This is a genomic window from Streptomyces sp. NPDC006602, from assembly GCF_042870385.1.
In the GTDB taxonomy this organism is placed as follows: Bacteria; Actinomycetota; Actinomycetes; order Streptomycetales; family Streptomycetaceae; genus Streptomyces.
Map to the genome: position 1 here is coordinate 1 of NZ_JBIAHG010000013.1, position 114,331 is coordinate 114,331.

The window sequence follows — 114,331 nt, forward strand, 5'->3', positions numbered from 1 at the left end:
GAGGCTGCTACCGCCTACTGTCAGGCGCTGGAGTTGACCGGGAACGACGCCGAGCGCGCGTTCCTGGCCGAACGCCTCGCCGGTCCGCACCGGGCATAGGTACCAGGCTCTCGGCCATCAGTCTTAGTCCGAGGCTGCCTCGGGATCTGGCTTCGTGAGGTCGGCCACCTCGACGTCGTCCTTCTTCGTACTCAGGGCGACCCCAGCAACCAGGACTCCGGCGACCAGCCGTCATCCGGCGCTCAGATCGGAGCATCTGACCTGTGTAGACCCTGGTGCGGGCAAAGCTGCGCTGCACCAGGGAAGGCCCCGTAGACAATCTGGATCACTGCATTGCGAGGGACACATGGCACGACCAGGCGGCGGGGGCCGATGGCCGGGCACCGCAACGCACCGCTGACTCCGGAGGGGCGATTGCGGCTCTGCCTGCGCATCGACGCAGGTCGGCCGATCGCGCACGTTGCGGCCGAGGCGGGGATCTCCCGCCGCTGCCTGGCGAAGTGGTACGCACGCTGGCGGGCGCACGGCGAGGACGGGCTGCTCGACCACTCCTCGCGGCCGGTCACCAGCCCAGCCCGCACCGCGCAAGACGTCGCGGACCTGGTGGAGGTGCTGCGGCGGCAGACCAAGCACGGGCCCGCCCGGCTCGCCGCCGACCTGAAGCGGCTGCACGGCATCACCGTGGCGCCGGCCACCGTGCACCGCATCCTCGTGCGCCGAGGACTCAACCGGCTACGCGACCTCGACCCACCCACCGGTGAGCAGCTGCGCAAGGTCATCCGCTACGAGCACGAGCACCCCGGCGACCTGATCCACGTCGACATCAAGAAACTCGGACGCATCCCCGCCGGCGGCGGCTGGCGGATGCACGGGGTCGGCACCGATGCCGCTCGCGCCTCCAAACGCACAGCTCCCGGCACCGGCAAGGTCGGCTACACCTACCTCCATACGGCGATCGACGACCACTCCCGCCTCGCCTACACCGAGGCCCTGGAGGACGAACGCGGCGTCACCGCTGCGGCGTTCTGGCACCGCGCCGTCGCGCTCTTCGCCGCCCACGACATAGCCCCTATACACCGTGTCCTCACGGACAACGGTGCTTGCTACCGGTCCCAGACCTGGGCCGCCGCTCTCGCCGCGACCAGCACGAAACACAGCGCACGCGCCCCTGCACCCCCAGAACGAAGAGGAAGGATGAACGCTTCAACGGCACTCTCTCCCGCGAGTGGGCGTATGTCCGCGACTACGCCTCCGAGCACGAACGCCGCGTCGCCCTCGCCGACTTCCTGAATTACTACAACCACGAGCGGCCGCACTTCGCCCTCGGTGGTCGACCGCCGATCAGCCGGACCACCGGCAGCGAATACCGCGTCAGCTTCGACCAGCCGCCAGAACGATCAACACCTTCCCGGAGCAGCTGACATTCGAGGACTTCGTGTAACCAAGGTCCCGAGACAGCACACCTAGCTCTCAGCGGCGACAGGAACGGCGGCACGGCGCTCAGGGCTGTTGCTGTGAGGTTTGATGTTTTGGCTTGCCTCGGGAGGCGTCGATCAGGCGTGTTCGTCGCCAGCGAAGACGGTCGTAGGTCATGGCCACTGCTGCCAGAGTGCGGTCATGACTACGACACCGGATGGACGGCCCATCCCGCCCGCGCATGCTGATGAGCGCGCCATGCTGGAAGCATGGCTTGACTTTCACCGTGCGACTCTCGCCCTCAAGTGCTCGGGCCTCAAAGATGATCAATTACGACTGGCCTCGGTGGCGCCATCGTCGATGACGCTGCTGGGTCTCGTCCAGCACATGGCTGAGGTGGAACGCAACTGGTTCCAGCGCGTGTTCACGGGCCAGGACGTGTGCCCGGTCTTCGGGGAGAGCAATGCTGATGGCTTTGCTCTTCATCCGGACCGTGGACTCGACGAGGCGACGGCTGTCTGGCAAACGGAAGTCGCTCGCGGCCGTGAGCTCATCGCCGCCGCATCACTGGACGACTCCGGTCGCCTGTCCGAACAGGAAGCTGGCCATGTAGGCGATCACGGCGTGTCGCTGCGCTGGATCATGGTCCACATGATCGAGGAGTACGCGCGTCACAATGGCCATGCCGATCTGATCCGAGAGCGCATCGACGGAGTCGCCGGGGCATGAGGCGCGTTTCCGCGACACGAATGACCGCACGGACGAGCCGACACCCCCTCAGCTGACGGTGGCTCGTTCGGCCTGGCCAGCGGGATCACGGAATGGGCCCGTCCACCGGGGCAGTGGACGGGCCATGAGGTATCAGCGGGATGCGTTCAGGCCGGTGGTTCCGGCCCGGTGAGGCGGGCTTCGAGGTCGGCGACGCGTCGGTCCTGGAAGCAGCGGGCGCGACCACGAACACTTCCCTGGCCCCCTCGACGCGCACCATGCGGCCGTCGTCTGGCGCGATCATGATGGCCGGTGGTGGGCTCGCCACCTCAACAACCAGGGCGTCTACCGGGGAGGCCGCATCCCAGGCATCGGACGCAGGCGAGCCGTGACACAGGCGAAGCGTGCCGCGCTGCCGCCGTCCTCCTGATCAACGCCGGCGCTTGACAAGCGCGGTCACCTTCGCAGCGGTTACTGAGACAGGACGTGTAGGGTCTCGCCGCCGATGACATGTCGATCTTCTGTGACCTGCTGGTTCTCTGTTGTCTCACCGCGATGTCACCCAAGATCAGTCTCAGATCGATGCCATTTCCACGGCGGAACGATGAGTCTGCGGCTGAGCCACCGGGCACGAGGACTACATGCGGACTACATGCGAGCTCAGATCGCGCACCGATGAGTTTCCCGCGCCGCGCCGGTCTGTACGCGTGAGACCGACTCACGGAAGGCTGACGGCATGCGGAAATTGATCTACGGCATGAACCTGACCCTGGACGGCTACATCGCCGCGCCCGGCGACGGCATCGGCTGGAGCGTGCCGAGCGACGAGCTGTTCCAGTTTTGGTCCGACCAGTTGCAGGCGACCGACCTGTCGCTGTACGGGCGCAAGCTGTGGCAGACGATGAGCTCATACTGGCCGACCGGCGACCAGCAGCCCAACGCCACCCCGGCACAGATCGAGTTCGCGCGCCGCTGGCGGGACATGTCGAAGGTGGTGTTCTCCTCGACGATCGACAAGGTCGACTGGAACACCCGCCTGGTCACCGGGGACGCGGTCGCCGAGATCACCCGGCTCAAGGCCGAGGACGGCGGCCCGATGGACATCGGCGGCGCGACGCTCGCCGGGGCGGCCATGCGGGCCGGGCTGATTGACGAGTACGTGCTGGCCACCGCGCCGGTCCTGGTAGGCGGCGGCACGCCGTTCTTCACCGCGCTGGACAGCTGGGTGAACCTGAACCTGGTGGAGACGCGGACGCTTCCCTGCGGCGTGATCCTGACCAGGTACGAGACGAGGCGCTGAGCGCCCGTCCGGGAGTCACGGGCCATATGCTCCGCGGGTGACACCGGAGGAGCTGGCTCGGTGCCGACCTGGTCGTTCGGGGCGTCCCCCCTGGTCAGGTAGGGGAGCCACGGTCTAACGTCCGTGCATGGCAGCCTTCGACCCGTGGGACCCAGCGTTCCTCGCCGACCCGTACCCCGCCTATGCCGACCTGCGAGTCAAGGGCCGTGTGATCCGTTACGAGCCCACGGACCAGTGGCTCGTCCCGCACCACGCGGACGTCTCGGCGCTGCTGCGGGACCGTCGCCTGGGCCGGACCTACCAGCACCGGTTCACGCACGAGGACTTCGGGCGGACGGCGCCGCCGGCCGAGCATGAGCCGTTCCATGTGCTCAACGACCACGGGATGCTGGATCTGGAGCCGCCGGACCACACCCGGATCCGTCGCCTTGTGTCGAAGGCGTTCACGCCGCGCACGGTGGAGCAGCTCAAGCCCTACGTGACCCAGCTCGCCGGGGAGTTGGTCGACGGGCTCGTGCAGCAGGGCGGCGGCGACCTGCTCACCGATGTCGCGGAGCCGCTCCCGGTGGCCGTGATCGCCGAGATGCTGGGGATCCCGGAGTCGGACCGGGCGCCGCTGCGGCCCTGGTCGGCGGACATCTGCGGGATGTACGAGCTGAACCCGCCGGAGGATGTGGCGGCGAAGGCGGTGCGGGCGTCGGTGGAGTTCTCCGACTACCTCCTTCAGCTGATCGCCGAGCGCCGCAAGGAGCCCGGCGAGGACCTGATCTCGGGGCTGATCGCGGCGCACGACGAGGGCGAGCGGCTGACCGAGCAGGAGATGATCTCGACCTGCGTGCTGCTGCTGAACGCGGGCCACGAGGCCACGGTGAACGCCACGATCAACGGCTGGTGGGCCCTGTTCCGCAACCCGGACCAACTGGCGGCCCTGCGTGCGGACCACACCCTGGTACCGTCCGCGATCGAAGAGCTCATGCGCTACGACACCCCGCTCCAGCTCTTCGAGCGCTGGGTCCTGGACGACATCGAGGTCGACGGTACGACGATCCCGAGGGGGGCGGAGATCGCGATGCTCTTCGGCTCCGCCAACCACGATCCCGAGGTGTTCCAGAACCCGGAGAAGCTCGACCTCACGCGCAGGGACAACCCCCACATCTCCTTCAGCGCGGGCATCCACTACTGCATCGGCGCGCCCCTGGCCCGTATCGAGCTGGCGGCGTCGATGAAGGCACTTCTGGAGAAGGCGCCGACGCTGAGCCCGGCGGCGGAGCCCAAGAGGAAGCCGAACTTCGTGATCCGGGGGCTGGAGGGGCTACCCGTGGCGGTCTGAGGCGCGGCCCAGCAGGACGGCGACCAGGGTGGTCACAAAGGCGGGGAGGGCCGCTCCGGCGAGGGCGACCAGGGGCAGTTCGGTGAGGACGGCGCCGTAGTCGGTGCCCTCGCCCTCGAAGCCGCCACCCAGGTGGCGGTGGGTGCGGTCCGAGGAGGCCCACAGGAACAGGGCCGTCACCGCGCCCGCCGTCGACAGCACGCAGCCGCCGCACGTCACCGCGTTCCGCTGGTCCCGTAGATCCATACCGACAGGGACGCCTCTCGCCCCGCCCCCGGTTCTCTGGCCGGGGAGGGGCGAGACGGCCGCCGGCGCCGCCGTGGCTCCGCGGGTTCCGGTCGGGGCGCAGAGGCCTTCCCGAGTCCGGTTCGCCCGAGTCCGGTTCTCCCGGGCTCGGCTTCCCGGGCCTGGTTCTCCCGGGCCGGGTTTCCCAGGGCCCCGCCCTCCCAGGTCCCGCCTCTCGAGTGCCGCCGCTCTCCCGGCCGAGTCGGCACAGTCAGGTCGTCATGTCCCGCCTGCGCAACCCCGCGAGCCCGCCGGCCGTGAGCACCGCCGCCAGGCCCAGCAGCGCCAGCACCGGCCCCCACTCCATGCCGCCCCCCGGCAGCTTCGGCAGATGGCCGAACGGGGACAGGTCCTGTACGGCCTGCGGGACGTCGAGGGCCGGGCCGACCCAGCCGATCAGGAGCACCGCCCCGGCCACGGCCCAGGCCGCCGTCGCCGCCCGCGGCAGGACGCCGTAGAGCAGGACCGCGAGGCCGCCGATCACCCACACCGCAGGGAGCTGCACCAGGGATGCGCCCAGGAGCGGGCCGATCTGCTCGCCGTAGCCGACCGCGAAGCCCAGCCCGGCGAGCAGCATGATCAGCGCGGATCCGGCGAAGGCGATCATCAGGTGGCCGGCGGTCCACCGCAGTCGGCCCACCGCGTTCGCCAACACCGGTTCCGCGCGCCCCGAGGTCTCCTCGCCGTGCAGTCGTAGCACCGAGGCGACGATGTACAGCGCGGCGATCAAGCCGAGCATGCCGATCATCGCCGACAGGAACGCGTCGGTGATCCCCGACTGGCCTCCCATCCGCTGGATGATCTCGCGGGCGTTGTCGTTGTCGCCGACGAGGTCGGCCGCGCCGTCGGTCATCCCGCCGTAGACGACCCCGGCGAGGAAGAAGCCGATGCTCCAGCCGAGCACGCTGCCGCGTTGCAGCCGCCAGGCCAGTGCCGCTGCCGAGCCCAGGCGGCCGGTCGCCGGTCCCGGGCGCGTCGGCAGGAAGCTCATGCCTACGTCCCGGCGGCCGGCGAGGGTGTAGGCGACGGCCGCCTGCGACGCCACCGCCGCGGCGAACAGGAGCAGGACCCACCAGCGTTCGGCCGCGTAGGGCCGTACGTTCTCCAGCCAGCCGAGCGGCGACAGCCAGGTCAGGACCGACGAGCCGTCGTCCGTCGCCGAGTCGCCCGCCGCGCGCAGCACGAAAGCCGCCCCCAGCACCCCCGCCGTGAGGCCGCGGACCAGCCGCGCGCTCTCCGTGAGCTGGGCGACGATCGCGGCCATCGTGGCGAAGACCATACCGACGCCGGCGATCCCGAGCCCGAGGGCGAGCGCGCCCGCCCCGCCGTGTCCGGCCAGCCCGGCGGCCAGGAGCAGGGCCAGTACGGCGTTTGCGACCGCCGCCGTCAGCAGTGCCGCTGTCAACGACGCCCTGCGGCCCACCATCCCCGACGCCAACAGTTCCTGGCGCCCGCTTTCCTCCTCGTCCCGGGTGTGCCGTACGACCACGAGGAGGCTCATCACGGCGGCCAGCGCGCCCGCGTACACGCCGACGCGCCACGCGGTCAGGGCGCCGAGCGAGTCGTCGAAGACCGGGCCGACCATCGCGCGCAGGGAGGGGTTGGTCTCCATCTGCCGTACCAGGTCGGCGCGTTCGGCGGGGGTCCCGTACAGGCCCTTCAGCGTGTTCGGCATGGAGAGGACCATCAGTGCGTTCACCCCGATCCAGATCGGGATCATCGCGCGGTCGCGGCGCAGGGCGAAGCGCAACAGGGTGCCGGTGCCCGCGAGGTGGCGGTGGCCTGAGGGCCGTAGGGCCGTGACGGCGGTCATCGGGCCGTCACCTCTGCCTGTACGTCCTCCTGGTAGTGCCGCAGGAACAGCTCCTCCAGCGTGGGCGGCGTCGACGTCAGCGACCGTACGCCCGACTCGCCGAGCGAGCGCAGGACGGCGTCCAGCTTGTCGGTGTCGACCTGGAGCCGCACCCGGTTTCCCTGTACGTCGAGGTCGTGGACGCCGGGGAGGTGCGTCAACCCGTTGGGCGCTCCCGCGAGTTCGGCGGTCACGCTGGTGCGTGTCAGGTGGCGCAGGTCGGCGAGCGAACCGGTCTCGACGGTCCGTCCCCTGCGGATGATGCTCACCCGGTCGCAGAGTTCCTCGACCTCGCTCAGGATGTGCGAGGACAGCAGGACCGTCCGGCCCCGGTCCCGCTCCTCCTCCACGCACCGCCGGAAGACCGCCTCCATCAGGGGGTCGAGGCCCGAGGTCGGCTCGTCCAGGATCAGCAGGTCGACGTCCGAGGCGAACGCGGCGACCAGGGCGACCTTCTGGCGGTTGCCCTTCGAGTACGTCCGTCCCTTCTTCGTCGGGTCGAGTTCGAACCGCTCGATCAGCTCGGCGCGGCGGTGGGCGTCGAGTCCTCCGCGCAGGCGGCCGTAGAGGTCGATGACCTCGCCACCCGACAGATTCCTCCAGAGCGTCACGTCACCGGGGACGTACGCGATCCGGCGGTGCACCTCGACCGCGTCCGCCCAGGGGTCACGGCCGAGGACCTGCGCGGCGCCCGAGTCGGCGCGCAGCAGGCCGAGCAGGACGCGGATGGTGGTGGACTTCCCTGACCCGTTCGGGCCGAGGAAGCCGTGCACCTCGCCGGTCTCCACGTCCAGGTCGAGACCGTCGAGCGCGTGCGTGCGGCCGAAGGACTTGTGCAGTCCGGACACCGTGATGGCCTTCGTCATGCTTCAGAAGATACGCTTCTTTCAGAAATTTGTGAAGTTAAGGAAACGTATGAAGCCCAGTTAGGATGGGCCGCATGACCGAATCAGCCGGGGCCGGGCGGGACGCGGAGGCCGTGTCGAAGTTCGTGGAAGCCTTCGCGGCCCAACTCGTCGAGGCCGGAATGCAACGGATGGCCGCCCGGGTGTTCGCCGCGCTCCTCGCGTCCGACTCCGGCGCCATGACCTCCGCCGAACTCGGCGAACAGCTCCAGGTCAGCCCGGCCGCCGTCTCCGGGGCGGTGCGGTATCTCGCGCAGGTGCACATGGTCTCGAGGGAGCGCGAACCCGGCTCGCGGCGCGAGCGGTACCGGGTGCACAGCGACCAGTGGTACGAGGCGCTGACGAACCGGGACGCCATCCTCAAGCGCTGGGGGCAGACCCTGCGCGAGGGCGTCGACAGCCTGGGCGCCGCCAGTCCCGGCGGACAGCGGATCGCCGAGACGCTCGCCTTCTTCGAGTACCTCGAGGGCGAGTTGAGCCGGCTGATGGAACGGTGGCGGGAGCACCGGGACAAGACCTTCGGCGGGGGCTGACTCCGAGACATCCCTTGCTGAGGAGCGGGACCGCCGCAAGAGGCGCAAGTGAAGCCGCACAGACCGAGGGCCCTGGTGGAGACCGACCTCTCCACCAGGGCCCAACCGCCGTACGGCTAACGCTCCTTCGTCTCCTCCAGTACTGTCCGCCCGATCAGCGCGTACCGGGACGGGTCGCGCCGCTTGAGGTACTGCGCGTACCCGATGCCCGCCGCCGCGATCAGTGCGACGATCCACGGTGTCGCCTTCAGCACCAGCGAACCGGACTCCGTGCCGGCCGCCACGCCCATGTTGGACACCAGCAGTACGACCACCGCGAGCATGGCCACCCCGCCCACCAGCGGGGCGGCGAACGTCTTGAACCAGTGCCGGCTCTCCGGGTGGTGGGAGCGGAAGTACGCCAGCACCGCGAAGGAGCACACCGCCTGCACGACGAGGATCGCCATGGTGCCGAGGATCGCGAGAAGGACGTACAGACCGGCGTACGGGTCCTTGCCCGCGATCCAGAACGCGGCGATGAGGACGGCGCTGACGATGGTCTGGACGAGGCCCGCGATGTGCGGGGAGCCGTGCTCGGCGTGGGTGCGGCCGATGGTCCGCTTCAGAGACGGCAGGACGCCCTCGCGGCCCAGCGCGTACATGTAGCGGGCGGCGCAGTTGTGGAAGGCCATGCCGCAGGCCAGCGAGCCGGTGATCATCAGCCACTGCATGACGACGACCGCCCAGTGGCCGACGTACTGCTCGGTGGGGTTGAAGAACAGGGCGAGCGGGTTCGCGGAGGAGGCGGCCGCTACGGCTTCCTTCTCGCCGTTGCCCGTGATGGCCATCCAGGAGACGAAGACGTAGAAGACGCCGACGCCGAGGACCGAGATCATCGTCGCCTTGGGGATGATCTTCTTCGGGTCGCGGGACTCCTCGCCGTACATCGCGGTCGACTCGAAACCGACCCATGACCAGAAGGCGAAGAAGAGGCCGAGGCCGGCGGAGGTGCCCTGGAAGGCGTTGACCGGGTTGACCGGGCCGAAGGTGAAGCCGTTCGGGCCGCCGCCGTGCAGGGCGACCGAGATCGCCATCGCGGCGAGGATCGTCACCTCGGTGGCCAGCAGGACGACGAGCAGCTTCTCCGCCACCGAGACGCCGAACCAGGTGCCCATCGCGTTGATGGCGAGCATCAGGATCGCGAAGATCCACCACGGGATGTGGAGTCCCGTCTGGTCCTTGAGGGTGGTGGTCGCGAAGGTCGAGAAGATGCCGATGAGGGCCGGCTCGAAGACGACGTACGCGAAGGTCGCGAGGAGTCCGGAGGCGAGGCCGACCGTGCGGCCGAGGCCGTACGAGATGAAGCCGTAGAAGGCTCCGGTGGAGGTGATGTGCTTCGCCATCGACGTGAAGCCGACGGAAAAGATTGCCAGGACGACCATTGCGACGAGGTAGCTGGCCGGGGCGCCGATGCCGTTGCCGGACGACACCATGAAGGGCACGTTGCCCGTCATCGCGGTGATCGGCGCGGCGGTCGCCACGGCCATGAAGACCACGCCGAGCAGGCCAATGGCGTTGGGCTTGAGCCGGTGGACGGTCTCCTCGCCGCCGGTCTTCGCCTCGGGGGCGACGCCCTCTTGTACTGCCATCGGGTGGCCCCTCTCCAGTCGGTCCGTATGGGTACTGGTCCGGAATCCTGAAGTGCGAATGAGTCACGGAGAGGGCTGCGAGCGTTAAATGCATGTCAACTAGACCTTTAGAAACCGGGCGTGGCGAACGCCTTGGTTAACTCTGTGGCAGCTCGTGGACCGGGCCGGACGAAGCCTCGTAGCGTCCTCGGCATGAGCACCTACACGTCCACCCTCGGTGGCGAACGCCACCGCTTCGACTCGCTCGCGCGCCTGCTCGCCGCCGCGAGCCCCGAGCGCTCCGGCGACCGGCTGGCCGGACTCGCCGCGTCGTCCGCCCGGGAGCGGGTCGCGGCACGCTGGGCGCTGTCCGAGGTGCCGCTCGCCACCTTCCTCACCGAGCCGGTGGTCCCGTACGAGACCGACGACGTGACCCGGCTGATCCTCGACACCCACGACCCGGTGGCCTTCGCACCGGTGGCCGGGATGACCGTCGGAGAGCTGCGGGAGTGGCTGCTGTCCCAGGCGGCGGACGCCGAGGCGCTGGCGGCGGTGTCGCCCGGGCTGACCCCCGAGATGGTCGCGGCCGTGTCCAAGCTGATGGGGAACGCGGACCTGGTGGCCGTGGCGCGGAAGACGCGGGTGGTGACGGCCTTCCGCTCGACGATCGGCCTGCCGGGCCGGCTGGCGACCCGCCTCCAGCCCAACCACCCCACCGACGACCCGGCGGGCGTGGCCGCGGCCCTGCTCGACGGTCTGCTGCTGGGCTCCGGCGACGCGGTGATCGGCATCAACCCGGCGACCGACAGTGCGAAGGCGGTACGGGACCTGCTGGAGCTGCTCGACGGGGTGATCGACCGGTACTCGATCCCGACCCAGTCGTGCGTGCTGTGCCATGTGACGACCAGTGTGGACCTGATGGAACGCGGGGCGCCCGTCGACCTCGTCTTCCAGTCCATCGCGGGTACGCAGGCCGCGAACACGTCCTTCGGGGTCACCCTCGGGCTGCTCGACGAGGCGTACGAGGCGGCGCGCGGGCTGGACCGGGGGACCGTCGGCAAGAACGTCATGTACTTCGAGACCGGCCAGGGCAGCGCCCTCTCGGCCGACGCGCACCACGGGGTGGACCAGCAGACGGTCGAGGCACGGGCGTACGCGGTCGCCCGCCGCTACGACCCCCTGCTCGTGAACACCGTCGTCGGCTTCATCGGCCCCGAGTACCTCTACGACGGCCGGCAGATCCTCCGCGCCGCCCTGGAGGACCACTTCTGCGGCAAGCTCCTCGGCCTGCCCATGGGCCTCGACATCTGCTACACCAACCACGCGGACGCCGATGACGACGACGTGGCCACCATGCTGACGATGCTCGGCGTCGCGGGCGCCTCGTTCGTGATCTGCACGCCGGGCGGCGACGACATCATGCTCAACTACCAGTCCGCCTCGTACCACGACGCCTTGTACCTGCGGGAGGTGCTCGGGCTGCGCCCGGCGCCCGAGTTCGAGGCGTGGCTGGAGTCGATCGGCCTGCTGGACGAACGCGGAGCGATCCGCGAGGTCACGGCACACCCACTGACGGCCATCGGACGGGAGCTGGCCGCATGAGTGAGACGGGAACCGGCGGTATGAGTGAACCGGTCGCGCACGAACTGGTCGCGCACGCCGAGGACTCGGCCCTCTGGTCGACGCTACGGCGTCACACCCAGGCCCGTATCGGCCTCGGCCGGGCCGGTTCCGGCCTGCCGACCCGGCACCGGCTGGAGCTCCAGGCCGCGCACGCGGCGGCGCGGGACGCGGTGCACTCGCCGTTCGACCCGGACACGGTCGCGGCCGCGCTGACCGGGACGCCGACGGTACGGGTCCGCAGCGCCGCCCCCGACCGGCTCACCTACCTCCAGCGCCCCGACCTGGGCCGCCGCCTGGACGCCACCGACCGCGCGCATCTGCCGTCGGGGGAGTGGGACGTGGTGTTCGTGGTCGCCGACGGGCTGTCCAGCCGGGCGGTGCACGAGCACGCGGCGGCGATGGTGCGGGCGACGACGGCCCGGCTGCCGGCCGACTGGCGGGTGGCCCCCGTCGTCCTCGCCGAACAGGCCCGCGTGGCCCTCGGCGACGACATCGCGCACGCGATGGGCGCGGCGATGGTGGTCGTCCTGGTCGGGGAGCGGCCCGGCATGTCGGCGGCGGACTCCCTGGGCGCGTATCTCACGTACGGCCCCCGCCCGGGCGTGACCACGGACGCCGACCGCAACTGCCTGTCCAACATCCGGCCCCCGCTGGGGCTGACCTACGAGAGGGCGGCGGGGAAGCTGGCGGCGCTGATGGGCAGGGCGCGGGAGCTGGGGCTGACGGGGGTGGGACTCAAGGACGAGTCGGACGCCCTCCCGGCGGCGGGGTCGGCTCAGTTCGCGGAGTGATCATCAGACGCCGCCACCGGCAACGTCAGCCCCCAAGCCCCCTCCCACACCGTCCACGTCCGCCTCCGCACCGGCCCCGACACCACCGCGTCCGCCCGGTACCGGAAGTCCGGCCCCGACACGGTGATCCGCCGCCCCGTCGCCAGCAGCGGAGTCGCCTCCGCGCCCACCGACAGCGGCCGGGCCTCGACCTCGGCCAGCCCCGAGGCGCCCGGGGTGACCGACAGGGCCTCCAGGGGCTGGTCCAGGTCCACCAGGGTGACCCCGTCGACCTCCACGCGGAGGCGGGAGTGCCCGAGGGCGGACGCCGGGGAGGGGGAGCGTGTGGGGCGGGCCGTCACCAGGGTCCGTACGAGGGACTGGCACGTCCTTATCCACGGGCGGCCGGAGTCGAAGTCGGCGCCGTGCCGGTCCGACTCCGCCGCATCCTCCGGCACCCCCAGCAGATGCGGAATCCGCAACGCCCCCAGCACCACCCCGTCGCTCTCGTCGACCAGCAGGTCCATGCGCCGCTCGGTGCCGTCCAGGACGGTCCGTGCCGCGGCCACCGCGCCCGCGGGGATGCCCAGGGAGCGGGCCAGGGCCTGGGCGCCCCCCACCGGCACCACCGACAGCCCGCATCCGGCCAGCTCCCGCCACCGGTGCAGCAGGGACACCGTCCGCACCAGGGTCTGGTCGTCGCCGATCACGACCGGCCTGCGGGAACCTTTTCTCCGGAGTGCCCGGGCGAATTCCTCGGGCCCCTCGGGGAGGCACACTTTCGTGGTCGCACCCGCGCTGAGCACGTCTTTTGCGATCCGTACGGCCTCACCGTCCATCCGGCGGGCGACCGGGTCTATGACCACCAGGAGCTGGTCGGAAGTCGCCACCTCGGTCATGCCTCGCTTCCTCGGGTAGCATCTTTGTGCAAGAGCCCCTTGCGCTATTGCGCCAGGGGCTTCGTCTATTCCGGGGCATCCGGTCCGACGGGTTGCGGCCAACGAAGGTCGCCGGTGTACGAAACAGGCTGTGCGAGGCACAGTCAATGGCGCGTACGCCTCTGACCTTGGACATGCCCCGCCCGGAAGGGGTGTACGCGCGTGCCCGCACTTGTGCTGCTCGGTGCTCAGTGGGGTGACGAAGGCAAGGGAAAGGCAACCGACCTGCTCGGTGGCTCGGTGGACTATGTGGTGCGCTACCAGGGCGGCAACAACGCCGGCCACACGGTAGTCGTGGGCGATCAGAAGTACGCCCTCCACCTCCTCCCTTCCGGAATCCTCTCGCCGGGGTGCACCCCGGTCATCGGCAACGGAGTCGTCGTCGACCCGTCGGTCCTGTTCTCCGAGCTGAACGGACTGAACGAGCGCGGCGTCGACACGTCCAAGCTCCTGATCAGTGGTAACGCCCACATCATCACGCCGTACAACGTCACCGTCGACAAGGTGACGGAACGCTTCCTCGGGAAGCGGAAGATCGGGACCACCGGGCGCGGCATCGGCCCGACGTACGCGGACAAGATCAACCGTGTCGGCATCCGCGTCCAGGACCTGTACGACGAGTCGATCCTCACGCAGAAGGTCGAGGCGGCCCTCGACGTCAAGAACCAGATCCTCACCAAGCTGTACAACCGGCGCGCGATCGCCGTCGACCAGGTGGTCGAGGAGCTGCTGACCTACGCCGACAGGCTCGCGCCGTACGTCGCGGACACGGTCCTGGTTCTCAACCAGGCCCTGGAGAACGACAAGGTGGTCCTCTTCGAGGGCGGCCAGGGCACCCTCCTGGACATCGACCACGGCACGTATCCCTTCGTCACCTCCTCGAACCCGACCGCGGGCGGCGCCTGCACGGGCTCCGGGGTCGGCCCGACGAAGATCAGCCGGGTCATCGGCATCCTGAAGGCGTACACCACCCGAGTGGGCGCGGGCCCCTTCCCCACGGAGCTCTTCGACGAGGACGGCGAGGCGCTGCGCCGCATCGGCCACGAGCGCGGTGTCACCACCGGCCGCGACCGCCGCTGCGGCTGGTTCGACGCGGTGATCGCCCGCTACGCGACGCGGGTCAACGGCCTGACGGACTTCTTCCTCACCAAGCTGGACGTCCTGACCGGCTGGGAGGAGATCCCGGTCTGCGTGGCGTACGAGATCGACGGCAAGCGCGTTGAGGAACTCCCCTACTCGCAGTCCGACTTCCACCACGCGAAGCCGGTCTACGAGACCCTCCCCGGCTGGTCCGAGGACATCACCAAGGCGAAGTCCTTCTCCGACCTCCCGAAGAACGCCCAGGACTACGTCAGGGCGCTGGAGGAGATGTCCGGCGCCCCGATCTCCGCGATCGGCGTGGGCCCGGGCCGGGACGAGACGATCGAGATCAACTCGTTCATCTAGTACGGCCCTTCAGCAGAGTTCTCATGGGTGTGCCCCCGTCCGGGATCGGACGGGGGCACACCCATGAGGCTCACGCTTCGGTTGCCTCGGGGGCCTGGAAACCAGTGGTGTCGAGTGTGCAGTCGAACGGCGCCGGGATCTCGATCTTCTCGCCGAACGGCTTGGTGAGGCGGGCCGTGTAGCCCTCGGCGGTCGGCGCCCACAGCACGGTCGCCTTCTCCTCCTGCATGTCCAGGATCAGGTAGACCGGCACGCCTGCCTTCCCGTACGTCTCGACCTTGTCGGTCAGGTCGTCGTCGCGGGTGGCGGAGGAGGTCAGCTCGGCGACGAAGGAGAGGGCTTCTCCGTCGAGGCGGTTGCTGGCCGTCTCGTACGTTTCCTCGTGCGCGGCGTGGATGTCGGGTCCGTACGCCCGCTCGACCCCGGGGAAGACGAACAGCTGAGGAGTCCGCTCGATGCTGTGTCCCGCGGGGAGACGCGGCTCGAGCTGCTTGCACACCAGCTTCATGACGCGGGTGTAGTAGCCCTTCGACCACGGCGACACGACGATGTTCCCCCTGATGATCTCGGCCTTGTAGCCGTCCGGCACATGCAGCTCGTCGAGGAGGTCCAGGAGACCCTCGAAGCCGTGGGGCTCGGTGCCGCTTATCGTCGGTCGCTCAATCATCAGTGTCATGATGCGCCCTCCCCTCCAAGATCTGCCATACGCCACTCAGGGTAGTCGACCGAACACGCACCCGTACGGAGATCGTCTCACCCCAACCGCTCCACACGAGTGCGCCCCCGGCCGACATCCGGGGGCGTACTCGTACCTGGGGATCCGGCCTCAGCGTGAGGTCAGTCTCCACAGGTGGTCGGCGGTGCCGTTGTCGGCCCACTGGAGGACCTGGGCGCCGGAGGAGGTGCTCATCTGGTCCACGCCGAGCAGGCGCCCGCTGTTGTAGTTGGCGATCTTGTAGTAGCCGTCGCGGGCCGGTATGACCTGCCAGAGGTGGTCGGCGGTGCCGTTGTCGCCCCAGATCAGGGCCGTGCCGCCGTCGGCGGTGCTCATGGCGTTGATGCCGAGGAGCAGGCCGCTCTTCTGGTTGACGATCTTGTAGAGGCCCGAACCCGCCGCAGCCAGGGTCCAGTTCTGGTCGGTGCCGGTGGTGGACGTGGCCTGGACGACCGAGGTGCCCTGAGCGGTGGCCGCGTTCAGGGTGTCCAGGGCGAGACCGCTGTTCTTGTTGGTGATCTGGTAGCGCCCGGCGAGTGAGGTGTTGGTGCCGCTCGGGGTGATCACCAGGTGGTAGCCGTCGGCGGCGTTCATCGTGACCGGCACGGTGACGGAGCCGCCGGACACCGTGTAGTCGGCGTCGGAGATGGTGATCGGGCCGGGGGACGCGGTAGTGCGGCCGGTGTTGGGGGAGTACTCCAGCTTGACGTGGACCGTACTGCCGAACGCCGACAGGGACGACAGGCCGTTGACGGTCACCGCGCAGGAGCCCGTGCAGCCGCCGGCGACGACGCTGATCTGGTTGCCCGCGCTGTTGCGGGCGGCGATGCCGTCGATTCCGGTCTGTGCGGGAGGCGTGGTCACGAGCATGTTCCCCGACATGTCGCCGTACCACTTGTACGTCCAGTACGAGCCGTTCGGCGAGCCGCCGGTGTCGGTCAGGGTGTCGCCGAGGGTGCCGTAGTGGTTCCAGAAGGCGAGTTCGGCGTCCCGGACTCCCGTCCGCTCGAACTTGGCGGCGTAACCGACGAGGGCGCCGGAGTTGCCCATCTCGGCGGGCGTGCCGTACTCCTCGATGGAGATCGGCCGCGGGCTGATGCCGAGGCTCGACTCCAGGGACCGGTACGCGGAGACGTGCGCGGCGATGTCCTTGCTGCCGTTCAGCTCATGCCAGGCGATGACGTCGGGGACGGTGCCGCTCGCCTTGGCGTCGGTGAGGAACGAGCTCATCCAGGACTGGTTCCACGCCGAGTAACTGGGGCCCTGGATCGGGGTCGTGGTGTCCTTGGCGCGGACCTCCTTGAACGTGCGCGCCCATCCCGCGTTGAACGCGCCCGCGTTGGTGGTGTCCCAGGTCCAGTCGGGCTCGTTCCACAGCTCGTACGCGCTGATGTTGGTGGCGCCGGAGGACTGCACCGAGGCGACCTGCTTGTCGACGGCGGACAGCCAGTCGGCCCAACTCACCCATTTGTAGGGGAAGTTCGGGTACCAGTCCGGCATGCGGACGACCACCTTGGCGCCGGCGCGGTCCGCCTTCGGTGCCACGACGAGGGCGTCACCGGCCGGTTTCGGTTCGCCGTTGGGGAGTTGGCTGCCGCCCGGGGCCATCTGCACGAAGGTGTTCGGCTTGAGGGCGGTGACCAGGCTGTCGGAGGGGGTGGAGGCGTCGGCGAGGCCGTAGAGGCTGCCGGTCGCGACGTGGGTGACCGGGCGCAGGGTCTGGTTGGCGTTGACGACCAGGGTGGTGGCGGAGGTGGGGACCGCCTCGGCGGACGGCACGGTGAGGGCGAGTGCCGTGACGGTCAGCGCGGCGCCGAGGGCGGCGGTCAGGCGGCCGGGGGTGGGGGGTCTCGTGCGGCTCATGACAGGGGTTCTCCTCGACGGAGGGGATGGGGGGATGGGGATGGGGGATGGAGGTCTCGCGCGGTTCAGTCCTTCACCGCGCCCGCGGTGACACCCGCGGCCACGTAGCGCTGGGCGAGTACCAGCAGGACCGCTGCGGGGACGGACGCGACGACGGCGGTGGCCATGATCGCGTTCCACTCCTGGTTGTTGTTGCCGATGTACTTGTAGATGCCGAGGGTGATCGGCCTCCAGTCGCCGCCGCCGTCCAGGGTGTTGGCGAAGACGAAGTCGGACCAGGCCCACAGGAAGCTGAAGAGCGAGACGGTGACGACGGCGTTGCGGCTCACGGGCAGGACGATCGACCAGAAGGTGCGGAAGGTCCCGGCGCCGTCGATGCGGGAGGCCGCGATGAGCTCGCCGGGGATGCCCGACATGAACGCCGTGAAGATCATGACGCCGAAGGGCACGGCGATGGTGGAGTCCGCGACGATCAGGCCCCACCAGGAGTTGAGCAGCCCGAGGTCGAGGAAGATGCCGTAGAAGCCCATCGCCATGACGATCCCGGGGATCATCTGGGCGACGAGGAGGACCAGTCCCAGGGCGCCGCCTCCGAGCGGGCGCAGCTTCGCCAGTGCGTAGCCGGCCGGGGCCGCGAGGACGAGGGTGAGGGCGACCGTGCCGAGGCCGATGAGCAGGCTGGTGCCGAGGTACGGCATCTGGTCGTCGAGGACGGCCCAGTAGCCCTCGAAGGTGGGGTGCAGCGGGAACAGGTCGGGCGGGGTCTTGCGCATGTCCTGCTGCGGGGTGAGGGACACGTTGAGCATCCAGTACACCGGGAACAGCATCAGCGCGGTGAGGACGAGCCCGATGACGGTGTAACGGCGGGAACCGGTACGCGACTTCACGTCTCCTGCCTCCTCTGGCCGGACTGGACGCGGATGTACAGCAGGCCGAAGACGAGGGCGATGAGGATGAGGATGTTGCCGACCGCCGCCCCCGGGCCGAACTTGGGCAGCAAGGTGCCGAATCCGAGCTGGTAGGACCAGGTCGCCAGGGTGGACGAGGCGTCGCCGGGGCCGCCCTTGGTCATGATCCAGATCAGGTCGAACACCTTGAGGGTGTAGACGAGGCCGAGGAGCAGGGTGATCGCCGACACCGGCCGCAGCAGCGGGAAGGTGATCCGGCGGAACTGCTGCCAGGCACTCGCCCCGTCGAGGGACGCCGCCTCGTACAGCTCGCCCGGGATGTTCTGCAGCCCGCTGTAGAGGATGACCAGGTTGAACGGGATGCCGATCCAGATGTTGGCGATGATCACCGAGGTGAGCGCCCAGTCCGGCGAGGTGAGCCAGCCGACGGGATCCACGCCGAAGAAGTGGAGGAAGTAGTTCACCACGCCCGACTCGCTGTTGAGCATCCACGACCACGAAGACGCCGACACGATCAGCGGCAGCAGCCACGGGATGAGGAACAGGGCGCGGAGGGTCGGGGCCAGGCGGAAGTGCCGGTTGAAGAAGACCGCGAGGGCGAGGCCGATGACGTACTGGAAGGCGATCGACACGAAGGTGAAGATCATGGTGTGGCGCATCGCCGGGCCGAACGTCGGGTCGTCGAGCACCTTCTGGAAGTTGTCCCAGCCGGAGAACGGCGCGTCCCCCGCCACGAACGACCGGACGGTGTAGTCGCGCAGGCTCAGGTCGAGGTTGCGGTAGAGGGGATAGACGTAGAACGCGGCGAGGTAGGCGAGCAGCGGGGCGACGAAGGCGAGGGCGGTCAGCCGGCTGCGGCGCCGCTGCCGGCGCCGCAGCGGCAGTGAGTCGGTGCCACCCGTACCGCTCGCCTTCGACACGGCCCCGGCCCGCCGCGGGCGGTCGACTCGGGCGATGGTCATGGCTCAGGCCTAGCCCTTCTCGGCGCTCGACTGGGCCGTGTCCAGGGCGTCCTTGGGGCTCTTGCCGCCGGACAGGGCCGACTGGACGGCGGTCCACATCGGCTGCGAGATGGTCGGGTACTTCGAGCCCAGACCGCCGCTGGTGCGGCCGCGGGCCGCGGCGACCGCGCTCACCCACGGCTCGAGCTTCGGGTTCGCCGCCACCTGCTTGGTCTGCACGGCGCCCGTCGGGGCGATGTACGTCAGGGTCGTGTCCGTGGCCAGCAGGTTGGTGTCGTTGGTCAGACACTCGACGATCTTCTTGCTGACGTCGTAGCGGGCGCTGTCCTTCTGGACGGGCACGGTGACGAACTCGCCGCCGGTCGGCACCGGCGCCGAACCGCCGTTTTGCGCGGGGACGTTGACGACGCCGTAGTCGAAGCCGGCTTTGTCGGCGTTGCCGAGCTGCCAGGTGCCGTTCTCGCCGAAGGCGTAGTCGCCGGTGGCGAACTCCTGCCAGCTGGTGGTCTGCGTGTTCTGGAGGACGTCCTTGGGGGCCAGTCCGTCGTCCACCCACCCCTTCCACAGCGACAGCGCGGCCACGCCCTTGTCGGAGTTCAGCTTCGTGAGATCGCCGCCCGCGCCCCAGAACCAGGGCAGGAACTGGAAGCTGCCCTCCTCCGTGTTGATCGCGGAGAAGGTGATGCCCTTCTTGCCGGCCGCCTTGACCTTCTGCAGGGCCGCGGTGAGGGACTTCCAGTCCTTGATGGTGGCCGGGTCCACGCCGGCCGCCGACAGGACCTTCTTGTTGTAGTAGAGGGCGAGCGTGTTGGCGCCGATGGGGACCCCGTAGGAGGCGTCGTCGATCGTGCCCGCGCCGATGATGTTCTTCTGGATCGACTTGGTGTCGAGGCCCAGGTCGCTCGTCTTGTTGAGGATCCCCGCCTCGACGAGCGTGGAGACGACCGGGTTGTCCACCAGCATCACGTCGGGTGCGTTGCCCTGCTGGGCCGCCAGCAGCGCCTTGTTGCCGAGGTCGGTGGTGTCGTACGCGGTGCGCTTGACGGTCACCCCGGCCTTCGTCCCGCACCCGCTGACGAGCTTGCCCCACGGGGAGGAGGCGTCGAACTGCGGGTACGGGTCCCAGAAGGTGTACGTCCCTCCGGACGCGTCGGAGGAGCCCGACCCGTCGTCGGAGCCGCCTCCGCATGCGGTGAGGGAGGCGAGGGTGCCGACGGCGGCGAGCGCGGCCAGGAGTGTGCGGCGGGTGGGTATCACGGGGTGACCTCGTTGTCGTGGAAGAGGGGAAGGCAGGGGGACTTCAGGAGGTGGGCAGCCAGACGCGCATGCTGCCGTCCTCGCGGTTGGCCCAGGCGTAGTAGGGGACGGCGGTCAACTCGACGGGTTCGCCGTCCTGTCGGTCCGACTCGTCGGCGGGGGCGTACGGCCACCAGCCCGCGTCCGGGAGGTGCCGCCGGCTGCCCGCCGCCACGACCGTGGTGACGCCGCCGAGCAGGTCCGGGCGGTGCTTCACGGCGAGCGGGCGGGTGGTGTCGACGACGATGTCGTCCAGGCCGCCGCCGGGGTGGTCGACCCCTTCGAGGCAGTAGACGAGGGGCCCGCGTTCGATGGCCACGCAGCCGCGTACGGCGTCCACGCGCGGGTCGGCGGCGGTCAGCCGCGGCTCCAGGGGGAGTTCGAGGACGACCTGGTCCCCGGGCGCCCAGGTCCGTTCCAGCCGCAGCCAGCCGTCGGCCACGGGACCCTCGTACGTCTCCTCCCCGCATCGCGCGCGGAAGTCGCGGCACCACTGGGGCACCCGGAGAGACAGGGTCCAGGGGTGGTCCGCCGGGGTCTCCTCGACGGTGAGGGCGATGGTCCCGTGCCAGGGGTAGTCGGTCTCGCAGCGGACGGTGAGGTCGCCGGCGGTGTAGCGGCCGGTGACGTACTGGTGGATCTGGAGTCCCTGCTCGTCACCGCTGGCCAGATAGTGCTCCAGGGAGGCCAGCAGCCGCATCACGTTCGGCGGGCAGCAGGCGCAGCGGAACCAGCGGGTGCGCCGGGCCGACTGGTCGCCGCCGGGGTCGGTGTGGCCGTCGCGGACCTGGAGCGGGTTGACGTAGAGCCAGCGTTCGCCGTCCAGTGACACCCCGGCGAGGAAGCCGTTGTAGAGGGTGCGTTCGATCAGGTCGGAGTAGCGGGCCTCGCCGGTGAGCAGGGCCATGCGCCAGCTCCACTGGACGGAGGCGATGGCGGCGCAGGTCTCGCAGTAGGCGCGCTCGTTGGGCAGCTCGTACGGGTCGCCGAAGTCCTCCTCGTCGTGGTGGGCGCCGAGGCCGCCGGTGAGGTGGGTCTTGGTGGTGGTCATGGCGTGCCACAACCGTTCGGCGGCGGTGCGGAGTTCGGCGTCGCCGGTCTCGGTGGCCAGGTCGGCCGCGGCGGCCAGCAGGTAGAGCTGTCGTACGGCGTGCCCCTCGACGTTCGTCGCCTCGCGCACCGGGAGGCGGTCCTGGCAGTAGGCCTCGCCGCCGAGCAGCCCGTGACCGTGCCGGTCGACGAAGTAGGCGGCGAGGTCGAGGTAGCGGCGCTCGCCGGTCTCCCGGTACAGCTCGACCAGGGCGGTCTCGACCTCGGGGTGGCCGTCGATGCCGTCGATGGGCTTGCCGCTGCCGGGCGGGCCGAAGACGGAGTCGACGTGGTCGGCGAACTTACGGGCCACGTCGAGGAGTTCCGGGCGGCCGGTGGCGCGGTGGTGGGCGACGGCGGCCTGGATGAGATGGCCCGCGCAGTACAGCTCGTGCCCCCAGCGCAGGTCCTGGTAGCGCTCGCCGCCCTTGACCAGCTGGAACCAGGTGTTGAGGTAGCCGTCGGGCTGCTGGGCGGCGGCGACGAGGTCGGTGATCCGGTCGACGTGCGCTTCGAGGTCCCCGGCCGGCCCCTGGGCGAGCTGCCAGGCGGCGGCCTCCAGCCACTTGTAGACGTCCGTGTCCATGAAGGGGTAGCCGCCCTGGAACTCGCCCTCGCCCGTGCCTGCCGCGAGCCGCAGGTTGTGCAGGTTCCCGGCGGACTCCAGCAGTTCGGGGCCCTGCGGGACGGAGGTGCGGGCGTTGACCTCGCGCCGGGTGTGCCACAGGCCCGCCTCGATGACGGCGGCGGCGGGACGCAGCGCGACGCGGGCGTCCGGGCCGAGGCGGACGGGGCCGATGGGGGTGCGGCGGGGCATGGCTCTCCGGGGGTCGGGGAAGCGTGTGTGAGCAATCGTTTTCCTGCTGGGAAAGTAGAGGGGAGGCGGCAAGTCGGGTCAAGAGGCACGACAAGAGATTTTCCTGATTTCTCACGGGCTGGAACTCGACACCCTTCGATGCCACGATGGTGGGCAGCGTTGTCACCCAGGAAAAGGTTTGCTCGTGACCCATGCCGCAGGTGCAGGTGCAGGTGCTTCAGGCTCTTCCCCCGGCGGCCGAGCCCGGCTCGCCGACGTCGCCGCGCTGGCCGGCGTCAGCGTGGGCACGGCCTCCAAGGCGCTCAACGGCGGCGGGAGGATGCGCCCGGAGACCCGCCGGCGGGTACTGGACGCCGTGGACCAGCTCGGCTTCCGCCCCAACCAGCACGCCCAGAGCCTGCACACCGGCCGCAGCTGGACGGTCGGCCTGATGACCACGGACGGCATCGGCCGCTTCAGCACACCGGTGCTCCTCGGCGCCGAGGACGCGCTCGGCGCCGGCAAGATCTCGGTCCTGCTGTGCGACACGCGCGGCGACGCCATCCGGGAACAGCACCACCTGCGCAACCTCATCGACCGCCGGGTGGACGGCATCATCGTCACCGGCCGCCGCACGGACCCGCGCCCCCCGCTGACCGGCATCAGCGGCCTGGAGGCGATCCCCGTGGTCTACGCCCTGTCACCCTCCACGGACCCGGCCGACACCTCGGTCGTCTCCGACGACCGGGGCGGCTCCCAGCTCGCCGTGGAACACCTCCTGTCCGCCGGCCGTACCCGCATCGCCCACGTCACCGGCCCCGAACACCACGCCGCCGCCCGCGACCGGGCCCGCCACGGGGTGGAGCACCTGGAGGATGCCGGGTTCGAGCTGTCCACCGGCCGGGTCCACTTCGGCGAGTGGAGCGAGGCGTGGGGCCGCCGCGCCGCCGACGCGGTGCTGCGTACGGCCCCGGAGACGGACGCCTTCTTCTGCGGCAACGACCAGATAGCGCGGGGCGTGGCGGACGCGTTGCGCGAGCGGGGCGTGAACGTCCCCGGCGAGATCGCCGTCGTCGGCTACGACAACTGGGACACGATGGCCCTGGCCTCCCGGCCGCCGCTCACCACGATCGACATGAACCTCGCGGAGATCGGCCGTATCGCGGCACTGCGGTTGCTGGAGGCGATCGACGCGGAGGGCGCTGCGCCGGGGCTGCACACGGTCCCCTGCCGGTTGGTGGTGCGGGAGTCGACGTGAGGGCCGGCAGGTGGCCGTCCCGTGCCGCGTGCCCGTGCTCTCCTCGCACTTTCCGTTAATTGACCCTCCCATGGCCTTAATTGACCGGTCGATGGCCTGTTCCTGGTTCTCGACGGGGCCGAGCGCGGCGACGATCTACGCGTGTAGTCCCGCACGGCTCGCCGCTCCCTCCCGTCCACCCAGGAGAACGCATGCCCGTCAGTCCCATGAACCGCCGTGAGTTCGTGCAGAAGTCGGCCGTCACCGGTGCGGCCGCAGCCGTCGTCGGGTCCGCCGCCGGACCCGCGCAGGCCGCCGTACGGAAACCCGAACACACCCCCCGCACCTGGTCGTTCTCCATCCTCGGCACCACCGACCTGCACAGCCACGTCTTCGACTGGGACTACTACACCGACGCCGCCTACAAGGACGCCAAGGGCAACTCCGTCGGCGTCGCCCGGGTCGCCACCCTCATCAAGCAGCAGCGGGAGGCCAAGGGCGAGCACCGCGTCCTGCTGGTCGACGCGGGCGACATCATCCAGGGGACGTCACTGGCGTACTACTACGCGCGCGTGGAACCCATCACCGGCACGGACGCGCCCCAACACCCCATGGCCGTCGCCATGAACCACATGCGCTACGACGCCGCCGCCCTCGGCAACCACGAGTTCAACTACGGCATCGACGTGCTGCGCAAGTTCGAGAGCCAGTGCCGTTTCCCGCTGCTCGGCGCGAACGCGCTCGACGCGAAGACGCTCCGTCCCGCCTTCCAGCCGTACACCGTCAAGCGGATCCGCGTGCCGGGGGCGCCGGACATCAAGGTCGGCATCCTCGGCCTCACCAACCCGGGCATCGCCCTGTGGGACAAGGACAACGTCAGCGGCAGGATGGTCTTCCCGGGGCTGGTCGAGCAGGCGAAGAAGTACGTTCCGCGCATGCGCGCCCTCGGCTGTGACGTCGTCTTCCTCACCGACCACTCAGGCCTGGACGGGTCGTCGTCCTACGGCGACGAACTCCCGTACGTCGAGAACGCGTCGAACCTCGTGGCGCAGGAGGTCCCCGGCATCGACGCGATCCTCGTGGGCCACACGCACGTGGAGGTGTCGTCCTACACGGTCGCCAACAAGGAGACCGGCAAGGAGGTAGTCCTGTCCGAGCCGTACTGCTGGGGCCAGCGGCTGACCGTCTTCGACTTCGACCTGACGCTGGTCCGGGGCCAGTGGAAGGTCACGGCCGTCGCCGCGCAGACCCTCAACCCCAACGGGGTGGACGAGGACCCGGAGATCACCGAACTCCTCCAGGCGGACCACGAATTGGTGGTCAAGTACGTCAACACCCCCGTCGGCACCTGCGCCGAGGACCTGTCGGCGGCTCAGGCGTGCTGGAAGGACGTGCCCGTCATGGACTTCATCCACGAGGTACAGACGCAGACCGTCAAGGCGGGCCTGTCCGCGGCGGACGCGGCTCTCCCGCTGATCTCGGTCGCCGCTCCCTTCAGCCGCACCGCCGACATCCCGGCCGGCGCGGTCACCATCAGGGACATCGCCGGGCTCTACATCTACGACAACACCCTGTACGGCAAGAAGCTCACCGGCGCCCAGCTGAAGGACTACCTGGAGTACGCGGCGAAGTACTACCACCGGGTCCCGACGGGCACCGCCGTCGACACCGCCACTCTCACCAACGCCAACAGCTTCTGGGACTACATGTACGACACGGCCGCCGGCGTCTCGTACGAGATCGACATCGCGCAGGCCGAGGGCTCGCGTATCAAGAACCTCACGTACGACGGGAAGGCGGTGAGCGACGACCAGGTCTTCGTCGTCGCCGTCAACAACTACCGCGCCAACGGCGGTTCCGGCTACCCGCACATCGCCGCCGCCGACATCGCGTACAGCTCCACCAACGAGATCCGCCAGCTGATGATCGACTACGTGATGGCGAAGGGGGCCCTGGACCCGGCGGACTTCGCGGCCACGAACTGGAAGCTGACGCAGGACGGGACGCCGGTGTTCTGAGGCCACGGAACGGCGACTGAACATGTAGGAACCAATCAGACTTACCGGGCATAACCTGAGTCCGTATGCGTGTGTCGACGCGAAGAAGGTGAGTGGGATGCGCGTACTGCTCAAGGCGTCCATGGACACGGAGAAGGCGAACGAGGCCATCCGGAACGGCACCCTGGGGAAACTGATCCAGGAGTCGGTGGAACAGATCAAGCCCGAAGCGGCCTACTTCACCGTCGAGAACGGCCAGCGCACCGCCTTCCTGGTATTCGACATGCAGGACAGCTCCCAGATGCCTGTGATCAGCGAGCCCTTCTTCCTCCAGCTGGGCGCCAAGATCTCCTATACGCCGGTCATGAACCTCGACGACGTGCAGAAGGGCCTCTCCCAGCTGGGCCGCTGACCACCGGCACAGCCCTGGGGCCCGATGCCTCAGGGCCGCCAGGACTCAGCTGAAGATGATCATCGACCCCTGCGCCAGGCTCCGTGTCGCCGCCGCGTGCAGCCCCAGCCAGACGTGACGTTCACGGGCGAAGGGGCTGGGATCGTACGGCGGCGGTACGGCCGGCTCCTCCAGCTCCGTGGGACCGAGCGGCGCTTCCGGGGGCGCCGGAGGGTTGGCCGGGTCGATGCCGAGGGACGGGGCGACGTACTCCAGTTCCCGCAGCAGCGTCTGGGACGAGCCCAGCGGGCCGCCGCCCGCGAGGAGTTCGTCGTTGGAGAGGGGGTGCGGGAAGTCCACCGGGACGTACGCGCCCGCGTGGTCGTAGTGCCACACGAGGTGCGACTGCTGGGCCGTCGACTCGAACATCTCCAGCAACTGCTCGTAGTCGCCGCCCAGTTCGTCCACCGGTGTCACCGGCAGCCCGCACACCTGGAGCAGATAGGCGCGGCGCAGGAAGTGCAGCGCGTCGTAGTCGAAGCCGGCCACCGGGGCGACCTCGCCGGACAGTCCCGGCATGTACTGGTACACCGGCACCGGCGGTAGCCCGGCCTCGGCGAGCACCTTGTTGTATTGCGCGAGTTCCTCGGCGAACGGATTGTCCGGGGTGTGGCACAACACGTCCACAAGCGGCACCAGCCACAGGTCACAGGCCAAAAGTCAGCTCCTCGGTCACTCGCAGCGCTGCGGTCGTCACAGTGGATGTCACACGGTGGTCAAGGCAGGGTAGTCGGTGCGGTGCGGACTTCGCTGCCGTCGTGCAGGTCCCTTACCCGTGCCCGCCCCGCTCATCCGGCGGCGAGGCGTTCGATCAGAGCCAGCATGTCCGAGTTGTACGCGGCGAGGATCGAGCGGGCGGCCTTGGTGTCGCGCTCCGCCAGGGCGTCCACGAGTTCGGTGTGGCCGGACCACAGGCTGCCGCGCAGGTCGGTCAGCCGGCGCAGGTGCTGGACCGTACAGACCCAGGACTGCACACGCAGCCGGTGCAGGAAGTCGGTGAGGTAGGCGTTGCCGAAGAGGGTGCTCAGTTCGCGCCAGAAGCGCAGGTCGTAGCCGATCAGGACGGTGACGTCACCGGCGGCGGCGGCGCGCTGCGCCTCCTCGCCGCGGCGGCGTACGCCCGCCACGGCGGCGGCCGTACGGGGGTCGTCGAGATCGCGGTAGCCCCGGTGGCCGTTGTCCAGCGCCTGGAACATCCCCTCGATGACCAGGCCGCGGGCCTCGATGATGCCCCGGAAGTCCTCGTACGAGTACTCGTGCACGCGAAAGCCCCGGTGCTGGTCGGCCTCGAGGAGCCCCTGCGCGGAGAGATCGACCAGCGCCTCGCGCACGGGCGTCGCGGAGACGCCGTACTGGTCGGCGATCTCCTTCACCGTGAATTCCTGCCCCGGCTGGAGCCGCCCGGCCAGCACCTCGTCACGAAGCGCGTCGGCGATCTGCTGCCGCAGGGTGCTGCGGGTCACGGCGCCGTTGCCGCCAGGACCGGGCATCGTCAGGGCGTCTCCTCGTCGCGAGCGGGTGGCGTGTACGTACATGTCTACGAACACGCCACCTTACGCGTTCGATCTCGCGGGGAAGTTTTCGAGCACGCAGCTGCGGGCAGTCGTGCCGCTGGGGCGATGGGGGTCCCCCCGCTCGAGCGAAGCCGAGAGTGGGGGAGGGTGGGCGCGGCGGCACCCGGTAGCGCCGGGCTGGGCGACCACCCCCCGCCCAGCCCTGACGCCGGGCTACGCCGTGAACTCGTCCGCCACCGACAGCGCCGCGTCCAGCACCGCCAGCCCCTCCTTCAGCTCCGCCTCACCCGCGTTGCACGGCGGCACCACATGCGTCCGGTTCATGTTGATGAACGGCCACACACCCCCGGCCTTCACGGCGGCGCCGAACGCGGCCATCGGCGCGTTCGCCTCACCGGCCGCGTTGTACGGCACCAGCGGCTCGCGCGTCTCCTGGTTCTTCACCAGCTCGATCGCCCAGAACATGCCGACGCCCCGCACCTCGCCCACCGACGGGTGCCGCTCGGCCAGCTCCCGCAACGCCGGTCCGACGACGTCCGCCCCGAGCCGGGCCGCGTTCTCGACGACGCCCTCCTCGGCCATCACGTTGATCGTCGCGACGGCCGCCGCACACGCCAGCGGATGCCCCGAGTACGTCAGCCCGCCCGGGTAGGGCCGCTTGGCGAAGGTCTCCGCGATCGCCCCGGAGATCGCGACACCGCCGAGCGGCACATACCCGGAGTTCACGCCCTTCGCGAAGGTCATCAGGTCCGGCACGACGTCGAACAGGTCCGCCGCGAACCACTCGCCGGTCCGCCCGAATCCGGCCATGACCTCGTCCAGGACGAAGACGATGCCGTACGTGTCGCAGATCTCACGGACGCCCGCGAGATAGCCCGGCGGCGGGACCATGATCCCGGCCGTCCCCGGAATCGTCTCCAGGACGATCGCGGCGATGGTCCCCGGTCCCTCGAAGGCGATCGTCGTCTCCAGGTGTTCAAGAGCCCGCGCGCACTCCTGCTCCTCGGTCTCGGCGTAGAAGCGGGAGCGGTACAGGAAGGGCGCCCAGAAGTGCACGACACCGGCCGCGGCACCGTCGGACGCCCAGCGGCGCGGGTCACCGGTGAGGTTGATCGCCTGCTGGGTGCCGCCGTGGTACGAGCGGTACGCCGACAGCACCTTCGGCCGCCCCGTGTGCAGCCGCGCCATGCGGACCGCGTGCTCCACGGCGTCGGCACCGCCGTTGGTGAAGAAGATCTTGTCCAGGTCGCCGGGCGTCCGCTCGGCGATCAGCCGCGCCGCCTCCGACCGCGCCTCGATCGCGAACGCGGGCGCGAACGTGGTCATGCTCGCGGCCTGTTCCTGTATCGCCGCGACGACCTTCGGGTGCTGGTAGCCGATGTTGGTGTAGACGAGCCCGCTGGTGAAGTCGAGGTACCGCGTGCCGTCGTAGTCCCAGAAGTACGACCCCTCCGCGCCGGCGACGGCGAGCGGGTCGATGAGTTCCTGCGCGGACCAGGAGTGGAACACGTGCGCACGGTCCGCGGCCTTCACGGCGGCGCCGACCTCGGGGTTTGGCTGAGGGGTCATGCGCCCGAGCGTAAATGTCCGCGATGCGGAAGCGGTATCGGCGTCCTGTCTGTGGACGGGGGGATTCCGCGACAGGTTGTCGAAGGAGGGACCAGCCAAGAGCTATTGACAGCTTCCTGTCGAAATGACAGTATGTTGTCATCATGGAATAGGGAATCAGGAGTCATCCGGGAGGCAGTCATGAGTCGCAAGCCCGTGCATCACGCCGTGTACGACACTTGTGCGGATTGGGAGACCGGCCACGCGACGGCCCATCTCGCCCGCGCGGGGTGCGAGATCCGGACGGTCGGCCCGACCCGGGAGCCGGTCACCTCCATCGGCGGTCTGCGCGTCCAGCCGGACCTGGCGCTGGACGACGTACGCCCGCAGGACAGCTCCCTGCTGATCCTTCCGGGCGCCGACCTCTGGGACGCATCGGACGACCTCGCCCCCTTCGCCCGCAAGGCGAGGGAATTCCTGGACGCCGGCGTGCCCGTCGCCGCGATCTGCGGGGCCACCGCCGGACTCGCCCGCGAGGGGCTGCTCGACGACCGCGACCACACCAGCGCGGTCTCCTTCTACCTGGCGGCGACCGGGTACGGCGGCGGCGAGCGGTACGTCGACGCGGACGCCGTCACCGACCGCGGCCTGATCACCGCCGGCCCCACCGAACCCGTCGCCTTCGCCCGCGAGATCCTCGGGCTGCTCGGGGTGTACGAGGGCGAGCTGCTCGACGCCTGGTACCGGCTGTTCCACGACTCCGACCTCGAGGCGTACGCCGTACTGGAGAAGGCCGGGGCGCGGCGGTGAGCCGTGAGCGGCAGGACCTGCTCAGCCGCAGCGCGCTCGGCGTCTTCCGGCTGAATGGTCAATTCCTCGCCGTGGCCGAGGAGTTGGCGAAGCCCGCCGGGCTCACCGCCGCCTGGTGGCAGGTGCTCGGGGCGGTGCTGGGCGAGCCGCTGCCCGTCTCCGGCATCGCCCGCGCGATGGGCATCACCCGGCAGAGCGTGCAGCGCATCGCCGATCTGCTGGTGGACAAGGGGCTGGCCGAGTACCGGCCCAACCCCGCCCACCGGCGCGCCAAATTGCTGGCGCCCACGCAGGAGGGGCGGGCGGCGGTGTCCCGCATCGACCCCGGACACGCGGCCTTCGCCGACCGGCTCGCCGAGGCGTACGGCGACGAGGCCGAACTCGCGGACGCCGTACGGGCGCTGGAACGGCTGTCCAAGGTGCTCGAACAGGTGGGTCCGCCTGTTACGGAACCGTAGACAACGCCCAGCTCACCGCGCCGTGACCCCGCACTATCCTCGGTCTGTTGCTCACGTGCGGGGCGGGGGAAGGCGGCGCAACGATGGAGAAACTGGGGCCCGGAGATCCCATGCGGATCGGCGCGTACCGGCTGTTGGCGCGGCTCGGCGCCGGCGGGATGGGGCAGGTGTACCTGGCCCGGTCCGACCGGGGACGTACGGTCGCCGTCAAGCTGGTGCGGGAGGAGCTGGCCGCGCAGGACGAGTTCCGGGCGCGGTTCCGGCAGGAGGTACAGGCCGCGCGGCAGGTCGGCGGGTACTGGACGGCGCCGGTGCTGGACGCGGACACCGAGGCCGCGGTGCCGTGGGTGGCCACCGGGTATGTCGCCGGGCCGAGCCTCCAGCAGGTCGTCGGCCACGACCACGGGGCGCTGCCCGAACGCTCGGTCCGCATCCTCGCGGCCGGACTGGCGAACGCGTTGCAGGACATCCACGCCGCCGGGATCGTCCACCGCGACCTCAAGCCGTCCAACGTGCTGGTGACGATCGACGGCCCGCGGGTCATCGACTTCGGCATCGCGCGGGCCCTGGAGACGGTGACGGACGAGGGACTGACCAGGACCGGCGCGCTCGTCGGCTCGCCGGGCTTCATGGCGCCCGAGCAGGTGCGGGGCGACCGGATCACCCCCGCCTGCGACGTCTTCTGCCTCGGCTCGGTGCTCGCGTACGCCGCGACCGGCAAGCTTCCCTTCGGCACCGCCAACAGCGGTGTCCACGCCCTGATGTTCCGCATCGCCCAGGAGGAGCCCGACCTCGAGGGCGTACCCGAGGGCATCGCCGACCTCGTACGCGCCTGCCTGAAGAAGGAGCCGGGGGCGCGTCCGACGCTGGGCCGGATCCTGGAGCGTACGGGGGCGGAGGACACGGTGGCCGGGGGACGGTCGCGGGATCCGTGGCTGCCGGGGACGCTGGTGGCCCAACTGGGACGGCATGCGGTGAGGTTGCTGGACGCGGAGGACCCGGACGGGGTGGGGGGTGGAGCGGGGCCGGTTCCCGAGGCGCCTCCGGAGGCGCCACCCGAGCACACCGCCGTAGCCGATGGCTCGTCTCAGCCCCCGTCCCTGTCCCCGACCCCGGATCCGAATCCGAACGCTGGTCGGATCCCCGCTCCGATCTCGCACCAGACCCCCGGCGCGACCCCTGCCCCGCCCGTGCCCGGACAGCCGGGCAGTGGCGCGCGGCTGGACCACCTGCCCACCGTCGTCGCGGGCCAGGGCGGCCAGACGCCCCCGCCGGGAACCGTGGGCAGCCACGGCACACCGCCGGCCCCCGGCGCCTACGGGAACCCCGCACCAGGCGTCCCCGCCCAGGCCCACCCCACGCACGGCTACCCCCGACAACACCCGCAGCCCACGGCGTACGGCTATCCGCACCAGCCCGGCACCCCTGGCACCCCCGCCGCCTGGACGGCGCCCCCCGGAGCGCCCGGCACCCCACCGCCCGCACCGCCGTACCACCACAGCCAGTACGGCAGCCTCGGCCAGACCCCGCCCTACGGCCCGCCCCCCGCCACTCCCACTCCGCCCGGTAGGAACAACCGCTCCACCGTCGTACTCGTCCTCATCGCCCTGGTCGTCGCCCTGGCCGCCGGCGGCTCGGTCTTCGCCCTGCTGAGCGGTGACGGCGACAAGGAGGCAGCCGGGGGGACCACCACCCCCTCAGCGACCGCTCCCACCACCCCCGGCGAGAGCACGCCCGAAGACCCGTCCTCCCCGTCCCCCTCGCAGCCGACGACCTCCGCCCCGCCGTCGGACGGCACGATCCCGGCCGACTACCTCGGCACCTGGACCACCACGATCGACAACGCCGACGGCCTGCACACCCGCGAACTGACCGTCCAGCAGGGCGAGGTGGGCGACACGGTCCTGTCCCTCGTCGCCGACGGCCCCACCGCGAACGGCACCTACCACTGCGTGTTCCAGGCGGCCCTGGCCGAAGTGCCGGCCGGGGACGGCCCGTTGAGCATCGGCCCGTCAACGGTCACGAGCGGCGAACCGCGCTCCTCCTGCACGCCGGGAGCGCCGACCGAGATCACCCTGCTCCCGGACGGCACCCTCCAGCGCACGAACACCGGCACGGACGAAAAGCTGACGTACACCAGGCAGTGACACCCAGCAGCCTGCATCTCTGCGCGGACGACTGACGAGCACCGGCCCGCACCACTCAGCCCGTCCGGCGTTTGAGGACGAGGCCCGTTCAGGGCCGAAGGGGGGTGCGGGGGGCGCGGCCCCCCACCGGGGTCGAAGGGGCAGCGCCCCTGGGGACGGGACGGGAAGGGGCGGCGGGGGCGAGAAACCTCCCACGCCCACCACGACCACGCACACTCACCGCGGCTCCGGCGGCCGCTGCCGAGGCATGTTCGGCCGAGCCCCCGCCCCCGGCGGCAACGGAAACCGCCCGTGCCCCGTACCCCCCGTGTCCTGCCGCTGCCCCACAACCCCCACCGACTGGATCCCCAACGGCGCCGCCCCCGTCCGGAACTCCACCATCCAGTCCGCCGTCTCCACCCGCACCAACTCGGTCACGTCCTCCGAGAACCGACGCAGCACCCCGAGACACCGATCCGCCGCCTCGCTCGCCGTCCCGTCCGCCGGCCCCAGAACCTCCCGGACGCTCTCCGACGCCCAGTCGAACTGCAGCGCCTGGAGCCGCCGCTGCACGGCCTGTGCCGTGGCCACGTCCCTTATCCACCCGGACGTCACCCCGAAGTAGCGGTCCGCGGCCACACACGCCACCGCCAGCAGCAGCGAGAGATAGCCCCAGGGCGCGACACCGCCCACGACCCCCGTCATGTCCAGCAGCGGCAGCGCGGCCCCCGCCACCGCACCCACGGCCGCCCCCACCCGCAGCACCCGCGCCCCGCGCCGCTTCCACACCCGGTCCGCGAGATACCAGGACGCGGTCTCCAGCGCCCCGCGCTCCACCCACCGGTACAGCTCGTCCAGCCGTACGGCGGGCTCGCCCCAGTCCCCGAGCGGAAACGCCCGCCCGGTCAGATCGCCCGGCCGCAGCTCGGCCGCCCCCTCACCCCGCCCGTCCTGAGGCGGACCCTCGGGCTGCATCTCCGGCTGCTGACCCACCCGGCACTCCCTACCTGATCCCGACCGATCACGCTGTGCGACCACATGTGTGCCCACGTGCAACTCTTACTACCTCCCAATGGGTGGCGAAGGCCTGGGTTTCATTACTTTTCCGCCCGGAAGTGGGTCTTGATCAGGTATAGGACTCATGGTCGACTCACTCGAAAGAGTGCTGGAGCGACGGCCGCACAGACCACGTAGGCTCGTGCTGAACGGGAAAGGCGTCCCCGAGAAGGAGCTGATCGTGATCCCCGGTGGTGGCCAGCCGAACATGCAGCAGTTGCTGCAGCAGGCCCAGAAGATGCAGCAGGACCTGGCGAACGCGCAGGAGGAACTGGCGCGGACCGAAGTCGAGGGCCAGGCCGGCGGCGGCCTGGTGAAGGCGACGGTCACCGGCGCCGGCGAGCTGCGCGCGCTGAAGATCGATCCGAAGGCGGTGGACCCGGAGGACACCGAGACCCTCGCCGACCTGATCGTGGCGGCGGTCCAGGCGGCCAACGAGAACGCGCAGACCCTCCAGCAGCAGAAGCTCGGCCCGCTGGCCCAGGGCCTGGGCGGCGGCGGCAGCGGTATCCCGGGCCTGCCGTTCTGATCCGTCACAAACCGTGGCCCGGCCTGCCTTTCTAAGACGGGCACCGGCCAACTACCGTACGTACAGAAGGACCCCAGCAAGCACGGAAGGACGGGCAGTCCGTTGTACGAAGGCGTGGTCCAGGACCTCATCGACGAACTGGGGCGGCTCCCCGGCGTCGGTCCCAAGAGCGCGCAGCGGATCGCCTTCCACATCCTCCAGGCGGAACCGACGGACGTACGGCGGCTCGCGCAGTGCCTGATGGAGGTCAAGGCGAAGGTCCGCTTCTGCGCGACCTGCGGCAACGTGGCACAGGAGGAGCTGTGCAACATCTGCCGCGACACCCGCCGCGACCTCACGGTCATCTGCGTGGTGGAGGAGCCGAAGGACGTGGTGGCGATCGAGCGCACCCGCGAGTTCCGGGGCAAATACCACGTCCTGGGCGGCGCGATCAGCCCGATCGAGGGGGTCGGCCCCGACGACCTGCGGATAAGGGAACTCCTGGCGCGCCTCGCCGACGGCACGGTCACCGAGCTGATCCTCGCCACGGACCCGAATCTCGAAGGCGAGGCGACGGCCACGTACCTCGCCCGCATGATCAAGCCCATGGGCCTCAGGGTCACCCGCCTGGCCAGCGGCCTCCCGGTGGGTGGCGACCTGGAATACGCGGACGAGGTGACCCTCGGCCGCGCCTTCGAGGGGAGACGACTCCTAGATGTCTGACGCCACACTGCACGCAGCCCAGCAACCCGACGACTTCGCGGTCCAGATCGCGGACCAGGTCGAGAGCTTCCTGGTGGCCGTCACGGAGGTGGCGAAGGGCGACGAGCCGGACTCGGCGGTCCCCTTCCTCCTCCTGGAGGTCTCCCAGCTCCTCCTGGCCGGCGGTCGCCTCGGCGCGCACGAGGACATCGTCCCCGACGAGCGCTACGAGCCGGACCTCGGCCCGGAAGGCGACGTGGACGATCTGCGCGAGAACCTCGCCCGCCTCCTCGAACCCATCGACGTCTACTCCGAGGTCTTCGACCCCTACGAACCCCGCAAGGCTCCCGTCCCCGCCCGTATCTCCGACGACCTCACCGACGTCATCACCGACCTCCGCCACGGCATGGCCCACTACAAGGCCGGCCGCACCACGGAAGCCCTGTGGTGGTGGCAGTTCTCCTACTTCTCCAACTGGGGCTCCACGGCGTCGGCGGCCCTGCGCGCCCTCCAGTCGGTAGTGGCCCACGTCCGCCTGAACCAGCCCCTGGAAGAGCTCGACGGCCTGGACACGGACCAGTCGGTGGGCGACGACACCCTCGAGTTCGAGGCGGGCCGCGTGATGGCGGAGGAGATCGGCGGCCCGCTGGGCCTCCACCAGGCCAAGTAGCCGACCGGCAGCCCTCGCCGGCAGCCTTCGCCGTCAATCCCCGCAGTCGTCGCCGGGATCCGAGGGCGTCGGCTGTGGAGCGGGTGAGACCGGAGCGGGTTCGGCCGGCTTGGTCGGCTTGGCCGGTTCGTCCGTCGCCGGAGGGGCGGGGTGATCCCTGACCGGCTGGGGATCAGCGGGAGTTGGGGTGACCGGATCCGGCTCCGGCACGGGTGACGGAGCCGCCGGGGGTTCGGCCTTCGGCGCGTCGGTGGCCGGGGTTTCGGTGACGGGAGTCTCGGCGGCCGGGGTCTTGGCCTGAGGTGTCTCCGTCACCGGCGCCTCGGCGAACTCGACTTGAGCGGCCGAGGCGCCCTCTTCGCCCGCTTCCGAGGCCGGGCTCTGCGGCGGCTGCGCCACCGGCGCCTCGGCCACCGGCACCGGAGCCTTGGCCACCGGCCCCCGCGTCGCCGGAGCCTTGGCCACCGGCACCCTCTCCGACGGAGCCGGTCCCGGCCCCGGAGAGGAGTCGATCGCGCCGAGCGAGATGAGGAGCGCGACGGCGATACCGGCCACGGCCGCTCCGGCCCCGACCGCGGCCTTCGAACCACCGGTGACGACATCACGTATCCCGTGCAGCAGCCCACCGCCCTGTCCGCCCGCCGTGACCACGGCACCGGCGGACCCGGCGGCGAACGGCAGCAGGAACTTGCCCGCACCGCCCAGCACGAACACGAGCAGTGCCGGACCGACGAGCGCGGGCAGCCGGTTGTTGGCGTGGATCAGCACCGCGAGGCGCCCGCGGCAGTCGTCGCACGTGTCCACGTGGCCGAGCAGGCGCTCGGACTGCCGCGAGGTCGCGGTACCGCGCACGTAGGCGGGCATGCGCGCCCAATGGACCTGGCACGCGGGGTCGTCGGGAGCGCCGGTCTGCACCTGGAGGAAGGCCTGCCGCATGCCCTCGCGGGCCCGGTGCAGCAGCACGGCCGTCGCCCCCTGGTTGGACCCGATCTGCGCCCCGACCGCCGCCAGCGGCTGCCCCTCCGCCTCCGCCAGCCACAGTGCCTTCACCCAGCGCTCGGGCAACTGCCCCAGCACCCGCACCAGCAGGTCGACGGAGGACACCTGCTCGGCCGGGTCGACGGGGTCGTCCCGGGGTACGCCGCGCTGGGCTTGCTCGGGGACCTGCGGATCCCGAGGGGTCTCGCGTACTGCGCTCCCGGCGGCGGACGCAAGGTGCCGCACCGTCGTCATGAGATACGCGGGCACGTTGTCGATCTCGTGCCCGGCGGACAGCCGTCGCCACACGCGGAAATGCGCCTCGGCGACGAGATCCTCGGCGGTCCAGCTGTTCTTGGTGAGCGAGCGCGCGTACGCGACGAGGCGGGGCTGCTGCTCCTCGTAGAGCCGGGCGTACGTGGCGGTGGGACCGTCGTTCATGGCAGGAGTGTGTAATCCGAGATGGTGAAAGTCTCAATTAATGGCCGAAACGTGCCGTAGCTCACACGAGTTGACTTCAGGAAGGGCGTAATCAGGGGCCCGGTCGCGCGCTCTCACTGGCATGAACATCACTGTGGAACAGCCCATCGGCGCCCGCCTGGTCACCTCCGACGACCAGGAGCGCGCGATTCCGGCGACCCTCCGCTACACGTCCGCCGACCCGCTCGCCGTGCACGTCGGCTTCCCGGCCCACGTCACGCTCGACGGCGAGGACGTGACCTGGACCTTCGCCCGCGCGCTCCTGGAAGAGGGTCTCGGCGCCCCGGCCGGGATCGGCAGCGTGCACATCTGGCCCTGCGGACCACGCCGTACGTTCGTGGAGTTCCACGCGCCGCAGGGCGTGGCGCTGCTCTCGTTCGACACGCTGCTCCTGCGCCGCTTCCTGAACCGCTCGTACACCGTGGTCGAGCCGGGCGCCGAAGTCGCGGTCGCGGTCCTCGACCAGGACCTCACGTCTCTGTTCGGCGTGAACTGAAGAGCACCGCGCGCAGTTGGGCGGCACGGACGTACGGCGTCGTCGGCGTCGGCTCGCTGTACCAGCGCAGGGGCCACGTGTTGCCGTCGAGGGCGGGGATCCCGACGTACGTGAGGGTGCGATCGCCTCTGCTCCCGAACCGCTGCACTCCGAGCGGCCAGCTGTGCCGGCGCACCTCCCCGGGCGCCAGCAGAAAGTACGTCCACCGAAATCCCAGTGAACTGTCGGCCGATCCGGACGTTGTCAGCCGCGTGGCCGGGCGGCTTAGCATGATCCGCGCGCAAGCCCTCAGCCCTGCTGAGTCAGCCCGTTTCATCGAGCGGATGGTGGATCAGTGATGAGTGACCAGCTGATGTGGTTCAAGTCGAGTTACAGCGACGACGAAGGCGGCGACTGCGTCGAAGTCGCGTTCTCCACCCGCATCCACATCCGCGACTCCAAGGTCCCCTCGGGCCCCGAGCTCCGCCTCTCCGCCCCTGCCTGGGAGGCGTTCATTTCCGCAGTTCAGCCCGGAGCTTGAGCCTCGGGCTTCGAGCTCCTCCATGGGGTTTACCTCTTGGCCGAACGCGCGCGTGCCTGAACTATTCGGAGACGGTGCTGAGGTCGGCGCCGGTCAGGTCGCAGCTTGCGTCCCACAGCCGCCCCGCGACGGAGGCATCGGCGAGGTGGTTCCACAACGGTTCACGTCGGGGCTCGCCACGCAGGCCGAAGACGCGCGGTCCCCACAGCTGGCCTCCACGCACGGCCGGGTCGAGCACCGCCCGGACCGCGGGCCATGCGCCGGCGTGCTTGCCCTGGACGAGGAGCGCCGCAGGCGCCGCGCTCAGCCGTGCGCCGGTAGTCCGCACATGGACCGGTGGCCGTGACGGGGTGAGGGAGTCCAGCGCGCCGCCAGGATGGACCACCACGCTCGCCACCGTGCTGCCGGCAGCACGCAGGCGGCGGTCGAGTTCGACGCCGAAGTACATCTGCGCCAACTTGGAGCGTCCGTAAGTGCGCTTGGGCTGGTAATCCTTCCGGGACTGCAGGTCGCCCAGGTCGAGCCGCTCGGACTTTGCCGCGAAGCTGCCCATGGTCACAATGCGGGCCGCTGGCGTGGCCGACAACAGCGGCATCAGCCACTGGGTCAAGGCGAAGTGCCCGAGGTGGTTCGTGCCGAACATGAGCTCGTGACCGTCCCCGGTCTCCTTGCGCGGCGGGTCGTCAAGCGCGACGCCAGCGTTGTGGACTACCGCGTCAAGGCGTTCCACCTCCAGCGATTCCACCGCTGTTTCGAGCGACGAGAGGTCGGCGAGGTCCAGCCGTACGGCCCGCACTCGCGAACCGGGGACACGCGCACGGATCGAGGCCGTGGCGGCCTCGGCCTTGGCGGGATTCCGGCTGCCGAGTACGACGGTGGCTCCGGTGGCCGACAACTGCTCCGCGATGAAGTACCCGATGCCGGCGTTGCCGCCGGTGACCAGGAAGACGCGGTCATCGGCACCGGGGAGCCGTTGGACATTCCAGGGCGGGGTGGAGGATGTGGACGACATGGCGACGGGGCTCCCTTGCTATTGAAGGTGGCGGCGGCTGCTCCCTTGGGCAACTCGACACCCACGGTTCCAGCGGCCACCGACACATCGCCTATGGATCACCGACAGTCCCGCCGGACGGCCGATATCCCGCCGACGCGGTGCTGGCCCATGGGGTGCGGTGGAAGCCGTCGGAGGCCATGGTGATCCGGCCGACGGTGTCGATGACCTGGTGGACGCTGCCCGCCGGGCCCGGGGGCAGTGTGCCGTCCCGGCGCAGCGCCGTATCGAGGTCGTGCTCGTAGGCGGCGAGGTCCTCGTCGAGCTGCTGGTCCAGGGCGTACTGCATGTCGGCGGAGAATCGCTTGGCCAGTGCTCGGCGGAGAGATCATCATGTGGCGATGTCTGAGAACCGATCCTCTGTGGCACCGACCGTGATGCGGCTCCCCCAGTACACCAAGGCGGACCAGGAAGAGATCCTTGGCAACAGCGATGATCCCTTCGGTGTCGCCTCGACCGGTCTGACCTGGCTGCCGAAAGAAGAACACTTCGGCATCAGACACGAAGACCGGCTCGTGGCACACGCCGGCCTGCTGCGACTGCCTGTCGCGATCGGCGACGCCGCGACAGAGGTGGTGGGCGTCGGCGGGGTGGCCGTCGCACCCAGCATGCAAGGCCATGGCCTGGCTCGGCTCGTCGTCACAGCTGCCCTGGAGCACGCCCGCACGATGGGTCCTCAGCACGCACTCCTGTTCTGTCGGCCTCCCCTCGTGTCGCTCTACAAGCGCCTCGGATGGCACCCGCTCGACAACGACGTACTCGTCGAACAACCCGAAGGCCGGCTGGTGACCATGCCGCTGCGGACCATGGTGACGCCCCTGCGCGGCGATACCCGCTGGCCCTCAGGGCCAGTACGGCTGTTCTCGCTCCCTATGTGACGGAAGGCCACCCAGCACCGCGACCAGGGTTCACCCATCAGTGTCGGATCTCGGTTACGAACCCAACCCGCCTCACCTGATCGTTTGCCAACCAATCCAGTCGCCGCAGGTCAACGAGAACAGAACGACTAACTTCACTGTCAAAGGACAGCCGCGGTGGCGCCCCCCCAAGTGGTTCATCGAAGCTGGAAGCGTGATCATCCCTGATGTCTCCGTCTCGCCACGCTTCCTCACCCAGGACGACCGCATCGCAGAGTTCGCGGACTGAACGCCGGGGGAGGGGCGGCTCACAGTCCCCATGCCCCCTTCCCCACCGCCGTGACCCCACCCCCCAACGCCAGCACCAACACCAACAGCCGGGCTCGCTCTTCCGGGAGGCGTCCCGCGAGCCCTCTACCGATCAGCGCGCCCGCCACCATCGCCGCGCTCACCCACACCCACCGCGCCGCACTCAGCGACGGCACCCCGTTCGAGGCGACCGAGAACGCGTTCACGACCACCCCGTAGAACTGCGCGTTCGGCACGAACTCCCGTACCGCCCAGCCCGCGTTGACCGCGTAGAGGGACACCGGCGGGCCGCCCACCCCCGCCGCCGAGTTCATGAAGCCGCCGACCGCGCCGGCCGCCAGGGCGCCCCCGGTGCCTCGCAGTGCCCGTACCCGCGCGCCCCGCATCACCAGCAGCACCGCCACGGTCACCAGCCCGCCCATGGCCAACAGGAGGACAGGTTCCGGCAGTTGACGAGTGACCCACGTCCCCGCCGGTACCGTGCACGCCGCGGCAAGGCACAACGGCACCATCGCGCCCGGCCGTACTCGCCGCCAGCCGCCCATGAGCCCCACGACGCTGATCGCCCCGGCGGCGCAGTTGGCCAGGACCACTCCCTCGGCCGGGCCGAGCAGCAGGACCAGTGCGGGTACGGCGACCAGGGCGAAGCCCATGCCGGTGAGCCACTGGACGCAGGAGCCGAGCAGCACGATCGCCGTCAGCAGTGCGTCGCCCGCCCACCCGCTCGTCGTCATGGCCAGGCATCCTCGCAGAGCGGCCCGACGTTCCTACGGTGTAGCCCGCTACACCATCGGTTCGGGAGAGCACTCCCTCGTGGCGGCCGTCGGAAAACGGAATGGTTGAGGGCACAAGGTCAACGGCCACAAACGGTCGGCAACGGCCCCTCACCCCAAGGAAACGTCATGAAGTCGCTGCTCTCCTCCAAGCCCGCCCTGTGGTTCCTCTTCCTCTTCAACCTCGCCGTCGCCGCCGTCGCGCCGTTCGCCGTGGACGGGGCGCAGGGCATCATGACGGCCGTCGGGATGGGCGTGGTGTCCATGGGCGCAGGGGTCAGCCTGTTGCGGGGCCGGCGGGGCGCCGAAGCGTAATCACTCCGACACGGAGCGTCAATTGGCCGAGTCCTGGCTCTGTCCTGTATCTCGGCTGCACGGGCCCTAACCAGCGGAAAGAGAGTCTGGAGTCACTCCACACCGCAGCGAACGCGGAGGGAGAAGCCCCAGAAACCCGACCTCGCACTACCGCTGGAGACCACGATGACCCGTCGTTCCATAACCAAGCGCGCAGCCATCGTCGCCGCCACCGTCGCGGTCGCCGTCGGCACCTTCACCGCCGGCGTCAGCCTGGCCGGTTCGGACTCGGACTCGGGGTCGAAGGCGAGCAAGAAGCAGATCGCCGCCCTGTTCGACGGCTGGAACGCCGCCCTGCAGACCGGCGACTCGGGCAAGGTGGCGGACCTGTACGCGAAGAACGCGGTGCTCCTGCCCACCGTCTCCAACCAGGTCCGTACGGACCGTGCCGGGATCGTCGACTACTTCAACCACTTCCTGGAGAACAAGCCGGTCGGGAAGAAGATCGACACGGTCGTCACTGTCCTGGACAGCGACTCCGCCATCGACGCGGGCGTCTACGAGTTCACGCTCACCGACCACGACACCGGCAAGAAGCGCGTCGTCGAGGCGCGGTACACGTACGCCTACGAGAAGATCGACGGCGAGTGGCTGATCGTCAACCACCACTCCTCGGCGATGCCGGAGAGCTGAGCCCGCACCGGTCGAGTCCTTACCGGTTGGCCGCCCGCAGGCGGATCTCCACGCACAGCCCGCCACCATGGGGGTCCCCCCGGTCGAGCGAAGCCGAGACCGGGGGAGCGTCCCGGAGCGTCACGGTCCCGCCGTCGTCCGTCACCAACTGCTTGACGACGGCGAGGCCCAGCCCGGAGCCGGAGCGGCCGGTCAGGCCCTGACCGCGCCAGAAGCGGTCGAAGGCGCGGGACTTCTCCGGGTCCGACATGCCCGGCCCCTCGTCGAGGACCGACAGCACCACTTCCTCGCCCCGGGACTCCATCCGTACGGTGATCGTGCCGCCGTCGGGTGACACCTCCAGGGCGTTCGAGAGCACGTTGTCCAGCACCTGGTCCAGATGACCGGGGCTGGTCAGCACCAGCAGCCGGCCGTCGATACTCCCCCTGAGCGCGACGGTGACTCCGCGCTCGTCGGCGGCCGGCCTCCACACCGCCAGACGCTCGTCCACGATCTCCGGCAGGGACAGCGGCTCCGCGGCCGTCACCTTCGCCTCGGCCCGCGCCAGCACCAGCAGGCCGTTGACCAGACGGCTCATCCGGACCACCTCGGCGGTCGCCTGCTCCACGTCCTCCCGTACGAACTCGTCGTCCACGCCGTCCGCGATGTTGTCCAGGGACAGTCGCAACGCGGTGAGAGGCGTACGGAGTTGGTGGGAGGCGTCGGCGACGAAGATGCGCTGCGAGGCGACCAGCGTGTCCAGGCGTTCCGCGCCCTGGTTGAGGGTGCGGGCCAGCGTCTGGGTCTCCGGCGGGCCCGTCACCGGCGAACGGGCGGTGAGGTCGCCGTCGCTGAACTTGCTGGCCATGGCGTTGAGTTCGCGCAGGGGTCGGGTCAGGCGGCGGGCCACCACCGCTCCGATCAGCGCCGCCACGCCGAGCACCGCCACCGCGAGGCCCGCCCGGAAGCCCCAGATCGACCACAGCCTGCGGGTGAGGCCCGACGTCGAGTAGACGATCCGTACGGCGCCGACGACGACCTGGTCGTCGTTCTTCGCGGGGACCGTGATCACCAGCTCGCGGCCCCAGATGAAGTCCGACCCCCAGTCGGTGGTCGGGTGTCCCTCCTCCCGGGCCTTCGTCAGTGCCGCGTCCTGCCGGGGGCGCGGTACGCCCGCCGCGCACCGGTCGGTGGCGGTGACCTGTACCTGGTCCTTCGTTTCGGCGGCGTAGGCCGTGGCCATCGTCGTCAGTGCCTGGCACGACTTCTCGTTGCCATTGCCCAGCAGCAGCGCCATGGTGGTCGCCTCGCGCTGGACGGACAGCTCGGTGTCGTCCCGCAGCTGCTTGGTGAGCGTGAAGGCGACCGGCACCGTGAACAGGAGGATGGCCACCGCGACGAGCAGGATGTAGCTGAGGATGAGCTGGCGGTTCATGAGGCGCCGCTGTCCCCGGTGCCGTTACCGCTCTCGCCGTCGGCGTTGACGATCTCCAGGCGGAAGCCGACACCCCTGACCGCCTCGATCGCGATGGCGCCCGTCAGCTTCCGCCGCAGCGCCGCCACGTGCACGTCCAGCGTCTTCGTCGGCCCGAACCAGTTCGCGTCCCAGACCGCTTCCATGATCTGCTCGCGCGACATCAGCGCGCCCGGCTCCTCGGTGAGGAAGGCCAGCAGGTCGTACTCCTTGGGCGCGAGCGCGACCTCCTCGCCGTCCAGGCGGACGCGGGCGGCCTTGCGGTCGACGGTGAGGCGCGAGCCGTAGCGGTCCGGCCCGTTCTCCGAGGCGGACGTACGCGGCTGCGTGCGCCGCATCACGGCTCGTATCCGCGCGATGACCTCCCGCACGCCGAACGGCTTGGTCACGTAGTCGTCGGCGCCGAGCTCCAGGCCGACCACCCGGTCCGTCTCGTCACTGCGCGCGCTGATCACGATGATCGGCACGTCGCCGCGTTCCCTCAGGGCCTTGCAGACGTCGAGGCCGTCGGTGTCGGGCAGGCCGAGATCGAGGAGTACGACGTCGTAGGGCTCGGGGTGGGCCAGGGCGGCGGCGCCCGTGCTCACCCAGTCGACCTCGAAGCCGTAGCGGGTGAGACCCCGGCGCAGGGACTGGGCGACCGGCTCATCGTCTTCCACGAGAAGTACGTGCACAGGCCGAACCCTAGTGCTTGAAACTTAACTCACAGGCGGCGTCTGTGACGCTTGGCACTTTTCCCGAGGGGCTCTTCTGGGCATGCGCTGACCTGGGCGCCCGAATCTCACGATGCGATACCTCAGGGGCTGATTTCGGGCGCTCGATAGACTGAGCCGACCGCACCACACCCGTGTAGGTGTGGACTGTGGATACACAGACGGAATGAGCGAGGAGCGCACGTGGGCCTTGTCGTGCAGAAGTACGGAGGCTCCTCCGTAGCCGATGCCGAGGGCATCAAGCGCGTCGCCAAGCGAATCGTGGAAGCGAAGAAGAACGGCCACCAGGTGGTCGTGGTCGTTTCCGCGATGGGCGACACGACGGACGAGCTGATCGATCTCGCCGAACAGGTGTCTCCGATGCCTGCCGGCCGTGAGTTCGACATGCTGCTGACCGCCGGAGAGCGGATCTCCATGGCACTGCTGGCCATGGCGATCAAAAACCTGGGCCACGAGGCCCAGAGCTTCACCGGCAGCCAGGCAGGCGTCATCACCGACTCGGTCCACAACAAAGCGCGGATCATCGACGTCACGCCCGGCCGGATCAGGACGGCGCTGGACGAGGGCAACATCGCCATCGTCGCCGGGTTCCAGGGTGTCAGTCAGGACAAGAAGGACATCACCACGCTGGGACGCGGTGGGTCCGACACCACGGCCGTGGCGCTCGCCGCCGCCCTCGACGCCGAGGTGTGCGAGATCTACACCGACGTCGACGGCGTGTTCACCGCCGACCCGCGGGTGGTGAAGAAGGCGAGGAAGATCGACTGGATCTCCTCCGAGGACATGCTGGAGCTCGCCGCCTCCGGCTCCAAGGTGCTGCTGCACCGCTGCGTCGAGTACGCACGCCGTTATGACATCCCGATCCACGTCCGCTCGTCCTTCTCCGGACTGCCGGGCACCTGGGTCAGCAACGAGAAGCCCGAGTCGCAAGGGGACCAGCAGGTGGAGCACGCCATCATCTCCGGAGTCGCCCATGACGTCTCCGAAGCCAAGATCACGGTTGTCGGCGTCCCGGACAAGCCGGGCGAGGCCGCGGTGATCTTCCGCGCCGTCGCGGACGCCGAGATCAACATCGACATGATCGTGCAGAACGTGTCCGCGGCCTCCACCGGTCTGACGGACATCTCCTTCACCCTCCCCAAGACCGAGGGCCGCAAGGCCATAGACGCACTGGAGAAGGCGAAGGGCTCGATCGGCTTCGAGTCGCTGCGCTACGACGACCAGATCGGCAAGATCTCCCTCGTCGGCGCCGGAATGAAGACCAACCCGGGCGTCACCGCCTCCTTCTTCCAGGCGCTGTCCGACGCCGGCGTGAACATCGAGCTGATCTCGACCTCCGAGATCCGCATCTCGGTCGTCACCCGCCAGGACGACGTCTCCGAGGCCGTCCGCGCCGTGCACTCCGCCTTCGGGCTCGACTCCGACAGCGACGAGGCCGTGGTCTACGGAGGCACGGGACGCTGATGACCGTGGGTGCCGGGCGAACCGGCAGGCCGACGCTCGCGGTCGTGGGGGCGACCGGAGCCGTCGGCACGGTCATGCTCCAGATCCTGTCCCAGCACGCGGACATCTGGGGCGAGATCCGTCTGATCGCCTCACCGCGCTCGGCCGGCCGCAAGCTGGCCCTGCGCGGTGAGCAGGTCGAGGTGGTGGCCCTGTCGGAGGAGGCCTTCGACGGGATCGCCGTCGCCATGTTCGACGTACCCGACGAGGTGTCCGCCCAGTGGGCGCCGGTCGCCGCCGCCAAGGGCGCGGTGGTGGTGGACAACTCGGGCGCCTTCCGGATGGACCCGCAGGTGCCCCTGGTCGTCCCCGAGGTCAATCCGCACGCGGCCCGCGTCAGGCCGCGGGGCATCATCGCCAACCCCAACTGCACGACCCTCTCCATGATCGTGGCCCTCGGCGCGCTGCACGCCGAGTTCGGGCTGCGCGAGCTGGTCGTCTCCTCCTACCAGGCCGTGAGCGGGGCCGGGCGCGCCGGTGTGGAGACCCTGCGTCAGCAGCTGTCCATGGTCGCCGGCACGGAACTGGGGACCAGTCCCGGTGACGTGCGGCGGGCGGTCGGGGACAACACCGGGCCGTTCCCGGAGCCGGTCGCGCTGAACGTCGTACCGTGGGCCGGATCGCTGCGCGAGGACGGCTGGTCCTCGGAAGAGATGAAGGTGCGCGACGAGTCGCGCAAGATCCTCGGACTGCCCCGGCTGCCCGTCGCCGTGACCTGTGTACGGGTGCCGGTCGTCACCACGCACTCGCTGACCGTCCACGCCCGCTTCCAGGACGAGGTCACCGTCCGCAAGGCGCGCGAGATCCTCGCCACCGCACCCGGCGTCGTCCTCTTCGACAACCCGGAGGCGGGGGAGTTCCCCACGCCCGCCGATGTCGTGGGCACCGATCCGACCTGGGTCGGGCGGGTGCGGCGGGCGCTCGACGACCCGACGGCGCTCGAACTCTTCGTGTGCGGGGACAACCTGCGCAAGGGCGCCGCGCTCAACACCGCGCAGATCGCGGAGCTGGTGGCGGCGGAGTTCCGGTGACGTCCGAGCGGCCTCGTGCGCTTGGTCTGATGTGTGATGTCTGGTGCGGCAAGGGGCTACCGCCGGAAAAGTCCTGGCCGTAACCGCGTACATTTGTAGGATCTGTAAGAAAAATGTGAGCCGGTCGATGGTCCGGACCACTTGAACCGAGCCGCCTCGGCATCCGAAGATTTGGCTCCCCGTCCTCCGCAACCAAGCGGAGGGCGGGGAGCGTCTTTGCGAACGCCCTTGGGGGCACGGGGACGCTTGACAGGGCGTGGGGACGCCCTGGCCATTCAGGACACAGGGGAAGAGCGGGTAGGCCATGAGCGCGTTTGACGTACGGTCAGTTGTGCTGCCTGGCAGAAGACGGTCGGTCGCGTACAACCCTGACGGGGGGAAGCGTGTCCAACTGGCGTGGCAGAGGTTCTCGACTTCAGAGCGGCGACGCGCGGCACGGCCCTACGGCCGCCCCGCCCGTCCCTACGACCCCGCATGGCCGGCACGCCCGGTGGCATGCCGGTGATCGCCCCCATGCCCGCAGCGCGGCCCGCCCGCATCCCCAGTCAGCGCGACGGTGCCGAGGGCACGGTGGCGGCCGGCACCACCGTCGACCACCTCACCGAGACGTACCGGGCGCACTACCGCTCGCTGCTGGGTCTCGCCGCCCTCCTCCTCGACGACACCGCCTCCTGCGAGGACGTCGTCCAGGAGGCCTTCATCCGCGTCCACTCCGCGCGCAAGCGCGTCCGCGACCCGGAGAAGACCCTCGCGTACCTGCGTCAGACGGTCGTCAACCTCTCCCGCTCCGCCCTGCGCCGCCGCATCCTCGGTCTGAAGCTGCTGTCCAAGCCGATGCCGGACATGGCGAGCGCGGAGGAGGGGGCGTACGACCAGCTTGAGCGCGACTCCCTGATCAGGGCGATGAAGGGCCTGCAGCGCCGCCAGCGTGAGGTCCTGGTGCTGCGCTACTTCGCGGACATGACCGAGGCCCAGGTCGCCGAGACGCTCGGGATATCGCTGGGTTCCGTCAAGGCGTACGGCTCGCGCGGCATAGCCGCTCTGCGGGTTGCCATGGAGGCCCCCGTATGAGCGGAGACAACAACGGGCGACGTCATCTGCACGTCCCCCACGAGCCCTATGAATGGCGCGAGCCGACACCGTCGTCGGACAAGCAGGCGCCGAAGCAATCACACGCTGGGAACGGAACTGTGAACCACGGCCCCGACGACCAGAGCCCCACCGGGCTCGACTCGGACGAGCTGGCACTGCGCGGCCTGCTGCAGCAGGCGGTCCAGGAGATCGAGCCGCGCGACGGCACGCTGGACCATCTGCGCAGGGCGGTCCCCGCCCGGCGGGCGCGCAAGCGGCAGGCCCTCGTCGGCATGGCGGCCGCGGCCCTCTTCGTCGGCACCGCCATCCCGGCCCTCGTCCACGTCTCCAACTCCACCGGCTCCGACGCCGACCCGTCCATGGCCGGTCACTACTCCCAGGCACAGGGCGGCGCGAGCGACGGCAAGGGCCCTGACGGCGGGGAGACCACCTCCGGCGGCACCGCGGGCAAGACCGAGGACAAGGGCAAGGCCGAGCAGAAGGAACAGGACAAGGGCAAGGGCACCGGCAGCGGCGCCGGAGCGAGCAGCGGCGCCGACCCCTCCACGACCAGCGCGGCAGGCGTCCCCGCATGTACGACCGCCGAGCTCGGCTCGGCCACCCAGAGCGTCGACGCCCCCGACTCCGTCGGCACCGTCTACGGCACCTTCCGCATCACCAACACCTCCACCGCCGAGTGCACGGTCGTCGGCCCCGGCACGGTCACCCCGACCCCGACCGGCGCGGCGGACGCCGCCAAGATCAGCACGGCCCGGCATGTCGCCGGGGACGCGGCGGCCGCACTGCCCGACCCGTCCCTCGAGGTCGCCTCCCTTGTGCTGAAGCCGGGTTCCGCCTACGACGTCAAGTTCGCCTGGGTGCCTTCGGAGACCTGCCCCACGACCGGCGACAACTCGACCGGCGACACGGGCAACCCGACGCCCGACCCGACGCCCAGCACGGACCCCACCACCGACGGCGGCACCTCCACCAGCGGCGACGCCGGCACATCGACCCAGCTCGTCACCGAGGACGGCGGCACGGCCGACGGCAGCGTGATCGTCACGAACACGGCGGAGGGCGGAGCGCCGTCTGTTTCGGCGACGGTGTCCAACGCGTGCGCGGGGACGGTCTACTGGACGGGCGTGCTGGCGGCGTCGTAAGGGCCGAATCGCACGTCGGCCCGCTGAGCCCGGAGGCAGCAGCCAAGCCCGTCAAGCCCGCGCAGCTGCGGGCGGTCGAGGCCGCCCAGCTGCGGGCAGCCAATCCGTCAAGCCTGCGGACAGCCGAGGCCCGCGCAGCTGCGGGCAGTCGTGCCGCTGGGGCGGCACGGGTGGGCGCAGCGGCACCCCGTAGCGCCGGGCTGCGCGACCCGCCCCCGAGCACCGGTCCGGGTCACTTGTTCCCGACGTCCACAGCGACAGGTTCCTCACCCGACGCCGACGCCGACTTCTCCGGCACCAGCCCCAGCTCCGCATCCCGCAAGAACTCGATCTCCCGCCGCAGCAGCCGGAACCACATGAACACCACGAACCCGGCGAACACGAACCACTCCCCGGTGTACCCGAGGTTCTGGAACGCCTTCAGATCAAGCCCCGTGTCCGGCGGCGCCGCAGCCGGCACGGCCGTCATCCCGGAGTCGGCCGCGGCCAGCGTGACCCACGCGTCGTACACGCCGTACGGCACGAGGTTCACCAGCGACGCCGCGCTGATCGCCGCCGTCTGCCCGGCCGGCAGCCCGCCCTGCGCACTGACGCCGTCGCTCCCGGGCGTCTCGGACGCCTGGAGCGCACCGGTGACGGTGACCTCGCCGCCGGGCGCGGCCGGGGCCTTCGCCGCGTCGGCGTCGCCCGGCAGCCAGCCCCGGACGACGGGCAGCGCCTTCCCGTCGTCGGTGCGCAGCAGAGTCAGGACGTAGTACCCGTTCTTGCCGTCCAGTTCGCGGTCCGGGACGAGGAGCTGCCGGTCGTACCGGCCGGTCGCGGTGACGAGCCTGCCGGAGGTCGCCTTGTCCACGGGCAGCAGCCCGGCCAGCGGACGCGCGGCCTCCTGGCGACCGGACGCGGCCTCGGCGCTGACGGTCCGGCCGTCCTGCATCCGGTCCTCGAAGCGGCTCAGCTGCCACGACCCCATGAAGATGCAGAAGGGGATGGCGAGCAGCACGAAGACGTTGATCCCCCACCAACGGGGCGTCAGCAGAAACCGGTACACGCCTTCAACGGTACGGTGCTTCCGCTGACGGCCGGGCCGCGGGGTCGGCGCCGGTCAGTACCGCTCGACGAGATGCTCGAGGCAAGCCGGGGTTGCGACGGCGAGGTTTTCCACAGGGAAGTTGTCCACAGGCTGGGGACCTGGCCAGCGCGTTGTCGGTCGGGGCGGGCAGTATGGGGCCATGACTGAGAGCAACGGGCCCGCCGCGGCCGAGCGGAACGAGGAGATGCCGGACTGGGAGAAGCGCTTCCGGGCGCCCCGGGTGTCGCTGCCGGACTGGGCGGAGGACGCACCGGACCGCTCCCTGTTCGTGTCGAACGCGACGGGGACGTACGAGCTGTATGCCTGGGACCGTCCGACGGGCGAGCAACGCCAGGTGACCGACCGGCCGAACGGCACGACGGACGGTGTGCTCTCCCCGGACGGCACCTGGGTGTGGTGGTTCGACGACAAGGACGGCGACGAGTTCGGCGTCTGGCGCCGCCAGCCCTTCGAAGGCGGGGAGGACGAGCTCGCCACGCCGGGCCTGGAGGCGTCCTACCCGGCGGGCCTGGCGCTCGGTCGGGACGGCCGTACGTCGGTCGTGGGCCGGTCGACCGACGAGGACGGTACGACGATCCATGTCGCCCGCACCGGCGAGGACCCGGTGGAGATCTACCGCCACCGTGAGTCGGCGGGCGTCGGCGACCTCTCCCACGACGGCTCGCTGATCGCGATCGAGCACACCGAGCACGGCGACGCGATGCACTCGGCGCTGCGCGTCCTGCGCCCCGACGGCACGGCGGTCGCCGAACTCGACGACACCAAGGGCGGTGCCAAGGAGCTGGGCCTCGAGGTCCTCGGCTTCGCGCCGGTGGACGGGGACACCCGGCTGCTCATCGGGCACCAGCGGCGCGGACGCTGGGAGCCCCTCGTGTGGGACGTGGCGACCGGCGTGGAGAGCGACCTCGCCCTGGAACTGCCCGGCGACGTGAGCGCCGAGTGGTATCCGGACGGCACCGGGCTGCTCATCGCGCACAGCTTCGAGGCCCGCAGCGAGCTCTTCCGTTACGACCTGGCGACCAGTGACCTGGTCAAGGTGCCGACCCCGGCCGGTTCGGTCTCCGGGGCGACGGCCCGCCCCGACGGCAGCGTGGAGTACCTCTGGTCCTCGTCCGCCGAGCCCTCGACCGTCCGCTCGACGACCGGCGAGGTCGTCCTCGACCCGCCCGGCATGAAGTCCCCCGGATCCGTGTCCGTGGAGGACGTGTGGGTGGAAGGCCCGGGCGGCCGCATCCACGCCCTGGTCCAGAAGCCGGCGGGCGCGACCGGCCCCCTCCCCACCGTCTTCGACATCCACGGCGGCCCGACCTGGCACGACAGCGACGCCTTCGCCGCGGGCCCGGCGGCATGGGTGGACCACGGATACGCGGTGGTCCGCGTCAACTACCGCGGCTCCACGGGCTACGGCCGCGCCTGGACCGACGCCCTGAAGCACCGCGTCGGCCTGATCGAGCTGGAGGACATCGCGGCGGTCCGCGAATGGGCGATCACCTCCGGCCTCGCCGACCCCTCCCGCCTGGTCCTCACCGGCGGCTCCTGGGGCGGCTACCTCACCCTCCTCGGCCTCGGCACCCAGCCCGGCGCCTGGGCCTTGGGCATCGCGGCGGTCCCGGTCGCCGACTACGTCACGGCGTACCACGACGAGATGGAAGCCCTGAAGGCCATGGACCGCACCCTGCTGGGCGGCACCCCGGAGGAGGTCCCGGAACGCTTCGAGGCATCCTCACCCATCACGTACGTGGACCAGGTCAGAGCCCCGGTCTACATCTCGGCCGGCGTCAACGACCCGCGCTGCCCGATCCGCCAGATCGACAACTACGTCAAGCGGCTGGAGACGAGGGGCGCGGTGCACGAGGTGTACCGGTACGACGCGGGACACGGCTCGCTGGTGGTGGACGAGCGCATCAAGCAGGTGAGGCTGGAGTTGGACTTCGCGGCGAGGCATCTGCCGAGCTAGTGCCGCGACAGGCAACGTTCGCCCCGTCGCGACGCCCGGCACGCACTCTCGCCGCACCGGACGAAAGCCCAAGTACGTCCAGTACGAGGGCTTCCGTCCGGCACGCCGAGAGCACGCACCGGACGCCGCTCCTTGACGGGCAAACGTTGCCTGCCGCGGCACTAGCTGCGAGGAGAGGTCCACCTTTTGATCGACCGATTCGGGCGGTGGGTGGGCATGGGCCGGGGGCCCAGGGGCCGGGAGCCCCCTGGCGGGGGTGCCAGGAGCAGAGCCCCTACGCTTCCGCCCGCTCCCGCCGGGCCCGCCGACCCAGCAACTCCGCGAGTCCCCTCCGGGTAGCCGCCAGCACCACCCGATCCGACCCGCGCAACACATACGTGTCCGGCAGGTCCCACACCAGCCCGGAACCCCGTTCGTCCTCGTCCTGGGATGCCTCCTCCGAGGCCGACTCACCCCGCCGTCCGCCGGAGGCACCCGTGTCCAACGCCAACACCCGCCAGGCCCCCGCCCTGAACGCCTCCCCGACCGTCTTCCCTTCCAGCTCCGGGTGCCCGCCCACCTCCACGGCGGCGAACAACAGCACCCGCCGCTCGACCGGGATCGCCCCCAGGATCTGCCGCCCCATCATCGCCCCGGCGAACGCGGGCGCCGCCAGATGCGTCACGCTCCGGCTCCGCGTGGACGCACCGGGATGCGCGGCCCTCAGGGTGCGGTACACGGCGGTCGCGAAGTCGTCGTCGTACAGACGGAGGACCACCCGTAGGTCGGGCTGTACGGACCGTGCGTACAGCACGGCTTCCAGGTTGGTCGTGTCCGCGCTGGTCACCGCGAGCAGCGCGTTCGCGCGGTGGATCTTGGCGGCCTCCAGGACGCCTTCCTGGGTGACGTCGCCGAGCACGACGGGCACCCTGAGCCGCCGTGCGGTGGCGAGCCCGCGCGCGTCGGGGTCGGACTCGACGCAGACCACGGGGATGTCGAGTTCCCGCAGGCGCGTCAGTACCCGGGTGCCGATCTTGCCGAGTCCGAGCAGCACGACGTGTCCGCCGAGCCCGCGCGGCGGTTTGCGCAGCGCGGAGGCGCTCCGGAAGGTGCCCAGCGCTTCGAGCACCGCGGCGAGCAGCACCGGCAGCAGCAGCAACCCGACCAGACCGGAGAGCAGTTGGAGGATCTGGCGGCCGGTGGACGCGCCGACGGCGGGGTCGTTGATGGCGAACATGTCGAGCAGGGTCAGGTAGGTCGCCTGCACCGGGTGGTCCCCGGTGACCAGCGTCAACGCGACCGCGAGCGCGACCACGCACCCCACGAGCCCGGCCAGCGACCACCGCAGCCGCCGCGAGAACAGCGAGGCGAACGGCGGCACGATCCCGCGCCCGGCGGGCAGCGAGGGCCCGGAGTACGACACCTGCTCCAGTACGACGGTTCCGCGCCCGGCGGCGTCCCGTACCGTCGCCGCGTCGGGCAGCAGGAGTGGCCCCTGCTCCCCGCTCTCGGGACCGTTCGCGTCGCCGGCCGGGTCGCTGGGCGTCGCGGTCGCGGACAGCAGCGCCAGCGTGGCCAAGCCCGGGTCGGGGGTCTCGCCGGGCCGGGGCACCGGTCGTTCCACCGCGCGCAGCATCAGCCCGTCGGTCTGGACGACCTTGCTGGTGCCGGCGACGGCGCTCGCGGCCAGCGCGGGTGCGGCCGTGTCGGCGTCGGACATCACGGTCGTAGAGGCGTCGAACACCGCGGCGGGCCCCGTCGTACCACCCGTCGCCAGCGCGGCCGCCTGGTCGAGGAGTTCCTCGATGTGCTGCCCCAACCGCCGGTTGTAGAGCCGTAGTACGAGCCGGAGCGTGGGATTGAGGCGGCGGGCGGTGAGGGCGGCACGGATGTTGGTCTCGTCGTCGTCGTACACGAGGGCGAGAGCGGCCGCCCGCTCCACACCCGCCTCGGCGAGCACGTTCTCGGTCGCCTCGGCGGCCGCCACGAGCACCGGCTCGTCGCCCACCGGATCGCCCGAAGTGCCGTTGCCACCGGCCCGGTTGACGGCCGCGTTCACCACCCGGTCCAGCAGCGCCGAGGCCCCGCGGGAACGTCCGACGACCGGCGGGCGCACGGTGCGCTCGGCCGGCGGCACCACGAGCGTGACCTGCTCGCCGTACACCCCGCGCAACTCGGCCGCCAGCCGATGCGCGAGCCCGTCGTCACCGCACACCACCATGTGCGCGGCACCCGCATCACCCGGCGGACTCTGATTCGGAACGCTCACCACAAGGGCCAAGACTGCCTCACCGGTACGGGTGGTTGCACGGCCGGGTCCAGAACCGCTGCGTGGCACCGTCCCTGTCCCTGTCCCCGTCCCCGCCCCCGAGCCCGATCTCCCTGCGCCTGTCGTACCGTTCCCACAGATGATCCCGCGCGGAGTTGAGCAATGGCGGCGGAATCCTCGTACAGAAGAAAAGGGATCGTCCCCGAAAGCCCGGAGGTACCTCGCCCGTGGCCATCACCAAAGCCGCCCCGCAGCGGACGGGCGAGGACGCGAGCCCGCCGGGGGGCGAGCGGAAGCAGGAAGCGCCAAGAGCGCGGGACGAGCGGCGGCGGCTCGACTCGCCGCTCGCCCTCACGCTGTTGCTGGTCATGATGGTGCTCGCCCAGGGCCCCATGCGCCGCGCTCTCGGCGCACCCGTCATGCAGAGCTGGACGACCGTGTTCGTCGCCGTGATCGTGCAGGCGCTGCCCTTCCTCGTGTTGGGTGTGCTGCTGTCGGCGGCGATCGCGGTGTTCGTGCCGGCGTCGTTCTTCGCCCGGGCGCTGCCCAAGAGGCCTGCTCTGGCGGTACCGGTGGCGGGGGCGGCGGGGGTGGTGCTGCCGGGGTGCGAGTGCGCGTCGGTGCCCGTGGCCGGGGCGTTGGTGCGGCGGGGGGTCACGCCGGCCGCGGCGCTGGCGTTTCTGCTGTCCGCGCCGGCGATCAACCCGATCGTGCTGACGGCCACGGCTGTCGCCTTCCCCAACGACCCTGAGATGGTCCTCGCCCGACTCGTCGCGAGCCTGCTCGTGGCGTGCGTGATGGGCTGGTTGTGGCTGCGGCTGGGCCGCACCGACTGGCTGCGGCCGCCCGCCCGGGAGACGTACGACGGTCAGGGCCGGGGCGCCGCCTTCTGGGGCTCGGTCCGGCACGACGTGATGCACGCGGGCGGGTTCCTGGTCATCGGAGCGATGGCCGCCGCGACGCTCAAGGCGGTGGTGCCTCAGGAGTGGCTGCGGGTCGCGGCCGAGCATCCGGTCGTCTCGGTGCTGGCGCTCGCGATTCTCGCCGTACTGCTGTCGATCTGCTCGGAGGCGGACGCGTTCGTGGCCGCGTCACTGACGCAGTTCTCGCTCACCGCCCGGCTGACGTTCCTCGTCGTCGGGCCGATGATCGACCTGAAGCTGTTCGCGATGCAGGCGGGGACCTTCGGGCGCGGTTTCGCGCTGCGGTTCGCGCCCACGACCTTCGTCCTCGCCGTCGCGGTGTCGGTGCTGACCGGGGCGGTCCTGCTGTGAACCGGCAGGCGCAGGCCGCGGTCCTGTTCCTGCTCGGCGCGGCCCTGCTGCACGCGGGCCTCACCGACCTCTACCTGCGGTACGTCAAGGCCGGGCTGCGTCCGATGCTGCTGGCCTCTGGCGTCGTACTGATCGCGGCGGCGGTGGCGACGGTCTGGTACGAGTGGCGGGCGAGGAAGCAGCAGCACGGGGACGATGGTCATGCGCACCCCGAACCCCGCGTCTCCTGGCTCCTCGTCCTGCCCCTCCTCGCCCTGATCCTCGTCGCCCCGCCCGCCCTCGGCTCGTACAGCGCCCTGCGCACCGGTACGGCCCTGCAACAGCCGTTCGGCTACGCCGCGTTGCCCCCCGACGGACCGCTCCGCCTCAGCCTCGTCGACTACGCGGGCCGCGCGGCCTACGACCACGGACGTTCCCTCGGCGACCGGCAGGTCAAGGTCACCGGGTTCGTCGCGCTGGACCGCACCGGGGCGCCGTACCTGGTCCGCATGGCCCTCAACTGCTGTGCCGCGGACGCCCAGCCGGTCAAGGTCGGCCTGACCGGCAGGATCCCGCCGGTGCTGCAGCCGGACACCTGGCTGGAGGTCACCGGCACGTACACGGCCAAGCGGACCAAGGACCCGGTCAACGGCGGCCCGATCCCGTTCATCGAGGTCAGCTGCGCCGCACCGGCCAAGGCGCCCAAGGACCCGTACGACGAGACCTGGAACAACTGACCTCAGCCCTCCTCGTCTCCGTCGCCCTGCTCCTCGTCCTGGTCGTTGCTCTTGTCCTGACCGTCCTTGCCCTTCTTGCCGTCGTCCGTCGTGGAGGGGGAGGGCGACGGGGGCGTGGGGGAGGGCTCGGGTGTGTCGGAGAGGTTGGTCGCGGACGCCTCGCCTGCCTCACCCGCCCCGGAGGTAACCGGTGTCGAGGCCGTGGCAGAGCCGCTCGTGGTGGCCGGTGTACCGCTCCGGGGGCGGTCCGCCGAGCTGTCGCCCGGTGAGAACCAGAGCATCCCGGCGAGCATCGCGGCGAGGAAGACCAGGACCCCGGCGACCGTCCCCATCACCCTCGGCCGGCGCGGGAACCCCGGCCGCCCGGCACGCGCCGCACCGCGGGACCGGGACGGCGGCCGTACGACGGCGGACGGCAGTGTGTACGTGGTCGCCGTGACCGGAGCGGCGGGTTCGGGTTCCGGCAACGGTTCCGACCGTCCCTGCCACGCCCCGCCGCCGAACCACTCGGCGATCTGCGGCGCGGTGGGGCGGTCCTCGGGCCGCTTGGCGAGGAGCCCGAGGAGGAAGTTCTCGAAGGCGGGCGGGAGTTCGGCGCGGACCTGCCGGATCGGTACGGGGGTGGCGTCGAGGTGCTGGTGCAGGATCGCCACGGCGGTGTCGGCCTGGAAGGGCGGGCGCCCGGTGAGGAGTTGGTAGAGCAGACAGCCCAGCGCGTAGACGTCCGAGGCCGGACCGGCGGCCTGCCCCAGCGCGCGTTCGGGGGCGAGGTAGAGGCTGGTGCCGACGATCTGGCCGGTGGTGGTGAGCGCGCCGGACGGGTCGTCGACGAAGCGGGCGATGCCGAAGTCGCCGATCTTCAGGGTGCCGTCGGCGTCCAGCAGCAGGTTGGCGGGCTTGATGTCGCGGTGCACGATGCCCTGCTGGTGGGCGGCGGCGAGCCCGGCGGCGGCCTGTGCGGCGATCCGGGCCACCTGCTCGACGGGGAGCGGTCCCGCGGTGCTGAGCCGGCGGGCGAGGCTGTCGCCCTCGACCAGTTCCATCACCAGGAAGAGCCGGCCGTCGTACTCGCCGAAGTCGTACACGCCCACCACGTGCGGGTGGTTGAGCCGGCCGGCGGTCTGGGCCTCCAGCCGGAAGCGCGAGGTCGCCGTCGGATCGGAGTCGTGGGGGAGGAGGAGCTTCACGGCCACCCTCCTGCCGAGCGTCTCGTCGACCGCCCGCCAGACCTCCCCCATCGCGCCGCGTCCGATCGGATCCTGCAGCCGGTACCGGCCCGCTATCAGCACCTGTGTTTCATCCTCATGCCGTGAATACCGTGAATGCCGTGAATAACGTGAATGCCGTACATACCGCGATGACGTCTCGACCGCCGCGGGACTCAACGCCCCACGGTGACACGGGTGATGGTGGGGGATGCCGCAGTCGGCCCAGCCTACCGGCGCAGCGACCCCGCCGAGATCCGTCCTCCCACGATCAAGGCGGCGTGTATTGCTGCCGCAGGAGGCTCCCCCTACGCTTTATCTGATGGGTCGTCAGATTCGTGCCGGGATATCGGCAGGCAGCAGGGGGCAAGCAGTGGTCAGTGTCAGTGTCGACAGCAGCGCCAGGGAACTGCCCAAGGTCATCAGCGTTGACGATCATGTGATCGAGCCCGCGCATCTCTTCGAGACGTGGCTTCCGGCGAAGTACCGGGACAGGGGGCCGAAGCCGTTCACCGCGGGTATCGGTGATCTTCAGTACGTCGGGGGGAAGTACCGGTTCACGACCGACCCGGAGGGTCAGCTCACCGACTGGTGGGAGTACGAGGGCGAGCTGTTCCCGTACAAGCGCATCATCGCGGCCGTCGGCTTCTCGCGGGACGAGATGACGCTCGACGGGATCACGCGGGAGCAGATGCGGCGGGGTTGCTGGGATCCGAAGGCCCGGCTGGAGGACATGGACATGAACCATGTGGAGGGCTCGCTCTGCTTCCCCACCTTCCCCCGCTTCTGCGGGCAGACCTTCGCGGAGGCCAAGGACAAGGAGGTCGGGCTCGCGTGCGTGCGGGCGTACAACGACTGGATGGTCGAGGAGTGGTGCGGCGACAGCGGCGGCCGGCTCATCCCGCTGTGCCTCATCCCGCTGTGGGACATCGACCTGGCCGTCGCGGAGATCCGGCGCAACGCCGAACGGGGTGTACGGGCCGTGACGTTCAGCGAGATCCCGACGTATCTCGGGCTGCCGTCGATCCACTCCGGCTACTGGGACCCCTTCTTCGCGGCCTGCGAGGAGACCGGGACCGTGGTGAACATGCACATCGGGTCCTCGTCGCAGATGCCGGCCGCGTCCCCCGACGCTCCCCCCGCCGTCCAGGCCGCGCTGAGCTTCAACAACGCCATGGCGTCGATGATGGACTTCCTCTTCTCCGGGGTCCTGGTGAAGTTCCCGCGACTGAAACTGGCGTACAGCGAGGGGCAGATGGGCTGGATCCCGTACGCCCTGGAACGCGCCGACGACGTCTGGGAGGAGCACCGGGCGTGGGGCGGGGTCAAGGACCTGATCCCGGAGCCGCCGTCGACGTACTACTACCGGCAGATCTTCTGCTGCTTCTTCCGCGACAAGCACGGCATCGAGGCGATCAGGACGGTCGGCGAGGACAACGCGACCTTCGAGACGGACTACCCGCACGTCGACTCGACCTGGCCGCACACCAAGCAGGTCGCCGCGGAACATGTGGCCGGCCTCTCCGACGAGGTGACGTACAAGCTGCTGCGGGGCAACGCCATCCGGATGCTGGAGCTTCCCTTCGACAAGGGTGCCTAGAAGGGGCGTTCGACGGGCAGGCACTGCGTATGAAGGTCTCCGTCGATTCCAACCTGTGCTACGGCTCCTTCGATTGCGTCTACCGCGTTCCGTCCGTCTTCACGGTGACGGACGGATTCGGCGCCGTCATACCCGGCCGCGAGGACACCGGCGACGATCCGGACGTGCGGGAGGCGGCCGAGCTCTGCCCGTCGCAGGCGATCACCGTCAGCGAGCGGAACGGTTAGCGCCGCTGCAGGCATCGGCACTAGCGGACCGGCCAGCTCCACCCCGACCCCGCGAGCGCCCGCGCCCGCGCCTCCACCACGGCCATCCGCGCCCCCCGCTCGACGGTGTCCACGTGAGCCGCCTGCCCGGTCGCCTGCCCCTCCCACTTCCGGTAGAGCAGCCCGACCTCGGACGAGAACCACCCACGGCTCACGGAGTTCAGCGCCAGCAGCAGCCCCGTGTCCTCGGACGCCGGCAGCGCCATCCAGCCGCCGAGAGTCAGCAGTAGATCCCGTCGTACGAAGAGGGTCGCCGGGTGGACCTGGGCGCGGAAGCCGTTGGCCCGCCAGAAGGCGAGCACCGCGCCGCGCTCGATCGGTCCGTCGGCCGGGTCCCCGGGAAAACCCGCGGTCGAGCCGTCCGGAAACCGGTCCAGGACGCGGGAGGTCGCCCAGCCGATCGTCGGATCGGCTTCCAGGGCGGCCAGGTCGCGGGCCAGGGTGCCGGGGGTGAGTTGGTCGTCGGCGTCGAGGATCTTCACGTACGCGCCCTCCGCGTGCGCGAGCGCGATCGTGCGGGCGACACCGGGGCCGCCGGGACGCCCCTGCCGGAAAGTCACCCGGTCGTCGTCGGGGACGTACGGGGCGACGGCGTTCGTCTGTCCGTCCTCCTGGATCACCCAGTGCCACTCCCAGCCGCCCGGTAACTCCTGGTCGCACAGCGACCTGTGGGCCTCGGGGAGGAAGCGGGCCGAGGGGGCGTGGACAGCGGTGACGATGATGATGCGCCGGGTCACGGCGACACCCACCACCTTTCCAGGGGAGTGGAGAAACGAGCTCCGTGCGGTCGCCGGCCCACGGCTGAGCGCCCGGAGCCCGGGCACGTAAACGCCCGACCGCTGGCGACGGGGGATGCACCAGCGATCGGGCTATGGCCAACAGTAACAAGGCTGCTTGTCCGGCGGGAGTCGACTGCTGAGCCGTAGCAAGAAGTTGTGAGCGGGATCACGCGACCCAGCCTCTTCCGTCACTCGCCGCGCGGCGGCCCGTCACCGGTCGAACGATGGCCGTCACCGGTCGCAAGGCGGCTCGTACGACAGCCGCGGCAGGTACTCGTGCCACTTCTCCGGTGTCAGAACGCCCCGGGTGGTCGAGCAGATGCGGCTGATGGCGTCGTCGACGTCGAGGTTCCACAGCCGGACGGTGTCGGTGCCGCTGGACACCCCGATCATGTGGCTCTTGGGGCTGAAGGACAGGAAGTTGCCCGTCTTGGCGTTGGGGCTCATCGACTGGCCGATGGGAGAGGCGTGGGCGGGGTCCCCGGCGTCCCAGAGGCGGACCGTGTTGTCGTTGCCGCCGCTGGCCAGGGTGTCGCCGTCCACGCTGAAGGTCAGCGACACGACCGCCTCGGTGTGGCCGGTGAGGGGGGAGCCCAGTCCGGTCGCCTCGGCGGGGTCGGTGACGTTCCACAGCCGTACGGTGTCGTCGTCGCTGCCGCTGGCCAGCGTGTGGCCGTCCGGGCCGAACGCGAGCACGTTGACGGGGCCGACGTGGCCCGTGAGCGGGGCGCCGAGGGACTTGGTGCGGCTCGGGTCGGTGACGTTCCACAGCCGGACGCTGCCGTCCGCGCTGCCGCTGGCCAGCGTGTGGCCGTCCGGGCTGAACGCGAGGGCGTTGACGTAGCCCTTGTGGCCGGTGAGCGGCGTACCGAACGGAACGACGTGGGAGGGGTCGCGCACGTTCCACAGCTGGAGGGTGCGCTCGTCGTAGGCGGTCGCGAGGGTGCGCCCGTCGGGGCTGAAGGCCAGCGCGTCGGGGCCCATGAACCGGGTCCGCAGGGTGAGGGGCGGCCCGTAGGAGGCCGGCCGGGTCGGGTCGGTGACGTTCAGCAGGTACACCTCCCGGCTGCCCGTCAGCACCGCGAGCGTGTGGCCGTCGGGGGAGAACGCCAGCGAACGCTGGCCCTCGTCACTGGGCATGAACGGCTCGCTCAGGGACACCGGCCGGTCGGGAGTGTCCACGTTCCACAGCCGGATCCGTCCGTCGCGCGCGGCCGTGGCGAGCACCCGCCCGTCCGGCCGGAACGCCCCGCTCCGGCCGATCATGTCCGACGTCGGGATCGACCACAGGCGGACCTTGCTGTCGCCGCTCCCGGTGGCGAGGGTGCGGCCGTCCGGGCTGAAGCCCAGCGCGTACATCTCGCCGCTGCTGCCCGCGAGCGGCTCGCCGACCTGCGCCGGGTACGCCGGATCGCTGACGTTCCACAGGCTCGCCGTGCTGTCCGCGCTGGCGGCGGCGAGCGTCGTACCGTCGGGGCTGAAGGCCACGGACCACACCGCGCCGGTGTGGCCGGTGAGCGGCCCGCCGACGGCCTCGGCGTGCGCGGGATCGGCCACGTCCCACAGCCGTACGGTGTCGTCCGCGCTGCCGCTGGCGAGGGTGCGGCCGTCGGGGCTGAAGGCCACGGAGTGCACGAGGGCCGTGTGGCCCCTCAGCACCGGGCCGACCCGCTTGGGACGGCGAGGGTCGGCCGTGTTCCACAGCCGGATCGTGTCGTCGTCGCCGCCGGTCGCCAACGTCCGCCCGTCGGGGCTGAAGGCCACGGCGCGGACCGCGGCCGTGTGCCCGGTGAGAGCGCCGAGCGCCTTCGGCCGGCCCGGGTCCGCCATGTCCCACAGGTGTACGGTCCGGTCCTCGCCGGCGGAGGCCAGTGTCCGTCCGTCCGGGCTGAAGGCGAGCAGGTAGATCGTGCCCTCATGCCCGGTCAGGGGCTTGCCCAGCGGGATCGGATGCCGGGGGTCCCGTACGTCCCACAGGCGAATGGTGCCGTCGTCCCCGGCGCTGGCGAGAGTGGTGCCGTCCGGGCTGAAGACCGCGCTGCTCACCCAGCTCGTGTGCCCGGTGAGGGGCTTGCCCAGGGGTTTGGGGTGCGTCGGGTCCCGCACGTCCCACAGGCGTACGGTCCGGTCGTAGCTGGCGGTGGCCAGCGTGTGTCCGTTCGGGCTGAACGAGGTGAGGTAGACGGCGCCGGTGTGGCCGAGCAGCGGGGTGGCCAGGGGGGCGTTCACGATCGAGATCAGCCGGTTCTTCGTGCCCTCGTCGCCGGGCCGCAGGTCGTGGGCGACCAGGTCGAGCTGGGCGGACAACGAGGGGTCCGTGTACTGGACGCGGTCCGCCTCGGCGACCACCTGTTCGAACATCGCGTCGTTGCGCTGCTGCCACGCGATCACCGCCGCGCCGACGGCCACCATGGCCAGCACGACCAGCGCCGACACCGCGCCGCGGCTGATCCAGACGGTCCGCCTGCGCAGCCTGACCGAGGCGGCCAGGAAGTCCACCGCGCTGCGGGTCAGGAAGGTCTCGCCGGCGGACTTCGCCCAGGTGTGGGCCTGTTCCAGCCGCGAACCCCGGTAGAGGAGGGAGGTGTCGCGGTGGGAACCCTCCCAGGCGCGGCCGTCCTCCTCGAGACGCTGGCGCAGCAGATGGTCGCTGCGGCCCTCGTCGATCCAGTCGCGCAGCCGGGGCCAGGCGGTCAGCAGCGCCTCGTGGGTGATCTCCACCGTCTCCGCGTCGAGCGTCACCAACCGGGCGCGTACGAGGGCTTCGAGCGACTCCTCCGTCTTGTCCGGGTCCCTCGACTCCTGAGCCAACTGCCGTCGCGTCCCGCGCCGACGGGTCGCCTGGGTGTCCTCGCCCAGCCGGACGAGGCGGAGCAGCAGCAGCCGCGCGGCCGTACGCGCCGCCGGGTCCAGCCCGGACCAGGCCCGCTCGGCGGTCGCCGCCACCGCGCCCTGGATGCCGCCCGCCGCGCGGTAGCCGGCCAGCGTCAGCCGGCCGCCCTTGCGGCGCTGCCAGGTGGCGAGCAGCGCGTGGGACAGCAGCGGCAGCACTCCCGCGTCGTGCGCGCCGCGCGGCCCGTCGGCGCTCACCTCCCGGGTGATCAGCTCCGCCAGGCCGGGCTCCATCTCCAGCCCGACGGCCTTGGCGGGCCCGGTCACCGCTTCCCGCAACTCCGCGGTGGTCAGCGGCCCGAGCACCATGTGCCGGTGCTGGAGCGCGTCGGCCAGTTCGGGATACCCGAGGCACTGCTCGTAGAAATCGGCCCGGATGCCGAGGACCACGAGCACGGGGGGTTGCTCACCCAGCCCGGCGGGCGTGCACGCGGCGTGCAGGAACTGGATGAACCTCCTCCGCTCGGCCTCGTCGGAGCAGAGGGTGAACGCCTCCTCGAACTGGTCCACGATGACGACCGGAGGGGCGGGGTTCTCACAGCGCGCCGCCCACGCGGTGACGGTGTCCCTCACGGCCTGGGTCTCCTCCGCGCTCGACGCGCCGGACCCGCCGGAGGTGCCGGACCCGCCGGACGTGCCGGACGCGCCGGAGGTGCCGGACGCGCCGGAGGTGCCTGACGCGACCTCCGCGAGCCCGGGTATCCGGCCGGTCAGCTCCGCGAGCGGATCGGCGCCCGGTACGAGCTGGAGCACCTCCCGCGCCGGGGCGTCGCTCTCGCCGCCCGGCGCGCCCTGCCGCAGGGCGGGTACCAGGCCGGCGTTGAGCAGGGAGGACTTTCCCGCCCCCGAGGCGCCGACGAGCATCACCAGGCCGCCCGTCTTCTCCGCCGCACGCAGCTGGGCGGCGAGGGCCTCGGTGCTGCGCCCCCGGCCGAAGAACCAGCGGGCGTCCTCCTGACGGTAGGAGGCGAGCCCGCGATACGGGCACACACCGGCCCGCTGCTCCTCCTCCCCCTCCGCAGGGGCGGCGGCCCGCTCCCCGGCCGGATCGGCCACCGCCCGTTCCCACAGCCGCTGCCACTGGCCCAGGTCGTAGAGCCCGGGCGCCACCGGCGCGGGCCGCTCGCGGCGGGCCTGGGGAATCAGGACCTGCAGTACGGCGGACAGCGCGGCGAACTGCGCGGGCACGTTCTTCGCCCGCCGCCAGTCGCTGATCCGCTGGGCGGACACCCGTACGGCCCGCCCGCGTTCGTCGACCCGCTGAAGCCGTACGACCGCTTCCGACACGCTCTTGAGGGGTGGGTTGCCGGCCTCCCTGTACAGCAGCGCGAGGCGTTCGGCGAAGGCCGTGCGTGCCCCTGAGTCGGAACTCAAGGCGTCCACCCCTTACTGCTCCGCGCTTGGACATCCGGACCATCGGCCCGTTCGGACCACCGGACCACCGGTCCGTCCCGGCTGTCCGGACCCTTGGACCATCCGGACCGGAAAACTCACTTTATATGGCTGACCTGCGGTTACGGATCCGGACCGGTACCGGAACCTCCTCAGCCGGGCCCCCTGCTGGCAGGATCACGACGCAACAGCGCAGCAATCGGACGTCGTCCAGACAGGCCACCAGCTCAGCGCTCGGAGAGACCACCCATGACGCCGTATGTTCTCGGCCAACTTCCGCCGGAAACACGACACGGCGCGCCGGTCTCCTTCCATGAGCACCAGAGCCCGTGGACCGACGCCGCCCGCATGGTTCGGCACCGGTCCCCACGAGGGGAGGGACCGGCGCCGGACGACGCGTGGCGCGCTCTGTTGCTGCGCTGTCGCTCTTCTTCAGGCCAGTTGCAGGCGGTCGGCCAGCCCGGCGGTCGTGAACGCCTTCACGACGTCCTCTCGGCCTTCGGTGAAGTGGGACCAGCTGTCGCAGTGCACCGGAACCACCCGGCGCGCGTCGAGGATCCGCGCCGCCTCGGCGGCCCCGGCGCTGTCCAGGACGAGCGGTTCGCCGTCGAAGAGCACCGGGAAGCGGGGGGCTCCGGCGAACAGGACGGCCGTGTCGACCGGCCCGAAGCGCTCGGCGATCCGCCGCACCGCGTCGAGTGAGGCGTTGTCGCCGCTGACGTAGACGGTCGACAGGCCCTCGCCCGTCAGCACGAAGCCGACGACCTGTCCGGTGACCGGCACGACGTCCTCATGCGTCCCCGGTCCGTGGATCGCGGGCACGCCGGTCACGGTGACCGTGCCGCCGCCCGGGCGGTCCAGCTCGACCGACTCCCAGTCCTCGAGTCCCTTGGCGCCGCCGCCCAGACGCCGGCCGCCGCCGGGCGTGGTAAGGGTGAGCGGGACGTCGGCGAGCAGGGCACGGCCGGAGCGGTCGAGGTTGTCGGCGTGCTCGTCGTGCGAGAGGAGCACCACGTCGATACGGCCCAGATCGCCGGGGGCGGCGGCCGAGGGCGCGGTCTTGGTCAGGAGCGGCCGGCCGGGCGTCCGGTAGTCGCCGGGCGCGTCGAAGGTGGGGTCGGTCAGGAAGCGCAGGCCGCCGTACTCGAAGAGGGCGGTGGGGCCGCCGAGGACGCGGACGGGGAGCTGGGCGGCGTTCGTGCGGGCAGGGGTCGTCATGAAGGCACACACCTCACGGATGGGAGTGACTCTATCCGTGAGAGACAGTAGTCGTGTCTCACGGATGGCGGCAAGCCGTACCATGAGAGCCATGCAGGAGACCGCGACCGCCGAGCCCGCACCGCCGCCCGCGCCGGGCGCGGAGCAGTACCTCGCCCTCGACTTCGCCAACACCGCCATCGCGCTGCCCGGCGGCCAGTTCCTCGACCTCCTCGGCACCCCCGCCGCCGCCAACCAGTGGCTGTACGAGCGCGGACTCGCCCCGGCGGACGCCGGCATGCGGGAGATGTGCGCGGCGCAACTGCGCTCACTGCGCGAGAACGTCAGGGCGCTGTTGGCGTCCCGGGTCGCCGGGCTCCCGGCCCTGCCCGCGGCCCTCTCCGCCGTCAACGACGCGCTGACCAGGGCACCCACGGCCGCCCTGCTGCACTGGGACGAGAAGAACGGCCCCTACCGCGCCGCCCCGCACCCCACCACGCAGATCGTCGACCACGCCCTGGCCGTCCTCGCCGCCAACACGGCCGACCTGCTCACCGGCCCCGACGCCGAACGCCTCACCGCCTGTGGCTCCCCTCCCTGCGGCCGCTACCTCCTCAAGCACGGCCGCCGCCAGTGGTGCTCCACCCGCTGCGGCGACCGCGCCCGTGCGGCCCGCGCGTACGCCCGGCGTACGGGGCGCGAGACGGACTGACCGGCGCGCGGGGCAGCACTTTCACCGGCTCTTCGCCGGTCTCGGACCACGAGCCGTGGGGGGCGTCCCATGAGGGAATCGCGCCCGGTTCACCACCGGTCGGCTCGCCTGTTCGAACGGCGCGGCGCTCTAGAAGCGCAGCAGCCGTTGCGTGAGCTCCCGGTACTGCCGCAGCGCGAGGCGGAGCTCGGTGGACTCCTCTTCGGGATCCCGGTCCTCCCAGCCCTCGCGCATGACCCGCCGCACCTCGGCCAGGGCGCTCACGAGCTGGGCGGTGGCCTCGTCGAAGGCGCCCTCTGCCTCTTCCAGCGCTTCCCGCGGGGTGTCGGCGAACTTGTTGACGGCATGTCCGAGCCGCGTGGCGATCTGTTCCCGCTCGTCCGACGGGACCAGCGGTTCCGGCCCCGAGGTGCGGCGTCCGGACACCCCACGGGGCTGGTCCGCGGGCTGTTGGGCGCGTGTCTGGTCGTACATCATCAGTGCCGCTTTCCTGTGTGTCGTGCCGGGTGTTCCGGAGCGGCATGGCTCTGCGCCGTGCCGCCAGTCAACGTCCGACGTCGGCCCGTGTCAACGCGGACTCTCGTGCAGTGCCCGCGGCATCACACCTTCTGACGACGACCCTTCTCGGGGCGAGCCTCTCGAGGGCGTCGACGTCCGACGTGAAGACGGTGACGTCGCCCTGCCGGCGGGCGCGGGCCACCGAGCCGCCGAGTCGGGCGTCGGCGGACGGCCGCACCCGCCGCCCTGCCGTGACCGGTTGCCCGGCGCTGGGACCGTGGTGGCTCAGGTGAGCTGGTCGGGGCGCAGTGTGGGCAGGATCGTGCCGAGGCGGGGCAGGGTGGTCGGCTGCAGGGCCGGCAGGACCATCAGCTCCGGGTCCTGGAGGAGAAGTCGGGCGTGGAGTGCGCGCAGGCTCGGGCCCGGTTCGGCGCCCATCTCCTCGATGCCGCGGGCGCGGTGGTCGGAATACAGCTTCAGGGCCTCGTTGCCTCGGTCCGAGCGGTAGAGGGCCAGCATCAGCAGCCAGACGAAGCGTTCGCGCAGCGGGTACTTGTCCACCGCGTAGTGCAGGTCCGGGACGGCGTTGCGGTGTCTGCCCAGCTCCAGTTCGAGCTCCGCGCGTACCTCCATGTCGGAGAGGAAGCGCTCCTGGCGGTACAGCCGTTCGCGTTGGAGCATCGGGCCTTCGAGGCCCTCGGCGAGCGGTCCGGTGGACATGACGCGGGCTCGCTCCAGCAGTTCCGCCGCCTTGAGGATCTTGCCCTCGCGGGCTGCGCTGATCCCGGCCGACGCCAGCCCTTCGTACGCGTAGAGATCGACGTACGCGTTCCCGGTGTCCAGGTGGTAGCCACCCGCCGACCACTCCAGGGCTATGCCCTCCTCACAGGACGCTTCCGCCGCGAACAGGTCGCGGAGGCTGGAGACGGACTTCTGGATCAGGTTCTTGGCGTAGGCCGGGTAGTCCTCACCCCAGAGCGCCTCGATCAGTTGATCGATCCCTGTTTCGAGACCCCGCCTCAGCAGCAGCACGGCCAGCAGGGCGCGTTGCTTGGGCGGGCCCAGCTCCAGTGGGGTGTCGGCGTGTGCCACCTGAAGCGTGCCGAAGAGGCGGAAATGCCAGGGTGACTCGTCCCTGGGTTCGAAGCCGACCTCACGCAGCAGCACGCCTGACATGCGCAACCCCCCGGTCAATTAGCCATGCGACAGCAGGACGGTATGCACTGAAAGCGCTTTCTGCCAGTCAATAAGCGGCCGGAAGATTGCTCAAAGGCTGCCCGTGGCGGGCCCGACGCGCTCGGTGTGCGACCGCCCGGATGGTCAACGGGCTCCAGGCCGACCTGGTGGCGATCGTCGGTGACCTCGCCGACGGCACCGCCGCCCAGTTGGGACCGGCGGCGAGGCCGCTGCGGCACCTGGAGTCGCGGTACGGCAGCTTCTTCGTCACGGGCAATCACGAGTACCTCTACGACGGCGTGGAGGACTGGCTGGACGAGATGCGCGCCGTCGACGTCCGGCCGCTGGTGAACGAGCGCGTCGAGATCCGGCACAACGGCGCCGTCCTCGACCTGGCGGGGGTGGAGGACCTGGCCGGCGAGGAGACCGGCCGCGGTCCCGACCTGGAGGGCGCCCTGAGCGGACGTGACACCTCGCGCCCCGTCGTGCTCCTCGCCCACCAGCCGGTGTTCGCCGAGGAGGCCGCCCGCCACGGTGTCGACCTCCAGTTGTCCGGGCACACCCACGGCGGTCAGATGTTCCCGCTCACCGCCGTGACGGCGATGTCCAGTCCGGTCACCGCCGGGCTCGGCAGCGTGGACGACACCACCCTCTACGTCACGAGCGGCGCCGGCTTCTTCGGCCCACCGGTCCGGGTCGGTCCCCCGCGGACATCTCCCTGCTCGAACTCCGCCCGCAGAACAGGTGACCAGGGCTGCCCGCCGGCCGGTCACCAGCGTTCCACGACAGCTCCAGCAGCCGACGAGACAGGAGAGCCCCATGCGCGGCCCGACCACCCGCCCGCAAGCCGGCACCGCACCAGACCTGCCGCGGACCGACGACACCGCACGCCCCGACCCCGAGGCGTCCCACGAGCCCGTCCCGCACCGGCATGCGGCCCTCCTCGATCCCCTCACCCACATCCTCGGCATCTTCGTCGGGGCAAACCCGCGTCCCACCGCGCCCCGGCCCTGACCTGACCTCGTCCGCCCGCGCGTCCTGCCCGAGCAGGCAAGGTCTCGTACGCATGGGTGCGCGCCCGGCCGTGCGTTGGGGCTCGACGCCTCGTCACCCCGTGGGCAAGACGGTCTGGGCGGCGGTGTCGGCAGCCGACCAGGTGGCTTTGTCCCGCCGGGATGCGTGACATCCAACCGTCTAGGCTCTCCGGCATGGCGAAGCGCAAGGTTCAGCGGCGGGCCCGGAAGGTTCTGGGCGAGGACCCCGTGGCCTTGGTCTGGTGCGAGCTCGGCCAGCCGATTCCCACGCCACCCAAGGAGGTTCACCGGGCGGCGGGCAAAGGACGGCTGAAGCCTGGGCATCACTGGCTGCTGTACGTCGGTGGTGTCGTGTTCTTCTTCGTCCTGGTGCCGATGGTGCTGGTCGGCAAGCTCGCAGACATGCTGGGCCAGACTTCTTACGGAGGGGAAGGCACTACCCGCCGCGCCGCCAGAAGCGTCGGCCACCAAGCCAACGATCCGACCAGCGGCGTCTTCGACGGCGACTGGAACCTGACCGCGGGTCAGTTGCTGCTGCGCTGGTACGGCCACTCGCCCAACCCCAAGCGCCTGGTGATGCTGGCCCGTGACCGCGTCTGCGTGGCCGCCTCCCCGCGCCGTTCGATGTCGCCCACCACAGCCGACGACTTCCGGACCGTCGCGGAATTCTCCTTCGACGAAGCCCGTGTCGAGGCCGAGGCGGGCCAACCGCGCGGATTCGCCACCTTCAGACTCCGCTTCGCCGACGGTTCCTGGCTGGAGCTCCGCAGACTTGCCGAGCCCGAGGACGCGGACCACTTCCTGCGCACGGTAAGTACCTGACCTGCACCTCCGGCCCGGCTGCACCCGTCAGTTCTCGCCTTCCTCCCGGCCGACGCGACGTTCCGCCATGAGCGCGTGTCCGCGGGCGGTGCGTCGGTGGTGCACTGGACCGGGCGCGGGTGGTGGGCTTGAGGCGCGGGTGGTGGGCTTGAGGCGCGGGTGGTGGGCTTGAGGCGCGGGTGGTGGGCTTGAGGCGCGGGTGGTGGGCTTGATCGTCCGCCATCACGCCGTGCGCTCCTCCGGCTTGAGGGTGTCGCGCAGCCGCCGTAGATCGTCCGCCGGCCGTCCCAGGCCGTTCAGCTGCAACCGGGCCGCCTCCGTACGGGCGTCCGGGTGCACGGTGAAAGCCAGGTTCAACGACTGGTGCACCATCCACTGGTCGTAGGCCAGCAGCCGCCCCGCGTACGCCTGCGCCCGTACCAGGTCAGGGTCAGTGAGCGGCAGCCCCCGCAGTCGGGCCTGCAGGTGGAGGAAGGCCGAGTTGGCGTGGCCGCAGTCCCGGGCGGCCTGCCCGGAGAGGGGGCCGGGCTCCCCGCAGGAGGCCACCGCCGCGTCGGCTTGCTGCTGGGCGGCGAGGGCCTCGTTCAGCACCTCGACCAGCACTCGCACCTGCGCTGGGCGCGACAGCCGGGGCGGACAAGGCCGGGTACGCAGCCGTGCGACGAGGCGGACGGCACGGTGTCGCAAGGTGGCGCCACTGCCGGTCGACGATACGGGCATGGTTCCTCCTGGTCAGCACGGCTGGACCAGGGACCGTCGGCGGACGCCTCCGCGGTTCCGGTGAGTCCCGTCACCGGCCCCTCGCCCAGGCGCGTGCACTTCCAGTGTGCGCCTGTCGCCGTTCCGAGACCGGGTTGGTGTTACCTGGCACCGTGCGTACGAAAGAAGCGACGCGCTGTCCAGAGGACGACGACCAACACCGTCGCCGCGAGCGTGAAGTTGAGCGCGTCAACGACCTCGACAACGGAGTGGGGTGCGTGCACCATGCCCGGCACCTTGGTTCCGATCATCCCCAGACCCATGAGGAGAGGGAACCATGCCCAGAGGAAGCGCATGCCCTGGTCGAGGCCCTGTCCCTTCCGAGCCTGGGTGCGCTCCCACCACCGGCCGGCGAGGCTTCCGAGAACGAGCAGGCACCCCGTCGCGACTACGGACCAGTCCATGAATCGCAGCATCACAGCTCCCTTGACCGGCAGGATCTTCCTCCTGCGGACGACCGCACGCAAGGAGCTCGTGGCTGAGGTGCTCCAGGGCAAAAGAGCTAGACCTCGATGTCGGCCTCCGGGTCCGCTCCTGACCGGTAGCGGCCGGTGAGCACCCGTTCCCTCAGGTGTTCGATGTAGAGGGCGGTCTTGATCTCCAGCGGGAAGTCGGGCGGCCAGATCTGTCGCTCGTAGCGGAAGCGGTGGCCGCGGAAGGAGAAGCGGGTCTCCGCGTGGACCGAAGTTTCCCTGTCCACGATGGCGAAGTGCGCCAGGCGTCCGCCCGCCAAGGCCGGGAGCCGATCCGGGACGAAGAGTTCGTCGAGCCCTTCGCGTGCGAGGGCGCGGAAGCGCTCGACGTACTCGTCCCGGGTCTCGTTCACGTCCACGTCCACGGGTGACATCCTCCGACAAGTCGCGCAGTTGTGGACCGCGCTGGTGACCGAGCCGAGAACGACGTCACCGAGGTTGCCGGCGACGACCCGGTGCAAGGCGTTGACCGTGATCCCCTCGGACGCCCCGGCGACCGGTTGCTGCTCGTTGACGACGAGCCATCTGCCGCCGGGAAGGCTGACCTCGCCCTTCGGCGCGGTCGGCACGGTGCCCCCGCACCGCCGACCGTCAGGGAGAGCGGGTGCTGCCGGTCGCCCGCTCGCAGGTGCTGGACGCTGTGGCCGTCAGCCCCGAGACGCCGATCACTGGCGGCCTTTGGTCAAGGGGGCGCGGCCTTCGCTGGTCGACGAGGCACGACTCCCATTCGCGATCAAGCGAATGGGCCTCTGACCAGCGTCGGGGTGGCGGGATTTGAACCCACGACCTCTTCGTCTCTCCCCGTATGAGGTCGGAACAGGATTTCGACGTGCTCAAATGACGTTTGTGCAGGTCGCGACTTGGCCTGTGCTTGTCTCGCGTGGTTCGGGAGGGCATCCGGGAGTCGGTCGGCTCCCTGATGGCTCCCAGCGGGACCTCGGCCGACAGTCGCCAAGTCGGCCCGTCCCGTCGTGGCGGTGCGGCGCCGGTCGCGATGTGCCGCGCGGTCGCATGATCAGCTGACAGGTTCTTCAAGAGTTCTTCATCGGCTCCGTCCTACGGTCGCTCTGCCCGCCGCGTCCGCGGACGGGTCCGACAGGAGAGCGGGAGAACCGGTGAGGACGAATCGGGTACTGCTGGCCGCGGTGGCCTCGGTCATGGCGCTGGCGCTGACCGGTTGCGGGGGCGACGACGGCGAGTCGGAGATCCCGACGGCCGCGAGCGGCGGCGCGACCACCTCGTCCGTCGGCTCGGACGGGCAGAGCGGCGGGGACGACGTGGCCGCCTATGTGCAGGCACAGCGGGAGTACGTGAAGTGCCTGCGGGAGAACGGGGTCGACGCTCCGGACCCGGACGACAAAGGAACCATCGACTTCGGTGACAACCTGGCCCTGAAGAAGGACGCGAAGTTCCGGGCCGCCACGGAGAAGTGCGCCGACCACCTGACAGCCGTGCCCGAGAGCATCGAGAAGGACAACCAGTCCAAGCTCACCGCCGAGCAGATCAAGGTGAAGCAGCAGTACGCGCAGTGCATGCAGGAGAACGGGGCCGCCGACTTCCCCGACCCGGGCCCGGACGGTCTCGGACAGGGTGAATGGAACCAGAGCTCGGCCGGCGCGAAGCGGGCCATCCGGATCTGTGGTCCGATCGTGGGCGTTCCGGCGACCCCGAGCCCCGGCAAGGGCTGATCGTGGCGGATACGGTGACGCACATCGATGACGAGCCCCAGGCGGCCTCCGAGCCGCCGCGCGGCAGACGGGGGCGGCGTACGGCGCTGATCGCCTGTGCCGTGGTCGTCGTGTCGGCGGTCGCCGTGGTGGGCGCCCTGGGGCTCGGCGGCGGCGAGGACGACGGTCCGAGCGCACCGCCCCGGGCCGGTTCGCTGGTTCCGGTGACCCGGGCGACGCTGACCGAACGCACGCAGGTGGACGGCCAGTTGGGATACGGCACGGAGATACCCCTGCCGGTCAAGGCGACCGGGACCGTGACCTGGCTGCCCGAGGCGGGGACCATGGCGGAGCGCGGCGATACGCTGCTGCGCGTCGACGACCGTCCGGTGCTGCTGCTGTACGGGTCGCTGCCCATGTACCGGGACCTGGGGCTGACCGCCACCGCGTCCGCGGGCGGGACCGCGTCCGGGGGCGAGACCTCCGGGGGCGACACAGCGGAAGGCGCCGCGGCTTCCGGTGAGCGGCAGTCGGACGGCGGTACCGGCAAGGCCGCCGCCGCGAGCCCCTCCGCGCCACCGACGTCGACGGGCGCCCAGGTCGCCGAGGCGACGGAGCTCAAGGGCATGGACGTCCTGCAGTTCGAGACGAACCTGGCCGCACTCGGCTACACCGGCTTCACGGTGGACGAGACGTTCACCGCCAAGACCGCCGACGCGGTCGAGCGTTGGCAGAAGTCGCTCGGGGTGCCCGAGACCGGCACGGTCGGTATCGGGGACGTCATCTACTCCGCCGGCAAGGTGCGGATCGGCCGGCCGGGCGTCCGGCTCGGCGAGGCCGTCGGTGAGAACGCCCTCACCTACACCGGTACGGCACGCAAGGTCGTCGTCAACGCCTCGGCAGGGGACGCCTCCTGGGCCGTACGCGGAACGGCCGTCCAGGTTCAGCTGCCCGACGGCAAGTCCGTGAAGGGCGAGGTGGCGTCGGTGGGCAGGCAGGCCAGTGCGCCCGAGGGCGGTTCCGGCGAGGACGGTTCGGGGCAGGGCGCCGCGACGCTGCCGGTGACCATCACCATCAAGGACCAGAAGTCCGTGGGGCGGCTGGAGAGCGGCCCCGTCACCGTCGAGTACGTCGGCCGCGAGGTCAAGGACGTGCTGGCCGTCCCGGTCGCCGCGCTGGTGGCGCTCGCGGAGGGCGGCCACGGACTGGAGACGGCGGACGGCAGCTTCGTCGCCGTGAAGACCGGACTGTTCGCCGACGGCAAGGTGGAAGTGAGCGGTTCCGCGGTCCGCGCGGGACTGAAGGTGAGGATTCCGGAGTGAGCGGCGGGTCTCAGGCTGTCGTCGAGTTCGACGCCGTCTCCAAGACGTATCCGGGCCCGGTGGCCGCGGTCCGCGACGTGAGTCTGCGGATCGGGCGCGGGGAACTGGTCGGGGTGGTCGGCCCGTCCGGCTCCGGCAAGTCCAGCATGCTCCATCTCATGGGCAGTCTCGACCGGCCCTCCGCGGGCCGGGTCCTGGTCGACGGCTACGACGTGGCGAAGCTGTCCGACCGCGAGGTCTCCGCGCTGCGGGCCACCCGGATCGGCTTCGTCTTCCAACAGTTCCATCTCGCGGTCGGGGTCCCGGTCCTGGACTCGGTGGCGGACGGACTGCTCTACGCGGGTGTCCCGATGCGGCGCCGCCGGGCCAAGGCCGAGGCCGCGCTGGCCCGGGTCGGGCTCAGCCACCGCGTCCGGCATCTGCCCAACCAGCTCTCCGGCGGCGAGCGGCAGCGGGTCGCGGTGGCCCGTGCGGTGGTCGGCGAGCCTTCGGTGCTGCTCGCGGACGAGCCGACCGGCAACCTCGACTCCGTGTCGGGAGCGGCCGTACTCGCCCTGCTGCGCGACCTGCACGCGGCCGGCACCACCGTCGTGGTCATCACGCACGACCGTGAGATAGCCACGCAACTCCCGCGACGCATCGAGATGCGCGACGGGCGCCTGGTGGCCGACACGGCGACCGGCGCGACGATCGGGGCGTCCCGATGACGGACAGCACCCCGAATTCCCCCTGGCAGAAACCGGAATCGCCCGACTCGCTCGCTTCGGCGGCGCCGGTTCGTGGCCGGGGCCGTCGGCGGACGAACGAATCCGGCGACCGGCTGCAGGCCGCCCGGCTCGGGCCCGCGGACGTCGTACGGCTCGGCGGAACGGGTCTGCGGACCCGTCCGCTGAGGGTCTTCCTCTCCGCGCTCGGTATCGCCATCGGCGTCGCCGCGATGATCGCGGTGGTCGGCATCTCCGGCTCCGGACAGGCGGAGGTGGACCGGCGGCTCGACGCGCTCGGCACGAATCTGCTGCGGGTGGCTCCGGGCGAGTCCCTGACGGGCGAGAAGGCCGAACTGCCGTACGAGGCCGTTCCGATGGTCCGTCGCATCCGGCCGGTGCAGCAGGTCGCCGCCACCGGCGCAACCGACGCGCACGTCTACCGCAACGACCACATCGCCATCGGCCGGACCGGTTCCCTGATCGTTCTCGCGGCCGGCACCGATCTCCTGCCGGCCGTCGGCGGGCAGGTCCGCAAGGGACGCTGGCTGGACTCCGCGACCGACGAGTACCCGGCGGTGGTGCTCGGCGCCACCGCCGCCCAGCGGCTCGACGTGTACACCCCGGGCACCCGGGTCTGGCTCGGCGGTCGCTGGTTCTCGCTGATCGGCGTCCTCGATCCGGTACCGCTGGCACCGGAACTCGACGGCGCCGCCCTGGTCGGATGGTCGGCGGCCCGGACCTATCTGCGCTTCGACGGCCATCCGTCGACGGTGTACGTCCGCGCGGAGGACAGCCGGGTCACGGCGGTACGGGCGGTGCTCCCGGCCACGGCGTACCCCGAGAAGCCGGGCGAGGTGCGGATCTCACGGCCATCCGACGCACTCGCGGCCCGCGAGGCCACCGAGTCGGCCCTGACCGGGCTGCTGCTCGGCCTCGGCGGAGTCGCCCTGCTCGTCGGTGGCGTGGGCGTCGGCAACACCATGGTCATCTCGGTACTGGAACGGCGTTCGGAGATCGGTCTGCGGCGCGCCCTCGGGGCGACCAAGGGCCAGATCCGCACGCAGTTCGTGACGGAGTCACTGCTGCTGTCGCTCATCGGCGGTCTGGCCGGAACGGTCCTCGGGACACTGATCACGGCGGGATACGCCCTCAGCCGCGACTGGCCGACGGTGGTCCCGGCGTGGGCGAGCCTGGCGGGCATCGCCTCGACCCTGGCCATCGGCATGATCGCCGGCCTGTACCCGGCGGTCCGCGCGAGCAGGCTGTCCCCGACGGAGGCGCTGTCCGGCACATGAGCGCTGTCCGGCGTCCCGGTCGGCGTCCCGGTCGGCGTGCGCGCACAGGACAGGGGCGGCCCCGGTCGGGACCGCCCCTGCTGGTGCGTCACTGCGAGGTGCTCAGTTCGCCGAAGGGACGGTCAGATGCCACAGCTGACGTAGCTGCCGCCGTCGCTCAGCAGGTCGTCACGCACCCAGCCGGTGACACCGGTGGCGTCGTTTCTCAGGTACGTCCAGGTGTAGCCGTCGTTGCCGACCGTGTAGCAGTGGTAGTCCAGCGCCTGGGTGTTGTAGGCGATGCCCTTGATGGCACAGCCGGTGCTGGAACCGCTGCGCTCGTTGGCCCCGTTGGCCGTCCTGCCCCAGGAGCTGCCGTCCCTGTCCGAGACGTTCGTACCGCACGAGGCGTGCGCGGCGGCCGGCGTGGCCAGGGACAGCGGAACCGCCACGGCGACGGCCGCGAGCATGGGTACGAGAGCTGTGAGTCGTTTCATGATGAACCCCCTGTGTTGTTTTGTCAGTGCCGCACTCGCGTGCCGGACGAGGCCGGAGCGAAAGCGGCGGCCCCTGCATCAGCCGGGGTGCGAGTGCCTTATGTACGATCACCTCCGAATTAAGGTGAAGAAAGAATTCCGCCAGCGTGTGACCGCTTTTCGTTTACCAGAGACCAAAAAACGTCCAAGTGAAAGAAATGAGACATTTCTGAAGGGTGTTGGCCGAAGGCGCCCTCTTGAAATCCGGAAACAATCGAAGGAGGCACGGTGAGCTTCCGGCTCCGCGTCCTCGGCTTGCTCATGCTGGTGGCGCTGACCGCCACCGCCGCCACCGCGTGGCTGACGCTGCGCCAGGCCAACCGCCAGGTGCAGGAGACCGTCACGGCCGGCCGCCAGGAGGTCTCCCGGATCACCGGCGAACTGCGCGCGTACGGATTCGCGCACGGCACCTGGGAAGGGCTCTCGCCCACGGTGACCCAGCTCGCCCAGGACACCGGCCAGCGCATCCGGGTCGTCACGGAATCGGATGTCCTGCTCGCCGACTCCGACGCCCTTGCCGGCCGCGATCCCCGTGCGCTCAGCAGCCAGCCCCCGGTCCTGGTCGACCCGCGCCCCGTCCTGCAACTCCCGGAGGGCCAGGCACCGCAGACCCCGACGAAACTCGCCGCGACGGCGATCGCCGACTACCGCGCAGCGGTTGCGTACGCGGCCTGTCTGACCCGGGCCGGGGCGGAGGTGACGGCCGCCGCGGACGACTTCGGGGTGCCCCGGATCAGCACCGACCGGCCGCCCGCGCAGTGCGAGAAGCCGAAGCCGGGAGCGAACCCGCCGACTTCGCGGGACCTAGACGCGGTCCGGTCGTGCGGGACCGAACGGCGGTTCACCGACTGCCTGCAACGGGCGTTCAACGAACAGACCGCCTCCGTCGCCCCGCCGCGCCTGGAGATCCGCCTGGGCGTCCAGAACGAGTCACCGCCCACCCTGGCCGCCGCACCCACCGTGGCGGTCGCGGCGGGCGTCGCCCTCGCGGCCATCCTCGGTGCCCTGTTCCTGAGCAGGGCCGTACTGCGCCCCGTCCGGGCCATGACGCTGGCCGCGAAGGGGCTCGGCGAGGGCGACCTGGGCCGCCGGGTTCCCGTCTCCGGCCGGGACGAGATCGCGCAACTCGGCGGCGCTTTCAACCGCATGGCCGATTCCATCCAGGCCGGCGAGGAGCGCCAGCGCCGCCTCACCGGTGACATCGCGCACGAACTGCGCACCCCGCTGGCCAATCTGCGCGGCTATCTGGAGGCCCTGCGGGACGGCGTCGTAGAACCGACCCCCGAGCTGCTCGCCTCCCTGCACGAGGAGGCGATGCTGCAGCAGCGGATCGTGGACGACCTTCAGGACCTCGCGCTGGCGGAGGCCGGCACGCTCACGTACCACCCTGCCCAGGTCGACCTGAGGGAGCTGCTGGAAACCGGCCGCACGGCCCACCACGCCCAGGCCGAGTCGGCGGGCGTCGCGCTCGAACTGGAGGCACCGCGGCCCGTGTTCGTGACCGCGGACCCGGACCGGCTGCGCCAGGTCGTCGGCAATCTGGTCGGCAACGCGTTGCGGGCGACCGCGGCGGGCGGCAGCGTGACCCTGGCCCTGATCCCCCGGGGCGAGCTGGCCGTCGTGGAAGTGCGGGACACCGGCAAGGGGATAGCGGCGAAGGACCTGCCGCATCTCTTCGACCGCTTCTGGCGGGCGGACGCGTCCCGAGGCCGGGCGACCGGCGGCAGCGGCCTGGGGCTGTCCATCGCCCGCCAGATCGTCACCGATCACCGAGGGACGATCGAGGTGCGCAGCGCGGTCGGGGCGGGCACGACGTTCACCATCGTGCTGCCCACGGCTCCGGGAGGCGTGGCGTCAGGAGGACGCTGAGCCCGGCCCGTCGTTGAGGCGGTAGCCCCGGCCGTACACCGTTTCCAGGTGGCGGGGGCGCCCGGGGTCCGCCTCCAGTTTCCGGCGCAGGTTCATCACATGGGCGTCGACGGTCCGCTCCTGCACGTCGTGGTCGAAGCCGAAGACGCGCTCGATGATCTGCGCCCGGGTGAAGACCCGGCCCGGTTCCCGGGCCAGTGCCTCCAGGATGGCGAACTCTTTGGCGGTCAGGGCCACGGGCTGCCCCGCCACTCGGACCTCGAAGCGCGCGGTGTCCAGTTCCACCGCGCCGACCCGCAGCACCGCGGGTTCCGCCGAGCCGACGGCCTTCCTCGACCGGCGCAGCAGAGCTCGTACCCGCGCAGTCAGTTCGCGGGGGCTGTAGGGCTTGGTGAGGTAGTCGTCGGCGCCCAGGTCGAGGCCGAGGAGCATGTCCTCCTCGGTGGTGCGGGCGGTGAGAAGCAGAATAGGAACGTCCGATTCGGCGCGCAGAATTCGGCACACATCAAGTCCGTCGACCAGCGGCAGCATCACATCGAGAACGATGAGATCGGGTTTCGCCGAGCGGGCCCGTTCCAGTGCCGCGCGGCCGTCGGCCACGACCTGCACCGCGTTTCCTTCCCGCTCCAGATAGATCCGGATCAGTCGAGACTGTTTCTCGTCGTCTTCGGCTACCAGAATCCGAGCGCTCACCGATTCTCCCCCAGCAAGGTACCTGCGCGTTCTTGAACGGTAATACACCCGACGCGCCCGCCTATCGGTGCGGCGCCGATTACCCGGTCCACCCGACCAGGGATCCTCGAAGGTGCGGGTTTGCGGGTTACGGGGTGCGGTGACGGCGGCTGACGAAGCCCGCGGATGGATGAGGTAATCCCGATGGCGGTGGGCGGTGGCTGATGAGCGGGCTCGGCGGGAGCGGATCCGGCTGGAGGCTGCCCATCTGATCGATGGCCGGGGGCCAGCGACAGGGAGGTGGCCCGGGAGGTTCCGCGCGACCCGGATGTCGGCGAACCGCAGGCGGTGGGCACTGGCTGCGGGCGGACGTCGGGCCGCCCTTGCCTCGAAGGGCCAAAGCGGCGCCCTCGAAAGACCGGGGTGACTGCTTCGTCCCTGGCCTTGCGCGTGTCGTTGAGCGCCTTCTGCGCGACTTGCGCCGGCTCGCGTACGTGGCCCCCGTAACCACTCAGGGACCCGACCCGCGATGCGGATCAGGCCCCTGACCTGGTACTTCACTGTCGGGGTGGCGGGATTTGAACCCACGACCTCTTCGTCCCGAATGAGGCTCGGGCGTGATCGGCACCGGGTGGTTTGCTGTTTTGCCTGTTCAGGGCGTTGAGGTGGGGCGGTCTCGGGTGGTGTCGAAGGGGCTTGGGGAGCGGATCGGCTCCCAGATGGCTCCCAACCGACGGCCGCTGAGGCCGCCTGTCCCGCCGTATCGGCTTGCGCGGAATCCTTGGTGCGCGACGCTCGACCGGCGGGCTCAGATCACCGTTGAGGGTGCGTGCTTGCTCAGGTAGCTTTTGAAGGTCTTTCTGATCTCCGCCTGTAGATAGCCTGCCTGCGGCGAGTTGGGCACCACGTCCGGCTCGAAGCCTCTCTTTCGGGCATCGAGGTACCGCACGATGCTCGATGATCTGGTGTTGGCGACGAAAAGTTCGCCCTGGGTGCGGATGTCGGCACGCAGTCCCTCAAAGTTCCGCGCGAGGCCGATGCCGAGGTTGGAAACGTAGTACTTGCACTCGACGATGAGGACGCTCTGACTGCCTCGTGGTGCGATGCCCTGTGCCCGGCTCAGGGCGGCTTCCTCGGCTGGCAGCACCAGCACGTCGCACTCGTGCAGGACGCCCGACGAGCCGGTCACGTAGACGCCGAGGTGGACTTCAAGGGCGGGAGCGCCGTCGAACTCGATCACAGCGTGGGTGAAGGGCTGGCTGTTGCTGTACAGGTGACCGGGCCCCGTTCGGAAGACAAGGCTGCTGGCCTTCGCCCCGTAGACGTCTTCGTAGGTGACAGTGGCACCGTGCCGACTCGCAGTCGCGACGATCAGGGAGAAGATGAAGCCCTCGTAGACGTCGGACGGCTTCGAAGCGGAGTCGTACGACACCGCCCCTGCCGCCAGAAGGCTCTTGATCTCGTTGACCAGGCGGTCGACCGTGCTCAACTGACAACCTCCCTCGTCACGTCGGCCAGCAGTTGGCTGACGTCGTTACGTCGTTCAGCCGACATCCGATCTCCCCGGAACTCTGTTCGACTACGGCGCGATCGAGCGCTTTCGTCCGGCTCGAACACGACCGCCTCAGCGATGCTCCGGCTGCCGGCGTCGCCCTCGGGCTCGGTCCGGAGCGTCTTCAGGACCTCCAACTCCATTTCAGGCAGTTCGACGAGGACTCGCCTCACCGCATCCAGGAGGAGCTGGACGCGCTCTTCATCCGTCATGGCTCGCGTGGCAATTACCAGCGTTCCCCGTTTCCGCGATGCCTCGTACTCGACGAGGCCAAGCACACTGCGGTCCACGACCTCGTACCGAGCCGCTGCCGCGGCCGGGCTCGCGGCAGGGGAGTCATCACCGCGGCGCTGCTGGCGTCGGCGGAGGATCTTCTCCTCAGGCACTCCCGCGGCGATTGCCGCGTCGACATCGTCGAGTACCCAACTTAGGGCGGTGTCTTGCAGCGCTTCGCGGAGCTGCTGTTCTACGCGACGTAGTTCGAACTGGTTCATGTCCCCCTCGTATCAGGAGTCTTCGTCTCAGGTAGCCACTCGGTCCACGGATCCTCCCCTGGTTGTGTGCGAAGGAACCGCGGTCAGCCGTCGAGCAGACTCCGGAGTGCCTCCAACGACAGGTGGGCTTCCGAAACGGCAGCTCCACCGTCGAATCGGACACCCTCGGCCGCTAGGACATCCGCGGGTGAGTCCGTACGTTTCGGATCGGTCCACTGGAAGCCTGCGCTGACGCGACCGGACGCGGTGAGGACCCGCCACGCGTTGGGGCACTGACCAGAGGTGGCCAAGTGGGTGCCGACGGGAACGGCGTGGCTGCCGATGACGGACGCTACGTCGCCGTAGGTCGTCCACCCCGCGGATGGGATGGCGCCCAGCAGGGTGTGGAGACTAGTCCAGTCCCTGCGGGCGCCCTTGAATTGCTTGGCCAGGTCAGCGAGGCTGGCCCCTGCCAACGCCGCCCATACATCGGGGTCGACCGTGTTCGGGACGTCGTCGGTCTCGACATCCCACCAGGTCGTCCCCTGGATCCCGTCAGGTGTCCGGCCGGTCACGCTCTTGAAGATGTGGTTGGCCAATCCAGTCGGCGTGTACGGCCTGCCGTCGGCGTCCCAGGTCAGAGGTTTGGCGGTGTTGTTGTTCCAGGCGGCCGTCGCGGTCGGCTGTTTCCCCGCTTCAGCTCGACCACCACGAGGCGCCCGGTGGCGTCCAGACCGAGGACGTCCAGCCGGTCCCGTGTCGGCACCCCGTCCGTATCGGCCCACCGGTCGAACTCCGCGGTGATCACCAGTACCGACTCACCCAGGACCTGAGGGTTGGCGATCACCCACTCCTGCAGGTGCTGCCGTTCGAGAAGCCCCTCCGCGGCCAGCCCGGTCGGTGAGATCGGTGTTGCCAACCGGCCCGCAACAGCGAAGAGATGATCCACTACTTCCCCCTCGTGCGCCTGGCAGCGTCACGCCGGGCACCCAGAGCCTACGGGCACATCGGCCCTTCGGGCAGTCGGTTTCTCCGGATCTCAAACGACTCCTACGGGTCCCCTGGCAAGCCTCTCAAGGACGCAGCTGGCGCGGGGAAAAGACGGGCTTCAGGCAGGGCACCGGTGTCATCCTGTACTGATGGACGTATCCCTCCCTGACCAACTGGGCGCGGTCAAACGAGAGTCCTGTGCCGCTGCGCAAGCAGTGATCAGAAAACTGAAGCTCACTGCGCCTCCCGAGCAGACCGCGGGACAGCAGGAAGTTGCCTTTGTACCGGTGACCCGCGCGCAGTGGAAGTCAGTGTTGAGGGACGCTGACCTGCCCAGGCTTCAGCGGGAGACTGACGAGATGGTTGCGGAGATCCTGCGCCTGCGGACCGCTTCCGGCGGGACCGTGGGGAAACAACTTCCAGAGTTGTTGCGGCGCCTCGGCAGGTCGGTTGTCGCCTTGGGCGCCGTCGCAGATGAGGTGTCCCGGTTCGGTCCGTCCCGGACCAGCTCGGCCGAGCGACGGCTGGCGGATGACTTGGCGCGCGCGAATCGGAGCGAGGCCCAAGCGCTGTTCGCCTGTCTGGAACAGGGATGGATGGAGTCCGCTTGGGCCGCAGTACGGAGGCATGCTCTCGCGGCCCAGGCAACTGGACGGGCTCTGGAGGCTGCCGCCAGGATTGATCCGGCCAGCCTTCCCGACGAGGACCGCTATCAGCGAACGCTCGGGGTGCCGGCTGAGGAACTGAGTCCCGGCTCAGGCGTGGCGTCACGAGCCCGTTTGCTGGCTGCCTGGGCGAAGGATCCGAAGATACTCGATCGTCGGCTGCGCCTGAGCATGAGGCACCTGATTGACGACTCGCTACCGCTGACGGTGCACCTTCTTAATCACCTTGCCGTTCTCGCGCTGACCGACCGTCCCTTGGTGACGCACCGTGCCACTCTCCTGGCACGTGATCTGGTGACGTGTCATCTGAAGTCAGAACCGGAACTGACGTGTTCAGCGATTGCGCGACATGGTGATCGTGAGCCGGAGATGCTGTCCTCCCATCGCGGACAGTTCGCCTACCGCGATGCCTACAACCGTGCGGAGCACCAGGAAGAAAAGGCGCGTGCGGCCATGGACCTGCACCGGGCGGTACTGGAAGGTGACGTCAAGCGCACGGCCACTGTGGTCTTGGAACTGCTGGGCACGGCTGTCCCACAAGGGGCCTCACTCGCGACCGTACGGGATCTGCTGGCAGCTGAAGATGATCAGCCGTTATGCAGGTTGCTGGCTTCGACGATCCGCTCTGACTGGCGCAATGCGAACGCACACGAAGACTTTCGCTGGGATCCAGTCAGCAGCACGCTCGTTCTCGGCGGGCAGTCAGCTGAGTTGGAGCAGGTACTGGATGCGGCGATCCGCGCTCGCGCCATCTGCCGTGGGTTCGAGCACGGGGTCGCCGTGTCCTACGCGCAGAACGCATCACTGATCATCCAGGGCGCGGAGGACCCGAACTACGTCAGCCGAGACCTCGCCATCCTTCAAGCAGCTGGAGAAGCCAGATTCCCGGTGCTAGACATCCGACGCCAAGGAAGTCTTGTGCGGTTGGACGTTCCCGACGTCTCCGTTGAGACTCTGCGAGAGGCATGCCGGGCAATTCTTAGGGCTGCCATGGCGGACCCCGGAGTCGAGCGCTGGGAAGTACGTCAGCTCTCCCCTGACCGCCTGCCGTTGTGCGTGGACCGTGCGGGAACACGCGCCGGGCTCCAAGTCGCGGAATCTCTCTGGAAGATTGTCGATCCCCTCCCCTTCGCTGAGCTCCCCATGCTGGCAAATGCCATGACCAATGCAGGAGAGTCCGCCGAGACAGCTGCTTCAACGGTTCTCTTCTCGGCTGCTGCCCACGTAGTTGGAGAACGAGACCGCTTGGCGCCTGCCCTAGGACAGGGTGATCCTGCCGCCAAAGACGAGCTGATCAGCACCACGAAGCTGATCAGCGACGGGGCCAAGGCTGCAGCTCAACTGCTTGAGGGCCCAACCCGACGCAAGCTGCTGGCCTTCGCTGAAATTCTCGCCGGGGACTGCCACCGTTTGGACAGCGCTCCCCCCTTCGAACTCGTTCACGGGTTCGCCCCTGCGGATCGGACCCTGCGGAGGCATGCGCCTCACTGGCCGTGGATCACAGGACTCGAAAACTCCGCCGTCTGACGTTCTTGGTAGCGCGTCCAGGCCACCCCAGTCCCCCGCGCCAGCGAAGAGGGCCCCCAAAAAGATCAGCCCGCCTTGGGGCATCACCCTGTCCACCGGCAGGTAGGAGGAGCGTTCGTAGCCCAGCGAGGGCCACCTGCGCTGGCTAGCCGAGCCCGGCGAACGTATGAGCGTGTCCCAGTGGCGGGATCAGTCGTTGAATCGATGAGGGCTGTGATCTCTCGATCGTTTACGATTGGTCGTCTCAGAGTCCACCAGAGCATAGGTCCGGCCCCAGGAGACCGGGGGTCCCGAGGATCGGGATACCTGGGGGTACGCGGCGGGTGAGCAGCAGGTTTTCCTGACGTCCACTTCGGCGGAATCCTTGCTTCTACCAGCGCGTCTGTGATCTCCTGGTGCTCGTTCATGTCTTGCGTACGAAGGGTTGTGCTGTGACGAAGGGTCACTACGGCGTACCTCTTGAACGCAGTGACTACCTCAAGCTGGATCCGAACAAGAACAGCTGCACCCCGGAGGGTTTCCAGGACTGGCTGGAAGGCTTCGGTAAGGGCAAGAGGCTGGCCGTAGATCTCTTCTCCGGTGCCGGTGGTCTCAGCGCCGGTGTCGAGCGGGCGGGATGGACCACTGCGGCAGCCGTGGACTCCGACGAGCGTGCGCTTGAAACCCACAGGGCGAACTTCCCGGGCCTCAGCCTGAAGATGGATCTCGGTGATCCCGCCGAGCGCGACAGGCTTGAGGAGATCCTCAAGTCCGCCAAGATCGACCTCGTGGCGGGTGGACCTCCCTGCCAGCCCTTCAGCAGGGCCGGGCGTAACAAGATCCGTGACCTCGTCAAGAACCATGGCCGCGACCCGGAAGACCGCCGGAAGGAGCTGTGGAGCGCCTACCTGGACATGGTGAAGCGGATCAATCCGCGGGCGGTCCTCATGGAGAACGTCCCCGACATGGGGCTTCACGACGACTTCTTCGTCATCCGAACGATCGAGGAGGAGTTGGAGGAGCTCGGCTACGCGACGCAGGTGCGGCTCGTTGACGCATGGAGCTACGGCGTCCCGCAGCATCGGAAGCGTCTCATCCTCCTGGCCAGGAAGGACGTCGACGACTTCACCTGGCGGAAGCCCGACTCGGAGCGCACTACCCTGCGCGACGCCATCGGTGACCTGCCCGAGCTGGAGGTAGTTCCCACGGAACGGGTCGGAGAGCGGGAGCTGAAGTACCGAAAGCCTCGCAACCTGTCCAGCTTCGCCACGAAGATGCGCGAAGAGGCGCCTCGTGGACTGCTCTGGGACCACATGACCCGGAGGGTCCGGAGGGACGACCACCGGATCTTCGAGGTCATGGAATCCGACACCAAGTACTCGGATCTTCAGGACAAACTGACCGGGGACGAGAAGAAATACCAGCGGTACAGCGCGGAGAAGTACACGGACAAGTACAAGAAGCTGGCCTGGGGCGAACTCAGTCGTACGATCACCGCCCACATCGCCAAGGACGGCTACTGGTACATCCACCCGGAGCAGCTGCGGACTCTCACCGTGCGGGAAGCGGCACGCGTTCAGACTTTTCCGGACAAGTTCCGGTTCGCCGGCACCCGGAGTGACGCCTTCCGGCAGATCGGGAACGCCGTACCCCCGCTCCTGGGAGAGGCCGCTGCTGAGGCACTGAAGCCGGTTGGTGACGCCACCACGGAGACTGCCGGGCTCCAGCCCCATTGGCGGGAGGTCAGGAACGGCCTCGCGGAGTGGGCGAAGCAAAGGCGTGATGGCGGGGACTGGTACCAGCTTCCGGGCGAGGCGTCAGTACCGCTGCATGCCGCCGTGGTGGCCATACTCTCCGGAGCGAAGATCAAGCCGGCCGCGATGGCGGAGTTGATGACCGCCGTCAGAAGGTCGAAGACACTCACCGCGACACTGTTCAAGAAGCTGGTCGACGCGGCGCCCACGATGCCCGTCCGGTCCCGCGTGGACCGCCTGGCACCGCTGGTGGAAAAGCCCTACGACTGGCAGTGGGGAAAGCGGCTCGACGTACCCGCCAAGCTGGCCATGAAGCCAGCCGAAGAATCCCTCTACCGACTGCTGATCGGAGAGGACCTCATGCTGGTCGGCACGGGCACGCTGCGGGTCGCGGCTCGTGTGAACGGTGTCGAAACGGATCACGCGAACCGCCTCAGCGAGGGCCGCGTGAACCTGGTGAAGCTCGTGGGCGCGGGCAAGGACGCACCTCTGCGTATGGGGGCGATCCGGCTCATCGGGATGGACCTGTGCAGGGAGGACCAACCCGTGTGTTCGGAGTGCCCGCTCGTCGCCCACTGCGTCAGCCGGGAGAACCTGTCCGACGACCTGCTGACTCTGGCCGTCACGCAGGGATAGCCGATCGGCGACTCACCCCGCGCCGTTCGAATCGGTAGTCTCCGCGACCCGCTGCGCGGCTCTCTCAACGTCGCGCCGAATCTCGCACTCCCAGATTCGAACCACGGTCCATCCGGCGGCCGTGGCCTGCGCTGTGTTGCGTCGGTCCCGTTCTCTGTTGCTCTCGAGCTTCTCCTGCCAGAGAGCGGCGTTGGGCCCTCGGAACTCCTTGGGGCTGTGGTCGGGACAGCCGTGCCAGAAACAACCGTCGACGAAGACAGCAACGTGATACCTGGGAAGCACGAAGTCGGCCGTGCACCGCGGCGCCACCCTCCGCTGGAGGCGGAACCTGAGGCCCAACCGGTGCACTGCCTTCCTGAGGGCGATCTCGGGCTTGGTGTCCCTCACACGTCGACCACGAAGATGCTCCCCCTCCGCAGTGGCGACCCACAGCTGATCCGGTGTCCTGCCAGCTCCGGCCATGATTGCAGCCCCAGCCTGTCGACGTCCTCCGAGAGGGAGAGTGCCACACTCTCCTCATGCTCCGGGAACCAGCCGAACTTCACGTCGATGACCAGGGCCGTGTCGAGCTGCCTCTCGGCCTGCTGGCAGAGGCCGGCATCGCGCCGGGGACTGACCTTGTCGCGTTCAGCGACGGGGACGGGCGGATCGTACTCAGGCGGGCCGAGGACGCGATCCATGACCTCATTGAGAAGGGGACGCTCTGACAAGTCGGTGGCTTCGCGACCAGGACGCGAAGCCGCTGGCTACGGGTCGGGAGTGAACCCCAGCCGTAGCGCCTCGTTACGGGCGTGCAGGGCCTGAACGGCCTGCGTCTCTGGAACCTCCTGCTCCAGTTCGAGGCGCCTTCCGACGAACTGGGCCAGCTGCCGCTGCCAGGGTTCGAGGTTGCGGGTCTCCTTGGCCCAGCGCTCGATTGCGTACCACTCGTCGGCGGGGATCAGAGCTGCCTCTTCACCTGCTCCCTCCTCGGCACCGGTACCGCCGGCGAGTGCCGCCTCGTCCAGTGAGTGGTCGAGCAGCTCCGCCGTCAGGGCTCGGGGGGTCGTCCAGGGCACCCTGGACACGGCATCCCAGCAGGCCGCCTTCTTGGCCCACTCGCCCACGTGGTTGCCCTCAAGCGGAGTGGTCACCGCGCGCATGACGCGGGGGCACAGGTCGTGGATCGCGGCCTCCAGCACCGGTGAGAGGTCCTGCTCTCGCCATATCCGGTCGAGATCGATCCGGCGGTCTGTTGCCGAGGACAGGCGAGCCACGGTGTACGTGGTGATCAGGCTCTTGTGGCTGCCTGCTCCGTGGATGGCGGCGATCCGGTCCACCGCCTTGAACAGGATGGCCATTGCGATCACCCGCTGGCAGTACTGGATGTCGACGCGGGGCGGTGCCTTGTCGATGTTGAACATGAACTCGACGAAGTTCTTCTGTGCACCGCGGCTCACGTGGTACGGCAGTTGGTTCCACGAATGGACGAACTTGGCGAGGTCCGCCTTGGTGAACTTCTTCTTCGTCGGGTTCAGCTTCTTGAACTGCCGCTGTCTGGCAGGGGTGCGGGCCTTCGCCAACTCGTCCGTGTACTGGCCGCGTGCACGCTCGTAGAACCAGTGGGTCTCCTGACCACTGCCGTCCGTCGCGGGGGCCCACAGGGATCGGGTGATCCGCTGCATGTCCACGTGGTAGTCGTGGTTGGAGCTGAAGTCGACCTGAGTCACCCGGTTCTGCGTGTTGGAGTACTCCGAGATCTTGGGAACGATCTCCGCGAGCCGCTCGGGCGCCACCTCCGTCAGCTTCATCTGGACCCGGACGTGGGACAGGTCGGCCTTGTCGCGGCTCAGCGCATAGTGGAGCGAGGCAGTCGTCTGGCCGCCGTTCACGATCTGGAGGCCGTGCACTCCGGAGATGTGGGTGGGCTCGCCGTCCGGGCCCCTCACGAAGTCGACCTGCGACGCGGTCGCGGTGATCCCGTTGTTGTAGGCCAGGAACCTGCCAGGTGCGTTCAGCAGGGTCTCCCGGATACCCCGGTTGACCGCGCCGCGGGTCTGGAGGAAGGAGCGAACGTTGAGTTCGAGGAGCCGGGTGCCGTACTCGGCGTACAGCTCGGCGAGCATCTCCCCTGGTATGACGGCCAGGACCACAGAATGGTCCTCTTCCGAGCTCGGGGCGGAGACACAGGGCAGCGGAGGGCTGAACGGCACCATGATGGGCTCGCCGAGTGCGCCCGACGTCGCATGGCGGTGCTGCCGTGCCAGGTCCCACACCTCGTGGGTCACCGGGAGGCCGTCGAATTCCGAGGTCGGCAACTCGGTTGCGGTGCCCACCCTGTTGCTGAGCAGGAAGAGCCTGATCCGCTGCACCTCGGTGAGAGCCTTTTCGACCGCAGCGCACATGTCGTACACGTCGAATGACTCGTCGATGTGCTGCTGCAGCCCGTCCCGGCAACGCTGTACGAACGCCAGAAGCCGCCTGAAGGACGTCTCGGTCTGTGCCTTCGTGAGCTTGGACTCCAGTGGTTCCAGCTGGAAGTCCGTCACGAACAGGTCCAGGGACTCGCCCGACTCTCCTATGCCGTAACCGTGCACCTCGTGGCCGTGCATCTTGTGGTAGGCGGTGAAGGTGTTGGATACGACGCCGGCCTGCTCCAGGTCCTCGAAGACCCGGCGTGTGAACGCCTCCGGGGTGGTCGTCCCCTCGGCGTCAGCGGTCGCTTGGACGTCGGCGACGAGGCTCCGCGAGAACTCGGCCAGGTCGAGCTCAGCCATGGGATCCCCCGATCAGTTCCTTCACCTCGTCGGCCGTGGCGCGATAGGCGTCCAGACCCGAGGTGCTCACGTGGTAGGTGCAGTCACCGACGCCCTCGGGCAGGTCCGACTCGACCAGCCTGGGAAAGCCTTCCCGTACGTGCCAGAACCGAAGCTCGCGGAGGGTGTATCGGGGTTCTTCGTAGAGGTCATGGTGCCCGGGGAGGTAACCGACCTGGACGAGTAGACCGTCGAACCGGGCCCGGGCGGCGGGACTCGTGAGCTGCTGTCTTATGCCCTCCACCCTCCTGTTCAGGCTCTCTCCCGATCCACCCCGCCGCTCGTCGAGATTCGCGAGTGCGAGGAGCAGCGCGGGCGTCCCGGTTCCGTCCAGCTGTCTCTCGCTGGCGATCCGTATACTCCGGGGCCGCTTCGCGACACTGGCCTTGGTCTCGATGGCCAGCTCGGACAGCTGGAAGTCCTGGTTGGTCCCCGTGGGACCGGTCCACGCCTCGACCGCCTCGGCCTGGCCCAGGGAGGCCAGGAGGACGTCTCCCAGTACCAGGAGTTCGCCGTAGAGTCCGCGACGTGCCTCGGCGCTCAGCCCGTCCCGGCTGACAGCGCGCAGGAGGTCCTGCCACCTCTCGAACCGGTCCACGGCGGCTGCAAGGGCCTCAGCGGCGGCCGGAGCGGACTTGGCGATCTCGGCGACGTCGGTGACGAGCGGGTTGAACACCTCGCGAAGCCCGTCCGCCGTCAGGATCACCTGGAGCTCGTACTCAACCCGGGATACGGCACTCAGGTTCATCTCGATACCTGCTGCCTTGGGGAGTCGGCCCACCGACCGCACGATCGGGTCTGCGGAGCGAGCGTCCGCCCGGAACACCAACATGCGCTGGCGGCCAGGGTGGGAGACGGAGAGGAAGATGTCGAGCGGGGACTCCGGGTACAGCCGGAGGCTGGACCGCCCCGGGGTGTCCTGGGGACTCTCCAGTTCACGCCACTCGTCCTCGGTGACGGTCACGCCTCGTCCTCCTCGGCGATGGTGTAGATGTCCTCCTGGAGCCAGACGGTGTTGGCGATGTACTCGGTCTTGGACTGGTAGTCGGAGTGCGGGAAGCTCACTTGGAAGCCCACGAGGGGTGTCGTCGCCTCACCGTCGGCGGCCTGTGGCAGCTCGATGGGGTAGATCAGCAGGAGGCCCTGGTCGGTCCGCCGCTGCCGCCTGATGTGCGGGCCCGCCGGCGTTTTCGGAGCCGACGCCTTTTCCTTCTTCTCAGCCTCCTTCTTCGCGGCATTTCGTGCCGCGTCCTCCTGCGCCTTGTCGAGGCCGATCAGTTCGTCGGGCGGGCTGAGTACCCGGCGAATCGTGTACCTTCCCTCGGCCCTGAAGCCGTCGTTGAGCGCCTTGCGGGTCACGAGGCCGACAGTGTGCCCCGCGATTTCTCGTGGCGACTGCGACGTCGTGCTACTGACCAGGCACACGGTCCAGTTGCCCAGCTCACCCACCCTGGCGCACTGCTCCACGTACTTGGCGATGAGCCTCGGACGAACCCGCTGAGCCATGCGGTCGGTCTCATAGGTGGTGAGGAACTCCGAGACGACCTCAGGGGGAACCCCTCCCCACCGCACGTTGGTACCTGAACCCCCAGGTACGAGCTCCGCGACGTCGTCCAGCCGACGGACCAGGGTTTCGAGGGCTTTGAAGTTGTTCTCGACGGTCCTGTCGGCGAGCTTGAAGATGACGGTCTCCGGTCCCTCCCCCGAGTAGCTGAGAAGGATCTTCGCGCTCTGGCGCATCTTGTTGGCCGCGGTCACGGTGAGCCCCAGAGAGGAAGAACGGACCTTCAGCCCGAACTCCTTCGGGGTGAGGCTGAGTGCCGCCATCTCCTCGACCTCCCTGCGGAGTTCGTCGGTCGCGGCGGTGACCTCCACGTAGGCGTCCTCAAGTGCGGGCGTGGTGTACAGACGGCACACGTCCTCGTATCCGGGGCGGTATCCGAACCACCGGCCCATCTGGAGGAGGGTGTCGTACGTCTTCGACACGCGCAGGTAGTAGCTGACGGTCAGGCCGTCCAGGGTGAGGCCGCGGGAGAGCTTCTGTCCCCCGATGGCGATCACGGACAGGCCGTTTCTCCGGTTCTCGTAGTAGTCGAGCGCATCCTTGGAGGTGCCGTTCACCGTCTTGACCTGGATCTTCCTGAGGGCAGGAAGGAGTTGTTCGGAGACCTGCTCCCAGGTCAGGCGTTGCACCTCTTCAGCCGGGAACTCGTCCGTGGTGGGAACGAAGTCCCGCTCCCAGAGAGCCCGGAGTTCGGCACGGAGCTCGGGGCCCTTTCCGTACCGGTCTCGGATCATGTCAACGATGAGCCGCAGGTGGTCGTCGACCTGGTCGCGAACGAGGCTCTGCACCGCGGTGAAGCGGGTGACGTGCACCAGCATCGAGTTGTGAGCCTTGGTCTGCCCTCGCGCTCGGCGGGCGGCACAGGCGAGCACGAACGAGAAGATCGCGTCGCGCAGGGACTGCGGGAGCCTGTCGCCAGGGATGTCACCGGACTTGTGCTTGGTGGAGAGCCAGGTGTCGGCGTCGTCCACATGGCGCACGAGCGGCAGCGGTTGCACGTCCTCCTCGTCCTCGTCGTCGACTTGGAGCCCGAAGACCCGCTCCGGACCTAGGTAGTTCGACGGCGAGGGAAGACTGCGGATGAAGCTGTACGGGAAGAGGTCTTCCCCTGCGACGCCGTGGTCCACGTCGGGGTCTATGTAGATGTTGGCGAAGGGGGTGGCCGTGTACCCGACGTACGCGGCCTTGTCGAAGCTCTTCATGAGCTTGCGGATCGCGGCGTTGGTCTTGGTCGGGTCTGCCTCGGGGTCACGGACCGTGTTGATCGAGGCGTTGTCGGCCTCGTCGTCGATGACGAACAGAGGGAGGTCCTTCACGACCTTCTCGCCGTTTTCGTCCTCGGTGCCGTGGACGTCTGTCACCCAGTTACGCAGGTATTCGAGGATCTTGTAGTGCTTCTTGACGACGAGGACGACCGGGAAGCTGCCGAGGGGGAAGTTGATGGCCTTGGCCGTCGCGAGTCCGAAGTCCCCCTTCTCCGCGCTGCTTGTCGGCGACGCGATGTCGAGTTTCTTGGCGAGGGGCATGGCTCCCGCTCCGATCGCGCGTGAACGGCCGTCCTCGTTCGATCGGTTCTGGTGCTGGGTGTCGAAACCCAGGAGCCCTTCGTCTATCCGCAGCTGTGTCTGGCTCCGGAGGTCGTTGTGGATGCCGGCAAGGACCACGATGAACCGGTACCCCGCGTCCACGGCCTTCGCGGCGAGCCCGATGTACTGGCCGGTCTTGCCCGACTGCACCTGGCCGATCACGAGACCCTGGCGACGCCAGGGGCCAGAACGGCGAGGATCCTCCAACTGGCTCAGTACCTCGTCCGAGCTCTGGTCCAGTCGCCTCACTACCCACGGCGGAAGGTTCACCACGTCTTCGAGATACCGCCGGTAGCGCTCCCAGAAGTCCCAGGCGCGGTCGTTCTTCGCCTCGGGCAGCCAGGGTTCGTGCCCCTTGGGGTCCACGAGTGCCAGCGACCGCTCCTGGAACACGGCGGTCATGGCCTCGATCTCCTTGGCCAGCTGGTCCCGGTCAAGGTCCTCCCCCTGCGCGGCCAGCATCCCGAAGATGGCGTTGACCGCGTTCTGCACCTCGTCCGGCTTCGGCTGACGGTCCTGTGGCAGGAATCCGAGAACCAGACGCGTGGCCTTGGCCATGGGGTCGTCGGGAACGGCGCTCACGTGGGACCTCCAGCGGGATGTAGACGGTGTCGAGCAGAGTAGGGGCGGCCACTGACAACGACTCAGGGCTCATCCGCTCCAGAAGCCCTGCAGTTGGTCGAAGGGAGGCATGGTCCGCAACCTCTCGCGCGCGGCGGCGGGCGATCGGCCGCCCGAGACGAGTGACTCGTAGATGCGCTCAGCCACCTCGGTAGCAGCCTCGTCGGCGGGTCCTGGACCACCGAACGGTTCCGGGTCGTCACTGGTGTCCGTCTCATGCATCACGCGGAGGGCAGCGACGGGCACCGTCTCCTCCAGAAGCCGGATCAATGCGCGTACGTCTGCAGTGCTGTTGCCGCCGGGTCGCAGGGCAGCCTGGACCAGCGGATGGCTGCGGTTGATCCTGCACGTGACCCGGCCATCCGGTCGGCGGACGTTCCACGCGTACGACAGAGGATCACCGTGGGTACGTGCAGCGACCTGTCCACGGTGCCGCAGCACGTCTGCGGCCCTCGCCCGAGCCTGTCGTGCGATGCGGTGGAGGTGCGGGCGTAGGCCCACGGGTGGGACAACGCTGGACTTCCTCACGTCGACACCCCATTCGACGTCCGTCTCGGCCGGGATGTCGACGGCGATGCGCGCCAGGTTGTACTTCTCCTCGCGACGCATGCCTCTCTGCCCCAGCCAGTCGCCGGCCAGGATCAGACGGTTGCGGCGGTAGACATAGAAGCCCTGCTGGTCGAGCCACCCTTGTGGCCCTGCAGCCAGGCCGTACTCCTCAGGGGTGAGCCGGTGGGCGCTGGGGAGGATGAACGCCTCGACCCTCACAGAACTGCCGCTGAGAGGCAGTTCCTCGGTGGGGAGCCGCTGGACAGAAGGGTGGTTGCCCATGAACGGATCCCACGGTTCCACCGGGGTTCCGGACACACGCAGGCTCCGGCGCCGGCTCCCGGCGAGGAACCGGGCGAAAACCATTCCGAGGTGTGACTCCGTGCGGGCCGCCTCGGCGTAGAACTGCTTCTGGGTGCGCTCATCGTCCTCGCGGACGTCACCGCCGTTGTAGCCGTTGAGCCGCCGCCAGAGCACGATCGTTCCGTGGCCAGTGCCGCTCCGAAGCCTGTCCAGCACGGTAGTTGTGTCGACGTCTGCTCCGTGGAGGAGCCTCCACTCGCCGGACTCCTCAACGACGTCGAGGTCCCAGGTCCGTATGTGCCACACCCCATCGGTCGCTGTGGCCACGGAGAGTTGCCGTGACTGCGAGAACGAGGCGGACTTCAGACCCACGCCGAAGCGGCCCAGGTCAGTGGAGGAGCGTGACGTCGCGGGCCCGCGAGCCGCCACGGTCATTGCCGTGACAAGTTCCTGGGCGCTCATGCCCCTGCCGTCATCGACGACTGCGATCCATGAGTCCCGTCCCGCCCAGGTGAACTCGACGTCGATGTTCCGGGCGTCAGCCGCGATGCTGTTGTCGACGAGATCCGCGACGGCAGCCGGCAGCGAGTACCCCAGGGAGCTGAGCGAAGCCACCATGCCCGCGGGTTCGGGGGCCGCGATGTCGTACGTCATGGGTGGTTCCAGCCTGCTTCCCCGATATGGGCCCTCTCACTGTGCGGCTGACTCATGATCCACATGAACCAAAGGAACACCGCGAAATCAAGGAGGTGCCCCCTCCGCGTCGTCAGTTTATGCATCCGGCAAACGCCCGCCCAAGGTCGATGCTAGTAGGCGCGGGATCAATCATCCGGTGTTCTGCGGATTTCCAGCTTGCGCGGTGACAGAGACATGGTGACCGCCATCGCCCCACAGTCACTACCGTCATTCGCGGTCGAACTGGCCGAGGCATTCGACGAGCACTGAAGCCAACTGCTGGGTCGCTGTGGGCGAGCTGTAGGGCCCGCTCGGGAGTGGGGCCAGCCTTCCGGCTGGACCTCGGACGCGTTGAAGTTGGTCCTGGCCGGGTCGGCGACCTGGAACGCCACCGTTGCTGCAGGAGTCGGGTACACCCGAGCGAGATCGTCTCGTCGGCCGGGCCCGCAGCTGCTCTTTCGACCGTTGATTGCCAGCAGGTGTCGTCTAGGCCAGCCGCTACGGCTTGGCGGACTGCGATTTCACCGGGCGGAGGGCGGTCTCTGCGCCCGACGACGCGGCGCCAGCGACCGGGCTGTGTTGGCTCCCGATCGCCAAGGGCCCCACACCCCACGGCCTTCGTCACCCATCGGACCGTGATGGAGGACCTCGGCACCGAGAAGGTCCTCATGGATGAGCGCATGGGCCACATCGACCGCATTAGGTGGGTGACCAGTCTTTGGGATTGGTGGAAAGAAGCCACGACCCACAAGCAGCCAAGTCGAGGTCGTACGAGACTCGCACGACTCCGCCCGGCAACCCAGTGGGGAAGGAATCGTGAGTCAGGCGAGGGAAGTCATCCGTGACCCGGTAGAGACACTCCTCAACAATTCGGTAGGGTATCTCATGGGTCTTACGTTGGACTGGGCTGTAACCCCGCCTTCCAACCTTTTGTAGGAATCGCTCTCGGGCGGCCGGGTGATCTGCTAGGTCCGTCGCCACCCTGTCGACGAGCTTGGGCAGCGTGTTGTTGGCCAGTTGGTCCCGCGTCACGCGGAGGCTGAAGAGATAGAGTTCCCCCGTCTCTGGAGCTGCGAGTTGGTCCAGGCTCCGGATCGTGTGGACGCTGCCGGCATCGCCACTACGGGCGGTGGCCTTGACCTCGACGGATGCGTTCGGCCATTGGAAGTCGTGGCGGGATCCCTCGGACGCTGTCCAGGCTTCTATATGCGTTGGCGTCACGCCGGCCCACCGCACCAGAAACCACAGCTCCGCAAAGAGAGCCAATGCGTCGTTGTTGGTGAGGCGGCTGGAGTCCACCTCCCAGAACCACTTCCACCGCTCAAGGACGTCACCCACAGCGGCGGCCCTCTCCGCTCCCTGCAGTGCTCCAGCGAGGTGAATGATGTCAGCGGCCACGGCAGCGAAAGTTGTCACTGCTGCTGCGTCCAGGCAGGCAACATCCAGATAATCGCTGACCGGTTGACCGGCCACTTGATGCTCACCCACCCGGACTTGAAGGCCCTTGGTGAGGGTGCTCGGTGCTTGTGTGCCTGGCGGCACGTGTAGCAGTAGATGACAGTGCCCGTCGGCATCTACTGCGGCCCACAGGTCATCGGCTGGCAGCTTTTCCGCAGACAGCAGGCCAGGAGCTGGCGCATCTGGAATCTGACTCCACAGGTTCTCTAGCTCAGCCGCGTTCACGGGCGCCCTGCCTTATGTCCAACCACGTAGGGAAGGCTCCTCGGGCTCGTGGAGTAGGGAAAAGAAACGGCGTATGCCAAAACGCATTCGGGCCGCTCAATTCCCTCATCGAACAACCTTCGTCGGTTCTTCGCGTTGGCGCCCACTCCACTGCTCGGATCGATGGGGTAGAGGACGAGCAATCCCTCTCGCGACGACCGCTGGGACCTGAACGCATCACCAAGCGTGGAGAAACCCCCTGACTCTTGCAGCTTGCGAGCCTCTTCAATCTGGGCCGAGGTGAGTCCTTGCAGCTCGTCCTCCGGCTCAGTGACCACACCAAGTGAGCTGGGGTCCTTCGCGAGCCTGCTGCGTTGGATCATTGTCACCTCAGGATGTCCCGAGATGCCCAAATCGACCGTACGGTGCTCGTTCTGCTGGACGCGGGCAGACGAAACCATTACCCGCCAGGACACAAGTTCATTGTGCTGGGTCTGGGCCTGAATATAACTCGCGACGGACGGCACGTCGAAAGCGCTCTGGTCGCTGAACCGGAACAGTTCGATAAAGCGAACAATGGCCTCGGCGCTGACGCCTTCCCAGTTTAGGCGCCCAGGGTCTGCGCGGTGTGGTGCTCCCAAGGAGCCCAGTAGAGCGCGAGTGGTTCCGAGGTTCTCACTACACAGGTCAAGAATCATGGGGTCGTCGAATGGGAAGCGGAGGGTCTGGAGTTTCCTGCCGTCGAAGGATTCCTGCTGGAGCGAGGTGTCCTTCATCTTGTTCTTGGCTGTCGGCAGCATTTTCTCGTGGCTACGGATCCGTGGCGCGGCGTCCCACGGTTTGAGTTTCCGGCGCGCGTAGTGCTCTATCTGCCGTCGAAGCTCCTCCTCGATCGTGGCCAGGTCATGGAACCACGTGACAAGCAGCTGGGTGCTGTACAAGCGCGTCAGATCGACGTAGTCGCCTCGATAACCAAACCAACGCCCCATCTGAAGGAGCGTGTCGTAGTAGGGGCTGCGTCTTACGAAGTACGAGACGAGGAGTCCCTCGACGGTGACACCTCGGGAGAGCTTGTTACCTCCAACCAAGACGGCCTTGAGGTCCGGTTCGATCTCGAAGTCGAGCTCGTCTTCGTGGTTTGAGTTCAGGATCCGGACCTCTACTCCTGGGGTGAGCAGAGCGTCCAAGTGCTGCTCCAGCTTCTCGAACGGCGCGTCATTGTCGAGGTCCATCGACGAGGTGAGCGGACGGAACTCAGTGTCCCATCGATCACTTAGCACGGGCAGGAAGTTTTCCCGGTCATAGCGCCACTGCTGTCGCATGTGACCGAGCTCGGCGGTGATCTCGGCAGCGAGCTTGTCCTGGGCTTCCTTACGCATATCAATATGCACAAGCATGGTGCAAGGCTGATCGGCACCGTTCCGCGCCATCCGACCAGCAGCTGCCAACAAGAAGTCAATAAGAGCAGCTTTGAGAGTGCTTGGGATTACGGGAGTGTAAGGCTTTCGCTTCCCCTTCGGAGGAATGACCTGCTCCACCTCGAGTTCCGGAACGATCCGAATTACATCAAGCCCGTCGACCTGCCCGACTTCACCGGGGAGCTGCTCGCGGCCGAACAGACGGTCAGAGCCGACGTATTTCTGGCCAGGAGGATGGGGCAGGGTGAGGATGAAGTCCTGTGGGAACAGGTCGTCTCCACCTTCGCGGTCTTCCGCGTTGGGGTTGATGAGAATGTTGGCGAAGGGGGTCGCCGTATAGGCGACGTAGGACACCCGCGCGAAACAGCGCAGCAGCCTCCGGATGCGAAGGTTGATCGCGCTGGGGTCCAGCTCGTCGTCTGCCGGTATCTCTCCGTCGAAGTCCGCTGCCCTGAGGTCGAGGACCTCGGACACTGGCTCGTCATCGGGACGGTTGCCACCCGTGTTCACCGACGCTTGGTCGGCCTCGTCGTCGACAACAAGGACCGGCACATGCTCAGGAACCTTGTTTTCGAGCCAGTCAAGAAGTCTGTCCAGGCGTGTCTTGTTCTTCTTCACCACCAGGATGACCTGGTTCTGCCCTTGCAGAGGTCCGACATTGACCCCTGGGTCGAAGTCGCCATCGAGGTCGTCCCGGGTCAACCAGGTCCAGTACTTCTCCGGGTCCCCTTGCCCCACGCCTTTGGGGAACGGAACGTTCTCGTGGCCGAGGTCGCGCTGAAGGCGCCTCTGCGTCTGCTGGCGCAGCGTGTTGTGGAGCCCGGAAAGCACGATGATGATCTTGTAGCCAGCGTCGGACGCCTTGGCTATCAGGGCGGAGAAGTTGCTCGTCTTGCCGCTCTGTACGTGACCCACGACCAGACCGCGCACAATGAACGGTTCCGGGTATCGCGGGTTCTCCAGGTGGGCCAATACTCGGTCACTCGCCAGGTCGACGCTGTCGATCTCGTAGTCCTGGCGGCGCAGTACGTGGCTGAGGAAGCGACGCTGACGCGCCCAGTAGTAGCCCTCGGCGGTGTCCCAGTCCTCGGCCCAGGGCCGCGGTCCTCCCATGGCGGTGAGCTCGGTTGGGCGCACAGTGCGGATGATGGTCGTGGTCCGCTGCTGCTGTTCCCAGTGGCGGCGAACGGCGTCGTGGTCCTCCGTCGGCACGAGGCCGGGGTAGCGGGAGAGGCTTTCCTCAAGGGTCAGCTTGTCCCTGTCCATGATGGCCTTGAGGACAAAGAGGTGCCCCTCTATACGGTCACCAACCGAGGTCATGAGCCACCTCCGGGGACAGAGTGCGCAGGGCCGACATGATCCGGTTGAGTGCCTCGCTCTCACCGGCTTGACTCGCGGCAGCTTCGAGTGCCCCACGCGCTGACAGCGGAGCGGCCTCCGGCACTCGCGAGGTTGTGCCGACGTCCCGGTGATTTGCCAACGCAGGTGAGAAAGCAGTGGGCCTGATACTCGACGCCTGCTCGTGGCCGGGGTCGGGCTGGCCGGAGGATAGACGTACGGTGGGCGCTGGTGACGCCGACGCGGCACCTGACCGCCTGGGGCGTCTAGGCGGCGGGCTCGGAGGTCGTTGCTTCTGACGGTAGGCAGTGTCAGCCGCCCTGCCCCAGGTCGTCACCAGGGGTGTGAGCTCCTTGCGGAGCTCCTCGGGCAGTGTGACGGAAGCCTTGGCCACGTTGACGCCGAAGGCGCTGTCGAGCTCCGGGAAGAACTCCAGCGATATACGGGCGAGTTTGGCGTGCTCATCGACGGCTCGCAGGCGACACCAGCCACCGGACTGGATCAGACGTTCGGCTCGGTAGATGTAGAAGCCCTGCTGTCGATTCCAGCCCTTGGGCCCTGAGGCCCGCTTCCATACAGCCTGCGACGAGAAGTGGTTCTGGTTGGGGAGTACAAAGGGACGCAGATGCACAATCGCGTTGCCGTCTAGGGAGCGCACCTCCATGTCCTCCTCCTGCAGGGCCGAGGTGCTCGGCTCTGCACGGCAGAACGGGTCCCATGCTTCCACGGGAGTTCCGTTCACCGTGATTTGAAGCGGCTCCCGGTCGGCAACCTCTCCAGCAAGGAAGCGATGGAACACCATGCCCAAGTGCTGGTCGATGTCCTCGGCGTGAGCGATCAGCTGCTTCTTCGCCCACCCTCCGAACGGATCCTGATACCGGAGAACGCGGTCGAGGCCCTCCCACAGGACGACCGTGCCAGAAGCTTCACCGAGCACAGCCCGGGTCGGCTCGGGCAACTCGTCAGGGGCCAGGTCGAAGATCTCCCAATTGTCCACTTCGTCGATGTGGTCGAGGTCGAGCTGACGGGCCTCCAGTGTGGCTCCGGGGGTGTCCGCACGGGACACCACGGTCAGCCTTCGACACTGGGAAGTGGACGCCGACTTGAGCCCGAAGCCGAAGCGCCCCAATTCCGCCCTGTTGTACTCACGGTCGCTCCCATAGCGGAACGCCTCGCTCAACGTTTCGGCGTCCATGCCTCGCCCGTCGTCCGAGATACGGATCCAGGAACGCGTGCCGTCGAAGTGCACGGTGACGTGCACAGTCGCTGCGTCCGCGGAAACGCTGTTGTCGACGATGTCTGCCACTGCGTGACGCAGGTCGTAACCCAGGTTGCGAAGCGAAGTCAGCGTGCGCCGCGCTCGCGGCACCACTTGGATGGTCTTGCGTACAGCCACGAACGGCCCCCCACTCGAAACTTCCCCAATCCTGCCATCTCCAACGGTTATTGACGACGAGTACTACCGCTGGTCATCTGGGAAGACGGAGAACGATCGGCCCCTTCAGGTTGTCACTCGTATGAGTTCCTGCGGAGTCCCGGAGCGCAGTATGGGCGTGGGGCCATGCATCGCTGGTTTAAGAATCGCCGTTACAGTGAGCCTTCGCTGCCCAGGATCGTCGCGCGGGCTGAGGCCAAGCGGCTCCTACTCAAGCCCCAGTTTCTGGCGACACTCCTTGTTCCAGGTAGGCGGTCAGGCCAGCTGCGCGGGCCTGGATCCCGGCGGTGATTCGGCGTACGAGGCGGGGAATAGTGAGCTCTGGCAGTTGCTCGGCGTGGTGGAAGTCGTAGCTACGGAGCTCGTCGGCCTGCAGCGCGATCTGCTGGCGCTGGTCCGCGCTGAGACGGCCGCCGTCGAAGAGGTAGAGGACCTTGTCTCCCTCCCCCGGATTCGGCGCCCAGTCCACGACGAGCAGGCGGCCGATGTGGGGCTTGATGCCCAGCTCCTCGTGGACTTCGCGGACGCAGGCTTGCCGGGGAGACTCCCCTTCCTCGACGTATCCGCCGGGGATGTCGCGGTAGTCCTTGTACGAGGGTTCGACGAGCAGGACTCGGTCGGCGTCGTCGAAGAAGAGTGCGCCGGCTGCCATACGCGGGTGGGCCATCTTCGCTTCGTGCTCGTTCTCGCTCACGGAACGGACTCTAACCGCCGACGACGCCGAGCCTGCGTGCCAGGTCTGCCACTGGCTGGGACGGGCGGCCTCGGGTGCCTCGGATCCAGCCGATGACCAGTTCCCGGCTCAGGTAGTGGTGGCGCACCTGTTCCGGGGCAGCCTGCTCGGCGTCCAACAGGGTGGCCAGGGCTTCATCGGTCCGGTTCCAAGCGCTGAGTGCTCTGGCGACTTCCAAGCCGTGCCTCACACGTCGTTCCACAGGCAGGTGGCTGGTGTCGATGCGTTGTCCGAGGTCGGCAGCTATCTGGATGTCTCCAAGCTCTCCGGCAGTGGCGACGCAGTGGATGGCCACGTTGGTCGGGCCGAAGGCCGTCCACAGGTGGTTGGCGTCGGCGCCCAACCGCTGCGCGGCTTCGTCGGCTTCTCGAAGGAAGGTCTGCGTCGTCGCCCGGTCCTCCGCTCGGGCGGCTGCCATAGCACCAGCGAGGAAGAGGGTGCCGTAGACCGAGAGGTATTCGTCGTTCGCGGTGCTCAAGCTGGGTTGCATCACGGCCGCCGCATCGTTCACCAGCTGGACCGCCGGGGTGAAGCGCCCGGTGGCCAGCAGGCAGTGTGTGACCGCCCGGAAGAGCGAGCCCGTCACCGCGCTCTGACCGCTGTGCTGCGCGGCCGTCAGGCCGCGGTCGGCCGCGATCCATGCCAGCTCCGACTCCCCGACCTTGCCCAGCACCATGGCCGCGCCTTGGTAGGTCAGGGCGAGCAGGGCATGAGCCTCCTCCCTCTTACGCCCCGAGTACGCGCGGGATGCGGCGAGGGCATCGGCCAGTACGAGGGGAAGGCGTCGCGTGGCGAAGCCGTAGCGGGACGCCTGATAGGCGTCGAGGATCTCCTTCACGTTGGCCCGAAGGTCCTTCAGGGCGGGCGGTTCGTCATTGGGCGGAGGTCCCAGCAGCGGCGTGAGCTGCTTGTAGTCCATGAGGGCTTCGCGCAGGGCGGGGACCGTGCGGCGGCCGCTGTCGTTCGACCACTCCATGAGGGTCGGTTCGGCGAGCAGGTCTCCGAGGGAGACGTCGAGGGCCTCGGCGAGTGAGGTGATCACCGAGAGCCGGTCGAGCTCGATCCGATTGTTCTCCGCTTTGCTCAGCCAGTCCGTGGTTCGTCCGACAAGGCCGGCCAGGACTTCTTGGGAAAGGCCGCGTCGGCGCCGGTACCAGGCGACGCGCTCGCCGATGGTCAGGTTCTCTGTCATCCCTCGCATGTCCTGAGCATCACCTCGTGGCCGGAATCGACCCCGGAAGGATTTTCCGGGGTGCTGCGGGGTGCCGTACCTACTGTCGCAGTAGATCGAAAAAGCCGCGGGGCAATGTGGTCAGCTTCCTTCGCCTCGCCTGGCTTTGGTGATCGGTCCTGCTTCTCAGATGGGAGCAGGGCACGGCTCGCTGATACGGACTGGAGGTGTGGAGGGTGCGCAGCACGAAGACGGCGGAGCCGTGGATCGAGCAGGGTCTCGGCCCGTTCGGCCCGGCAGCTCTCAAGCCGAACTCCAGAACGCGGTTCGCCACGGACGGCAGTGCCTTGCTGAAGATCTACGTGGGCGTCGACCCCGAGGGCCGGCGCCAGCGTGAGGCCGCGACGGTCGAGCGCGCTGCCCTGTGGGGTATCTCGGTCCCCGCCGTCCTGGCCACGGGAAACGATGGGGCCGGTTCTTGGACGGCATTCCGGGTGGTGGATGGGACGCCGTGCTCGGTAAGCACGCACTCAGCGACTGAGGAGTACGTCGGTCACGTCGTGGCTGTGAGCAGCAGGCTGCACCGGCCTATTGCTGGCGCCACTGCCGGCTCCGGCTGGGAAGCACGGCAAGCAAGTGTCCTTTCCTCGCACCAGTTCCTGCTCGATCAGTTCTCTTCTCGCTGCCGGTCGCTGCCCTGGTGGGCGGTGCTGAGCGAGGCCCTCCAACCGATCGATTCCCATCCGGTCGTTCGCCTGCATGGTGACCTCAAGCCCGAGCACCTCCTCGTCGACGGCGAGCGCCTGCACGTCGTCGACTGGGAGGCGAGCGCCTGCGGACCGGCCGTCCTCGACTACACCGACGTGGTCTTCCACCTCGTACGCGACCTGCTGTACGAGGGCGTAGCGCCCGGCCACATCCCGGTGGATCTCTTGACCCAGTTGCCATTCAGCGGGCCGGTTCTTGCCTGGCGCCTGCTCCTCTGGCTCGATCGCCGTCGGACGCAGGACATCGACCTCATCACTGTCCACGACGTCTATCGACTCGCTGCCGAGGAACAGGCTGCCTCCGCGTACCGGTCGCTCGCTCAGACTGTCGCGTTCCTCCGCGCGGCTGGCGTTCCTCGCTGAATCCTCCACTCCAGCGCTCGTCCAGGCGTGCTGACGCCTGCGCTCATCCCCTTCTGCCCACCCCTGAACGGGAGTTCGTGATGCCTCGTACGAGCACGACCATCGACAACAGCCACCTCGTCATCGATCCGGCTGGGCCATGCCGGTGAATGGGAGGGCCGCGCCGTTGTGCGGCGGCGAGCGGATCCCGGTCGAGGACATAGTGGAGGCCGAGGTCCGAACGTTCTTCGCCGAGCGACTGCCCGAGGTCTCGGCCCACCTCGACATCGTCTTCAACATCACCAGCAATTCGAGCCCGGGTGCTGTCCTCACCGGCGACGGGGTGCCCGACCGCACCCGCTGGTTCAACCCGCGCTCCGTCGAAGATCTTCGCGAGCGGCGGGTACGGCTCTCCAACGACACGTCCCTCGGCACCGGCTGGGCGCCGGAGAACCCCTTCGAGTCATTCGTACGGGAACTGGTGGACCACTTCTCCGGGAAGAGCGAGTTCACGCTCGCCCACGCCTGGTGCGGCGCGGACGTCAAACTCATGGGCTACTGGGACGGCGCTCAGGCCGACATCGTGTTGTGCGTCCCCCAGAAGTCGCGCCACGTCGACAGTCGGGCGGAGTATGTCCGTAACGCGGAGACCGTCCTTGCCGAGTGCCACCGCCTCGCCGACCTCCGGCTGCCCGGAGCGGAGGCCCGCTTCAGGCTGAACGCCCGCGACGTCCCGGAGAAGGACGAGTTGTACCTGACGTACACCGGTAGCTCGATCGAGTCGGGTGACGAAGGTGTCGTGGGGCGAGGCAACCGGGTCAACGGGCTGATCACACCGCTGCGGCCGATGAACCTTGAAGGCGCCAACGGCAAGAACCCGGTCTATCACGTCGGAAAGCTCTACAACGTGGCCGCGCAGCGACTCGCCAACCGGCTCCACGAGGCGACCGAGGGGCACGCCGAGGTTCACCTGGTGAGCACGACCGGGCAGCGACTCGATCAGCCCTGGCGCATCCTCGTCCGCCTATCCTCTCCCGACGCCGAGGTGGACAAGGTGCAGGCCCTGGTCACCGAGGCGCTCGGCGAGTTCCCGGCCCTGACGGACGAGCTGGTTTCCGACGGGATCGTGCTGAGCTGATGGTGCTGCGGACGCTCGGAGAGGTTCCCGCAGGGTGCCGACAGCGGCTACTCGCGCACTACGGGCCGGAAGCCCAGGCGTGGCTGGACGCAGCACCGGCTCTGCTGGAACAGGCCGCCGAATGCTGGCAGTTGTCCCTCGGCGACTATCACGACGCCGGACACGCCTCGGTGATCGCGACAGCGACCGCCTTCGACGGGCGTCCGCTACTCCTCAAGGCATGGACCGACCCCACCCGGTATCGCCACGAAGTGAGTGCACTGCGGCTTTGGGCCGGCGGACCGACGGCGGACGTCATCGAGGCCGCTGACGACCTGGCGGTGGCCGCCCTGGAGCTGGTGGGAGGGCGCCCTGGTGGCGCCGAGCGGCCAGAGCGCGAGGTTCAGATGGTGGCGGCTGCCCTTCAGGGGCTGCACACCCTCGGCCAGCGCCGAAGGCGACCGAACAGCTTCCCGCTGCTCACCGACCACCTCGGCACGGAGATGCTGCCGCGGATCCGGCGACGGATGGAGACGCTCGACCTCGACGCATGGAACCTCCTCGTCGACGCCGCGCTCCCGGCGCTCGCCGGACTGCAGGAAGACCCAGGCAGGACGACTGTCCTGCATGCGGACTTGTATCGGGAGAACGTGCCATTCGACTGGCTGGGGCATCCGCGCCTGCTCGATCCGCTGCCCATGCTGGGCGACGCGGCATTCGACTGGGCCTTCTGGACCGTCTACTACGACCTTGGGCACGGGACCTACGGGCGGCTCTCCGCTGCCGCCCGGATCTCCCGGATCCCTATCCCCGTACTCGCGCCGTGGTGCCGAGCGCTGGCCCTCGACGGACTCCTCTACTACCTGGAGACCGGGGACCCGAGAGCACCGCGGATGGCTGAAGTGCTCGCCGGCCTTTCCGCGTCGCCCCCAAGGAGGGACTCGTGACCACCTACGTCCTTCGCCACGGACAGACGAACTACAGCAAGCGGTACCTCGTCAACGGCGACCCGTCCCAGCCCATCCACCTGACCGAGGAGGGCCGGCAATCGCTGGTCCTGGGCTGGTCCACCCTCCCCCTCCACACCGTGCGGACGTGGCTGACCAGCGAGTTCCCGCGTGCCCAGCAGACGGCTTCGCTACTGATGGGTGTGCCGGCGGCGGAGCTGGTCATCGACCCTCGTCTGAACGAACTCGACTACGGAGAGTTCGAAGGCCGCCCGTTCCTGGAGTACGCGGTCTGGCTTGATGGCCAGGGTCCCAACGAGCGGCCTGCGGGTGGCATCGAGTGCCAGCGCGACGGCATCCGGAGGATGCTGACCGGACTGCTCGCCACCCTGGAGCGCCCCGGACCCCGCGTTCTCGTAGGCCACGGCCTTTTGGCCTCCGTGCTCCTCTGGCATCAGAGCCGATCTCCGAAGGAGGCCATGCCGCTCTTCTTCCCGGAGGCGCCGTACGTCGAGCCGATCGCCATACCCGACGATGAGCTGCCGGATTGGATCACGGCGCTGATGGGGGATCTCGGCGGAGACGTTCCCCAAGGTCGCGCCGACCGTGGTGGCGCGGACATATTCCGGATCGGCGAGGGCTCGGCGGTTGCTACCGTCGATTCCGTATCCCACCAGCCGGATCAAAAGGATCTTCCTCATGCATGATGCCCGCGCCCTAATCGAAATGGGTGCCGAAGCGGTTCGTCGGCTCGCTCGTCGCGGTTACTCTCTGGACCTGTCCGAGCTGGAGTCCCTCCAGTCTCGGCGCAACCAGAACATCCGCTCGGCCGACGAGCTGCGGGCTGAGTCCAAGCGGGTGGCGAGCGAGGTCCAGCAGACGGCCAAGCAGGGCGGCGACATCTCCAAACTGAAGGAGCGCGCCCGCGAGCTGAAGGACCAGATCCGGGACATCGAGGCCGGGCAGGTGCAGGTCGAGGAGAAGCTCCGCGACCTCCTCCTCAGCATCCCGAACCTGCCGGACGACGCGGCCCCGGACGGCGACTCCGAGGAGTTCGCGGTCGAGGTCCGTCGGGCCGGCACTCCGCCGGCCTTCCCGTTCGAGCCGAAAGACCACGTCGACCTCGGCGAGGACATCGGCATCCTCGACTTCGCTCGGGCGACGAAGCTGTCCGGCCCGCGCTTCGCGGTCTCGCGCGGCGCCGGAGCAGCACTGGAGCGTGCCCTGGCCACGCTCTTCCTCGACCTGCACACCCGTCGGCACGGGTACGTCGAGCACGCGGTCCCGTACCTGGTCACCCGCAAGACGATGACCGGCACGGGGCAGCTGCCGAAGTTCGAGGAGGACCTGTTCAAGACCGGCGTCGCCGACCGCGAGCTGTTCCTTATCCCGACGGCCGAGGTACCGCTGACCAATCTCTACGCCGACGAGATCATCCCTCCGGCCGAGCTGCCGCTGGCGCTCACCGCGCACACGCCGTGCTTCCGCTCCGAAGCAGGCTCGTACGGCCGCGACACCCGGGGCCTGATCCGCCAGCACCAGTTCGCCAAGGTCGAGATCGTCCAGATGGTCGACCCGGCGGACGCGGACGCCACGCTGGAGACCATGGTCGGCCACGCCGAGGCGTGCCTGAAGGAACTCGGCCTCGCCTACCGCGTCGTCAAGCTGGCCGCCGGTGACACGGGCTTCTCGGCCCAGCTCACCTACGACATCGAGGTCTGGATCCCGAGCCAGAACACGTACCGCGAGATCTCCTCGGTCTCCAACTTCGGCACCTTCCAGGCCCGCCGGGCCAACATCCGGACCCGCGGCGAGGACGGCAAGCCCAAGCTCGTCGCCACCCTCAACGGCTCCGGCCTCCCCATCGGCCGCACCTTGGCCGCTCTCCTTGAGCAGTGCCAGCAACAGGACGGCTCCATCGTCCTGCCCGAATCGCTCGTCCCGTACCTCGGCTTCCGCCGTATCTCGGCGGACGGAAAACCGGAGGCATAACGTGCTCGTCGGCGTCTGCGACTTCCCTGGTAGCTACGCCTTTCCACCCGCCGGCTACGGCGGGATCGAACGATGGCTATGGGCGGTCGCCGTAGGCGCCCGAGCCGCAGGCGCCGACGTACACCTCCTCGGGCCGGGCTGGCTCACGGACCTGGAGAACGACTGGGTCCGCCGGCCGGTCCGCCTGGAGGACCTCAACACCGGATCGCTCGCCGAGCGCGAGCTCCGCAGCACCGGATACGACCTCCTGGTCGTGGGCCACGAATACCCGTCTCTGCCGGCCTGGACGCGCACCTGGAACGAACTGGACTGCGACGTCGCCACCTTCCAGCACTCGCCCGTCTTCCAGCACGCCGACACCGCCTTCGACGGCAAACGGTCACGGCTCTACTGCTACTCGCCCGAGATGATCGAGCGGTACGCGGAGCACCAGCCGATCCCTGAACTCGCTGTACACCTCGGTCTGGACGAGGACGAACCGTCGGCCGTCGCCGGTGACGACCTCGTGTGGCTCGGCCGCATAGACGAGGAGAAGGCGCCGCACATCGCGGTCCGAGCCGCCCAGATCCTCGGCCGCCGGATACAGATCGTCGGCCCCGTCTTCGACGAGACATACGTACGACGCCACGAGCGTCTCTTCAGCGCAGGCCACGTGAAGCGGGCCGGCGAACTCGGCGGCCCCGCCAAGACCGCTGCCATCCGCGACGCCTCCGTCTTCGTCTACACCTATGCCCGTGCATACGTGGAGGCCGGCGCCGCCGTCTTCGGCGAGTCCCTCCGCGCAGGCACCCCCATGGCCGCGCTCACGTGGCGCGAGGGAACCTGCGCCGAGGCGGCCCTGTGCGATCAGACAGGCGTGAACACGGTGGCCGACCCCGACGAGGACGACGAGGCAGCAGCGGAGCTTCTCGCCCTTGCGATCGAGCAGGCCGAGGGCCTCAAGCACACGGAGGTCCAAGAGATCGGGATGCATCGCTTCGATCCGGCCCGCCACTTCACCGCGATGTCGACTCGGCCATGCTGACGAGCGGTTCCAGACATCTCGTACTCGGGCCGTCGGCCCGTTCGGAGGTCCGCCTACCTGCGGTCCTACGCCAAGTCCTCGGAGCACAATGGGAGTTCACCGTCTCCGACGGCCGGATCGCGATCGAGCATGCGCACAGAGGATCGCCGTACTGTCCGCCTCGTCGGACCCCGTCGTGGGAAGAGCTACTGGCAGGGCTCAAGGCGGGCTTCGCGGCCCAGGGCGTCCCGCAGGACGCCTGCTTGCCAATTCGGTGGGGCCGCGAGACCGAGCTGACGATCTCGGCCGTCCAAGCCCTTGACCCCCTCCTCAAGGACGGGCATCCGCTGACCTACCGAAGCGGCTTCCTGCCCCAGCCTGTTGTCCGCTTCACCGGGCAGCGTGACGCATCGGGCGACCTCCGGGAAGGATTCCTGACCTCGTTCGTCAACGTTTCCCGTGTTCAGCCGATTCAGCGCATGGACGAATACGGTGTGATCTTGGACGGTTGGCTCAGCGTGCTGTCACGATTGGGTTTCCATGCGCGCCACATCAGCGTCCAGGGCAAACTGGCAACATGGCGGCGCCGTCAAGTCGAAGGCATCACCCTTCGCTTCAGCCACCTCGACCTGACTCTCGGCGACGTCGTCCTCCTCTGGAATACCGACAACCCTGAGCGCATGGCGGTAGACCTCGGCACCGGACTGGAACGGCTGGCCTGGGCACGTACGCAACTGGGGTGGAGAGACCTCGTCTTCGGCAGGTTCGCGACCCTGGCGCCCCCACCAACCCTGGACGCCGTCCGAACCGCCACTCTCCTCCTTGGACATGGCATCCGTCCCGCCGCACGGGGGGCCGGCGGAATCACACGCCGGGTGATCGGAACGATCGACCCTGATTCGGCGCGGCTGGGCGTCAGCTCTCTGGTCCGCGCCTCGTATCGCTATTGGCGACTGTTCGGCGAGCCGAATGTCCCATGGCCAGCCGTGGCCATGGCGATCGAGGAGGAGTTGGGTATCTGACGGAGGAATTCTGGCGAGGTCGAGCTCGACTGCCGGGGAAAATCTGTCCATCTTTACACCAGTTGGTCCTTCGTCATCCAATCGAAGCGTTTGACAGCGAACCCAGCCGCTTCGGCTTCTCTCACCACAGGATCGTCACCTCGGCGGGGAGGCTGACCACAGCCCGTTGCCGATCCAGGGTGAGCCCCTCCACGCGGTCCGTACGTCGGCCGCGTCCACCAACCAGGCGAGTACCTGCGCCCGTTGTCAGTGCGTCATGCGAACCTCAACCTCGTCCAAGCGCTCGCGCAGCCGGCGCACCTGCTGAGGTGGAGGACGACATGAGTAACGACACGCGGACCGCCGCGCCTTCGCCGGAGGACGCGCTGCGCTCTGCCCGGCTGCTTGCCCGTGCCGATGCGGCCGTCATGGCGCTCTTCGCCACGCGGGCATACGAACTGGGCTGGACAGTACGGAGCAAGCTGAGCGGCATCCTGGACCACGTGACGCTGTCCTGCGACGCGGGGCATACGACTCAGGTAACCCCTGTGACCGCGCTGCACCCCGAGCTCGGCAGCACGATCGTCCCGGCACCCGCGGGGAACGCGTTCTTCATGGCGGCGGGAATGACGTCCCTGGGCGCTTTCCCCATGGCACTGAAGGAGTGCCAGCACTGCGCGGGGAAGCGGTGGGAGGAAGTCGCCCGAGCGTCGTTCGCCGCCTACGCCATCGAGACCGATCTTCGAATCCTGGCCGACGCCGCATCCCCTAACGGGTATCCGGCGAAAAAGGTTCGCTGCCTGCACGGGCATGAGTTCACCATCACCGCGATGAATCCTCGTACCCCCGGGCGCGTGCCGGGGAGTGGCTACGGATTCACAACGGGTTCCGACGGCGTCGGCGCCCCCTGCGTTACGTGTCGCGGTATTTTCCAGACGCCGAAGCTTGTTGAGTTCAGGCGCCGCGCCCGCGAGCAGAACGTGATGATCCTGGACGTCATGTCGGACCGCATCGCCCAGACTGTGCGCCTATGCTGCGTTGCCGGGCACCTGACCTCGGTGGGCATCAACACTGGGTTGAAGCGCGACTTGTTGTGCGCCCGATGCAGCGGAGCGGGCGTTCGCCCCGAACCAACCGTGTACTACGTTGTTACCGACGGGGCCATGGTGAAGCCCGGAATCTCCTCGGGTGACGGACGAGGGCGGCTTGATACCCACCGCAGCGAGCACGGTCTGGGTCGAGTCCGCAGACTTATAGTCGACCTGCCCGTCGGCGCAGCTCGTGACGTCGAGCGGCATGTCCTGGACTGCCTGGTCGGCCAGGGCATCCGACCGGTGATGGGCTCCGAATATTTCGATGCCGCGCATATTGACCGGGTGCTGGAGCTGGCTGACGGATGGTTCGCAGCGAACCTGCCGAACTCCCCGTGGACGGTGACCGCCTAGGTGCGGTCTCTAAACCAGTTCAGGATCCCTCGGGCGTCCGTGATCACGTTCGTGGACGACCCGCTCTGCCCGTCGTCGTCCTGGTACTCGTAGTCCTGGCGGATGCCGACGTCGTCGGTGAACGTGTCGGTGAACGTCTCGCGACGTGTGTATTTTCCGTCGGAGCTCCAGCAGTCACGGCTCGTGGTGCGGGTCTCCGTGCGACCCTTGTAGGTCTCGTCGTACGCGTCGAGGAAGTCGCTCAGGAACGTCGCCTCGTCGTCCGTCAGGCGCGTGCCGGAGACGTCCAGACGCTCGCCGATGTAGTCGCGGAGCCGCTGCTTCTCGTGTCGATCCACGTTTCCATCCCTGTTCCCGTCCGGTGGCCCGGAAGGCCATCCAGACCGATGTCGATCATGCCGGGCTCCAAGTCAGGTAGAGCTCGAGCTGGGTGACATTCTCCAAGATCTCGGGGGAGACCGTCAGCAATCCGCGGTAGCGGACAATGAGGATCTTCCAGACGAGCACCAGGTCTACCACTTCACCTCGTGGTTGCGCTGAGTCACCTCGCCCACCCCTTCCTCGTAGTCGTCCGTGCCGACGAGCACACTCACCGTCGCGCCCCGGTCGGGCTGATCCCACTCACCTGCAACGAGATCCAGCGCTGTTCACGACACCCGTCGTCCGCCCCATGCGTGATGCGGCCCTTCGGCTCAACTGTCGGCTTGGCGACGCCGTCATCAAGCCCGAGTGCAGGCCAGCCATTACCGCCGACAAGTCACGGACCGGACATGAAGATCACGATCTACGGTTGGAGTACAAAGCTAGGTCAACCAAGGGAGCTTCTTGCCAACCAAGTTAGTCAGCCCAGGTCACAGACCGGCAGCGGACACCAGTTCGCCGGAGGCAGACGGGAAAGATCCGGAAGGGACTGGTGCTCCGCGGCGAAGGATGCCAACGTACAACGCCCTGCCGGAAACACCCTGAGCCCACGGAGGCGCCCCTGCACCCGCACGATCTCAACGACCCTTCCCGTCCCGACTCGCCGGACCCGGTGTACTGGGTCACCCCTCGCCACCTCGCCGGTGACGACGGCGTACTCGCCGAGCGGATCGGCGACACCCTGGTCGGCCTCGGCTGGCGCATGTGGCCCACGGCCCGCCACACCCTGCTGTACGTGAGCCGGGACGGGCTGTGCGGCGCCGAGTGGATATTGGCGGCCTACCCGTTCGAGCTGGGCGAACTGCCCGTTGCCTGGCAACTGAGTGCACGCCCCCACGCCGCCTCCGCGCTGTCGGAGTGGAACGCCTACTTCACCACCGGCGTCCCGTACGAGGCGCTCGCCGATCTCCTCGTTGCCCTCGACGCCCGTGAGGCGCCGGACGTCGGTTGTGCGGGGCCCGAGACGGTCGTCAACGCACTCGGCGCACGGGGCTGGTTTCGCGACGTGGACCGACCCCGCACCACCGCCATCGACCCCGGGTTCTCCTCCAGCGTCTCCCTGGAGATGCTGCCGCCGCTGATCGAGGACGCCGATCCGCGTCCCGACCTGGTGGGTTGGCAGGCATGGGCGCAACCCGTTCTCCGCGCCCCGTATTTGTGGTGCGCGAGCTTCAGCACCAGCGTCCCGCATGACCTGGTCGCCGCGTTCGCCTCCTCGCTCGCCTCACCGGACCCGGTGCCCCGCCGCACGCTGCCCGAGAGCGCCGAGGGCCAGCTCAGCGTCGTCCGCCGCGGCTGACGCCTCTCAGCCTGCAACCGGCTATCTCGTATCCCGCGCGACGTCACCCACGTAGGTGCTCCTGCGCTGTGCAGGACCGGATGAAGGGTGCGCCTTCTGGCAGGGGCATCTTTGCTGTGCGGCTGAGTACGCGGACTGCTTGTCGCCGCCCAGTCCGTGCGTTGAAGAGCGCGAATTGTAGTGCCGCGTAAGGGTTCTCGGGCTGGATGCCTTCGAAGGGAGAAGGGACGCGTGGACCGCACCTGACGCTGGGGCTACGAGGACAGAACAGCAGCACGAGAGTCTCGAAGCCGGTGGGTGGAGCCGTCGGCCGAGGCGTTCAACCCCACGTCATGCCGATCAAGGGAGAACCCGTGAACACCGCAACCGAGCCGACCACCCATGAACAGTCGGCTGCTCCGGCGACCGAGTCCTTGCCTGCCCCAAGCGACAAGCGCCCCAGCACCGCTTCCCGCACGAACGGGTCCCCCGACAGCCTCATCGTTGCCGATGGCAAGCTCACCGAGGCCGGGGAGGCGCTCGTAACGGAACTGACCGCTGAGATCTCGCCCCTGATCAATCGGGCGCCCGACCCCGCAGCCGCGCTCGCCCTGTTCGGGCAGCTCTTCCAGAAAGAGCTCGCGTGTATCGCCGCCACTCGCTCAGCCGCAGAAGGCCGGTGCACCGTACATGGGTGGTGCGTCGAGACCGGCTACCACTTCGACCACAACAGCTCCGATCACGTAGTCACCAGCATTTCCCGGGAAGAGCCCCTCATATACGCGCACTTGGTCCACCTCTCCACCTCGAAACCGGTCATCGGCCTGCAGGGCGATGACCTCGACGCCGAGCAGGCCCGGGCAAAGGCGGCCGAGTTGCGCAAGCTGGCGGAAGCGATCGACGAGATGGCTGGCCTTCTCACGGGAGGCAGGGCGGCAGCCGAGTCCGGCCACTGGCCGTGGTGCCAGCCCGACGAGTGCGTCACCCACCAATACGACGATGGCGAGACGTACATCGAGCACTACGGGCGCAAGGCCACCGCGGTCATGGTCGACACGGACGGCTCCGACACGGTCCGACTCCATGCCCATCTCGGCTTCGACGAGGGCACAACCAAGGAATACCCAGACGTCTTTCTTGAGGACCCCGACGGCCCCGGTGTGTTCCTCGACGTGCCCTCCCTCGACGCCACGATCTCCCGGCTTTCGGACTTCACAGACACCTGCGCGTCATGCGCCTACAGATGACCGAACCGCCAGTCGAGGGCCCGACCCCGCAGGAACGTGTCGAGCGGGAGGTTGACCGGGTCATGGCCGCCATCTCCGAGCCGCGGCCGGAGGTACGGGCATGACGACAATCGACAGGCAGGCGGCTTTCGACAACTTCCGCGAGCGCATGTGCGACCACCTCGCCGCCGTGTCCGAGCGAACGCAGCGCCACCTTCACGTCGAGCAGGCTCTTCTCGACGACGGCACCTTCTTCACCCACCGGCTCGACGGCGACGACCATCACGTCGTCTACGACCCCCAGCAGATCAGCCCACTCAACGTCCGCCAGTTCCTCGGCATCTACGTGTCGTACACCGAGGGTCGCATCCTCGACCAGATCCGCGAGGCCGCCTACCGGTTCGACACCGACGGGTGGAGGCAGT

101 protein-coding genes and 2 pseudogenes (1 of these 103 cut by a window edge) are annotated in these 114,331 nt (G+C 69.1%); 53 read left to right on the forward strand and 50 right to left on the reverse strand.

Going from position 1 to position 114,331, the window contains the following annotated elements; translation table 11 throughout:
* Positions 1-372 precede the first annotated feature (372 nt).
* From ACFYO2_RS28480 to ACFYO2_RS28495, 4 genes and pseudogenes are all read left to right on the forward strand, one after another.
* Positions 373-1,421: pseudogene (locus ACFYO2_RS28480) on the forward strand (IS481 family transposase).
* Between the two features lie 196 nt (positions 1,422-1,617).
* Positions 1,618-2,145, forward strand: a complete 528-nt coding sequence (locus ACFYO2_RS28485; RefSeq protein ID WP_388354808.1) for a DinB family protein — start codon at positions 1,618-1,620, stop codon at positions 2,143-2,145.
* Positions 2,146-2,860: 715 nt separating this feature from the next.
* Positions 2,861-3,424 (forward strand): dihydrofolate reductase family protein, encoded by a 564-nt coding sequence (locus ACFYO2_RS28490; protein ID WP_388354809.1) that lies wholly within the window; start codon positions 2,861-2,863, stop codon positions 3,422-3,424.
* A gap of 127 nt (positions 3,425-3,551) precedes the next feature.
* Complete coding sequence (locus ACFYO2_RS28495; RefSeq protein ID WP_388354811.1) at positions 3,552-4,754, forward strand: cytochrome P450; 1,203 nt, start codon at positions 3,552-3,554, stop codon at positions 4,752-4,754.
* On the opposite strand, the gene ACFYO2_RS28500 is transcribed toward ACFYO2_RS28495, so the two are convergent.
* The 3 genes from ACFYO2_RS28500 to ACFYO2_RS28510 form a co-directional block, all read right to left on the reverse strand.
* Entirely contained in the window at positions 4,737-5,000 is a 264-nt protein-coding gene (locus ACFYO2_RS28500) for a hypothetical protein (protein ID WP_388354813.1), read from the reverse strand. The two genes, ACFYO2_RS28495 and ACFYO2_RS28500, sit on opposite strands and share 18 nt — an antisense overlap.
* Positions 5,001-5,250: 250 nt before the next feature.
* On the reverse strand, positions 5,251-6,852 hold the full coding sequence (locus tag ACFYO2_RS28505; RefSeq protein ID WP_388354814.1) for an ABC transporter permease: 1,602 nt from the start codon (positions 6,850-6,852) through the stop codon (positions 5,251-5,253).
* Positions 6,849-7,757 carry an ATP-binding cassette domain-containing protein gene (locus ACFYO2_RS28510; protein WP_388354816.1) on the reverse strand — a complete coding sequence of 303 codons (909 nt, stop codon included), beginning with the start codon at positions 7,755-7,757 and terminating at the stop codon, positions 6,849-6,851. Before ACFYO2_RS28510 ends, ACFYO2_RS28505 begins: the two co-directional genes overlap by 4 nt.
* A 74-nt stretch (positions 7,758-7,831) precedes the next feature.
* On the opposite strand from ACFYO2_RS28510, the gene ACFYO2_RS28515 reads away from it, so the two are divergent.
* Positions 7,832-8,329 (forward strand): GbsR/MarR family transcriptional regulator, encoded by a 498-nt coding sequence (locus tag ACFYO2_RS28515; protein WP_388354818.1) that lies wholly within the window; start codon positions 7,832-7,834, stop codon positions 8,327-8,329.
* A gap of 116 nt (positions 8,330-8,445) precedes the next feature.
* Here ACFYO2_RS28515 and ACFYO2_RS28520 read toward each other — a convergent pair whose 3' ends face one another.
* Complete coding sequence (locus tag ACFYO2_RS28520) at positions 8,446-9,957, reverse strand: APC family permease (protein WP_388354819.1); 1,512 nt, start codon at positions 9,955-9,957, stop codon at positions 8,446-8,448.
* Positions 9,958-10,149: 192 nt separating this feature from the next.
* On the opposite strand from ACFYO2_RS28520, the gene ACFYO2_RS28525 reads away from it, so the two are divergent.
* Both ACFYO2_RS28525 and eutC read left to right on the forward strand, forming a co-directional pair.
* Positions 10,150-11,538: an ethanolamine ammonia-lyase subunit EutB gene (locus ACFYO2_RS28525; RefSeq protein ID WP_388354821.1), complete on the forward strand. Its 1,389-nt coding sequence runs from the start codon at positions 10,150-10,152 to the stop codon at positions 11,536-11,538.
* A gap of 20 nt (positions 11,539-11,558) precedes the next feature.
* Positions 11,559-12,350 carry an ethanolamine ammonia-lyase subunit EutC gene (gene eutC, locus ACFYO2_RS28530; protein ID WP_388355142.1) on the forward strand — a complete coding sequence of 264 codons (792 nt, stop codon included), beginning with the start codon at positions 11,559-11,561 and terminating at the stop codon, positions 12,348-12,350.
* Here the strand turns inward: eutC and ACFYO2_RS28535 are convergent.
* Positions 12,335-13,228 carry a diacylglycerol kinase family protein gene (locus ACFYO2_RS28535; protein WP_388354822.1) on the reverse strand — a complete coding sequence of 298 codons (894 nt, stop codon included), beginning with the start codon at positions 13,226-13,228 and terminating at the stop codon, positions 12,335-12,337. The two genes, eutC and ACFYO2_RS28535, sit on opposite strands and share 16 nt — an antisense overlap.
* A gap of 201 nt (positions 13,229-13,429) precedes the next feature.
* Between ACFYO2_RS28535 and ACFYO2_RS28540 the strand changes: the two genes are divergently transcribed.
* On the forward strand, positions 13,430-14,713 hold the full coding sequence (locus ACFYO2_RS28540; protein ID WP_388354823.1) for an adenylosuccinate synthase: 1,284 nt from the start codon (positions 13,430-13,432) through the stop codon (positions 14,711-14,713).
* A gap of 70 nt (positions 14,714-14,783) precedes the next feature.
* Here the strand turns inward: ACFYO2_RS28540 and ACFYO2_RS28545 are convergent, their stop codons facing one another.
* The 6 genes from ACFYO2_RS28545 to ACFYO2_RS28570 all read right to left on the reverse strand — a co-directional run bounded on the left by ACFYO2_RS28545 (position 14,784) and on the right by ACFYO2_RS28570 (position 22,363).
* Complete coding sequence (locus tag ACFYO2_RS28545) at positions 14,784-15,389, reverse strand: Uma2 family endonuclease (RefSeq protein ID WP_388354824.1); 606 nt, start codon at positions 15,387-15,389, stop codon at positions 14,784-14,786.
* A 150-nt stretch (positions 15,390-15,539) separates the two neighbouring features.
* Positions 15,540-17,291, reverse strand: a complete 1,752-nt coding sequence (locus ACFYO2_RS28550; RefSeq protein ID WP_388354826.1) for an RICIN domain-containing protein — start codon at positions 17,289-17,291, stop codon at positions 15,540-15,542.
* Positions 17,292-17,356: 65 nt separating this feature from the next.
* The gene (locus tag ACFYO2_RS28555; protein ID WP_388354828.1) at positions 17,357-18,178 is read right to left on the reverse strand and encodes a carbohydrate ABC transporter permease; all 822 of its coding nucleotides are present in this window, start codon (positions 18,176-18,178) and stop codon (positions 17,357-17,359) included.
* Entirely contained in the window at positions 18,175-19,161 is a 987-nt protein-coding gene (locus ACFYO2_RS28560; protein ID WP_388354830.1) for a carbohydrate ABC transporter permease, read from the reverse strand. Before ACFYO2_RS28560 ends, ACFYO2_RS28555 begins: the two co-directional genes overlap by 4 nt.
* Positions 19,162-19,170: 9 nt before the next feature.
* On the reverse strand, positions 19,171-20,418 hold the full coding sequence (locus ACFYO2_RS28565; protein WP_388354832.1) for an extracellular solute-binding protein: 1,248 nt from the start codon (positions 20,416-20,418) through the stop codon (positions 19,171-19,173).
* A 43-nt stretch (positions 20,419-20,461) separates the two neighbouring features.
* Positions 20,462-22,363 carry a glycoside hydrolase family 127 protein gene (locus tag ACFYO2_RS28570; protein ID WP_388354834.1) on the reverse strand — a complete coding sequence of 634 codons (1,902 nt, stop codon included), beginning with the start codon at positions 22,361-22,363 and terminating at the stop codon, positions 20,462-20,464.
* 184 nt (positions 22,364-22,547) lie between these two features.
* Here ACFYO2_RS28570 and ACFYO2_RS28575 point away from each other — a divergent pair, with 184 nt between their 5' ends.
* The 3 genes from ACFYO2_RS28575 to ACFYO2_RS28585 all read left to right on the forward strand — a co-directional run bounded on the left by ACFYO2_RS28575 (position 22,548) and on the right by ACFYO2_RS28585 (position 25,988).
* Positions 22,548-23,600, forward strand: a complete 1,053-nt coding sequence (locus ACFYO2_RS28575) for a LacI family DNA-binding transcriptional regulator (protein WP_388354836.1) — start codon at positions 22,548-22,550, stop codon at positions 23,598-23,600.
* A 191-nt stretch (positions 23,601-23,791) separates the two neighbouring features.
* Positions 23,792-25,597: a bifunctional metallophosphatase/5'-nucleotidase gene (locus ACFYO2_RS28580; RefSeq protein WP_388354837.1), complete on the forward strand. Its 1,806-nt coding sequence runs from the start codon at positions 23,792-23,794 to the stop codon at positions 25,595-25,597.
* Positions 25,598-25,694: 97 nt separating this feature from the next.
* Positions 25,695-25,988 carry a hypothetical protein gene (locus tag ACFYO2_RS28585; RefSeq protein ID WP_388354839.1) on the forward strand — a complete coding sequence of 98 codons (294 nt, stop codon included), beginning with the start codon at positions 25,695-25,697 and terminating at the stop codon, positions 25,986-25,988.
* A gap of 45 nt (positions 25,989-26,033) precedes the next feature.
* Here ACFYO2_RS28585 and ACFYO2_RS28590 read toward each other — a convergent pair whose 3' ends face one another.
* From ACFYO2_RS28590 to ACFYO2_RS28600, 3 genes are all read right to left on the reverse strand, one after another.
* Positions 26,034-26,684: a hypothetical protein gene (locus ACFYO2_RS28590; RefSeq protein ID WP_388354841.1), complete on the reverse strand. Its 651-nt coding sequence runs from the start codon at positions 26,682-26,684 to the stop codon at positions 26,034-26,036.
* A 131-nt stretch (positions 26,685-26,815) separates the two neighbouring features.
* Positions 26,816-27,517, reverse strand: coding sequence for a GntR family transcriptional regulator (locus ACFYO2_RS28595; protein ID WP_388354843.1), 702 nt, complete (start codon positions 27,515-27,517; stop codon positions 26,816-26,818).
* A 237-nt stretch (positions 27,518-27,754) separates the two neighbouring features.
* A complete protein-coding gene (locus ACFYO2_RS28600; protein ID WP_388354844.1) occupies positions 27,755-29,110 on the reverse strand; it encodes an aspartate aminotransferase family protein in 1,356 nt (451 codons plus the stop codon).
* Positions 29,111-29,290: 180 nt separating this feature from the next.
* Between ACFYO2_RS28600 and ACFYO2_RS28605 the strand changes: the two genes are divergently transcribed.
* The 3 genes from ACFYO2_RS28605 to ACFYO2_RS28615 all read left to right on the forward strand — a co-directional run bounded on the left by ACFYO2_RS28605 (position 29,291) and on the right by ACFYO2_RS28615 (position 32,504).
* On the forward strand, positions 29,291-29,899 hold the full coding sequence (locus ACFYO2_RS28605) for a type 1 glutamine amidotransferase family protein (RefSeq protein WP_388354846.1): 609 nt from the start codon (positions 29,291-29,293) through the stop codon (positions 29,897-29,899).
* Complete coding sequence (locus ACFYO2_RS28610) at positions 29,896-30,357, forward strand: MarR family winged helix-turn-helix transcriptional regulator (protein ID WP_388354847.1); 462 nt, start codon at positions 29,896-29,898, stop codon at positions 30,355-30,357. The genes ACFYO2_RS28605 and ACFYO2_RS28610 overlap by 4 nt, the downstream gene beginning before the upstream one ends.
* 83 nt (positions 30,358-30,440) lie before the next feature.
* Positions 30,441-32,504, forward strand: coding sequence for a protein kinase (locus ACFYO2_RS28615; RefSeq protein ID WP_388354849.1), 2,064 nt, complete (start codon positions 30,441-30,443; stop codon positions 32,502-32,504).
* A 216-nt stretch (positions 32,505-32,720) separates the two neighbouring features.
* Here ACFYO2_RS28615 and ACFYO2_RS28620 read toward each other — a convergent pair whose 3' ends face one another.
* On the reverse strand, positions 32,721-33,458 hold the full coding sequence (locus tag ACFYO2_RS28620) for an SLATT domain-containing protein (protein ID WP_388355143.1): 738 nt from the start codon (positions 33,456-33,458) through the stop codon (positions 32,721-32,723).
* Positions 33,459-33,720: 262 nt separating this feature from the next.
* Between ACFYO2_RS28620 and ACFYO2_RS28625 the strand changes: the two genes are divergently transcribed.
* The 3 genes from ACFYO2_RS28625 to ACFYO2_RS28635 all read left to right on the forward strand — a co-directional run bounded on the left by ACFYO2_RS28625 (position 33,721) and on the right by ACFYO2_RS28635 (position 35,419).
* The gene (locus tag ACFYO2_RS28625; RefSeq protein WP_388355145.1) at positions 33,721-34,068 is read left to right on the forward strand and encodes a YbaB/EbfC family nucleoid-associated protein; all 348 of its coding nucleotides are present in this window, start codon (positions 33,721-33,723) and stop codon (positions 34,066-34,068) included.
* Positions 34,069-34,170: 102 nt separating this feature from the next.
* Positions 34,171-34,770 (forward strand): recombination mediator RecR, encoded by a 600-nt coding sequence (gene recR / locus ACFYO2_RS28630; RefSeq protein ID WP_266436168.1) that lies wholly within the window; start codon positions 34,171-34,173, stop codon positions 34,768-34,770.
* Positions 34,763-35,419, forward strand: a complete 657-nt coding sequence (locus ACFYO2_RS28635; RefSeq protein WP_388354851.1) for a DUF5063 domain-containing protein — start codon at positions 34,763-34,765, stop codon at positions 35,417-35,419. The genes recR and ACFYO2_RS28635 overlap by 8 nt, the downstream gene beginning before the upstream one ends.
* Before the next feature lie 33 nt (positions 35,420-35,452).
* Here ACFYO2_RS28635 and ACFYO2_RS28640 read toward each other — a convergent pair whose 3' ends face one another.
* Complete coding sequence (locus ACFYO2_RS28640; RefSeq protein ID WP_388354853.1) at positions 35,453-36,838, reverse strand: sigma-70 family RNA polymerase sigma factor; 1,386 nt, start codon at positions 36,836-36,838, stop codon at positions 35,453-35,455.
* Positions 36,839-36,959: 121 nt separating this feature from the next.
* Between ACFYO2_RS28640 and ACFYO2_RS28645 the strand changes: the two genes are divergently transcribed.
* The gene (locus ACFYO2_RS28645; RefSeq protein ID WP_388354854.1) at positions 36,960-37,373 is read left to right on the forward strand and encodes an SsgA family sporulation/cell division regulator; all 414 of its coding nucleotides are present in this window, start codon (positions 36,960-36,962) and stop codon (positions 37,371-37,373) included.
* Positions 37,374-37,710: 337 nt separating this feature from the next.
* Positions 37,711-37,893 (forward strand): DUF397 domain-containing protein, encoded by a 183-nt coding sequence (locus ACFYO2_RS28650; protein WP_388354855.1) that lies wholly within the window; start codon positions 37,711-37,713, stop codon positions 37,891-37,893.
* A 61-nt stretch (positions 37,894-37,954) separates the two neighbouring features.
* Here ACFYO2_RS28650 and ACFYO2_RS28655 read toward each other — a convergent pair whose 3' ends face one another.
* A complete protein-coding gene (locus ACFYO2_RS28655; RefSeq protein ID WP_388354856.1) occupies positions 37,955-38,905 on the reverse strand; it encodes an SDR family NAD(P)-dependent oxidoreductase in 951 nt (316 codons plus the stop codon).
* Positions 38,906-38,996: 91 nt separating this feature from the next.
* Positions 38,997-39,233 carry a hypothetical protein gene (locus ACFYO2_RS28660; RefSeq protein WP_388354857.1) on the reverse strand — a complete coding sequence of 79 codons (237 nt, stop codon included), beginning with the start codon at positions 39,231-39,233 and terminating at the stop codon, positions 38,997-38,999.
* 52 nt (positions 39,234-39,285) lie between these two features.
* On the opposite strand from ACFYO2_RS28660, the gene ACFYO2_RS28665 reads away from it, so the two are divergent.
* On the forward strand, positions 39,286-39,822 hold the full coding sequence (locus tag ACFYO2_RS28665; protein WP_388354859.1) for a GNAT family N-acetyltransferase: 537 nt from the start codon (positions 39,286-39,288) through the stop codon (positions 39,820-39,822).
* Positions 39,823-40,109: 287 nt separating this feature from the next.
* On the opposite strand, the gene ACFYO2_RS28670 is transcribed toward ACFYO2_RS28665, so the two are convergent.
* Entirely contained in the window at positions 40,110-40,844 is a 735-nt protein-coding gene (locus ACFYO2_RS28670; protein ID WP_388354860.1) for a TSUP family transporter, read from the reverse strand.
* Between the two features lie 168 nt (positions 40,845-41,012).
* On the opposite strand from ACFYO2_RS28670, the gene ACFYO2_RS28675 reads away from it, so the two are divergent.
* Both ACFYO2_RS28675 and ACFYO2_RS28680 read left to right on the forward strand, forming a co-directional pair.
* Positions 41,013-41,198: a hypothetical protein gene (locus tag ACFYO2_RS28675; protein ID WP_388354862.1), complete on the forward strand. Its 186-nt coding sequence runs from the start codon at positions 41,013-41,015 to the stop codon at positions 41,196-41,198.
* Between the two features lie 165 nt (positions 41,199-41,363).
* Positions 41,364-41,870 carry an SgcJ/EcaC family oxidoreductase gene (locus ACFYO2_RS28680; RefSeq protein ID WP_388354864.1) on the forward strand — a complete coding sequence of 169 codons (507 nt, stop codon included), beginning with the start codon at positions 41,364-41,366 and terminating at the stop codon, positions 41,868-41,870.
* Positions 41,871-41,889: 19 nt separating this feature from the next.
* On the opposite strand, the gene ACFYO2_RS28685 is transcribed toward ACFYO2_RS28680, so the two are convergent.
* Both ACFYO2_RS28685 and ACFYO2_RS28690 read right to left on the reverse strand, forming a co-directional pair.
* Positions 41,890-43,284, reverse strand: a complete 1,395-nt coding sequence (locus tag ACFYO2_RS28685; RefSeq protein ID WP_388354865.1) for a sensor histidine kinase — start codon at positions 43,282-43,284, stop codon at positions 41,890-41,892.
* Positions 43,281-43,997 carry a response regulator transcription factor gene (locus ACFYO2_RS28690; RefSeq protein WP_388354866.1) on the reverse strand — a complete coding sequence of 239 codons (717 nt, stop codon included), beginning with the start codon at positions 43,995-43,997 and terminating at the stop codon, positions 43,281-43,283. Before ACFYO2_RS28690 ends, ACFYO2_RS28685 begins: the two co-directional genes overlap by 4 nt.
* Positions 43,998-44,219: 222 nt before the next feature.
* On the opposite strand from ACFYO2_RS28690, the gene ACFYO2_RS28695 reads away from it, so the two are divergent.
* From ACFYO2_RS28695 to ACFYO2_RS28710, 4 genes are all read left to right on the forward strand, one after another.
* Positions 44,220-45,500 carry an aspartate kinase gene (locus ACFYO2_RS28695; RefSeq protein WP_388354868.1) on the forward strand — a complete coding sequence of 427 codons (1,281 nt, stop codon included), beginning with the start codon at positions 44,220-44,222 and terminating at the stop codon, positions 45,498-45,500.
* Entirely contained in the window at positions 45,500-46,570 is a 1,071-nt protein-coding gene (locus ACFYO2_RS28700; protein ID WP_388354870.1) for an aspartate-semialdehyde dehydrogenase, read from the forward strand. The genes ACFYO2_RS28695 and ACFYO2_RS28700 overlap by 1 nt, the downstream gene beginning before the upstream one ends.
* 474 nt (positions 46,571-47,044) lie before the next feature.
* The gene (locus ACFYO2_RS28705; protein WP_388355147.1) at positions 47,045-47,641 is read left to right on the forward strand and encodes a SigE family RNA polymerase sigma factor; all 597 of its coding nucleotides are present in this window, start codon (positions 47,045-47,047) and stop codon (positions 47,639-47,641) included.
* Between the two features lie 119 nt (positions 47,642-47,760).
* Complete coding sequence (locus tag ACFYO2_RS28710) at positions 47,761-48,804, forward strand: hypothetical protein (protein ID WP_388355149.1); 1,044 nt, start codon at positions 47,761-47,763, stop codon at positions 48,802-48,804.
* A 232-nt stretch (positions 48,805-49,036) separates the two neighbouring features.
* Here the strand turns inward: ACFYO2_RS28710 and ACFYO2_RS28715 are convergent, their stop codons facing one another.
* Positions 49,037-49,852: an SURF1 family protein gene (locus ACFYO2_RS28715; protein ID WP_388354871.1), complete on the reverse strand. Its 816-nt coding sequence runs from the start codon at positions 49,850-49,852 to the stop codon at positions 49,037-49,039.
* Between the two features lie 181 nt (positions 49,853-50,033).
* Here ACFYO2_RS28715 and ACFYO2_RS28720 point away from each other — a divergent pair, with 181 nt between their 5' ends.
* Positions 50,034-51,851 carry a prolyl oligopeptidase family serine peptidase gene (locus ACFYO2_RS28720; protein ID WP_388354873.1) on the forward strand — a complete coding sequence of 606 codons (1,818 nt, stop codon included), beginning with the start codon at positions 50,034-50,036 and terminating at the stop codon, positions 51,849-51,851.
* 274 nt (positions 51,852-52,125) lie between these two features.
* On the opposite strand, the gene ACFYO2_RS28725 is transcribed toward ACFYO2_RS28720, so the two are convergent.
* Entirely contained in the window at positions 52,126-54,051 is a 1,926-nt protein-coding gene (locus ACFYO2_RS28725; protein ID WP_388355151.1) for an NAD-binding protein, read from the reverse strand.
* 275 nt (positions 54,052-54,326) lie between these two features.
* Between ACFYO2_RS28725 and ACFYO2_RS28730 the strand changes: the two genes are divergently transcribed.
* Both ACFYO2_RS28730 and ACFYO2_RS28735 read left to right on the forward strand, forming a co-directional pair.
* On the forward strand, positions 54,327-55,373 hold the full coding sequence (locus ACFYO2_RS28730; protein WP_388354875.1) for a permease: 1,047 nt from the start codon (positions 54,327-54,329) through the stop codon (positions 55,371-55,373).
* Positions 55,370-56,089 carry a TIGR03943 family putative permease subunit gene (locus ACFYO2_RS28735; RefSeq protein ID WP_388354877.1) on the forward strand — a complete coding sequence of 240 codons (720 nt, stop codon included), beginning with the start codon at positions 55,370-55,372 and terminating at the stop codon, positions 56,087-56,089. The genes ACFYO2_RS28730 and ACFYO2_RS28735 overlap by 4 nt, the downstream gene beginning before the upstream one ends.
* A 2-nt stretch (positions 56,090-56,091) precedes the next feature.
* On the opposite strand, the gene ACFYO2_RS28740 is transcribed toward ACFYO2_RS28735, so the two are convergent.
* Positions 56,092-57,378 (reverse strand): serine/threonine-protein kinase, encoded by a 1,287-nt coding sequence (locus ACFYO2_RS28740; protein ID WP_388354878.1) that lies wholly within the window; start codon positions 57,376-57,378, stop codon positions 56,092-56,094.
* Positions 57,379-57,667: 289 nt separating this feature from the next.
* Here ACFYO2_RS28740 and ACFYO2_RS28745 point away from each other — a divergent pair, with 289 nt between their 5' ends.
* Positions 57,668-58,894, forward strand: a complete 1,227-nt coding sequence (locus ACFYO2_RS28745) for an amidohydrolase family protein (RefSeq protein ID WP_388354880.1) — start codon at positions 57,668-57,670, stop codon at positions 58,892-58,894.
* 29 nt (positions 58,895-58,923) lie between these two features.
* Entirely contained in the window at positions 58,924-59,121 is a 198-nt protein-coding gene (locus ACFYO2_RS28750) for a ferredoxin (RefSeq protein ID WP_388354882.1), read from the forward strand.
* A gap of 20 nt (positions 59,122-59,141) precedes the next feature.
* Here ACFYO2_RS28750 and ACFYO2_RS28755 read toward each other — a convergent pair whose 3' ends face one another.
* From ACFYO2_RS28755 to ACFYO2_RS28765, 3 genes are all read right to left on the reverse strand, one after another.
* Positions 59,142-59,897 carry a glycosyltransferase family 2 protein gene (locus ACFYO2_RS28755; protein WP_388354884.1) on the reverse strand — a complete coding sequence of 252 codons (756 nt, stop codon included), beginning with the start codon at positions 59,895-59,897 and terminating at the stop codon, positions 59,142-59,144.
* Positions 59,898-60,170: 273 nt separating this feature from the next.
* On the reverse strand, positions 60,171-64,214 hold the full coding sequence (locus ACFYO2_RS28760) for an AAA family ATPase (RefSeq protein WP_388354886.1): 4,044 nt from the start codon (positions 64,212-64,214) through the stop codon (positions 60,171-60,173).
* 441 nt (positions 64,215-64,655) lie between these two features.
* A complete protein-coding gene (locus tag ACFYO2_RS28765; RefSeq protein WP_388354888.1) occupies positions 64,656-65,441 on the reverse strand; it encodes an MBL fold metallo-hydrolase in 786 nt (261 codons plus the stop codon).
* A 91-nt stretch (positions 65,442-65,532) separates the two neighbouring features.
* Between ACFYO2_RS28765 and ACFYO2_RS28770 the strand changes: the two genes are divergently transcribed.
* The gene (locus ACFYO2_RS28770; RefSeq protein WP_388354889.1) at positions 65,533-66,132 is read left to right on the forward strand and encodes a CGNR zinc finger domain-containing protein; all 600 of its coding nucleotides are present in this window, start codon (positions 65,533-65,535) and stop codon (positions 66,130-66,132) included.
* A 129-nt stretch (positions 66,133-66,261) separates the two neighbouring features.
* Here the strand turns inward: ACFYO2_RS28770 and ACFYO2_RS28775 are convergent, their stop codons facing one another.
* Positions 66,262-66,609, reverse strand: a complete 348-nt coding sequence (locus ACFYO2_RS28775) for a hypothetical protein (protein WP_388354891.1) — start codon at positions 66,607-66,609, stop codon at positions 66,262-66,264.
* Positions 66,610-66,915: 306 nt separating this feature from the next.
* A complete protein-coding gene (locus ACFYO2_RS28780; protein ID WP_388354893.1) occupies positions 66,916-67,806 on the reverse strand; it encodes a BTAD domain-containing putative transcriptional regulator in 891 nt (296 codons plus the stop codon).
* A gap of 140 nt (positions 67,807-67,946) precedes the next feature.
* Between ACFYO2_RS28780 and ACFYO2_RS28785 the strand changes: the two genes are divergently transcribed.
* Together ACFYO2_RS28785 and ACFYO2_RS28790 are read left to right on the forward strand one after the other, a co-directional pair.
* The gene (locus ACFYO2_RS28785) at positions 67,947-68,825 is read left to right on the forward strand and encodes a metallophosphoesterase (RefSeq protein WP_388354894.1); all 879 of its coding nucleotides are present in this window, start codon (positions 67,947-67,949) and stop codon (positions 68,823-68,825) included.
* Positions 68,826-69,014: 189 nt separating this feature from the next.
* Positions 69,015-69,662 (forward strand): hypothetical protein, encoded by a 648-nt coding sequence (locus ACFYO2_RS28790; protein WP_388354896.1) that lies wholly within the window; start codon positions 69,015-69,017, stop codon positions 69,660-69,662.
* Between the two features lie 222 nt (positions 69,663-69,884).
* On the opposite strand, the gene ACFYO2_RS28795 is transcribed toward ACFYO2_RS28790, so the two are convergent.
* The 3 genes from ACFYO2_RS28795 to ACFYO2_RS28805 all read right to left on the reverse strand — a co-directional run bounded on the left by ACFYO2_RS28795 (position 69,885) and on the right by ACFYO2_RS28805 (position 71,463).
* Complete coding sequence (locus ACFYO2_RS28795) at positions 69,885-70,382, reverse strand: hypothetical protein (protein WP_388354898.1); 498 nt, start codon at positions 70,380-70,382, stop codon at positions 69,885-69,887.
* 140 nt (positions 70,383-70,522) lie between these two features.
* On the reverse strand, positions 70,523-70,825 hold the full coding sequence (locus ACFYO2_RS28800; protein ID WP_388354899.1) for a hypothetical protein: 303 nt from the start codon (positions 70,823-70,825) through the stop codon (positions 70,523-70,525).
* 98 nt (positions 70,826-70,923) lie between these two features.
* Positions 70,924-71,463, reverse strand: a complete 540-nt coding sequence (locus ACFYO2_RS28805; protein WP_388354901.1) for a choice-of-anchor P family protein — start codon at positions 71,461-71,463, stop codon at positions 70,924-70,926.
* A 546-nt stretch (positions 71,464-72,009) separates the two neighbouring features.
* Between ACFYO2_RS28805 and ACFYO2_RS28810 the strand changes: the two genes are divergently transcribed.
* The 4 genes from ACFYO2_RS28810 to ACFYO2_RS28825 are packed head-to-tail and all read left to right on the forward strand — an operon-like array spanning position 72,010 to position 75,885.
* Complete coding sequence (locus ACFYO2_RS28810) at positions 72,010-72,582, forward strand: hypothetical protein (RefSeq protein ID WP_388354902.1); 573 nt, start codon at positions 72,010-72,012, stop codon at positions 72,580-72,582.
* A 14-nt stretch (positions 72,583-72,596) separates the two neighbouring features.
* Entirely contained in the window at positions 72,597-73,883 is a 1,287-nt protein-coding gene (locus tag ACFYO2_RS28815; protein WP_388354904.1) for a peptidoglycan-binding protein, read from the forward strand.
* Entirely contained in the window at positions 73,880-74,590 is a 711-nt protein-coding gene (locus tag ACFYO2_RS28820) for an ABC transporter ATP-binding protein (RefSeq protein WP_388354906.1), read from the forward strand. The genes ACFYO2_RS28815 and ACFYO2_RS28820 overlap by 4 nt, the downstream gene beginning before the upstream one ends.
* On the forward strand, positions 74,587-75,885 hold the full coding sequence (locus ACFYO2_RS28825) for an ABC transporter permease (RefSeq protein ID WP_388354908.1): 1,299 nt from the start codon (positions 74,587-74,589) through the stop codon (positions 75,883-75,885). The genes ACFYO2_RS28820 and ACFYO2_RS28825 overlap by 4 nt, the downstream gene beginning before the upstream one ends.
* A 122-nt stretch (positions 75,886-76,007) precedes the next feature.
* Here ACFYO2_RS28825 and ACFYO2_RS28830 read toward each other — a convergent pair whose 3' ends face one another.
* Positions 76,008-76,361, reverse strand: a complete 354-nt coding sequence (locus tag ACFYO2_RS28830) for an SH3 domain-containing protein (RefSeq protein ID WP_388354910.1) — start codon at positions 76,359-76,361, stop codon at positions 76,008-76,010.
* Between the two features lie 267 nt (positions 76,362-76,628).
* On the opposite strand from ACFYO2_RS28830, the gene ACFYO2_RS28835 reads away from it, so the two are divergent.
* Entirely contained in the window at positions 76,629-78,269 is a 1,641-nt protein-coding gene (locus ACFYO2_RS28835) for a sensor histidine kinase (protein ID WP_388354912.1), read from the forward strand.
* Here the strand turns inward: ACFYO2_RS28835 and ACFYO2_RS28840 are convergent.
* The 5 genes from ACFYO2_RS28840 to ACFYO2_RS28860 all read right to left on the reverse strand — a co-directional run bounded on the left by ACFYO2_RS28840 (position 78,255) and on the right by ACFYO2_RS28860 (position 81,915).
* On the reverse strand, positions 78,255-78,962 hold the full coding sequence (locus tag ACFYO2_RS28840) for a response regulator transcription factor (protein WP_388354914.1): 708 nt from the start codon (positions 78,960-78,962) through the stop codon (positions 78,255-78,257). The genes ACFYO2_RS28835 and ACFYO2_RS28840 overlap by 15 nt on opposite strands.
* 787 nt (positions 78,963-79,749) lie before the next feature.
* Positions 79,750-80,430, reverse strand: coding sequence for a hypothetical protein (locus tag ACFYO2_RS28845; RefSeq protein ID WP_388354916.1), 681 nt, complete (start codon positions 80,428-80,430; stop codon positions 79,750-79,752).
* Complete coding sequence (locus tag ACFYO2_RS28850; protein WP_388354917.1) at positions 80,427-80,987, reverse strand: hypothetical protein; 561 nt, start codon at positions 80,985-80,987, stop codon at positions 80,427-80,429. Before ACFYO2_RS28850 ends, ACFYO2_RS28845 begins: the two co-directional genes overlap by 4 nt.
* A gap of 83 nt (positions 80,988-81,070) precedes the next feature.
* Positions 81,071-81,565 carry a hypothetical protein gene (locus ACFYO2_RS28855; RefSeq protein WP_388354919.1) on the reverse strand — a complete coding sequence of 165 codons (495 nt, stop codon included), beginning with the start codon at positions 81,563-81,565 and terminating at the stop codon, positions 81,071-81,073.
* Positions 81,566-81,603: 38 nt separating this feature from the next.
* Positions 81,604-81,915: a hypothetical protein gene (locus ACFYO2_RS28860; protein WP_388354920.1), complete on the reverse strand. Its 312-nt coding sequence runs from the start codon at positions 81,913-81,915 to the stop codon at positions 81,604-81,606.
* A gap of 190 nt (positions 81,916-82,105) precedes the next feature.
* On the opposite strand from ACFYO2_RS28860, the gene ACFYO2_RS28865 reads away from it, so the two are divergent.
* Together ACFYO2_RS28865 and ACFYO2_RS28870 are read left to right on the forward strand one after the other, a co-directional pair.
* Positions 82,106-84,148, forward strand: coding sequence for a hypothetical protein (locus ACFYO2_RS28865; RefSeq protein WP_388354922.1), 2,043 nt, complete (start codon positions 82,106-82,108; stop codon positions 84,146-84,148).
* Between the two features lie 431 nt (positions 84,149-84,579).
* Complete coding sequence (locus ACFYO2_RS28870; RefSeq protein ID WP_388354924.1) at positions 84,580-86,517, forward strand: DNA cytosine methyltransferase; 1,938 nt, start codon at positions 84,580-84,582, stop codon at positions 86,515-86,517.
* 12 nt (positions 86,518-86,529) lie between these two features.
* On the opposite strand, the gene ACFYO2_RS28875 is transcribed toward ACFYO2_RS28870, so the two are convergent.
* The 6 genes from ACFYO2_RS28875 to ACFYO2_RS28900 all read right to left on the reverse strand — a co-directional run bounded on the left by ACFYO2_RS28875 (position 86,530) and on the right by ACFYO2_RS28900 (position 94,589).
* On the reverse strand, positions 86,530-86,904 hold the full coding sequence (locus tag ACFYO2_RS28875) for a very short patch repair endonuclease (RefSeq protein ID WP_388354926.1): 375 nt from the start codon (positions 86,902-86,904) through the stop codon (positions 86,530-86,532).
* The gene (locus ACFYO2_RS28880; protein ID WP_388354928.1) at positions 86,901-87,197 is read right to left on the reverse strand and encodes a hypothetical protein; all 297 of its coding nucleotides are present in this window, start codon (positions 87,195-87,197) and stop codon (positions 86,901-86,903) included. Before ACFYO2_RS28880 ends, ACFYO2_RS28875 begins: the two co-directional genes overlap by 4 nt.
* A 66-nt stretch (positions 87,198-87,263) precedes the next feature.
* Entirely contained in the window at positions 87,264-89,273 is a 2,010-nt protein-coding gene (locus ACFYO2_RS28885) for an AIPR family protein (RefSeq protein ID WP_388354929.1), read from the reverse strand.
* Positions 89,266-90,276, reverse strand: a complete 1,011-nt coding sequence (locus ACFYO2_RS28890; protein ID WP_307181811.1) for a PD-(D/E)XK motif protein — start codon at positions 90,274-90,276, stop codon at positions 89,266-89,268. The genes ACFYO2_RS28885 and ACFYO2_RS28890 overlap by 8 nt, the downstream gene beginning before the upstream one ends.
* Positions 90,273-93,044, reverse strand: coding sequence for a Z1 domain-containing protein (locus ACFYO2_RS28895; RefSeq protein ID WP_388354931.1), 2,772 nt, complete (start codon positions 93,042-93,044; stop codon positions 90,273-90,275). The genes ACFYO2_RS28890 and ACFYO2_RS28895 overlap by 4 nt, the downstream gene beginning before the upstream one ends.
* Positions 93,045-93,113: 69 nt before the next feature.
* Positions 93,114-94,589 carry an ATP-binding protein gene (locus ACFYO2_RS28900; protein WP_307181809.1) on the reverse strand — a complete coding sequence of 492 codons (1,476 nt, stop codon included), beginning with the start codon at positions 94,587-94,589 and terminating at the stop codon, positions 93,114-93,116.
* 390 nt (positions 94,590-94,979) lie between these two features.
* Between ACFYO2_RS28900 and ACFYO2_RS28905 the strand changes: the two are divergent.
* Positions 94,980-95,305 (forward strand): annotated as a pseudogene (locus ACFYO2_RS28905) (hypothetical protein); the annotation flags it as partial.
* Positions 95,306-95,309: 4 nt separating this feature from the next.
* Here ACFYO2_RS28905 and ACFYO2_RS28910 read toward each other — a convergent pair.
* The 5 genes from ACFYO2_RS28910 to ACFYO2_RS28930 form a co-directional block, all read right to left on the reverse strand.
* Positions 95,310-96,293, reverse strand: coding sequence for a PD-(D/E)XK motif protein (locus ACFYO2_RS28910; RefSeq protein ID WP_388354933.1), 984 nt, complete (start codon positions 96,291-96,293; stop codon positions 95,310-95,312).
* Positions 96,290-99,010, reverse strand: coding sequence for a Z1 domain-containing protein (locus tag ACFYO2_RS28915; RefSeq protein ID WP_388354935.1), 2,721 nt, complete (start codon positions 99,008-99,010; stop codon positions 96,290-96,292). The genes ACFYO2_RS28910 and ACFYO2_RS28915 overlap by 4 nt, the downstream gene beginning before the upstream one ends.
* Positions 98,994-100,424, reverse strand: a complete 1,431-nt coding sequence (locus ACFYO2_RS28920; RefSeq protein WP_388354936.1) for an ATP-binding protein — start codon at positions 100,422-100,424, stop codon at positions 98,994-98,996. Before ACFYO2_RS28920 ends, ACFYO2_RS28915 begins: the two co-directional genes overlap by 17 nt.
* Positions 100,425-100,674: 250 nt before the next feature.
* Positions 100,675-101,157 (reverse strand): NUDIX domain-containing protein, encoded by a 483-nt coding sequence (locus ACFYO2_RS28925; RefSeq protein ID WP_388354937.1) that lies wholly within the window; start codon positions 101,155-101,157, stop codon positions 100,675-100,677.
* A gap of 10 nt (positions 101,158-101,167) precedes the next feature.
* On the reverse strand, positions 101,168-102,388 hold the full coding sequence (locus ACFYO2_RS28930; RefSeq protein ID WP_388354939.1) for a helix-turn-helix domain-containing protein: 1,221 nt from the start codon (positions 102,386-102,388) through the stop codon (positions 101,168-101,170).
* Between the two features lie 215 nt (positions 102,389-102,603).
* Here ACFYO2_RS28930 and ACFYO2_RS28935 point away from each other — a divergent pair, with 215 nt between their 5' ends.
* The 8 genes from ACFYO2_RS28935 to ACFYO2_RS28970 all read left to right on the forward strand — a co-directional run bounded on the left by ACFYO2_RS28935 (position 102,604) and on the right by ACFYO2_RS28970 (position 110,981).
* Entirely contained in the window at positions 102,604-103,497 is an 894-nt protein-coding gene (locus tag ACFYO2_RS28935; protein WP_388354941.1) for an aminoglycoside phosphotransferase family protein, read from the forward strand.
* 139 nt (positions 103,498-103,636) lie between these two features.
* Positions 103,637-104,614: a methionine adenosyltransferase gene (locus ACFYO2_RS28940; RefSeq protein WP_388354943.1), complete on the forward strand. Its 978-nt coding sequence runs from the start codon at positions 103,637-103,639 to the stop codon at positions 104,612-104,614.
* Positions 104,614-105,540: a phosphotransferase gene (locus ACFYO2_RS28945; protein ID WP_388354945.1), complete on the forward strand. Its 927-nt coding sequence runs from the start codon at positions 104,614-104,616 to the stop codon at positions 105,538-105,540. Before ACFYO2_RS28940 ends, ACFYO2_RS28945 begins: the two co-directional genes overlap by 1 nt.
* The gene (locus tag ACFYO2_RS28950; RefSeq protein WP_388354947.1) at positions 105,537-106,247 is read left to right on the forward strand and encodes a histidine phosphatase family protein; all 711 of its coding nucleotides are present in this window, start codon (positions 105,537-105,539) and stop codon (positions 106,245-106,247) included. Before ACFYO2_RS28945 ends, ACFYO2_RS28950 begins: the two co-directional genes overlap by 4 nt.
* On the forward strand, positions 106,240-107,532 hold the full coding sequence (gene serS / locus ACFYO2_RS28955) for a serine--tRNA ligase (RefSeq protein WP_388354949.1): 1,293 nt from the start codon (positions 106,240-106,242) through the stop codon (positions 107,530-107,532). Before ACFYO2_RS28950 ends, serS begins: the two co-directional genes overlap by 8 nt.
* A gap of 1 nt (position 107,533) precedes the next feature.
* Entirely contained in the window at positions 107,534-108,556 is a 1,023-nt protein-coding gene (locus ACFYO2_RS28960; protein ID WP_388354951.1) for a glycosyltransferase, read from the forward strand.
* A gap of 242 nt (positions 108,557-108,798) precedes the next feature.
* Positions 108,799-109,557, forward strand: a complete 759-nt coding sequence (locus ACFYO2_RS28965; protein WP_388354953.1) for a hypothetical protein — start codon at positions 108,799-108,801, stop codon at positions 109,555-109,557.
* Positions 109,558-109,877: 320 nt separating this feature from the next.
* Entirely contained in the window at positions 109,878-110,981 is a 1,104-nt protein-coding gene (locus ACFYO2_RS28970) for a hypothetical protein (RefSeq protein WP_388354954.1), read from the forward strand.
* On the opposite strand, the gene ACFYO2_RS28975 is transcribed toward ACFYO2_RS28970, so the two are convergent.
* A complete protein-coding gene (locus ACFYO2_RS28975) occupies positions 110,978-111,319 on the reverse strand; it encodes a hypothetical protein (protein ID WP_388354956.1) in 342 nt (113 codons plus the stop codon). The two genes, ACFYO2_RS28970 and ACFYO2_RS28975, sit on opposite strands and share 4 nt — an antisense overlap.
* A gap of 695 nt (positions 111,320-112,014) precedes the next feature.
* On the opposite strand from ACFYO2_RS28975, the gene ACFYO2_RS28980 reads away from it, so the two are divergent.
* The 3 genes from ACFYO2_RS28980 to ACFYO2_RS28990 all read left to right on the forward strand — a co-directional run.
* A complete protein-coding gene (locus ACFYO2_RS28980; RefSeq protein ID WP_388354958.1) occupies positions 112,015-112,701 on the forward strand; it encodes a DUF317 domain-containing protein in 687 nt (228 codons plus the stop codon).
* A 353-nt stretch (positions 112,702-113,054) separates the two neighbouring features.
* Positions 113,055-113,927 (forward strand): hypothetical protein, encoded by an 873-nt coding sequence (locus ACFYO2_RS28985; RefSeq protein ID WP_388354959.1) that lies wholly within the window; start codon positions 113,055-113,057, stop codon positions 113,925-113,927.
* A gap of 100 nt (positions 113,928-114,027) precedes the next feature.
* On the forward strand, positions 114,028-114,331 hold the 5' portion of the coding sequence (locus tag ACFYO2_RS28990) for a hypothetical protein (protein ID WP_388354961.1). 116 nt of this gene lie beyond the right edge of the window; only the first 304 of its 420 coding nucleotides appear in the window; it begins with the start codon at positions 114,028-114,030; its stop codon lies beyond the right edge, outside the window.

Coding starts and splice junctions, on each gene's coding strand:
- ACFYO2_RS28775 (WP_388354891.1), bottom strand. CDS start 66,609: ATGATGTACGACCAGACACGCGCCCAACAGCCCGCGGACCAGCCCCGT.
- ACFYO2_RS28520 (WP_388354819.1), bottom strand. CDS start 9,957: ATGGCAGTACAAGAGGGCGTCGCCCCCGAGGCGAAGACCGGCGGCGAG.
- ACFYO2_RS28635 (WP_388354851.1), top strand. CDS start 34,763: ATGTCTGACGCCACACTGCACGCAGCCCAGCAACCCGACGACTTCGCG.
- ACFYO2_RS28725 (WP_388355151.1), bottom strand. CDS start 54,051: ATGGTGGTGTGCGGTGACGACGGGCTCGCGCATCGGCTGGCGGCCGAG.
- ACFYO2_RS28505 (WP_388354814.1), bottom strand. CDS start 6,852: ATGACCGCCGTCACGGCCCTACGGCCCTCAGGCCACCGCCACCTCGCG.
- ACFYO2_RS28900 (WP_307181809.1), bottom strand. CDS start 94,589: ATGACGTACGACATCGCGGCCCCCGAACCCGCGGGCATGGTGGCTTCG.
- ACFYO2_RS28660 (WP_388354857.1), bottom strand. CDS start 39,233: ATGCAGTACGCCCTGGACCAGCAGCTCGACGAGGACCTCGCCGCCTAC.
- ACFYO2_RS28940 (WP_388354943.1), top strand. CDS start 103,637: ATGCCGGTGAATGGGAGGGCCGCGCCGTTGTGCGGCGGCGAGCGGATC.
- ACFYO2_RS28495 (WP_388354811.1), top strand. CDS start 3,552: ATGGCAGCCTTCGACCCGTGGGACCCAGCGTTCCTCGCCGACCCGTAC.
- ACFYO2_RS28705 (WP_388355147.1), top strand. CDS start 47,045: ATGGCCGGCACGCCCGGTGGCATGCCGGTGATCGCCCCCATGCCCGCA.
- ACFYO2_RS28640 (WP_388354853.1), bottom strand. CDS start 36,838: ATGAACGACGGTCCCACCGCCACGTACGCCCGGCTCTACGAGGAGCAG.
- ACFYO2_RS28615 (WP_388354849.1), top strand. CDS start 30,441: ATGGAGAAACTGGGGCCCGGAGATCCCATGCGGATCGGCGCGTACCGG.
- ACFYO2_RS28780 (WP_388354893.1), bottom strand. CDS start 67,806: ATGTCAGGCGTGCTGCTGCGTGAGGTCGGCTTCGAACCCAGGGACGAG.
- eutC (WP_388355142.1), top strand. CDS start 11,559: ATGAGTGAACCGGTCGCGCACGAACTGGTCGCGCACGCCGAGGACTCG.
- ACFYO2_RS28525 (WP_388354821.1), top strand. CDS start 10,150: ATGAGCACCTACACGTCCACCCTCGGTGGCGAACGCCACCGCTTCGAC.
- ACFYO2_RS28600 (WP_388354844.1), bottom strand. CDS start 29,110: ATGACCCCTCAGCCAAACCCCGAGGTCGGCGCCGCCGTGAAGGCCGCG.
- ACFYO2_RS28750 (WP_388354882.1), top strand. CDS start 58,924: ATGAAGGTCTCCGTCGATTCCAACCTGTGCTACGGCTCCTTCGATTGC.
- ACFYO2_RS28645 (WP_388354854.1), top strand. CDS start 36,960: ATGAACATCACTGTGGAACAGCCCATCGGCGCCCGCCTGGTCACCTCC.
- ACFYO2_RS28665 (WP_388354859.1), top strand. CDS start 39,286: ATGTCTGAGAACCGATCCTCTGTGGCACCGACCGTGATGCGGCTCCCC.
- ACFYO2_RS28560 (WP_388354830.1), bottom strand. CDS start 19,161: ATGACCATCGCCCGAGTCGACCGCCCGCGGCGGGCCGGGGCCGTGTCG.
- ACFYO2_RS28595 (WP_388354843.1), bottom strand. CDS start 27,517: ATGCCCGGTCCTGGCGGCAACGGCGCCGTGACCCGCAGCACCCTGCGG.
- ACFYO2_RS28765 (WP_388354888.1), bottom strand. CDS start 65,441: ATGACGACCCCTGCCCGCACGAACGCCGCCCAGCTCCCCGTCCGCGTC.
- ACFYO2_RS28880 (WP_388354928.1), bottom strand. CDS start 87,197: ATGGATCGCGTCCTCGGCCCGCCTGAGTACGATCCGCCCGTCCCCGTC.
- ACFYO2_RS28680 (WP_388354864.1), top strand. CDS start 41,364: ATGACCCGTCGTTCCATAACCAAGCGCGCAGCCATCGTCGCCGCCACC.
- ACFYO2_RS28675 (WP_388354862.1), top strand. CDS start 41,013: ATGAAGTCGCTGCTCTCCTCCAAGCCCGCCCTGTGGTTCCTCTTCCTC.
- ACFYO2_RS28535 (WP_388354822.1), bottom strand. CDS start 13,228: ATGACCGAGGTGGCGACTTCCGACCAGCTCCTGGTGGTCATAGACCCG.
- ACFYO2_RS28670 (WP_388354860.1), bottom strand. CDS start 40,844: ATGACGACGAGCGGGTGGGCGGGCGACGCACTGCTGACGGCGATCGTG.
- ACFYO2_RS28605 (WP_388354846.1), top strand. CDS start 29,291: ATGAGTCGCAAGCCCGTGCATCACGCCGTGTACGACACTTGTGCGGAT.
- ACFYO2_RS28570 (WP_388354834.1), bottom strand. CDS start 22,363: ATGCCCCGCCGCACCCCCATCGGCCCCGTCCGCCTCGGCCCGGACGCC.
- ACFYO2_RS28885 (WP_388354929.1), bottom strand. CDS start 89,273: ATGGCTGAGCTCGACCTGGCCGAGTTCTCGCGGAGCCTCGTCGCCGAC.
- ACFYO2_RS28930 (WP_388354939.1), bottom strand. CDS start 102,388: ATGACAGAGAACCTGACCATCGGCGAGCGCGTCGCCTGGTACCGGCGC.
- ACFYO2_RS28620 (WP_388355143.1), bottom strand. CDS start 33,458: ATGCAGCCCGAGGGTCCGCCTCAGGACGGGCGGGGTGAGGGGGCGGCC.
- ACFYO2_RS28790 (WP_388354896.1), top strand. CDS start 69,015: ATGGCGAAGCGCAAGGTTCAGCGGCGGGCCCGGAAGGTTCTGGGCGAG.
- ACFYO2_RS28720 (WP_388354873.1), top strand. CDS start 50,034: ATGACTGAGAGCAACGGGCCCGCCGCGGCCGAGCGGAACGAGGAGATG.
- ACFYO2_RS28945 (WP_388354945.1), top strand. CDS start 104,614: ATGGTGCTGCGGACGCTCGGAGAGGTTCCCGCAGGGTGCCGACAGCGG.
- ACFYO2_RS28770 (WP_388354889.1), top strand. CDS start 65,533: ATGCAGGAGACCGCGACCGCCGAGCCCGCACCGCCGCCCGCGCCGGGC.
- ACFYO2_RS28700 (WP_388354870.1), top strand. CDS start 45,500: ATGACCGTGGGTGCCGGGCGAACCGGCAGGCCGACGCTCGCGGTCGTG.
- ACFYO2_RS28800 (WP_388354899.1), bottom strand. CDS start 70,825: ATGGACTGGTCCGTAGTCGCGACGGGGTGCCTGCTCGTTCTCGGAAGC.
- ACFYO2_RS28510 (WP_388354816.1), bottom strand. CDS start 7,757: ATGACGAAGGCCATCACGGTGTCCGGACTGCACAAGTCCTTCGGCCGC.
- ACFYO2_RS28795 (WP_388354898.1), bottom strand. CDS start 70,382: ATGCCCGTATCGTCGACCGGCAGTGGCGCCACCTTGCGACACCGTGCC.
- ACFYO2_RS28650 (WP_388354855.1), top strand. CDS start 37,711: ATGAGTGACCAGCTGATGTGGTTCAAGTCGAGTTACAGCGACGACGAA.
- ACFYO2_RS28655 (WP_388354856.1), bottom strand. CDS start 38,905: ATGTCGTCCACATCCTCCACCCCGCCCTGGAATGTCCAACGGCTCCCC.
- ACFYO2_RS28545 (WP_388354824.1), bottom strand. CDS start 15,389: ATGACACTGATGATTGAGCGACCGACGATAAGCGGCACCGAGCCCCAC.
- ACFYO2_RS28830 (WP_388354910.1), bottom strand. CDS start 76,361: ATGAAACGACTCACAGCTCTCGTACCCATGCTCGCGGCCGTCGCCGTG.
- ACFYO2_RS28550 (WP_388354826.1), bottom strand. CDS start 17,291: ATGAGCCGCACGAGACCCCCCACCCCCGGCCGCCTGACCGCCGCCCTC.
- ACFYO2_RS28485 (WP_388354808.1), top strand. CDS start 1,618: ATGACTACGACACCGGATGGACGGCCCATCCCGCCCGCGCATGCTGAT.
- ACFYO2_RS28685 (WP_388354865.1), bottom strand. CDS start 43,284: ATGAACCGCCAGCTCATCCTCAGCTACATCCTGCTCGTCGCGGTGGCC.
- ACFYO2_RS28785 (WP_388354894.1), top strand. CDS start 67,947: ATGGTCAACGGGCTCCAGGCCGACCTGGTGGCGATCGTCGGTGACCTC.
- ACFYO2_RS28825 (WP_388354908.1), top strand. CDS start 74,587: ATGACGGACAGCACCCCGAATTCCCCCTGGCAGAAACCGGAATCGCCC.
- ACFYO2_RS28850 (WP_388354917.1), bottom strand. CDS start 80,987: ATGAACCAGTTCGAACTACGTCGCGTAGAACAGCAGCTCCGCGAAGCG.
- ACFYO2_RS28970 (WP_388354954.1), top strand. CDS start 109,878: ATGAGTAACGACACGCGGACCGCCGCGCCTTCGCCGGAGGACGCGCTG.
- ACFYO2_RS28585 (WP_388354839.1), top strand. CDS start 25,695: ATGCGCGTACTGCTCAAGGCGTCCATGGACACGGAGAAGGCGAACGAG.
- ACFYO2_RS28500 (WP_388354813.1), bottom strand. CDS start 5,000: ATGGATCTACGGGACCAGCGGAACGCGGTGACGTGCGGCGGCTGCGTG.
- ACFYO2_RS28490 (WP_388354809.1), top strand. CDS start 2,861: ATGCGGAAATTGATCTACGGCATGAACCTGACCCTGGACGGCTACATC.
- ACFYO2_RS28915 (WP_388354935.1), bottom strand. CDS start 99,010: ATGACCTCGGTTGGTGACCGTATAGAGGGGCACCTCTTTGTCCTCAAG.
- ACFYO2_RS28515 (WP_388354818.1), top strand. CDS start 7,832: ATGACCGAATCAGCCGGGGCCGGGCGGGACGCGGAGGCCGTGTCGAAG.
- ACFYO2_RS28865 (WP_388354922.1), top strand. CDS start 82,106: ATGGACGTATCCCTCCCTGACCAACTGGGCGCGGTCAAACGAGAGTCC.
- ACFYO2_RS28580 (WP_388354837.1), top strand. CDS start 23,792: ATGCCCGTCAGTCCCATGAACCGCCGTGAGTTCGTGCAGAAGTCGGCC.
- serS (WP_388354949.1), top strand. CDS start 106,240: ATGCATGATGCCCGCGCCCTAATCGAAATGGGTGCCGAAGCGGTTCGT.